78 protein-coding genes and 7 pseudogenes (2 of these 85 cut by a window edge) are annotated in these 115,343 nt (G+C 46.3%); 18 read left to right on the top strand and 67 right to left on the bottom strand.

Translation table 11 applies throughout. The annotated features are described in order from the left end of the window. Nucleotides 1-789 carry the 5' portion of a glycoside hydrolase family 88/105 protein gene (locus PBOR_RS03925; RefSeq protein WP_042210568.1) on the bottom strand. Its footprint begins 231 nt before the window's first position, so the window shows 789 of its 1,020 coding nt (coding positions 1-789); its start codon is at nt 787-789; its stop codon lies beyond the left edge, outside the window. Between the two features lie 175 nt (nt 790-964). Between PBOR_RS03925 and PBOR_RS03920 the strand changes: the two genes are divergently transcribed. Beyond that, the gene (locus PBOR_RS03920; RefSeq protein WP_042210567.1) at nt 965-1,906 is read left to right on the top strand and encodes a helix-turn-helix domain-containing protein; all 942 of its coding nucleotides are present in this window, start codon (nt 965-967) and stop codon (nt 1,904-1,906) included. 2 nt (nt 1,907-1,908) lie between these two features. Further along, nucleotides 1,909-2,358 (top strand): IS3 family transposase, encoded by a 450-nt coding sequence (locus PBOR_RS03915; protein WP_042210565.1) that lies wholly within the window; start codon nt 1,909-1,911, stop codon nt 2,356-2,358. Nucleotides 2,359-2,438: 80 nt separating this feature from the next. Here the strand turns inward: PBOR_RS03915 and PBOR_RS35235 are convergent, their stop codons facing one another. Further along, nucleotides 2,439-8,288, bottom strand: coding sequence for an S-layer homology domain-containing protein (locus PBOR_RS35235; RefSeq protein ID WP_052429321.1), 5,850 nt, complete (start codon nt 8,286-8,288; stop codon nt 2,439-2,441). A 349-nt stretch (nt 8,289-8,637) separates the two neighbouring features. Here PBOR_RS35235 and PBOR_RS03905 point away from each other — a divergent pair, with 349 nt between their 5' ends. Further along, on the top strand, nt 8,638-9,222 hold the full coding sequence (locus tag PBOR_RS03905; protein WP_042210564.1) for a DUF4304 domain-containing protein: 585 nt from the start codon (nt 8,638-8,640) through the stop codon (nt 9,220-9,222). Between the two features lie 137 nt (nt 9,223-9,359). On the opposite strand, the gene PBOR_RS03900 is transcribed toward PBOR_RS03905, so the two are convergent. The 3 genes from PBOR_RS03900 to PBOR_RS03890 all read right to left on the bottom strand — a co-directional run bounded on the left by PBOR_RS03900 (nt 9,360) and on the right by PBOR_RS03890 (nt 12,781). Further along, nucleotides 9,360-10,529 carry a DUF4317 domain-containing protein gene (locus PBOR_RS03900; protein WP_039292539.1) on the bottom strand — a complete coding sequence of 390 codons (1,170 nt, stop codon included), beginning with the start codon at nt 10,527-10,529 and terminating at the stop codon, nt 9,360-9,362. A 133-nt stretch (nt 10,530-10,662) separates the two neighbouring features. Then, complete coding sequence (locus tag PBOR_RS03895; RefSeq protein WP_042210563.1) at nt 10,663-11,355, bottom strand: Fic family protein; 693 nt, start codon at nt 11,353-11,355, stop codon at nt 10,663-10,665. A 154-nt stretch (nt 11,356-11,509) separates the two neighbouring features. Continuing rightward, a complete protein-coding gene (locus PBOR_RS03890; protein ID WP_042210562.1) occupies nt 11,510-12,781 on the bottom strand; it encodes a carbohydrate-binding domain-containing protein in 1,272 nt (423 codons plus the stop codon). Nucleotides 12,782-12,983: 202 nt separating this feature from the next. Here PBOR_RS03890 and PBOR_RS03885 point away from each other — a divergent pair, with 202 nt between their 5' ends. Then, the gene (locus PBOR_RS03885; RefSeq protein ID WP_042210561.1) at nt 12,984-13,895 is read left to right on the top strand and encodes an SDR family oxidoreductase; all 912 of its coding nucleotides are present in this window, start codon (nt 12,984-12,986) and stop codon (nt 13,893-13,895) included. 40 nt (nt 13,896-13,935) lie between these two features. Here PBOR_RS03885 and PBOR_RS03880 read toward each other — a convergent pair whose 3' ends face one another. The 6 genes from PBOR_RS03880 to PBOR_RS03855 all read right to left on the bottom strand — a co-directional run bounded on the left by PBOR_RS03880 (nt 13,936) and on the right by PBOR_RS03855 (nt 22,548). After that, nucleotides 13,936-15,660 carry an ABC transporter ATP-binding protein gene (locus PBOR_RS03880; RefSeq protein ID WP_042210560.1) on the bottom strand — a complete coding sequence of 575 codons (1,725 nt, stop codon included), beginning with the start codon at nt 15,658-15,660 and terminating at the stop codon, nt 13,936-13,938. Beyond that, a complete protein-coding gene (locus PBOR_RS35230; protein WP_052429320.1) occupies nt 15,657-17,369 on the bottom strand; it encodes an ABC transporter ATP-binding protein in 1,713 nt (570 codons plus the stop codon). The genes PBOR_RS03880 and PBOR_RS35230 overlap by 4 nt, the downstream gene beginning before the upstream one ends. 170 nt (nt 17,370-17,539) lie before the next feature. After that, nucleotides 17,540-19,228, bottom strand: coding sequence for a helix-turn-helix domain-containing protein (locus PBOR_RS03870; RefSeq protein ID WP_042210559.1), 1,689 nt, complete (start codon nt 19,226-19,228; stop codon nt 17,540-17,542). A gap of 51 nt (nt 19,229-19,279) precedes the next feature. Then, nucleotides 19,280-20,056 carry a (2Fe-2S)-binding protein gene (locus PBOR_RS03865; protein WP_042210558.1) on the bottom strand — a complete coding sequence of 259 codons (777 nt, stop codon included), beginning with the start codon at nt 20,054-20,056 and terminating at the stop codon, nt 19,280-19,282. 1 nt (nt 20,057) lies between these two features. Continuing rightward, nucleotides 20,058-21,131, bottom strand: a complete 1,074-nt coding sequence (locus tag PBOR_RS03860) for an ABC transporter substrate-binding protein (protein ID WP_042210557.1) — start codon at nt 21,129-21,131, stop codon at nt 20,058-20,060. Between the two features lie 259 nt (nt 21,132-21,390). After that, the gene (locus PBOR_RS03855) at nt 21,391-22,548 is read right to left on the bottom strand and encodes a cobalamin-independent methionine synthase II family protein (RefSeq protein ID WP_042210556.1); all 1,158 of its coding nucleotides are present in this window, start codon (nt 22,546-22,548) and stop codon (nt 21,391-21,393) included. 332 nt (nt 22,549-22,880) lie between these two features. On the opposite strand from PBOR_RS03855, the gene PBOR_RS03850 reads away from it, so the two are divergent. Next, on the top strand, nt 22,881-23,984 hold the full coding sequence (locus PBOR_RS03850) for a response regulator (RefSeq protein ID WP_042210555.1): 1,104 nt from the start codon (nt 22,881-22,883) through the stop codon (nt 23,982-23,984). A gap of 57 nt (nt 23,985-24,041) precedes the next feature. Here the strand turns inward: PBOR_RS03850 and PBOR_RS03845 are convergent, their stop codons facing one another. The 9 genes from PBOR_RS03845 to PBOR_RS03805 form a co-directional block, all read right to left on the bottom strand. Continuing rightward, on the bottom strand, nt 24,042-31,433 hold the full coding sequence (locus PBOR_RS03845) for a DUF4972 domain-containing protein (protein ID WP_042210554.1): 7,392 nt from the start codon (nt 31,431-31,433) through the stop codon (nt 24,042-24,044). 127 nt (nt 31,434-31,560) lie between these two features. Beyond that, nucleotides 31,561-32,304 (bottom strand): riboflavin biosynthesis intermediates N-glycosidase, encoded by a 744-nt coding sequence (locus PBOR_RS38295; protein ID WP_042210553.1) that lies wholly within the window; start codon nt 32,302-32,304, stop codon nt 31,561-31,563. A gap of 58 nt (nt 32,305-32,362) precedes the next feature. Continuing rightward, nucleotides 32,363-33,157 (bottom strand): hypothetical protein, encoded by a 795-nt coding sequence (locus PBOR_RS03835; protein ID WP_042210552.1) that lies wholly within the window; start codon nt 33,155-33,157, stop codon nt 32,363-32,365. 137 nt (nt 33,158-33,294) lie between these two features. Next, entirely contained in the window at nt 33,295-34,398 is a 1,104-nt protein-coding gene (locus PBOR_RS03830; protein ID WP_042210551.1) for a slipin family protein, read from the bottom strand. A gap of 664 nt (nt 34,399-35,062) precedes the next feature. Next, a complete protein-coding gene (locus PBOR_RS03825) occupies nt 35,063-38,020 on the bottom strand; it encodes a DEAD/DEAH box helicase (protein ID WP_042210550.1) in 2,958 nt (985 codons plus the stop codon). A 246-nt stretch (nt 38,021-38,266) separates the two neighbouring features. After that, nucleotides 38,267-40,681, bottom strand: a complete 2,415-nt coding sequence (locus PBOR_RS03820; protein ID WP_042210549.1) for a restriction endonuclease-like protein — start codon at nt 40,679-40,681, stop codon at nt 38,267-38,269. Beyond that, nucleotides 40,653-42,560, bottom strand: coding sequence for an McrB family protein (locus PBOR_RS03815; RefSeq protein WP_052429319.1), 1,908 nt, complete (start codon nt 42,558-42,560; stop codon nt 40,653-40,655). Before PBOR_RS03815 ends, PBOR_RS03820 begins: the two co-directional genes overlap by 29 nt. Before the next feature lie 318 nt (nt 42,561-42,878). Next, nucleotides 42,879-43,574, bottom strand: a complete 696-nt coding sequence (locus tag PBOR_RS03810) for a nuclease-related domain-containing protein (protein ID WP_042210547.1) — start codon at nt 43,572-43,574, stop codon at nt 42,879-42,881. Between the two features lie 177 nt (nt 43,575-43,751). Beyond that, the gene (locus tag PBOR_RS03805) at nt 43,752-44,249 is read right to left on the bottom strand and encodes an aspartyl-phosphate phosphatase Spo0E family protein (RefSeq protein WP_042210546.1); all 498 of its coding nucleotides are present in this window, start codon (nt 44,247-44,249) and stop codon (nt 43,752-43,754) included. Nucleotides 44,250-44,400: 151 nt separating this feature from the next. On the opposite strand from PBOR_RS03805, the gene PBOR_RS03800 reads away from it, so the two are divergent. After that, nucleotides 44,401-44,649 (top strand): helix-turn-helix domain-containing protein, encoded by a 249-nt coding sequence (locus PBOR_RS03800; protein ID WP_042210544.1) that lies wholly within the window; start codon nt 44,401-44,403, stop codon nt 44,647-44,649. Nucleotides 44,650-44,766: 117 nt separating this feature from the next. Here PBOR_RS03800 and PBOR_RS03795 read toward each other — a convergent pair whose 3' ends face one another. From PBOR_RS03795 to PBOR_RS03655, 29 genes and pseudogenes are all read right to left on the bottom strand, one after another. Next, nucleotides 44,767-45,126, bottom strand: a complete 360-nt coding sequence (locus tag PBOR_RS03795) for a hypothetical protein (protein WP_042210543.1) — start codon at nt 45,124-45,126, stop codon at nt 44,767-44,769. 46 nt (nt 45,127-45,172) lie between these two features. After that, a complete protein-coding gene (locus PBOR_RS03790; RefSeq protein ID WP_042210541.1) occupies nt 45,173-46,660 on the bottom strand; it encodes a DUF2357 domain-containing protein in 1,488 nt (495 codons plus the stop codon). Then, complete coding sequence (locus PBOR_RS35215) at nt 46,635-48,887, bottom strand: McrB family protein (RefSeq protein WP_052429317.1); 2,253 nt, start codon at nt 48,885-48,887, stop codon at nt 46,635-46,637. Before PBOR_RS35215 ends, PBOR_RS03790 begins: the two co-directional genes overlap by 26 nt. Then, the gene (locus tag PBOR_RS03780; protein WP_042210540.1) at nt 48,884-49,210 is read right to left on the bottom strand and encodes a hypothetical protein; all 327 of its coding nucleotides are present in this window, start codon (nt 49,208-49,210) and stop codon (nt 48,884-48,886) included. The genes PBOR_RS35215 and PBOR_RS03780 overlap by 4 nt, the downstream gene beginning before the upstream one ends. Beyond that, nucleotides 49,210-49,464 (bottom strand): hypothetical protein, encoded by a 255-nt coding sequence (locus PBOR_RS03775; protein ID WP_042210539.1) that lies wholly within the window; start codon nt 49,462-49,464, stop codon nt 49,210-49,212. The genes PBOR_RS03780 and PBOR_RS03775 overlap by 1 nt, the downstream gene beginning before the upstream one ends. Continuing rightward, entirely contained in the window at nt 49,448-50,230 is a 783-nt protein-coding gene (locus PBOR_RS36055; RefSeq protein ID WP_081971896.1) for an NERD domain-containing protein, read from the bottom strand. Before PBOR_RS36055 ends, PBOR_RS03775 begins: the two co-directional genes overlap by 17 nt. Before the next feature lie 218 nt (nt 50,231-50,448). Beyond that, nucleotides 50,449-52,935, bottom strand: a complete 2,487-nt coding sequence (locus PBOR_RS03765) for a pPIWI_RE module domain-containing protein (protein WP_042210538.1) — start codon at nt 52,933-52,935, stop codon at nt 50,449-50,451. Continuing rightward, a complete protein-coding gene (locus PBOR_RS03760) occupies nt 52,932-56,015 on the bottom strand; it encodes a pPIWI_RE_Z domain-containing protein (protein ID WP_052429316.1) in 3,084 nt (1,027 codons plus the stop codon). Before PBOR_RS03760 ends, PBOR_RS03765 begins: the two co-directional genes overlap by 4 nt. Further along, a complete protein-coding gene (locus tag PBOR_RS03755) occupies nt 56,012-57,073 on the bottom strand; it encodes a restriction endonuclease-related protein (RefSeq protein WP_052429315.1) in 1,062 nt (353 codons plus the stop codon). The genes PBOR_RS03760 and PBOR_RS03755 overlap by 4 nt, the downstream gene beginning before the upstream one ends. Nucleotides 57,074-57,169: 96 nt before the next feature. Beyond that, the gene (locus PBOR_RS37625) at nt 57,170-57,607 is read right to left on the bottom strand and encodes a hypothetical protein (RefSeq protein ID WP_042210536.1); all 438 of its coding nucleotides are present in this window, start codon (nt 57,605-57,607) and stop codon (nt 57,170-57,172) included. A gap of 173 nt (nt 57,608-57,780) precedes the next feature. Further along, complete coding sequence (locus PBOR_RS03745) at nt 57,781-58,728, bottom strand: hypothetical protein (RefSeq protein ID WP_157763967.1); 948 nt, start codon at nt 58,726-58,728, stop codon at nt 57,781-57,783. A gap of 272 nt (nt 58,729-59,000) precedes the next feature. Then, nucleotides 59,001-62,093: an AAA family ATPase gene (locus tag PBOR_RS03740; RefSeq protein WP_042210534.1), complete on the bottom strand. Its 3,093-nt coding sequence runs from the start codon at nt 62,091-62,093 to the stop codon at nt 59,001-59,003. Beyond that, nucleotides 62,050-63,246 carry an exonuclease SbcCD subunit D gene (locus tag PBOR_RS03735; RefSeq protein ID WP_042210533.1) on the bottom strand — a complete coding sequence of 399 codons (1,197 nt, stop codon included), beginning with the start codon at nt 63,244-63,246 and terminating at the stop codon, nt 62,050-62,052. Before PBOR_RS03735 ends, PBOR_RS03740 begins: the two co-directional genes overlap by 44 nt. Nucleotides 63,247-63,656: 410 nt before the next feature. Then, a complete protein-coding gene (locus PBOR_RS03730; protein ID WP_042210532.1) occupies nt 63,657-66,374 on the bottom strand; it encodes a phospholipase D-like domain-containing anti-phage protein in 2,718 nt (905 codons plus the stop codon). Between the two features lie 3 nt (nt 66,375-66,377). Then, a complete protein-coding gene (locus PBOR_RS03725) occupies nt 66,378-69,212 on the bottom strand; it encodes an anti-phage-associated DUF1156 domain-containing protein (protein WP_042210531.1) in 2,835 nt (944 codons plus the stop codon). Further along, on the bottom strand, nt 69,212-69,799 hold the full coding sequence (locus tag PBOR_RS03720) for an anti-phage-associated DUF3780 domain-containing protein (protein WP_042210530.1): 588 nt from the start codon (nt 69,797-69,799) through the stop codon (nt 69,212-69,214). The genes PBOR_RS03725 and PBOR_RS03720 overlap by 1 nt, the downstream gene beginning before the upstream one ends. Next, nucleotides 69,796-72,864, bottom strand: coding sequence for an anti-phage-associated DUF499 domain-containing protein (locus PBOR_RS03715; RefSeq protein WP_042210529.1), 3,069 nt, complete (start codon nt 72,862-72,864; stop codon nt 69,796-69,798). The genes PBOR_RS03720 and PBOR_RS03715 overlap by 4 nt, the downstream gene beginning before the upstream one ends. A 427-nt stretch (nt 72,865-73,291) precedes the next feature. Next, complete coding sequence (locus tag PBOR_RS03710; RefSeq protein WP_042210528.1) at nt 73,292-76,534, bottom strand: UvrD-helicase domain-containing protein; 3,243 nt, start codon at nt 76,532-76,534, stop codon at nt 73,292-73,294. After that, nucleotides 76,527-79,436 carry a PD-(D/E)XK nuclease family protein gene (locus tag PBOR_RS03705; protein WP_042210527.1) on the bottom strand — a complete coding sequence of 970 codons (2,910 nt, stop codon included), beginning with the start codon at nt 79,434-79,436 and terminating at the stop codon, nt 76,527-76,529. The genes PBOR_RS03710 and PBOR_RS03705 overlap by 8 nt, the downstream gene beginning before the upstream one ends. Nucleotides 79,437-79,497: 61 nt before the next feature. Then, entirely contained in the window at nt 79,498-80,448 is a 951-nt protein-coding gene (locus PBOR_RS03700; RefSeq protein WP_042210525.1) for a helix-turn-helix transcriptional regulator, read from the bottom strand. 233 nt (nt 80,449-80,681) lie between these two features. Beyond that, entirely contained in the window at nt 80,682-81,098 is a 417-nt protein-coding gene (locus PBOR_RS36800; RefSeq protein WP_042210524.1) for a hypothetical protein, read from the bottom strand. Beyond that, nucleotides 81,095-81,964 (bottom strand): gamma-glutamylcyclotransferase family protein, encoded by an 870-nt coding sequence (locus PBOR_RS03690; RefSeq protein ID WP_052429314.1) that lies wholly within the window; start codon nt 81,962-81,964, stop codon nt 81,095-81,097. Before PBOR_RS03690 ends, PBOR_RS36800 begins: the two co-directional genes overlap by 4 nt. An 86-nt stretch (nt 81,965-82,050) precedes the next feature. Next, complete coding sequence (locus PBOR_RS03685; RefSeq protein WP_042210522.1) at nt 82,051-82,974, bottom strand: tetratricopeptide repeat protein; 924 nt, start codon at nt 82,972-82,974, stop codon at nt 82,051-82,053. A 70-nt stretch (nt 82,975-83,044) separates the two neighbouring features. After that, complete coding sequence (locus PBOR_RS03680) at nt 83,045-83,734, bottom strand: hypothetical protein (protein WP_167549505.1); 690 nt, start codon at nt 83,732-83,734, stop codon at nt 83,045-83,047. Further along, a pseudogene (locus PBOR_RS34860) lies at nt 83,679-84,249 on the bottom strand (SF0329 family protein). Before PBOR_RS34860 ends, PBOR_RS03680 begins: the two are co-directional and overlap by 56 nt. A 91-nt stretch (nt 84,250-84,340) precedes the next feature. Next, a pseudogene (locus PBOR_RS34855) lies at nt 84,341-85,050 on the bottom strand (tRNA-dihydrouridine synthase); the annotation flags it as partial. 5 nt (nt 85,051-85,055) lie between these two features. Next, on the bottom strand, nt 85,056-85,334 hold the full coding sequence (locus PBOR_RS03665) for a hypothetical protein (protein ID WP_042210520.1): 279 nt from the start codon (nt 85,332-85,334) through the stop codon (nt 85,056-85,058). After that, nucleotides 85,324-85,833 (bottom strand): hypothetical protein, encoded by a 510-nt coding sequence (locus PBOR_RS03660; protein WP_042210519.1) that lies wholly within the window; start codon nt 85,831-85,833, stop codon nt 85,324-85,326. Before PBOR_RS03660 ends, PBOR_RS03665 begins: the two co-directional genes overlap by 11 nt. 5 nt (nt 85,834-85,838) lie before the next feature. After that, entirely contained in the window at nt 85,839-86,921 is a 1,083-nt protein-coding gene (locus PBOR_RS03655; protein ID WP_042210518.1) for a hypothetical protein, read from the bottom strand. 628 nt (nt 86,922-87,549) lie between these two features. On the opposite strand from PBOR_RS03655, the pseudogene PBOR_RS37920 reads away from it, so the two are divergent. Next, nucleotides 87,550-88,211, top strand: a pseudogene (locus PBOR_RS37920) (transposase); the annotation flags it as partial. A gap of 42 nt (nt 88,212-88,253) precedes the next feature. Here the strand turns inward: PBOR_RS37920 and PBOR_RS03645 are convergent. Then, nucleotides 88,254-88,865 (bottom strand): tetratricopeptide repeat protein, encoded by a 612-nt coding sequence (locus tag PBOR_RS03645; RefSeq protein WP_042210516.1) that lies wholly within the window; start codon nt 88,863-88,865, stop codon nt 88,254-88,256. 277 nt (nt 88,866-89,142) lie between these two features. After that, a pseudogene (locus PBOR_RS34850) lies at nt 89,143-90,007 on the bottom strand (RtcB family protein); the annotation flags it as partial. A 338-nt stretch (nt 90,008-90,345) separates the two neighbouring features. Between PBOR_RS34850 and PBOR_RS03635 the strand changes: the two are divergent. Continuing rightward, nucleotides 90,346-91,890 carry a hypothetical protein gene (locus PBOR_RS03635; protein ID WP_042210515.1) on the top strand — a complete coding sequence of 515 codons (1,545 nt, stop codon included), beginning with the start codon at nt 90,346-90,348 and terminating at the stop codon, nt 91,888-91,890. Next, nucleotides 91,887-93,146 carry a hypothetical protein gene (locus PBOR_RS03630; RefSeq protein WP_042210514.1) on the top strand — a complete coding sequence of 420 codons (1,260 nt, stop codon included), beginning with the start codon at nt 91,887-91,889 and terminating at the stop codon, nt 93,144-93,146. Before PBOR_RS03635 ends, PBOR_RS03630 begins: the two co-directional genes overlap by 4 nt. Nucleotides 93,147-93,238: 92 nt before the next feature. Here PBOR_RS03630 and PBOR_RS03625 read toward each other — a convergent pair whose 3' ends face one another. The 12 genes and pseudogenes from PBOR_RS03625 to PBOR_RS36585 form a co-directional block, all read right to left on the bottom strand. Further along, on the bottom strand, nt 93,239-94,465 hold the full coding sequence (locus PBOR_RS03625; protein ID WP_042210513.1) for an RtcB family protein: 1,227 nt from the start codon (nt 94,463-94,465) through the stop codon (nt 93,239-93,241). 41 nt (nt 94,466-94,506) lie between these two features. Continuing rightward, nucleotides 94,507-94,695, bottom strand: coding sequence for a hypothetical protein (locus PBOR_RS37915; protein ID WP_245648023.1), 189 nt, complete (start codon nt 94,693-94,695; stop codon nt 94,507-94,509). Further along, the gene (locus PBOR_RS34845) at nt 94,692-95,978 is read right to left on the bottom strand and encodes a limonene hydroxylase (protein ID WP_245648021.1); all 1,287 of its coding nucleotides are present in this window, start codon (nt 95,976-95,978) and stop codon (nt 94,692-94,694) included. Before PBOR_RS34845 ends, PBOR_RS37915 begins: the two co-directional genes overlap by 4 nt. Nucleotides 95,979-96,670: 692 nt before the next feature. Then, on the bottom strand, nt 96,671-97,546 hold the full coding sequence (locus PBOR_RS03615; protein WP_042210512.1) for a copper amine oxidase N-terminal domain-containing protein: 876 nt from the start codon (nt 97,544-97,546) through the stop codon (nt 96,671-96,673). 301 nt (nt 97,547-97,847) lie between these two features. Next, nucleotides 97,848-98,465 carry a type 1 glutamine amidotransferase family protein gene (locus PBOR_RS03610; protein WP_042210511.1) on the bottom strand — a complete coding sequence of 206 codons (618 nt, stop codon included), beginning with the start codon at nt 98,463-98,465 and terminating at the stop codon, nt 97,848-97,850. A gap of 151 nt (nt 98,466-98,616) precedes the next feature. Beyond that, entirely contained in the window at nt 98,617-99,639 is a 1,023-nt protein-coding gene (locus PBOR_RS03605; protein WP_042210510.1) for a carbohydrate-binding protein, read from the bottom strand. A 293-nt stretch (nt 99,640-99,932) separates the two neighbouring features. Further along, entirely contained in the window at nt 99,933-100,466 is a 534-nt protein-coding gene (locus PBOR_RS03600; RefSeq protein ID WP_042210509.1) for a VOC family protein, read from the bottom strand. An 83-nt stretch (nt 100,467-100,549) separates the two neighbouring features. Continuing rightward, the gene (locus PBOR_RS03595) at nt 100,550-101,512 is read right to left on the bottom strand and encodes a helix-turn-helix transcriptional regulator (RefSeq protein WP_042210508.1); all 963 of its coding nucleotides are present in this window, start codon (nt 101,510-101,512) and stop codon (nt 100,550-100,552) included. Nucleotides 101,513-101,516: 4 nt separating this feature from the next. Further along, a complete protein-coding gene (locus PBOR_RS03590; RefSeq protein WP_042210507.1) occupies nt 101,517-102,086 on the bottom strand; it encodes an SF0329 family protein in 570 nt (189 codons plus the stop codon). Nucleotides 102,087-102,196: 110 nt separating this feature from the next. Beyond that, a complete protein-coding gene (gene mazF, locus PBOR_RS03585) occupies nt 102,197-102,538 on the bottom strand; it encodes an endoribonuclease MazF (RefSeq protein WP_042210506.1) in 342 nt (113 codons plus the stop codon). Next, nucleotides 102,532-102,762, bottom strand: coding sequence for an AbrB/MazE/SpoVT family DNA-binding domain-containing protein (locus PBOR_RS03580; RefSeq protein WP_042210505.1), 231 nt, complete (start codon nt 102,760-102,762; stop codon nt 102,532-102,534). The genes mazF and PBOR_RS03580 overlap by 7 nt, the downstream gene beginning before the upstream one ends. Nucleotides 102,763-102,949: 187 nt before the next feature. After that, nucleotides 102,950-103,126, bottom strand: a pseudogene (locus tag PBOR_RS36585) (tRNA-dihydrouridine synthase); the annotation flags it as partial. Between the two features lie 195 nt (nt 103,127-103,321). Here PBOR_RS36585 and PBOR_RS03575 point away from each other — a divergent pair. The 6 genes and pseudogenes from PBOR_RS03575 (at nt 103,322) to PBOR_RS03555 (ending at nt 107,193) form a co-directional block, all read left to right on the top strand. Further along, nucleotides 103,322-103,792, top strand: coding sequence for a hypothetical protein (locus tag PBOR_RS03575; protein ID WP_042210504.1), 471 nt, complete (start codon nt 103,322-103,324; stop codon nt 103,790-103,792). A gap of 4 nt (nt 103,793-103,796) precedes the next feature. Beyond that, a pseudogene (locus PBOR_RS34840) lies at nt 103,797-104,364 on the top strand (DNA alkylation repair protein). Between the two features lie 109 nt (nt 104,365-104,473). Beyond that, nucleotides 104,474-105,085 (top strand): annotated as a pseudogene (locus tag PBOR_RS37525) (bifunctional transcriptional activator/DNA repair enzyme AdaA); the annotation flags it as partial. A gap of 9 nt (nt 105,086-105,094) precedes the next feature. Further along, nucleotides 105,095-105,640, top strand: a complete 546-nt coding sequence (locus PBOR_RS37520; RefSeq protein WP_081972320.1) for a methylated-DNA--[protein]-cysteine S-methyltransferase — start codon at nt 105,095-105,097, stop codon at nt 105,638-105,640. Continuing rightward, entirely contained in the window at nt 105,633-106,346 is a 714-nt protein-coding gene (locus tag PBOR_RS03560; protein WP_042210503.1) for a 2OG-Fe(II) oxygenase, read from the top strand. The genes PBOR_RS37520 and PBOR_RS03560 overlap by 8 nt, the downstream gene beginning before the upstream one ends. Nucleotides 106,347-106,614: 268 nt before the next feature. Next, nucleotides 106,615-107,193 carry a TMEM175 family protein gene (locus PBOR_RS03555; protein ID WP_042210502.1) on the top strand — a complete coding sequence of 193 codons (579 nt, stop codon included), beginning with the start codon at nt 106,615-106,617 and terminating at the stop codon, nt 107,191-107,193. A gap of 284 nt (nt 107,194-107,477) precedes the next feature. Here the strand turns inward: PBOR_RS03555 and PBOR_RS03550 are convergent, their stop codons facing one another. Further along, a complete protein-coding gene (locus tag PBOR_RS03550; protein ID WP_042210501.1) occupies nt 107,478-108,467 on the bottom strand; it encodes a tRNA dihydrouridine synthase in 990 nt (329 codons plus the stop codon). 308 nt (nt 108,468-108,775) lie between these two features. Between PBOR_RS03550 and PBOR_RS03545 the strand changes: the two genes are divergently transcribed. The 3 genes from PBOR_RS03545 to PBOR_RS03535 all read left to right on the top strand — a co-directional run bounded on the left by PBOR_RS03545 (nt 108,776) and on the right by PBOR_RS03535 (nt 112,816). Next, a complete protein-coding gene (locus tag PBOR_RS03545; RefSeq protein ID WP_042210500.1) occupies nt 108,776-110,074 on the top strand; it encodes an MFS transporter in 1,299 nt (432 codons plus the stop codon). Between the two features lie 207 nt (nt 110,075-110,281). Beyond that, the gene (locus PBOR_RS34835) at nt 110,282-111,946 is read left to right on the top strand and encodes a cellulase family glycosylhydrolase (protein WP_052429313.1); all 1,665 of its coding nucleotides are present in this window, start codon (nt 110,282-110,284) and stop codon (nt 111,944-111,946) included. 81 nt (nt 111,947-112,027) lie between these two features. Next, nucleotides 112,028-112,816 (top strand): nucleotidyltransferase domain-containing protein, encoded by a 789-nt coding sequence (locus PBOR_RS03535; RefSeq protein ID WP_042210499.1) that lies wholly within the window; start codon nt 112,028-112,030, stop codon nt 112,814-112,816. A 71-nt stretch (nt 112,817-112,887) separates the two neighbouring features. Here PBOR_RS03535 and PBOR_RS03530 read toward each other — a convergent pair whose 3' ends face one another. The 3 genes in view from PBOR_RS03530 to PBOR_RS03520 are tightly spaced (each overlapping or abutting the next) and all read right to left on the bottom strand, a layout consistent with a single transcriptional unit that may run on beyond the window. Continuing rightward, a complete protein-coding gene (locus PBOR_RS03530; RefSeq protein ID WP_042210498.1) occupies nt 112,888-113,901 on the bottom strand; it encodes a Gfo/Idh/MocA family protein in 1,014 nt (337 codons plus the stop codon). Further along, nucleotides 113,898-115,091 (bottom strand): radical SAM/SPASM domain-containing protein, encoded by a 1,194-nt coding sequence (locus PBOR_RS03525; protein ID WP_042210497.1) that lies wholly within the window; start codon nt 115,089-115,091, stop codon nt 113,898-113,900. Before PBOR_RS03525 ends, PBOR_RS03530 begins: the two co-directional genes overlap by 4 nt. Beyond that, nucleotides 115,091-115,343, bottom strand: partial view of a glycosyltransferase family protein gene (locus PBOR_RS03520; RefSeq protein ID WP_042210496.1) — the end only. Its footprint extends 869 nt past the window's final position; only the last 253 of its 1,122 coding nucleotides appear in the window; the start codon falls outside the window, past its right edge; its stop codon occupies nt 115,091-115,093. Before PBOR_RS03520 ends, PBOR_RS03525 begins: the two co-directional genes overlap by 1 nt.

The raw sequence follows: 115,343 nt of genomic DNA, 5'->3' as shown, positions 1-115,343 counted from the left end.
GCAGGATGCCGATACTTCTTCATAAGATTCCTCATCATCCAGCACCGTACGCCACAAGCCGTTCTCCGTCTGGACAAGCTTCAGCGCCGCCAGCTGATCACGGAGCGAGCATTCCACGTCCATACACTGCGGATACAAATACCAGTCCTTCAAAAGCGGCTTCACCTGCGACATCGTATACGCACCCCAGGCGTTCGCTCTGCCCCAGTATAATCCGGACATATGATCCTGCTTCACATTGTTGTAGCCATGGAACCAGAAGCCGGTGCCAGGATCCTGCAGGTATTTGATATGCCAGTAGTATTGGTTGAGGGCATCCTGGATCAGCTCCTGATCCTTCAGCTTACTGCCCACACGCAGTAGGAAAAATGCCGCCATAAACAGCGTATCCGCCCAAGCCTGTTCCGGGAAATCATTAGAAACAGATACCGTATGCTGCAGCACATTGTCTCCGAACCGCAGCGCATTTTTCCGGATGTATTCCACCTTGCTCATGGCAATATCCCAATATTTCTGCTCCCCTGTCGCTTCATACAAGGTGATCAGCATATGGCCCATGGCACAAGTGTTAACCGTCCAGTCCGGCAGCCCCAGCTCGATATATTCATCCGCCCACTTCACCAGTCTGTCCAGGTACTCTTTGTTCCCTGTAGTCTGATAAGCTCTGGATACCCCATAATAAGCTACGCCGCAAGGCCAGTCCCATGTTAAGTCCATCGCCAGTGTTTTGTTGGTGACCTTGTCGATAATGCTTAGAATCTCTTCCCTGTTGAAATCCACTTGAATCATCTTATTACCCCTCTCTTGTCTCACGCGCCTCATAGCGCTTACTATCCGTCTCATTGCAAGCGCTTTACATACTCCATTGTAAGCAGTAAAATATTCTATATCTAAGCACATTCACAGCAAAACTGCGCATTTTCGACCATTTATCTATTTTAATATTATAGAGGAGTCCCCGGATATGCCCAGAAAAAAGAAACCCGTCATCGAGTACCGCCACTACAGCCTGCCAATCCATTTCCCTGTGCTGCTGTTAAGCGGGGAACGCTGGAAGATCTCCGATATCAAGAGCGAGCACCTGCATTTCCACAACCATCTGGAGATTGGGATTTGCTATTCGGATAGCGGCATCATGGAGATTAAGGGAGAGTCTGTACCTTTTACAGCCGGTGATGTGACTTTCCTCCCCCGGTATCTTCCCCATACGACGTACAGCTCGCCGGGTGAGGCCAGTCTGTGGTCTTATCTTTTTTTCTCGCCGGAGGACCTCTTTCAGCATTCCTTCAAAAGCGCCTATAGCAACTTCGAGCCGAATTTGTGGGCGGTGCTGGGGAAGAACTGTATCCTGAATAAGGATAAGCACCCCATGGTGTACAGCCTTGCCACGTCGATCGTAGAAGAATTGCAGCAGCAGAAGCCTTATTATCAGGAGAGTGCCTATGGCCTATTGCTGTCCCTGTATATTGAACTGCTCCGAATCCATTCCACGAATGAGGCTCTGACCGATCAGGAAGCTGGGCATAGTCTGAAGGGCGACTTCGTCATCTCCCCGGCGCTGGAGTATATCACCAGGAACTATATGCTGCCGATGACCATCGACTTCCTGGCTGACCTGTGCCACCTGAGCACCACCCACTTCCGCCGCAAATTCCATGAAATGATGGGCACCGCTCCCCTTGATTTCCTGAGCAGTACCCGGATCGAAGAGGCCTGTAAGCAGCTAAAGAGCACTGAGGATTCTATTCTTGAGATATCTGAAAAGGTGGGGTTTCATTCCATCTCCAGCTTCAACCGCTGTTTCTCTAAGCTAATGGGCACGTCACCCAAGGAATGGCGTAAGAGTGCACAGTCCGAGACACAGTCGGCGAAGGCAAGTATTCTGGAATTTACGGGGTGGGTATGAGAATGAATAATAAGGGTGAAAAGTCTATCCTTGCAGACAAGATTCACGAATTGAACAAGCAGGTGCCGGCAAAAGAAGAGGAGCTTTCCGTCCTACAAAAGAGCCGCGCATATCTTCCGCAATCTAAAGCACAGAGATTTCAGTTCATCGAAGACCATAGCTCCGAATTTTCGGTAGAGAAGCTGTGCAGCATTCTTGAAGTATCACGGAGCGGATTTTACAAATGGAGAAGCACCGAAGTCAGCTCTCAGGCGAAGCGTAAAGCCTTACTGCTAAAGCGGGTCGCTTACCTCTTTGAGGCTAACCACGGCCAGTACGGCAGTCCAAGAATCACCCTCCTCTTAAGGGAAGAGGGCTATATTATTAGCGAGCGGACAGTAGGAAAGTACATGCGGGAACTTGGTTTACGTGCGTCGTATTCCAAGCAGGCGGATAAGAACCTGGAGGAATAATATTATTCCAATAAACTACTATATAAAAAAGAAGCGAATTCAGCACAGTGTCTGAATTCGCTTCTTCTATATTAACTTAATTAATCAATTAATTCCGACTTCTGCAGCAACCGCTGAATCAGCACTGCCACTTCCGCGCGGGTGACATTATCCTTTGCCTCCAGCTTGCTGCCGCCCCGGCCGGTGATCAATCCGGCCTTGGCTGCAAGCGCCAGGCTCTCCCCGGCCCATGCACCTACGCTCCCTGCATCCGTAAAGGCTGCGAGTACGCTTGCTGTGTCAACAGGACCGGTCTGCTCAGCAAGACCTGTCAGCTTCATCGCCTTGGCGATAATGTTCATCGCCTGCTCACGTGTGATCCGGGCATCCGGACGGAAGGTTCCGTCCTCGAAACCGGTGATCAGACCGTATTCGGATGCTGTTTCGACCACCGCTGCATACCAGCTATCTGCTGGAATATCTGCAAACGCCGATGGCCCTTCCTCAAGCTTCAATCCCAGACCACGTACGATAATCGCTGCGAACTCTGCACGGGTGATATCTGCGTCCGGGTTGAAGGTCGTTTCGTTCACACCGTTAATGACCAGACGCGATCCCATATCGTTCACTGCGTTCTTCGCCCAGTGATTGTCCACATCCGCGAAAGTCAGCGGATGCCAGACCACAGCATACGAGCTGTTCGTCAAGCTCTTGATATCTGCGTAATATCTGCCGTCTTTCCGGACGAGTCTGGTCGGCACATGGCGCACTGTACCATCCGGATCTACGACGATGCCCGTCGTAATCCGGTTAGGGTCAATACCATCCGGAAGAGCTACTGTCCGCTCCACGTAAGCATTGAACCGGTTGACCTCCACTATAGATGTACCGTAAGAAGCGGTAACCGTGAAATCTATTGGCGGTGCAATAAGGGTAAAGCCCCCTCTGCCTGCAGCAGCTGTCACTACCTGGTTCATGGATGCCGGAGCTTCGCCAATCGTAATCCGTAGTGTAATGTCTTCCAGCTTCATTCCGTTTCCGAGCCTTTCAGCTAATGCACCAATGTTGATTTCTGATGCCGGCAAAGTGTAAGTCCCTTTGCTTGTTTGAAGCACCAGGGTAGCTGATACATTCTCCATGTTCTTAATCATCTGGCCGTTCAACTCCGCGATGATGATGTTGGAATCCAGCATCATCGGAATTGTAACTACAGCGCCATTACCTTCCGCATCCAACTTCGCTTGAAGCTTCGCCGGATCAACAGCGATAGTAGTTATCTTCAAGTTTCCGGAAGTCGTTGTTGTGGCTTTGCCCGCGTTCTCTTCCTTGCCGTTAACAAGGACGATCACATCGGTAACATTGCTTGCCGCGTTACCAGTGCTGGTTCCGCTGCCCGGATTGCTTCCGGTTCCCGGACTGACCGGGTCGGGATCTGGCGTTACAGGTTCAGCCGCGACAACAACCGCTGTTGCGCTGCCGTACTTGATCACCTTATCATCAGCATCTGCTTCTGCAATCCCAAGCATATCGCCATTGGCTGCAGGAATCAGACCATCCATTCCTATAAGTGTGTATCCGCTCAGGATGTCTCCTACATTCGGTACAACGACACTGCCAGTACCAAAGTTCTTGTACAGGAGCTTATGCCCTGCGGCTGGTGCAGGCGTTACGTTGATTTGCGTATAGCCGTTATTTGCAGCGCCACTTGGATCGCTGGCACTCACAGACAAGCCTTCCGCAGGGATAGGCGCATTAATTGTGAATGTCAGCGTAGTTGCCGGTCCCGCCGGAACAGATCCGCTGGATGCAACCCGTACCTTAACGGTGTGCTCACCATTCAAGTCCGGCAGGTTCGTTCCGTCGTAACGTATGAAAGATCCGTCGTCCACTGAGAATTCCATGCTTGTGTCCAGACCAACAATCGTATTGTTCTGGTCATCTGCTGTCACTTCAGGTGCAGCCGGAATGACTGCATTCGAGTCATGAACGGTAATCTGAGCAGCATTAGAAGCGAATGCTGTTGCCGTTGCTTTCTCCCGTACATAATACGTGCCCGGTGCAAGGCCAGTAAGGATTGTGTCTGCTACATCTGTCCAAAGGCCTGAGCTGCCGATCTTGTACTCCATCTGGACTGTCAAATTCTGCAGGGTGCCATCATTCGCCCCGTTGTATGTCACATCTGTTACAGTCACACCAACCGGAGCTGCCGGACGGGAAGGAAGACTTAACGTCTGCACTGCACTGTCTGTAGTCGTCGAAGCATTACCCTTCTTCACGATGCTAAGTGATGTTCCCAGCCAGTTGCTATCAAGTGCCAACTTACCATCGGCTGTCGCCGTTACTGCCTGTGTACCGTTAATCGTGTACGCGCCGTTTGGCGCTAAGCCCGTCAGCTGCTCTGCCGCATAGTCTATTTCAGCTGCTGGGGTTGCTTCTGCCGTTGCCGTGAACGACAATACCGTCAGTTGCACCGAAGCCGAGATGAACGCCGTTGTTGTCGCTTTTGTCCGGACGTAGTACGTGTCCGGAACAAGTGCTGTTACGGTTGTGCCCGTAACATCTATCCATGTACCTGCTGTACCCTTCTTGTATTCCATTGCGGTCGTTACGTTCGTCAGTGTACCATCGTTAGCATTCAATGCTGTTTCATCCGTCCCCAATACACCAGTAGGTGCTGCCGGACGAACAGGAATATTCACCGTCTGCGCTGCACTGTCTATAGTCGTTGAACCATTGCCCTTCTTCACGATGCTCAACGGTGTTCCCAGCCAGCTGCTGTCGATGGCCAGCTTGCCATCCGCGGTCGCCGTTACCGCCAGCGTACCGTTCACCGTATATGAACCGTTCGCCGTCAATCCCGTCAGCTGCTCAGCTGCATAGTCAATGACTGCTGCCGGGGTCGCTTCCTGCGTTGGCACAAACGCAGCCACCGTCACGCTCTGTGCTTCTGAGGCAAACACCACCGAAGTTACTTTCGTCCGGATATAGTACGTGTCCGGTGCAAGTTCTGTCACGGTTGTGCCCGTAACATCCACCCAGGCGCCTAACGTACCCTTCTTGTATTCCATTGCGGAAGTCACATTCGTGAGCGTACCGTCGTTCCCATTAATTTTCGTTTCATCCGTCGCCGCCACACCAGCTGGTGCTGCCGGACGAACAGGAATGTTCACCGTCTGCGCCACACTGTCTATAGTCGTCGAACCGTTACCTTTCTTCACGATACTCAACGGTGTTCCCAGCCAGCTGCTGTCGATGGCCAGCTTACCCTCGGCGGTCGCCGTTACCGCCTGCGTACCGTTCACCGTATATGAACCGTTCGCCGTCAATCCCGTCAGCTGCTCAGCTGCATAGTCTATGACTGCTGCCGGGGTTGCTTCCTGCGTTGGCACAAACGCAGCCACCGTCACGCTCTGTGCCTCTGATACAAATGCCGACGATGTTCCCTTCGTCCGGACGTAGTACGTGTCCGGTGCAAGCTCTGTTACGGTTGTTCCTGCAACATTCACCCATGCGCCTGCAATGCCTCTCTTGTATTCCATCGTCGTGCTTACGCCAGTCAATGTGCCGTCTTCGGCACTTATCGCCGTTTCATCTGTCGCCGCCAAACCAGCAGGTGCGGCCGGACGAACAGGAATATTCACCGTCTGCGCTGCACTGTCTATAGTCGTTGAACCATTGCCCTTCTTCACGATGCTCAGCTGTGTTCCCAGCCAGCTGCTGTCTATAGCCAGCTTCCCCTCTGCGGTCGCCGTTACCGCCAACGTACCGTTCACCGTATATGAACCGTTCGCCGTCAATCCCGTCAGCTGCTCAGCTGCATAGTCTATGACTGCTGCCGGGGTCGCTTCCTGCGTCGGCACAAACGCAGCCACCGTCACGCTCTGTGCTTCTGATACAAATGCCGACGATGTTCCCTTCGTCCGGACGTAGTACGTGTCCGGTGCAAGCTCTGTTACGGTTGTTCCTGCAACATTCACCCATGCGCCTGCAATGCCTCTCTTGTATTCCATCGTCGTGCTTACGCCAGTCAATGTGCCGTCTTCGGCACTTATCGCCGTTTCATCTGTCGCCGCCAAACCAGTAGGTGCTGCCGGACGAACAGGGATGTTCACCGTCTGCGCCGCACTATCTATTGTCGTCGAACCGTTACCTTTTTTCACTATGTTCAGTGACATTCCCAGCCAGCTGCTATCTATAGCCAGTTTACCCTCGGCTGTCGCCGTTACTGCCAGCGTACCGTTCACCGTATATGAACCGTTCGCCGTCAATCCCGTCAGCTGCTCAGCTGCATAGTCTATGACTGCTGCCGGGGTCGCTTCCGGCAATGCTGTGAACAGCGATACAGTTACCGTCATCGGCGAACCGCTGATCGTGTATCCGCTTGGCGAATTTACCGCCACCGATACGTCTCCTTCAGTTGTCACTGAAGTAAGCCCGATGCTCCAATCTGTCCCTGATCCGCTCAACGTTCCTTTTACCGCAGAGCCTGCTCCATTCGTAATTGTGATATCGTCTGCCGTCAGCCCGGCAATCGCAGTATCGAAGGTCAGATCAATTTTCGTCGATGTTGTTGTTCCGGCTACGCCGTCAGCTGCCGCTGATAGCAGCGCAACCGGAGTTGAAGGCTCTGTATCAAACAATTTACCAATTATTCTATAATTCGTGGCATCTGTATTATCTGTTTTGATCAGAACAACTTTATCGCCAAAGGCGGGATACAAAGCGAATTTCGGATAATATTCCACATCGAACATCCAGCTGTCCTCATCATATCCCTGAAATACCACGGGAGCGGAATCCACTGGCTGATCCGACGTTAAAATCAGATTACCGCCGTAGTCATAATAATTCAGGTAAGCATACTGAGTTCCTGACCACTCTGTACCGTAATTGTACGCTTCGTTGATGACAGCATTGGAGATCGGATCTGTGCTTACTGTTACGAACCCGGGCTGTGCACCATCCTTATAGACTGCAGCCGAAGCTTCACCCAGGTAGCCGTTTACCTCGAATCCGCCTTGACTGTTACCCGCGTTGTCATATAAAGAGACCGTGGATCTGTCATTCACCCAGTAATATTGGCTGAACATGAAATCCCCGTTGTTCAGCGTAGACAGATACAGTTGTTTCTCATTCGTTCTTGCTCCTACATCAATTGTTTTTATGAGCGTTCCGCTGTTACTGAATACCTTCAGATAGATGTAATCGGCTGAGGCTCCTGAATTGTAAGCAACCATATATACGCCATCCCCGGCGGATACATAAGACATGCTCGCATTATATTTTACTAGAAGGGTTTCGCTTGAAACAGGTGTCCCTCCAACAGTGAACACACGCGTAGCTGTGCTAACATTATCATTTCTCTGCCAGGAAAAGGCTATATTGCCGTCCGACAATTCCGTAGCAGATACAAAACGCGTAAGTTGCGGAAGACTTCCATCACTAAATGTATTTATCTGAGTCTGGGTGGTTACTTTGTGCCCCGCTTTATCAAGCACCATGAAATAGGTATTAGGAGTGCTCTCCGTAACTGTGCCCAATTGCAGATTATTTTCGCCCGCGTCGCTTTTGTTGTACGTAATCAATAGATTACCGTTATTTAGCACAAGCATATTTACATCAGTCATTTTGTAATAAGTGTCCATCAAACTGCTCAGATTAATATCCGTTATGAGCGTTCCCGTATTATCAAATATCCTCAGAAAATTTGACGAAACATAAGTATTGCCTTCATAAACAAATGAGTTCAGCAATACTGCTGTGCCTCCGTCCGGAAGACCCTGGGCAGCAGAAAGATTCTTGCCTGCACTGTATGTAACCGGAGGCTCAATCACAAAATCTGTTGTTTCATTAAATGAAGGCACGGCAGCGTAAACCCGGAGTGACATAATAGGCAGCAGCCCAAGGATTAACACTAGAGCCAAACCTATCTTCCCTATCTTTTTTAACATTTCGTTCCTCCTTGTCGAATGAGCATCTTTTTATAAATTGATAACGTTTCCGTATGAACGTACGACAAATACCCTTAGCTCTTTATCGACATTCCGCACGAATAAGTTTGCTTTTAGACAAAAAAACAAGGTGAACACCATTGGTTATATAACTTTTATCACTGCATAACTTTTAATTTCCTTGAAACCCCACTCTTTCTTAGATTCAACAATTACTAGACGACCCTTTTCTTCTCCTACCTGTTCCCCTTTTGGCACCTCCAGGCATTTATTGATATAGTAGAATGGTGCCTGGCGTGTGATCAATCAGAGGTTCATTATCATTAACTTTGAATAGGGAGGGATTCCTTTGCAAGAGCTGTTTAAGACGATTATCAAGCAAGACGTCAAACCTTTTTTCTCCGCACGGGGTTATCTCACAAAAGATCTGAATTTCTACAAAACAGAAGGCCAACTCAGCTATAAAATCAATATCCAGAAATACAAGTACAATACACACAAGCAACTCAGCTTCTTTGTGAATTACAGTATTCGTTCCGAAGAGCTTGCGCAATATAGGCCTGCTTCGTCTCTGGGCTTGGCTCACTTCATTGCCCGGATCAACCAAATCGTCCCCGCCGCCCCGGAACGCTACTTCCTGACGCCGGAGGTAGATGTGGACAAGTTCACGGCAGACCTGCTGCTCCATTTGGATCAGAGTCTTCAATTCTTGTACACCTTAACCGATGCCAGGGCCATTATTGAATACTATATGCAGCGGACAGCACTGCATTTAAGTGAGGAGACCTTCGGGTTCCTGCTAGATACAGGGGATACAGAGACTGCGGAGCAATACCTGAAGCAGCTCCAAGCGAAATACGGAGACCAGAAGCGGTGGGTGATATTGGAGAAGAAGTATGCAGCGGTTTGGGAGAAATACGGAAGCTCTTCCTAGCGCAGCACATTGTGTTCGGTTTTTCGCATACATTCGGCCCGTGCGCACTCGCACCAACCCTACACAAATAAAAGGGCTTCCCGTTCTCGTAAGGAGACGTCGGGATAGCCCTTGCAATATACATCTATCTGTACAGGTCAGGATAGATTCTCCGACATCAGTGTAAACCCTTCAATTACAGCATCCTCATCAATCTCAATCAGGATACAGCGTTTCCCTTGATAGTTCACCTGTCTCACATACTTCAGATCCTGCGGGCTGACCGTAATCGAAGCTACTTTTGTATCAATCTTGATTGATTTGGACGTGAATTTCGGGATCACGCTGCTTGCTTTCATCTCATAATTCTTATTGTCAACGATGGTTTCGAACGCGCGCTCTACCTTCTCCATCGTCACTTCCTCTACGCCGCTTGCCTTCAGCACACGCTCTACATCCCGGTAATCGAGCTTCGGCGGTTCTTCCTCATCCTCGTGGTCTTCGATGACCTGGTGAACACTCTCGTATACCTGCGCAATGGTCGCCACATCGAGTTGTTCGCCCGTTATTTCCTTCACGATATCTTCGAAGATGGATCTCTCTTCCATGGCTGTCACGGACCGTTCCGCATTCAGCACCTGTTCGATGAAATGAGGGTTCGGATTATTCGAGCTCCCTGTGCAATACAGGATACGATTGATATCCGAATAGTTGTCCGTCACACTCGGGTAAAAGAACCCTTGCTCCGGCGTACTAAGCTTGATGATCGGATCGACCATCACATTGTATTTGAATTCCCGCTCCACATAATCGAACAGGAGGGTTTTACGCTGCTGTTCCGTGGAGTTCACACTGCATAGAATGAACGGATGTGAGAACATCTCATCCTTGCCGGTTTCTTCGGCTTCGTCATTCCGGGCCTTCGTCGGCCGGAAGTATTGTCCGCGGACAAACGTGATTACCGCATCCTTCTCATACTTGACGTCCACCAGCATTTTATCCACCAGCATCAGCATCAGGTCCTGCCATTCTTCCGGATCTCCCGTCACCAGACCCTGGTGAAGCATGACCTGCGACGGCTCCTCAGCTTCCTCCAGGAACTTCAGCTCGAACAGTTTATGATCCAGCTCGCCGGTCAGCAGTTTCCGGAAATTCGCCATATACAGCTCCTGCTTCTCGCGGTCCAGCATGGCGAACGGCTGGCGTTCACAATGGTAGATTTCATTGGTTTCTTTCATAATATACACGTTCAGAATATCGAACAAATGCAGCTGATCGTGGTCCATCTTAAATTGCTTACGTATATGTGCGGCTTCTTTCTTTATCATGTTCGCGACACAGCTCCTAAGAAGTAAATTGGTTTTATCAGTATAAACGATATAAAAACCCTTCGCCAGAAGGGTTTTTATTGCCGGTTCTGTTCAGTTGTGTACACACGCCACAGGAATCTACGGTTCCAGTTCACTCTGATTGCTGTTTTCTCTGCCCCTGCCGCTCAATCATTCCCAGATAGCGGTCAAGCTGCTGCTCTTCCAGCGAGGCGATCATATCAGCAAAGGGCTTCAAGTCCCGATTCACAGCATAGGCTTCTAGTGCATTGAAGTAATCCAGCCGGGATTCCTTGGCAATAGAGACAGGAAGATAACCGTGTGCCAGCAGTTGATAGTTCATAATCAGCCGCGAAGTTCTGCCGTTTCCATCGGCGAACGGATGAATAGGCACGAATTCGCCATGGGTCCAAGCCGCAAGCTCAATTACATCAGTGACATCTTTTTCAGCCAAATCAGCATAGAAATCTTTCACCTGGCGGTACATTTCACCCACCATTATATTCTCAGTCAGTACAGCATGAATATCCTTAATAATACCTTCATCCAACGGTTTTTTCTGATCAATACAGGCTTTAACATACTGGTAAGCTTTATTATGATTAATGACCTCGTAAATTTCCCGCATCTTGCCGCCTACGGATAGTCCTTCCTCCAATACCACCTTGGTTTCCAGAAGGGTTAACGTATTCCCTTCAATAGCAGTTGAGTTATGCGTATATTCCAGTTCGAAAGCCTGCACATAGCTTTTTACAGTGATTTCCGGAAGAGTGTCTTTGGCTTTTTCATATAAATCTTTTTTACGTAGTAATTCAGGGTAGCCCATCCGCCCTAGTCCAAAGGAAACGGTCTATCTCATAACTGTTAGTTTGAAGCCTCCACCCTTAAAGACGGCTATTATAAATTTGGAGTCGTACCTGATGCACGTCTCTCTTTGCATTTTACTCTATTCCTGCCTTTACTATGAAACCGCCCCTTAATTATTGCCCCGTCCCCCTACCGCCGCCTGCGCCCCCTCGGCCACCTCCACCTCCGAACCCGCCTCCGCGTGATTCCGTGATTTCAGTGATTTGTTCGCCATTGACCGTGACAGTGCCGCCATTCAGTTCAGCTGTACCATCCGCATCAAAAGCGGAAGTTGCTTCTACATTAATAGTTCCGCCATTAACATAGAGATCTCCGTTGGAATCAAAGGCATCTGTATCCCCGCTGCCCATAGTTACATCAATCGTGCCGCCATTGACTACAATTGATGCATCGGAACTAACTTTTGGTGTAGCGTTTATACCGTCATCAGTCGCATACAAGGTAATCTGACCCTCATTTACGATTATGTTGTTTGCCTCGATACCTTCTACTGCACTCTTAATGTTGATCATCCCGCCATCGATTTGAACCAGGTTGTTGCCGGTAATGGCATCGTCAGCAGCAGTGATTGTTAACGTGCCGCCTTCAATATAGATATTTCCAAGGGTAGTATCCTCTTCGTTCTCGCTATGCAATCCATCCTTCTGTGTATCAATGGTAATCGTTCCATCGTTGATGAGAATGGCATCATTGGCTTCGAGTGCATCTGCAGAGGACTCTATGGTATACACGCCTCCGGTAATTTTCAGATCATCCTTGGAAGAGATCCCATTCCCTTGATCCGACACAATGCCTAAGGTTCCGGTTCCATTCAGGGTCAGATCTGCTCTTGAGAAAATAACCGCATCCAGATTGGTTTCCCCATCCGCCACATAACTTCCGGACACCTCCATATAGTTCTCACTGTCCGTGGATGTAACGAATACCTTATCCGCTGCTTTGACATAAATGGCAGGTGCATCTTCATTGGTTATACTCACACCGTCAAGAACGATCTGAACTTTGGCATCGTCGGCAGCCTCAACCGTTACCGTCACATTGTCCACATCACCACTCAAAACGTACACGCCTTCCTCACTCAGTGTCACATCCTGATTGTTCTCCAGGTTCATTTGTGTTGCAGCAGTAAGATCCGCCGCCTGTTCTAAATCCCGGTCACTGAATAATTCCGTGGTGTCCAGAGCGGAAACGGCAGCCTCCGATGATTCAATAACAGCACCTTCTGTTGCTGACGCTTCGCTTGGTGACACGGTCGCAGTTACAGATTGAGTGGTTGCAGCAGCAACCCCGCTGCCCTCTTGTGTATTAGAGCATCCCGCGGCGGATACAGTAAGTAATGCGGCGAGAGCAATGACGCTTATGCTGTTCAGCTTTATCATTTTCATGTATTAACACTCCTCGTATAGTTAGTAGTCATCTATAGGCTGTTTATCGTTCAATAAGCATTAACGCTACCTGACTTATTCCCAGCATAAGCCATAACACTTAAATCAAACTTAAACAGCGAACTCCAAACTATATATGACAATAGATGTCATTCCTATACTCTATAATGAAGCTGTAATCAACAAAGGAGGTAATAACGAAATGACGGATTTACGTGGGAAAATCGCTTTAGTAGCCGGAGCTACCAGAGGGGCCGGCCGGGGGATTGCTACCGAGCTGGGTGCAGCTGGCGCAACGGTATATGTGACAGGAAGATCGACGCTGGCCCACCGTTCCGAATATGACCGTCCTGAAACGATAGAAGAAACGGCAGAGCTTGTCACCAGGGCTGGCGGTCACGGAATCCCCGTTCAAGTCGATCATCTCGATCCTGCCCAGGTAGAGAAATTGGTGAAGCGCATTGAAGAGGAGCAAGGCCGGCTCGACATTCTTGTGAATGATATTTGGGGAGCTGAAAAGATTATCGAATGGAATGTACCGTTGTGGGAACATTCCCTTGAGAAGGGCCTGCGCATGTTACGACTCGCGATAGATACCCATCTCATTACTAGCCATTTCGCGCTGCCCCTCCTGATTAAGAGTAAGAATGGTCTGGTTGTTGAGATGACAGACGGACTCGCTGAATATAATGCCACGAATTACCGGGTATCGATGTTCTATGATCAGGCCAAAACCTCCGTGATCCGCATGGCCTGGGCTCTTGCCCAGGAGCTTAAGCCTTATGAATGTACAGCGGTGGCGCTCACGCCAGGCTGGCTCCGTTCGGAGATGATGCTCGAACACTATGGGGTACATGAAGATAACTGGCGGGATGCTGCTGCCAATGAGCCTCACTTCATCATCTCGGAATCCCCACGTTATGTAGGCCGGTCCGTCGCTGCTCTTGCTCAAGACCCCGAATTATCCAGATGGAACGGACGGTCACTCTCAAGCGGAGAGCTGGCGCAAGTCTACGGGTATACTGATTACGATGGCACGCAGCCGGATTGCTGGCGTTACATGGTCGAGGTCGTAGATGCCGGTAAACCGGCGGATGCTGAAGGATACAGATAATACGAAACCCGGACGCATTCAGCGTCCGGGTCTTCATAGTTCAACCTGCCCTATACTGATTATGGAACAGCAAATCATAGGTTTCGTTCCGGTTAAACAGGTTCTCATGGGTATCGAAGGCAGCGACCCTGCCCGCTTGCAGAACCATTACTTTGTCACAGTCCAGAATGGAAGATAGACGGTGAGCAATGGAGATCATGGTTTTGCCCGATGACAGGCTCTTGAGTTCGCTAATGATGTCACTCTCATTTTCGCTATCCAGCGCGCTTGTGCTTTCGTCGAAAATGATGATGTCCCTGTCCTGCAGAAAAGCCCGGGCAATCGACAGACGCTGTTTCTGGCCGCCCGAGAGCTTCACCCCTTTTTCACCGATGATCGTGTCCAGCTTGTCCGGTAACGTTTCAATGTAGTCATAAATACTTGCCCTGCGGCAGCACTCCATCAATTCCGCGTCGGTTGCCCCGGCCTTGGCCAGCAACAGGTTGTCTCTGATCGACATATTGAACAGAACGGGTTCCTGCACAACTATGCTCACTTTATCGGACACACTCTCACTGTTCACCGAAGAGATATCTGTGCCGCCAATGCTTACCGTTCCCTCTTGCGGTTCCATCTGCCCTGTCAACAGCTTGGCGATGGTGGATTTGCCGCTGCCGCTTTGACCAACGATCGCCAGATGCTCCCCCTTACCCACAGAGAATGATATACCGTCAAGCGCAAATGAATCGTTCCCCTCATAGCTAAATTTCAGCTGGTTAACATTGATATCTGTTCCTTCAATCTTCTTATAGGGCTTCTTGCCCGCTTCTATATTTAGAATCCCGATCACTTTACCAATACTCACTGAGTCATTCTTGAAGTTCATCATGGAATTACTAATGTTCTCGATGTATCCGAAAAACTGCCCGTAAAAGCTGATAAACACCAGCAGCACACCGACTTGCGAATAACCCTTAATGACAAATAATCCGCCGATAAAATAGATGAACAGCTGGGTAATGAAGTTCTTGGTGAAGAACGAATAGGTAATCCCCAGATGCATATAGAGCTGGTTAAGAAACCAGACATGCCTGATCTTCTTGTAATGTCCGTTTAATTCAGCAAATTGAGCATCTTCAAGGTTGTTGGTCTTGATATCCTTCCAGTTTTGAAAACTCGTGTGCAGGAAGGTCTCGTATTGAATTTGCAGTGCCCATAGTTCCTCTCCGGCTTGCTTCGTCTTTCCTCCCAGGAAATTAACCGTAACGAAAGAGACCGGAACAAAAATAAAACTGATAAGCGCAATCCGCCAGTCATAGCATAGTAGAATTACCGCTAACGCCACAGCGTAAACCACTGCGTAGATAAAATCTAAGATATGCGTTGTGAAAAACTTCCCGGCAACAGCAGCATCGTTCTCAATCCGGCTCTTAACGTCGCCAATGCTATATTTGCTATATTCATTATGTTCAAGGCTGATAAGCTTCTTGAGCAGCTTATTCTTGATTCTCAGATCATATTTCAGGATTAACTGGTTGGAAAACCGCTTACTGACGGTAATCCCGATTGTAGTAAGTATATATACCGCCAGATAACCGCCGATGATTAGCCCAAGCTCATTCAACTGCTTATCTACCAAAACGCGGTTAACCAGAAATGAATACAAGAACAAAGGGATCAGCCCGAATACTAAGTTCCATATCTTAAACAGTCCCAGCGCAAGGAGCGGCTTGTTAATTCCGGCTATATCCCGGGTTAAGGCCTTAAAGATATCCCATCGTCTCATACGGCTTCACCTCCTGCATACTGTTCACTGAATAAATCTATGTAAGTCTGATTGCTTGTAATCAGTACATCGTGAGTATCGTAGCCTTTGACAACACCATCTGCTAACACTGCGATTCTGTCACAGCTTTGGATGGTGGAGAACCGGTGGGCGATGATAATCAGCGTCCGGTCCTTCGCAAGATCAGTCATCACTTTCCGGATCAGCGCTTCGTTCCGGCTGTCGAGGAAAGAGGTTGCTTCGTCAAAGACAAGAATCTTCGGATTCTTAACTAATATCCTGGCGATTGCCAGACGCTGCTTCTGCCCGCCGGATAATTCCTGCCCGCCCGTCCCCAGCAGAGTGTCCAGCCCGTCCGGGAAGGTCAGGACAACGTCATACAGAGCGGCCTTCTTGATCGCTTCCATCAAGGCTTCATCATTGTCCTTATTGTTCGTAAATGAAAGATTGTAACGCAGGGTGTGATCGTACAGAATCGTCTCCTGATGAACAATCCCCACCTGGCTCCGCAAGCTATGCAGGTTATAATCATTAACATTCACTCCGTCGATCAGAAGCTCGCCGCTGTCTACGTTATATAGATTGTAGAGCAGGTTGCCCATCGTTGTTTTACCCGCGCCGCTTCTTCCGACAAGGCCAATCGTGCTTCCTGCATCCACTCGGAGATTGAACCCGTTCAGAACTCGTCTATCTTCGCTGTATCCAAAGGAGACATTGTTAAATTCAATGGTACCCTCTTTAATTTGTTGCGGAGGCTGGTTTTCCTGATAATCCTCTTCCTCCTCATTCAGAATATCCACGACACGCTGCAGGGAGACAGTCTGCCCCCAGACATCGGTAATTTTACTGTTGATCGAGCTGAAGTAATTCACGGCCATATTGAAATAGCTTATCGCGGCTACGAAGACACCCAGCTGCATTCGGCCTTCAACAATGAGATAGGCGCAGATGATAAAGAGCAGCAGCTGCGCGGCAAGCGTGATGAACGCATTCACCCTTTCTGTCGTCACTTCGATTCTGCCGTTCTCCACATTCATTTTATTGATGGAGGTCGTTTTTCTTAGATAAGTACTTATTACTCTTTGGCTTGCGTTAAGTATTCTGATCTCCTGCAGATTCTTCACGATTTCAAATAAATACGAGGATAGCTTCCCTTGTTCCGCTGCAATATCCATGCTGACCTTCTGGGCTCTGCTCTTGAAATATTTCGAGGCGAAAAATACAGCGGGAACCAGAACGACTGTAAAAGCCCCCAGCATTACATTGTAGTAAAACATAAAGCAGACAGCGAATAGGATATGCAGCAAGTTGGAATACCCCCACAATCCGCTCCAGAAGACGAGATTCATAATATCCGTGGCGTCATGGTTCATCCGGCTAATCATATCCCCGCTGTACATCCCGGAGAGGTCTTTCCCTTTTTTATGTAATATCTTGTTGAACAGAGCCCGGCGGATATCAAAGACAAACCCCGTCATCATCTGTGAAGAGATAAGATTGTTTAATGTCGCAACGACAAACTGATTGAACAAGAGAATAGCAGCATAGATTAGGCATAGATTCATAAAGGCGTTCATGTCTTTATCATAAAAAGCGATATTGATCATCTTCCCGCCCAGGAACGGATAAATCAGGTTGACCATTGTCATTAACGTAGTGATCATGAACCCGCATAGAAAAACCCATTTGTGCATCAGCATAAATTTCATGACCCATTGCCTCTTTGTCATTGACTCACGCAGCCCCTCCCATATATTCACAAACGAAATTGTAGCACAAACGTTCGTATGAAAGAAGTGATAAAAACACCTGCCAATGACAGGTGTTTATGAAGCAACAACCAGCTAAACCCAATAGAATCTATTGGGATTTGCACCGCTCAGGCCAGCAAGGCGCGGGCTACCTGATCCACAATGCAATTGATGCCTGTCGGACCATAACAGCCGATCCATGTAGCGGCATCCACCGGGTATATATGCTGCCGTTCGTCTGCATCCAGCATGCCCCGGACGCTTTGCTCTGTCACAGATATTTCATCCAGCAGCATCTCGTTGCTAAGCAAAAAGTAGTGGCTGGCATGCACAGCCGGCAGCCTATCGACGGAAATATGATAAGCCGTGTCGGAGGTATCTGCGACAAATAGCGGAGCAGGCAGCCCAAGGTCCCGGTACAGCACAGCGCCTGTCCGATGAGATGCCGTATGCACCCTGACCAGTGATTCCCGCGGGCGGATCAGAGCCACGCTCTTGCCTGCCAGCACCGGGGCAAGCTCTTCCGACAGCAATGCCGTACGGCGAAGGTAATCGGCAATAATGCGTTCCGCCTCTGCCCGCTTGCCTGTCAATTCGCCGAGCAGGCTCAGAATCGTCTGCCAGCTCTCATTGCGCCGAAACATGATAGTGGGAGCAACCCGGCTTAAGCGTTCATAATGCTGATCATGCACCTCCGTGCAGATAATCAAATCCGGACGCAGCCGTTCCAGAGCCTGCAGGTCCGGGTACTCATAGGTTCCAAGCATTTCCGTTGCCTTAAGCCCTTCACGGATATACTGGGGGAATTTCAACACAGCACTGCCCAATCCCACACTTCCTGCGGGTGACAGCTCAAGGGCGAGCAAATGATCAGCATATTGGACATCGAGTACAGCGATACGCTGCGGAGAAGCAGTGACACAATATGTGCCCCGCATATGGCCAATCACCGGGTCCGGCAGCCCGGAATATGGAGCGTCCGGCCCGGGCTCTGAAGCGGCAGTCCGCCGGTAGAGCTGCGGGGGGACTCCATAATACTTCTTGAACGCCCTGCTGAAGTAATACATGTCGCGATAGCCTGTTCTTTCAGCGATTTCGCCGATGGGGGCATCCGTATGACGCAGCATCCGCTCTGCGCTCTCCATCCGCAGCCGGATCACATATTCCATCGGCCCGAGCAGCTTCTCCTGCTTGAACCGCCGCTGTAGCTGTCTTACGCCGCATCCGGCAAGCGCAGCCAGCTCTTTAAGCTCCAGCTCCTGACGGTAATGCCCCGCTATATAGGCAGCAACAACCTCCACCATGTCCGGCTCTGCGCCGCCCTGACCGCGTTCATGCTCCATAATAAGCTCATAGAGCATTCCTTGCAGCAGCGCATTGGCATGGAAGCGTTCCAGCCCTTCTCCGCGGCTCCATTTGGCTATGAGCTTGTCCGCTGTCTGATGCAGCTCCGCCGGATGCACGGGATGATGAACAAACGAAGTACGCAGCGGGTGGTTGCGCTGCGGGAACAGTACACGGGCGGCTCCCGCCATTGGAACAGCCTTATAGATAATAACAGTATAATGAAGATTTTCCGGCCCTGCAGTCATCGTAAATGCCGATCCCTTAACAGCGTGGCAGACAAAAGAGGCCTGGATATGGCGAACCTCGCCATTTATCACAAGCCTCCCTTCCCCGCCGCCTGCCAGCAATAACAGATTGGCTGACAATCCCACTTCGCTCAGAACACCTCCGGGCGGCAAAGTACCGCTGCGCACGTCTAGCATCTTGATCGTCGTATCACTCCATAGACTTGCCTGCTCCTGCAGCGGCATTTCTCTCATCTCCTGACAATAGCATCCTCTGCTAAACGGACGTGTTTGTTGTCATTTTAATTGAGATTCATTCTCATTGTCAATTTTCGGGCATTTCCGGCAATATTCCCCTGACATCCGGTAATAGAAACAGCAGGTGCTGCGCTTGTTCTTCGCAACCGGAGCCTTGTCATTATTCTCTGTGAACGGGGTAAACGGGTTGCGTCTTGCACCAAACAACTTCCCGGAGGCCGTCCGGGTCAGAAAAGCAAAATCGGCTTGCATCCGCTGCCTGTCTTGCCCGGATTCCTCAGCTCCAGGAGAATATAGCGGGGCAATGCGCACCATGATATTCTCCCAGAGCACCGCCATCGGGACGGGGCCTATGGCGGCAAGCGTCTGCAGCAGCGGGGCAAGCCGTACCGCAAAAATCTCCTTAATGACCTCCTCCCGCCATGCTTCCCTGTCTTCCGCTGGTGATATGGCCTGAAGCCCGCTCACCGCCAGAAAAGGAAAGTGCGTCTCCCCTTTAATATCCGGGGAAGCCGGATGATAGAGGAAGCTATTGTCCAGCGGGAACGAGACTTCCCGGTTATGGAAGGTCATAGCCGTCAGCAACGGTGCGATCCACAGATAGCCGATTCGCTTGGCCAGCATGGAAGCGGCAACCTGCATATCGGGCGCGCCGATATAATCCTTAAGCCAGCTTACATATTCGCGGCATGCCGCTTCTTCATGCAGCTGGCCCAGAGCAATGGTACGGATGCTGTCTTTAGGCGGACCGCCCAGCCACAGACGGTACTCTTCCGCTATTTGCTTCCAGGAGGCCGACGACAGATAGTGGTCCATTTCAATGCGGTCCCAGCAGCGCTTCCGAGGCCTGATCTACAATAATATTGAGCGCAAGGGGGCCATAGTAAGCGATCCAGAGTGTTGAATTCACGTCATAGGCACGGTTATTTTTGACTGCATCAAGCGACTTCCAGACCGGACTGCCTGCCAGCGCCTCTGCCTCTTTGGCGAACAAATCATCCGACAGCAGGAAATAATGATCTGCTCCGACATCAGCGACCGTCTCCATCGATATTTCAACGGAGGTGTCATCTGTAATCTCCTGAACGAATGCCGGGGCATTTAACCCCAAATCCTCATAAAGAATGCTCCCGGTCCGGTGGTCGGGACCATGTACACGGATGCCTTCCGGTCTCGGACGGATCAGCGCTACGGTCTCATCGCCCAGCTTCGCCGCCAGCTGCTCCCGCAGTCCGGTGATTTTGCCCTCGTAAGCCTGACGCACGGTCTCTGCCTCCGCCTGCTTGCCTGTTATCGCACCGATGACAGCCAGCGTATCCCGCCAATCCTCGTAGAAGTCCAGCACCACAGTGGGCGCAATTTGACTGACGCTATCATATACCTCCTCCTGAAAGTCGGTCATCAATATAAGATCCGGATTCAATGCCACAATAGCCTCAAGATTGGGCTCATCCCGTGTGCCAAGGACCTTCACATCACCCATTTGAGCGTTTAAATATTCCGGGAACTCATCCTTCGTCCCAGCCACAACGCTGCCCGCCGGGCGCTCACCAACCGCTATCAATTGATCGGCGAATTTCACATCAAGCGCAGCAATTACCTTCGGCTTCTCCGTCAGTGTATATTCGCCCTTCAGGTGTGAGATCGTTACCGGAAAAGCTGCAGCAGCCTGCGCCTCCGGCGACGACTGAGCCTCAGTATCCGATGGTGGAGACGGCTCGGCTGAAGCTGCCGCAGATGGCTGTGCTGCTGTGCCTCCATTGGTGTCTCCTCCAGTGCCGCAAGCTGTCAGCACAAGTACGAGTACCAGCATCCATACCATTAATAGTCCTGATTGCCGGACGGCGTATCTCTTGCTGCCGGTTGCCTGCCTCTTTGCTGCTCTGTTCATGCTGACTTCCCCCTATTTCTGTGATAATGATTTTCATTATCATATTAGTAAAGCGAGTATACCCGATCTGCCTACTCCGGTTCCATGTACTTTTGCGACATTGCAGCCGGATTAATGCGACATTGTGTTCCACAGGAGCCTGGCTCCTATATACAATATCTCTTCCCCGGGACCCGGACCATCCAATACAAAAAGACCGCCGGTAATACCGGCAGTCTTAGGAAGGGAAGCTACTCCCGCTATTTAACTGAATTAATTATTAACTCCCCCAATATTGCCGGGCAATCTCTTGTCCTTGGTTAATCTTCGCCCACTGCTCAGCTTCCGTCAGCTCGTTTCCTCCGTCGCAGGACGCAAAGCCGCATTGATGAGACAGTAATAATCTGTCCTTATCAATAATTTTCGCTGCCTCATCCAGCATTTGAACTACACGGGCCTCATCGTCAAGCGTGTTCGTTTTGGAAGACAGCAGTCCAAGTACAATCTCCGTCTCAGGCTTATCTTTGAACACCGCAAGCGCCTCAAGGGAGCCCGCACGGTCATCATCCCATTCTAGGAAGAAGCGGTCGTATTTCAGCTGCTTCAGGAACAGATTCGCAATCTTGGCATAGGAGCCGCCGCCCATATTACGGGAATCATAATTACCGCGGCAGTTATGCGTCCACATTTTGAGACCTAAGCTATGACCATAATCAATAATGGTGTTGTTAATGTCAATAAATTCTGCCGCCAGACCCTGCACTTCCTCATGATTGATTTTCTCGCCGGTAAATGGAGAGTTCGGGTTATCATCGGCAAATAACTCCCACAGGCAATCGTCGAATTGCAGAATATGTCCTCCGGCAGCGGCGAATTCCCCCACAAAATCCTTATAAGCCTTAACCAGGCCGTCTTTCAGCTCTTGTCTGCTCTTATACACTTCTGCACTGCCGATGTTATCCGACCAGGACAACTCACCAAAAATATGGGATGGCGAAGGTACGCACAGCTTGGTCTCACGGTCGCCGGCAAGAGCTTGAAGCTTCTTATAGGCATGAATGAAATGATGGTTCTTTCCGCCTAATTCCCCTGTAATGCGCAGACCGATATCTTTTCTAGTCTCATACTTGGAGGTTCCATCTGTATCTCTGAAGAAATACCCATGATCCGCGATATAGCGCTTAATCCCCTGGAAGCCCCAGACGAAGTCCAGATGCCACATTGATTTGGAATATTCCCCATCCGTAAGAATGGACAGGCCGTTCTCTCGTTCTTTATCAACTACAGCCTGAATGGCCTCCGTTTCACACTGCTCATACCCCTGGAAGTCCTGGTAAAAAGGATACTGGATATCATCACGATGTTCAATTTGCTGTTTATATTCTAATAGATCCGACGGACGCAGCAGGCTGCCCACGATTTGAAATCTATTGCACATATATAGTCCTCCTCCATCTTGCACATGTCTTGTTCTAATGCCTTGATTCTAGCATGGGGGAAGATGATCCACGTAACACTTAAAAGTGATATCTGGCTATAGTCAAAAGGTATAGGACGGATCTGTTTTTGTAGTGTCCGTACCATTTTCCCTTCGTGCCGACACAAATAGACTTTTTCCGGTATGAATTCTAATTGAAAGCCTATCTGTAATTTGCTATATTAATCGCTGATTGGATTTACTAGGACTAATGACTCATGAAGACATAGACCGGGCTGCCGGAAGATTGGCAGAGGGCGGATATGGCTAAAAATGATTAAGGAGGTGAACATATGCTGCGGGCGATAATTGTCGATGATGAACGGCTTTCGCTTAATCAACTCAGCTGGGTTCTGTCCGAGAGCGGAGAAGTCGTGATCTGCCAGACCTTCCAGAATCCGCTGAAGGCCTATGAATATGCCAGGGACAACCCCATTGATATTGCTTTTCTGGATATTTCCATGCCGGAGGTAAGCGGGATGAAGTTATCCCGGCAGCTTCATGAGTTATATGAGGCCATGGACGTGGTATTCGTTACCGGCTATGAGGAATATGCACTTCAGGCTTTTGACGCTAGCGCAACTGACTACCTGCTGAAGCCGGTTTCTGCCGAACGGGTGAGACAAACTCTGGATAAAATAAATCGGCGGACGAAGCGGCAGGACGTGGAGCCTGTGCTGGAGGTATGCATGTTCGGCGGCTTTAAGCTGATGCACCCCGGACCGGACCGGAAGCCCCTCAAGCTGAGGAGCCCCAAGACGGAGGAGTTGTTCGCTTATCTCCTGTATAAACGCTCAGTCAGCCGTGACGAGATCACGGACACCCTGTGGAGCGGGTTCGATTCCGAGAAGGCAAGCAACAACCTGAATAGCAATCTGCATTATATCCGCAAGGCCATCAGCGAAAGCGGTCTTAAGGTCTGCCTGCTGGCGGACCGGAATGAGGTACAGATTGTGGAGAATTCCCTGTCCTGCGACCTGTATGCGTTTGAGCGTTTGCTCCGGCAAATCAGAATGAACCGGGACGGGTACAAGGAATTACTGAAACAGGCAGCAGCATTGTATACCGGACCTTTCCTTAAGGGTAAAACCTACGAATGGGCCAGCACCAAGGCGCGCCGTCTGGAGCAGGATTATATGGAGCTGCTGGAATGGGCCGCCCGTGCCTATCTCGAGCAGCATCAGGTAGAGCTGGCACTGCAGGCATATGATGAAATCCTCCGGATCGATGCCTTACGCGAGGATATCGCCGGGCAGGCCCTGCAGCTGTTAATCGGACTCGGGCGGACAAGCGAGGCCATCCGGCGGTACCGTAAGCTGGAGGAGGTCCTGCTGCAAGAGCTGGGAACACAGCCGGGCCGCCAGATCAGTGAGATGATGCATAGATTGAACAGGTAAGCAGACAAAAGCCGGTTGCCCTGAAACAGGCAACCGGCTTTTTAGATTAGGATGATACTAACGGATAACCTCGATCCGTTTGTCTTGCGGGAACCACATGACATAAGCTCCTAAGGCTTCCGAAACATAACGCAGCGGCACCATGATTCTGCCGTCAATCGCCTGCGCAGGTACGTCCATTCCTTCAATCAATTCTCCCAAAGTCATAGTCAGCACTTTACCGTCAAGCGTAATGGTAGCTGTTTTGGTTGCGTGGTCCCACTTGACTTCAGCGCCCAAAGCTTCCGCTACAGCCCGGATCGGCACCAGAGTTCTTTGCTCCTGGATAACAGGCGGCACATCGTTCTGCTTAACAAGTGTTCCTATTGAATACTCCTTGCTGTCAACCTTGAACGTAATCTTGGTGACCGAATCAGCCTTAACGATGCTGTACAAGCTGAAGCTGTCCGTATAGAACTCAAAGCTATTCGTTGCCGGGATATAGACCCCGCCAAGCTTGATCGTCTTATACGTGCCGTCTGCCTGAGGTACGAATCGAACCGCTGTCAGGTTGGTCGTATCACCGGTCAATCCTAGCTCCTTCAAGTTAATCGTGACTTTGACCGGTTCAGCGAAGCTCTTGATTCTCGTGCTGGTGCCGTTCGAATAATTCAGCTGGGCAATCAGGTCCAGAACCTTCCCGCCGAGCGGCTGCAAGCCCGCCTGATCCAGCTTGGCCCCCGCCAACGCCTCATCGGTTTTGGACTTCTCTGTCATAAGTATTCCTAACTCCAGGGAAGCACCTAATCCTAGTTTGAGCTCCGGTACGTTCAAGCCATTCTTGCCAAAATCAATTACACCGAGCGTGGATTCAAGAATAACCGGCTTCGCAGCCTTCATGATCGCTTGAACCTCAGACGCAGCTGTTTTTACTGTGCCTTGTCCCGTTTCAACTGTGTTCAGTCCATCTGTAATTTTGGTAGAGGGCTGCACCACTACAGGCTGCGTAGTTGCCGGAGGTGTATAGGAATTAACGGGCGGTGTATACGAATCAACCGGTGCAGTCTTGATTACAGCTGCCCGGAACGTATTATAAGCCGCTGTTAATTGCTCAATAGCCTTGTCAATCTCTGCTTGTGTTGCCGCCGTACGAATCACATTTTCCGCCGCCGTAATTGCGGCTTGCAGGATTGCTTTTGAACCCGCCGGATACTGCCCTACGCCGTTGCCCTCTGTGCTTTCATTTAAAAGAGTGGTCGCTTCAGTAATTTGGGCTTGAATCTCTCCGGCATTTCCAGCTTTAATGACTGCCGCTTCAAAGGCTGCTACCGCGGCTTCCAATGTGGCTTTCGCTGCGTCGATTTGTGCTTGTGTGGCCGGGTGTTCGAACACTTCTTTCGCTGCTGCGATCGCAGCTTCCAACGCTTTTACAGCTTCAGCCGGGTATTGGCCTACGCCTTCGCCTACGACACTGTCTTTCAGCAGCGTTTGTGCTTCGTTTACCGTTGCGCCAGCTTCTTCGCTGTCGCCTTCTTTATTTACTGCAGCTTCAAATGCGGTAATTGCCGCTTCCAACGTTACTTTGGCTGTATCGATCTGCGCTTGCGTTGCCGGGTGATCAAGCACTTCCTTGGCTGCCTTAATGGCTGCCTTCAACACGTCAACTGCTTCTGACGGATATTGGCCTACGCCTTCGCCTACTGGTACATCGACCAGTAATGCTTCTGCTTCGGTCACTACTGCGCCAGCTTCTTCGCTGTCGCCTTCTTTATTTACCGCAGCTTCAAATGTACTGATTGCTGCTTCCAACGTTGCTTTAGCTTCGTCGATTTGTGCTTGTGTTGCCGGATGTTCAAACACTTCCTTGGCTGCCTTAATGGCTGCTTTCAACACGTCGACTGCTTCGGACGGATATTGGCCTACGCCTTCGCCTACTGGAATGTCGACCAGCAATGCTTCTGCTTCGGTCACTACTGCGCCAGCTTCTTCGCTGTCGCCTTCTTTATTTACCGCAGCTTCAAATGCGGTAATTGCTGCTTCCAACGTTGCTTTGGCTTCGTCAATCTGCGCTTGCGTGGCTGGGTGTTCAAACACTTCTTTCGCTGCCTTAATGGCTGCTTTCAACACGTCGACTGCTTCTAACGGATATTGGCCTACGCCTTCGCCTACTGGCACATCGACCAGCAGTGCTTCTGCTTCGGTCACAACTGCGTCAGCCTCTTCGCTGCTGCCTTCTTTATTCACCGCAGCTTCAAATGTACTGATTGCTGCTTCCAACGTTGCTTTGGCTTCGTCAATCTGCGCTTGTGTCGCTGGTTGTTCCAGCACTTTCTTAGCTGCTGCAATCGCAGCTTCCAGTGCTGTTTTGGCTGCCAGCGGGTATTCACCTAAACCTTCACCTACGATACTGTCTCTCAGCAGTGTTTCCGCGCTGCTTACTACCGCATTAGCTTCTTCGCTGCTGCCTTCTTTATTCACCGCAGCTTCAAATGTAGTGATTGCTGCTTCCAGCGCCGCTTTGGCTTCGTCAATCTGCGCTTGTGTCGCTGGTTGTTCCAACACTTCCTTGGCTGCCTTAATGGCTGCTTTTAACACGTCGACTGCTTCGGATGGATACTGGCCTACGCCTTCGCCTACAACGCTGTCGCTCAGCAGCGTTTCTGCGCTGCTCACTACCGCATCAGCTTCTTCGCTGCCGCCTTCTTTATTCACTGCAGCTTCAAATGCGGTAATTGCCGCTTCCAGCGCCGCTTTAGCTGTATCAATCTGCGCTTGCTTTGCCGGGTTTTCAAACACTTCTTTCGCTGCTGAAATCGCAGCCTCAAGTGTTGTTTTGGCTGTCAACGGGTACTCACCTACACCTTCGCCTACAACGCTGTCTCTCAGCAGCGTTTCTGCGCTGCTCAATACCGCGTCAGCCTCTTCGCTGCCACCTTCTTTATTCACCGCAGCTTCAAATGTACTGATTGCTGCTTCCAGCGCCGCTTTAGCTGTATCAATCTGCGCCTGAGTCGCTGGTTGTTCAAACACTTCTTTGGCTGCTGCAATCGCTGCTTCCAGTGTTGTTTTGGCTGCCAGCGGATATTCGCCTAAGCCTTCGCCTACAATGCTGTCTCTCAGCAACGTTTCTGCGCCGGTCACTACCGCATCAGCTTCTTCACTGCTGCCTTCTTTATTCACCGCAGCTTCAAATGCGGTAATTGCCGCTTCCAGCGCCGCTTTAGCTGTATCAATCTGCGCTTGCGTTGCCGGGTTTTCAAACACTTCTTTCGCTGCTGCAATCGCAGCCTCAAGTGTTGTTTTGGCTGTCAACGGGTACTCACCTACGCCTTCGCCTACAACGCTGTCTCTCAGCAGCGTTTCTGCGCTGCTCACTACCGCATCAGCGTCTTCGCTGTCGCCAGCCTGTATCTGCGCCTTCTTAAACACATCGACCGCGTCTACAAGGGCTTGGTAAGTAGCATCAAGCTTCACTTGCGAAGATGGTTTATCGACTACAATAACCGCTGCATCAAATGCTGCCTCCAATGCTGCTATTGCTTCAGCCGGATACTGTCCAACTCCGGTTCCTGCTTTGCTGGCCTCCATAAGACTGCCTACCTCATGAATTTTTTCGAGAGCTTTCGAGTTATTGCCCGCTGGAATTTTTTTAGCGATGAAAATATCTGCCGCATCTACCAGTTCCTCATAAGCCTGATCAATCTCTTGCTGGGTAGCCGGTTCGCTGATCACATTCGATACTGCCGTAACCGCTGCCTGCAAAATCGCTTTGGAACCTGCCGGATATTCTCCTGCGTCATCGCCCTCTTTGCTGTTGCCCAGAAGAGTGTTCAATTCCGTAATGACCGATTGAAGGTTTGTGCTGTCCCCGGCACGAACTTCAGATTTCTGAAAATCTTCAACCGCATCCGCAAGTCTTTGAAGTGCTTCCTCTATTTCTTCTTGAGTAGACGGCCCGCCTGCTACTACGTTTGCCGCCTCAATGGCTGTCATGAACAACGCTTTGACTTCTGGCCAATATTGTCCTGCACCATGGCCCTCCGGGCTAGTATTATAGAGTGTCGTTGCCTCCGCTATCGCCGCTAGAAGCGGGATATAATCGCCTTCCTGAATCTTAGCCTTTTCGAATGCTTCGATTGCTTGTACCAAATCGTGATAGGCCTCATCAATCTCCTGTTGTGTACCAGGGATATCTATCAGAGTCTCCGCATCTGCAATAGCCCTATCCAAAGCATCGAAGGCTTCTGACGGATACTCTCCAGGGCGATCACCCTCTGCGCTAAAACTCAAAAGATTTCTTGCTGCTTCAATTTTGAGTTGGAGCTCTGTGCTGTTCCCTTCCTTGATCACCGCAGCTTCAAAAGCTGCAACTGCGTTGTTCAGAGTTAGGATAGCCTCATCCATAGCTGCTTGAGTAGCTTCTTCATTAGCCAAGTTTTCTGCATCTGTAATCGCGGATTGCAATAAGTCCATGGCTTCTAGCGGATATTCTCCTACAGCACTTCCTTCTTTACTTCCCTCGAGGAGGATTTTCGCCTCAGTAATTGCGGCTTGTAGTGCTGTATTGTCTCCAGCCTTAACAACAGATTCTTCGAATTTCTCCATTGCATCCGATAATGCCTGGAGGGCCTTATCCAGTTTGGTTTGGCTGGCTAGATAGGTCGCTATTTCATTAGCTAGCTCTATAGCTTCATCTAAGTCAATAAATGCCGCATCTGGGTATGCACCGATCCCATCTCCTCGTGGACTTTCCCGATATAGGGATCGCGCTTCTATAACTTTTTCTTGAAGTTTAAGGTAATCTCCCATTTCGACCGCTGCAGCATAGAAGGTTGTAATTGCAGCAGTTAGTGTTTGAGTTGCCGCGTCAATCTCAGCTTGCGAAGCTGCTGTCTTGTCGATCAGAACTTTAGCAGCGTCAATGGCTGCCTTGAGAGCCGTTTTTGCTTCAGCCGGATATTCTCCAAAATCAGTGCCAACCCGGCTCATATTGTAAGCAGATGTCGCATCGTCTATTTTTCCCTGTAGCGCTGTTTTATCTACTGCCTTGATTTCTGCAGCTTTAAAGGTCGTGACTGCTGTTTCCAGCGCTTGCCGCGCTTCATCAAGCTCGACTTGCGTCATCGGTCCGCTGATTGCCGTTTCCGCCACACCAATTGCTGCTTCAAGTGCATGCATAGCATCAGATGGGAATTGACCAGCACCCTCTCCTACTGGACTATTATCCAGGAGCTCTTTCGCATCAATGATGGTTACGTGAAGGAATAGCTGATCTCCTTGTACGAGGACAGACGCCTTAAAATCCGCCAATGCTTTATTCACAGAAGTTAACGCTTGATCAACTTCAACTTGTGTAGACATCAGGTTGATTAACGTCTCCCATGCAGCATCTATGGAATCTTGGAGGATGTTCTTCGAATTTTCCGGATATTGTCCAACTTTGGTACCTACAACATTGTTGTTCAAAAATGCCTTGGCAGTCTCAATCGCAGCCTGGAGTGCATCTTTATTAGGCCCGGTATTTTCGGCATTCAGGAAACTCTGTATGGCGTTCACCAAAACTTCGTAAGCTTCTTCAATTTCCGCTTCAGTTCCTGAGTTAATCACCCATTGTTCTGCGGCAGAGATAGCATTTCGCAAATCATCGAATGCTGAAGAAGGATATTGTCCTGATCCATTACCTTCTTCACTGGAAATCGTAAGGTACCAAGCATCATGGATTTTAACTCCGAGTGCCGTGGTATCTCCCCGCTTAATTTCAGCATTTTTAAAAGTTGTGATTGCGGCATTCAATGCTTGGTAGGCGGCATCTAGCTCAGCTTCTGTGGAGGAGGCGTTCAATCCTTCATTAGCCGCATAAATAGCAGTTTCTAACGCGTCCTTTGCCTCAGCTGGATATTGGCCTACGTTTGTTCCCACGTCGGCATTGTCCCATAACAGCTGCGCTTCGTTAATTTTCGCCTGAAGCAGCTCTGTTTTATCCGGCTCCGGAATTTTAGCAGCAAGGAATTCTTGCATTCCATTGGATAAAGCTATATAAGCCTCATCAATTTTCTTTTGCGTTCTTGGAGAATAGATCGCTTCCTCAGCCAATGAAATAACATCAAGGAAGGCCAAATATGCTTGTTCAGAAAATTGCCCAGGTTCATCGCCCACTTTACTCTCGATGAAAAGGTCCCAAGCTTCATTAATTTTAATCTGGAGCAGCGCAGTATCACCTGCTTTGATCTGTGCAGCACGGTATACCTTTATCGCATAAGATAAACTTTGGTAGGCATTATCAAAATCTTCCTGAGTAGATGTAGGGTTGTTTAGAACGTAGTCTACTGACATTACAGCCGCCTCTAAAGCATATAATGCTTCTAGCGGATACTGTCCAACCCCCTCACCTATTGAGGTTTGCCGATAGAGAATAATTGCTTCTCCATATTTATCCATAAGGTCCGAGCGACTCGCTCCCTTGATGGCATCCGCCTTAAATGACGTAATAGAACCCATCAAATCTTGATAGGCAGCGTCAATTTGTGTCTGGGTTGTAGCTGTATCTTTAGCCCGGGATGCAGCTTCAATGGCTGTATTAAATGCATCCATCACTTCACCCGGATATTCTCCAATATCATTGCCGATAACTGAGAATGAATATAAGTCCTTCGCTTCATTAATCTTAGCAATCAAATCAGCTTTATCTAACTCAGGCTCACCCGATCCATTGTCCGGGGCTTCAGCCAGCTTAACCGTCAGGGCCCCCTCCAACGAGTTCATATCAATAACCTCGGGATATTGCAGGAATCCCCCATTTTCATCTAACATAGTGAAGAAATAAGTCATTTCATAGGCATTGGAATCTCTCATCTTACTGGAGACCTGTTCGGTAATGTCTGCAGAAAATACTGAACTATTACCTTCCTGGGTCAGATTGGAAATGTCCCCCCCTACCATACCAGAGGCATTCTTATAAAATGTTCTTATCTGTAATTTGTGAATTCCGTCATCCAGTGCCGTTGCACTTATGATGAGATGATTAAGATCACTTGTATCCATCAGCGTATGGGTTATTCTTGGCTGCGCCGGTTGCGGAGTACCCCCGCCTGAATTCACAGTAATAGTATGAGTAGTGTAATAATTCCCCGGCAATACAGCTTTGATGGTAATTGTTCCAGCTGGTGCTCCTTGATCAACGAACAGTGTATTGCCCACAATCCGCTTGCCTACCGGATTTTCTTCCGCAATGGATAATTGAACATAATCTGGAGGATAAGACGCCTCCCCGTACTCAAAGGTAACAATTATCTCTGCCTCATACGATTCATCCGTAACATCAATAGTCTCCTCCAGGTCTCTCAATCCAGCAGGAGTATACTTCATAATATTTAAATCCTCTTTCAATACCAGATCTGCCGCATGTATCAAGCCCGTCGGTATGACCATAGCAAACACCAGCAACAAGGCGATTATCCGTTTAAATCTCAATGCCTTTTCCTCCATTATTTTCATTTTTTCTACATCAATTTATTCTACACGACAGCGCTAAACGTAGAATAAACAAGAAAACCGCCACGAATGGCGGCGGCATGAAGTAATGGATTATTTACGGGGTTCAGTCCTGATCCTTATTCTTTGTCCTATACTCTTCTTGAATTCTTTCAGCCTCAGCCCACTCCTCCGGCGGAGTGAAGTACGCATCATACTCCTTCAGCGCCTCCGGCGACTGCTGCTCTCTCCATTCCCATAAGTGCATCAAGTAATCTTCGCCATACCCCATTCTCCAGCCAATGCTGAACGGCTCAATTTCAGGATACACGATCCACTGCGGCAGCAAGAATTCCGGCACATATTCATCTAATCCGTTCCGAATCTCCATCAGCAGCTTGCCCAGCATATTGCCGCCTTGGCCGTTACCGCCGTCTCCCCAGTAGGCATCATTGGCGGTATGTTCAACTAAGGTACAATCGCCTGTCGACAAAAGAATGGACTTTATAGCGGGATGCTGCTCAACCTTAGCCATCAGCGCTTCTCTCATAACCTCAACCTTGCATTCTTCCCAATCGGAACGAAGCGGCTTACTCCGGTCCCGCCCCAACCGTGCTGTCTCCATCGGCGTTCCGGCGAGCCGGACCTCTTCCTCATGCTCAGTGCCTGCGAACTTCTGCGCTTGAAAATAATGCTCCGTGGTTGCCCACGCCTTGCTTTTTAACACTATGGGGTACTTCGCAAAATTAGAGAAACAACCGTAAGGCTTATCCGTTTCATAGAAGCGTATAAAGCGATCTTCGGGATTGAGGGCTAGCAGCTTTCTTCTATTGTCTTCGAGGATCTTCTGGATGTGCTCCGGGGTGTTCATAATGAGCGTGCCTCCTTGTCCTAATATCATCTAACCGTCATTCAAGTTCATAGTAAATCTACAAAAACGCGCCGAAATACAACTCTACCGCCTCCTGAGAATAGCCGTCTTCTCCCTGCCACTCAGCCATAGAGTTAAAATCATGACTCCCACCTTTGCGTTTCCGGGGTGTGTCCCGCGGTACCAGCAATCCGGCATAGCCCCAGATCTCCATTAACACATCCCGTTCATTCTTACTGGAGGGAATCACGTCCTTCCACCGCTTCTCCAGCATCCGAGCACTCTCATGGTCCGCACAATCCCGTATCGCTTCGAGCATCCCGGAGAGTATGGCAGTATCCTCGGCGGTAACCTCGAACTCTTCTTCTTTACTTAATAATTCAAGGTCCATCCAGCAGTATAAAAGCCAATTCAGACGAATACCGCCCCATTTAACCCGTTCGAAATTCAGCACATTCAGATCATTATTTATAAATTCCCGGTCAGACATTAATCTGTAAAAGTTACAATCCCCGCAGCTGCTATAATTGGGCCGTACAACACTCCGCTGCTCATAATTATGTACAGGTAGCGCGGAAGTCTGGGCCCAGCTGGATAGGGCACTCCGCAAATGAACCTTCTTCGTCGACAGACTGTGCAGGAACGCGGCCGCTACCCGCTCCTTGGTGATCGTCTGATGCAGCTCATGCAGCCGCAAAACAATCTCGTCATGGGTAATCGTCACAGGATCGAACATCAACCCTTTGCTTTTGGCATAGTCGAAATCCTCACCGGTGAAGGCAGCAGGACTGCTCTTCCAGCCGGCTGAGGTCCAGAAGGTGTTCATCAGGATTTTCTTTGCTTTGTTGTCCATGGGATCACTTCCTCGGGTTTGGCTTAATCGGCTCTATAGCTTAGTTCTATAGCTTCTATATAATTACCTGTTTTCCGGAACTTTGACTAAGCTTAATTCTCTCTATCTGCACTAAAAATAGACCGCCAGAAGGCGATCTACTTATTACTACCGATAAGCGAGCTTAACCGCTCCAGGAGGTCTCCACCGCCGGTTACAGAGATAGAGCCGATTTTGTCGCATATTTTCTCGAGGAATTCCAGCTCCTTCAGCCGGAAAAGGGTCTGATTCTCATCCATCAGCTTCGCCGTATTCAGCAGGCTGCGCGTCGAAGCCGTCTCTTCCCGGCGGGTAAGCAGGTTCGCCTGCGCCTTCTTTTCTGCGAGCAGAACGGTGTTTAGGATGTCTTTCATTTCCCCCGGCAGAATTACATCCTTCACCCCCGCCCCGAGGAAACGTACCCCGAACGCTTCTTCCTTCTCCTGGATACGGGACAGAATGAATGTGGCGACATCCTCTTTTCGTCTCAGGAGATCGTCCAATTTCAGCGTTCCGACATATTCCCGGAGCAGGAGCTGTAGCTGGATGTGTATCTGCTCGTCAAAAGCCTTCATCTCCAGAACGCGGTGCGGACTTACGATTGTGTACTGGCATACGAAGTTTAGACGCAGCGAGACCTTGTCTTCTGTCATCATTTCCTGGCCAACCAGATCCATCTGCTGCTGTCTCAGATCGACCGTCTTCGTCAGCACCGAGACCGGTCCCTTCCAGAAATAATACTTACCAGGCGTAAGCTCCCGCTTGAGCGTATGATCATAGAACAGGAATCCCTGCTCGTAACTCGCGATTTCGCAGCACTGCACATACGGAGTGAGCTTCGAGATAATCGAGCGGTCGATCCCGGCAGGTAGTTCCGGTTGTCTGATATCCGTATGTACGAAGGTGTGCTTTCTCAGGAGGTTCCAATAAGCATACACACCCGGCTTCAGCACTTGCATGAATTGGCCATCCTCATAGTGCAGAACAATCTCATGATCCTGTACACGTACGACATCGAGCTCCCGGAGGAGTTCATCATCCTGTAGGAACAGCTGCAGGTCTTTACCCTCGACGCCAAACGGTTTGGCAATATTCAGTACTGCCACTGTATGCTGCGACCATGATAAGTAACGGTAGGTTCCCGGTAGCAGCCGCTTCACATAACTTCCCTTATGAAAGAGCAGGCCGCGCTGGTCCGCTTGAATCGTTATTTGCTTCAACATATGTATGCCCCCTTCAAGTTTGACCAATGGATGACAGAATCCCGCTGCAGCTCAGGCGGAATCACGTTTGAGACAGGCGGCCCTGCCAGGAGGTCCGGGAGGACTACTTGAGGTCCGAGGCTAACCCATACTTCAGCCGCCTTCGTTCCCTTTCATCCATGCCACAGCCTCCCCAGCTGCCCACTATCGGTATCCACGGATTGCAAAGCCCTACCACAGTGCGCTATACCAGCCGCCAGAGATTCTGTCCATTGGTTTCCTTACTCAGATTGTGCTTCAATAGTCGCTCGATGGAAATCGAGTACTGTACCAGAATCGCTCCCAAAGCGATTGGGGAATCGAACCCCAAAGGTGACTCTTACCGAAACGGTCCGTACAGGATACCGTAACATACATGCCGGCACTGCGGGATCACCTGAGATCCCCGCCTCGTTACGCCCGCCCGGATAAGAACCGGATGTATGATGAACGCGCTCGGCGTTATCATCTTACAGGTTCTATCATCGCTGAAATAATGCTGAACGAACATGGCGAAAGTATTACGACGGAAGAATAAATTTCCAGAGGGCAGTTTGGGATGCATAGAAAAAAGCTCAAAGGCAGGTGTGAGAGGCCTGCGTTTGAGCTTTTTTGGAGGATTCAGTTTATTTCCAGATGTAGAATTTTATATTTTCACTTCCTTAGCGTTCACTGTTCCCTGCATAACCGATTTAAGCAGTCCGCTAGCGCTATTTTGATTATTTTTTAAGCAACGAGTATCCCCAAATACAAAGAAATGATCTTTGGCCCGCGATACGGCTACGTTCATGAGGCTCTTATTAGCATCAATAAAATAGCATCCATCATTCACACCATATACTGTTGAAAGTATGATTATATTCCGTTCACCCCCCTGAAATGCATGCACAGTGCCCACACTTATTTTTTTCCATAATTGAGGCATTTTTCTCTTTAATGCTGCTTTTATATATCCTACTTGAGATTTAAACGGTGTTATTATTCCAATCAGATTATTCTCCGCATCTTCCGGGTATGCACTACGGATTGTATCAAAATGTTGATGCAGCCATTCAGCGATTTCAGCTGCCTCCGTATGGTTATACCTACTGGCTCCTTGTTTATTTGACTTTTCGCTTTCAATTTGATGAAATCCCATTTGCGGCCAAGCTTGCAGACGATTCTTACGGTTAGCTCCTCTTCCTCTCATAGGAATGAGGTTTCCTCTATACACCAGCTTATTGCAATAATCTATTATTTCATCATAACAACGCCGATGTTCAGATAGAAACAAACCCTTTTCATCATATTTTTCATATTTACAGCTTTTTGAGGCAACCCTCATTACACTTGATCCGAAGCTGGTCAAACCAAGCTCTTCTAAATTACTGTATTCGTCAACCGATTGGATTAACCCGCTAGTCAGAGCCAATGTATTATCCAACGACTTGTTAACACTCCATACAGGTTCAATCTGATAAACATCCCCAACGACAACCGCTTTCTTTGCGAGTGCGAATGCGCCAGCGGCAATTTCCGGTGATACTTGTCCAGCTTCATCTACAATTAACAAATCAATAAAGTTGTAGAGGAATATATTCTTCTGACCTGTATAAGCCCAGAACTGCTTGGGAAGCGTGTGGAAAGTCATTACTAAGCAAGGAGTGATCAAAGAGAGTCTGTTATAAAATTTAACAAGTACATTTTCATAATTCGTACCTTTTTGCTTTTCTTTTAGTTCATCTTCGCCGCTTGCCCACCTACATTCGAAGTAATGAACCGCCAACCAAAACTCACGGTAACGAATTTTCTTATCAATTGTTTCATTGATTGTATCCATGGAAATATTATACATATCAGATTCGTGATCATGGAGGGTGACCCCGTGCTCTCTCAGTATTTTCAATTGTTCGTCATACCTCTTAATCCAATCCTCAATGAATTGTGCATCTTTTTGTAAGGATACAGAGGAACTCCGGAGTTCGACAATTTTCAGACTGTAAATTTCCTTGATGTCTTCAACAGTCATGTATTCATTAAGAAACGTAAGCTCATCCGTGGAAATAAACAGCCTGAATTCCGTTTGAATTCTTTTGAGATTCTTCCTAATTATTTTCGAGAAAAGTCTAACCAAGTAAGGTACTTTGCTATATGTCGCTTCCCACCCAGATACTCTATCTTGATATCTATGAATTTGCTCTTCGAAACCATCTATCTTTTCCTTAAGCTTATCTAACTGTAGATTTATGGGGAAATCAGGATTATGGAATTGTTTAGATTCCTCACATAGAGCAAGTAGATTTTTTTTCTTTTCCTCCAAGAACAATAACTCTTGGTGAAGAGCAATACGGCACTCCCCCACTGTATTGAATTCTTTACTAAACAGTTTCCCGCATTGATCTATTATTTTAGCTTTGGAATTAATAATATTCGTTTCCGTCTCGATATCTGATAAAAAGTATTCGCCTTTATTATTGGTGATTTGATAGCCTTGTGCCGCCTCCTTCACTTTCATTCCAGAAGGAAAATAAGTAGCAAAGCTATGAACACCTTCTATCCAACGTTCTTCAAGACTCGAATCAAACATTTTTTTAATATTGCCAAAGGAGGCAATAATGTTCGTAACAGCTTGATTATTGGTTGATGTTGCTACAATCAGAGGCGGCTTGTCTTCTGAAATTGCTCTTTTCACATATGTATCAGCAACTATAGATTGTAAGAGCGTGGTTTTCCCAGTTCCCGGAGGCCCGTTGACAGCCAGCACTTCACCGTTATTCATATTATTGTAATGATTAATGGCTTCTCTCTGAGAAGGAGACAGCGGGTACTCTCCGCCCATTTGTCCAGCATGAAGCTGCATATTAGAGATCGAATGAGAGATTAACGGCTCCGAGATCGCTTCTGATGTTGAAATGAAGGTATCATATAGGGGCTTAGCCTGTGAATCTTCAAGGATGTGATTATACAGCCTCATAATATTGAATGTAGCATTAACTGTGCTATCAATAAAAAGATACATATTCTTTTCCAGTTCAATCTGAGTATGCTCTTCTTCATTAGTAATGCTGCTATCTTCAAATTTACTACTCGTTATCTTTTCATAAAACTCTATAACAAATGAGAGATAATCGTCCCATGTTTTAATCAACTGTACTTGATCAACATGGTCGCTTATATAAGAATCAACATCAATTGCACTACCAATAGCTAGTTTAGGTTCTATCATCGGTTGCAAGTACTCTCTAGGAAACCATGGCAGCTTTTTATTATCCGAGTCGAATGAAAGGTAGCCGTTATCGTTTAATTTTGCAGGTACAAAAAACAGTCCTGTCAACTCGTCAATATCATCTTGTTTTTTGGCACTTGCTTCATATATTGTCTTTACTGTTTTAATACAAGCAATAACGTTAATAGACGTTTTTTTAGGCTTGTAACCCTCATCATTGGAATCCTTATTAGCTTCAACAAAGACCTTCTCGCACACCTCACTATGAATTCTTCCCTCCAACAATTGAGAGGGCTCAATAATAAAAAAGGTATCGTTTTTAAAATCCAAGCCTGTATTTGCCTGGGCTGCCACAGCACTTCTGAAATACTTTGTAACACTTTCTGCTTCTCTGTTCATATCAGACTCCTGAAATATATATTTGATCTCCATCGTAAAAAGCTAGTTCGCTTTAGAACACACAGTAATCCAGCTTTGTAAACAAGGCTGCTCCCTAAGAGCTCTGCCATTAAGTATACCTAGAATAGGAATATTTGTAATAGATCTCACTAAATCTTCATCGTTGTACACCAAAAAAAGCGATACAGATAAACTCTGTACCGCTGCGTTTTCTATTTCACTTACTATTACGCATCCTTTACTCCCCTATATATTCCGAACCTCCACAACCCTACCCAAATCCACATACTCCTCATGATCCAGCTTCACCTTAACTTTACCCTTGCGGCGCTTCTCGCGCCATTCGCGCAGCGCATCCTCCGTTTCCAGACGGAGCTCGGCAAGCTCCAGGGCCCGGTCCAGAATGTACTTGCTAGTATAGAGCACTGTGTAGATCCCTTGGCCCCCTAGCGTAATAGGAACGGCTAAGCTCTTCCATTCCTCCACCGTGAAGCGTACATACAGCTCCTCCTCGGTACCCGGCCGACAAGGGACTTCCTTAATCTCCTTACGCCGCAGCACCTTCCAATCGGCTACCTTCCCTACCCAGTGAATGCCTGTTTTGGCGGGATCAATGAACTTCTTTCGGGATTGGCACATGGCAATGTATTCGATCTGGGTTAGGAGCTTCTGGCTGACAAGATTCTTAAGCGGCATATGATAAAAAGCCTTCCGCACCGCCACCGTCACCTGCTCCGGCCCCCGGACAGAGCCGACCAGCACATTTTTGCCCGCAAGCTGATTGACGTAATATTCCTTCGTACCGCGCGGACGAGTTGAGCGTTCATAAGCTTTTTCCGGACTATCCTGAATAATTTCAGCTAAGAATTGCTCCACCAGACTTGTGGAATTCGGCAGGAACGGCAAGGCGCCAATGTTCAGCAGCTCAATGCTTTGGTAGAAATGGTGGCTCTTATACCGCTCCTCATCCGGATACGGAAATAGCACATACGCCCCAAACATGCTTCGCTCATATTCCCCGGAGCCCTTCTCCTGATACACAATTGCGTCCCGGTAACGGTGCATCGTATTGATGTCGTCCTCTTCCGGCCCAGGTTGTCTATACTTCCTTTGGTAAGGCGTATCTTCATAAGCAGGATTCAAGCGGTATTTAGCGTCGAAAACATACTTGTACTCCTTGATCTGACCCGCATCCTTCTTCTTCAAGGTGAGTACATTATCCGGACGCTGGCTCAGTGTCGGGGTCTTATCCGAATCAGGAATCGCATTATAAAAGAGGATGAATTGCTCCCCGTTCACCGGGTTCTCATAGACCATCTTCGCGCTCTGCGAGCGGTCCAGCGTCACAAAAATCCCGTTCCGGTTCACCCTAATCACATCCTGCTTCACCAGCTTATACTTCTGCCCCAGCAGCTGATTCAGCTTCAGGAAGCACCAATATTCATAGAGCTGCGCGACATCCTTCATGGACAGGCGGAACAGGTCAGTCTGGATCGACAAGCCTTTGAGCAGCATGAGATAACAGCGGTAGACCTCACGGTATCCCGGCGCCATCTGCAGTACCAGCGTAACAGACATCTGCTTCAGCACTCCGGCCTCACGCAGGAAATCCACTTTAAGCACGCGCTCGATTTGCGTCAGCATCGTATCCAGCCTTTTGATCAGCACAGGATCTGGGGTCCGGCTTGTCTTCTTCCAGTGAATCTTGAGCTCCTTCAGCTTCCGATGAACCCGTTCCAGCATCCAGCGGATGAACCGGTTCTCGTTCGTATCATAGGCAAGTCGTTTGCGCGTCTCGATTAAGTGCGTGGCTGCGTAACTCCGGTTGCCAATGGTGATGAATCCATGGTTTGGGTCTTCCCTTAGTCGTTCAGGATGCTTCGCGAGCTCACGGATGTTCTCTCTTCCGGCTTTTTTGACCCGGTTCGCATCCACCAGACGGCGGTCCTGAAGCAGCGCAACATTAGGGTTCTTGTTAATCCGCTCAACGGCATCCAGAAGCTGCCCGAACACATGCTGTAGGATCGTGAAAAACTCCGTCAAGCTCTGATGCTGCGTCTCCCGCAGTCCCGTTAACTGGTAGGTCCGGCGCAAGAAATCGAAGGCCAGATTATAGATCTGCTCATTCACTTCATTCAGCAGGTTCTGGTAATCCAGCTTGTAATCCATCTTCGAGGGATAGATCTCCATCTCCACCCGCAGCACCGTCTGCCCCTCACTCCGAATCTCCCACTCCGTCAGCCCCACCTCATTCCCGAAGTTCAGCACACCTGCAAGAATCGAGTCGCCCAGAGGCTTAACCGCCTGCCGCAGCAGCACATTCTCATGATAGAAAGTAAGCTTGGCCGCCGTCTTGTTCTGAATCACCAGTTCATACGGCTGCGTCTCATAAAAGCAAGGAAAGGACGACTCCCCCGGCTGCCAGTCGATCAGCCCATAGGCTTCAGGCGAGAACACCTTAATCTGCACTTTCCCAAGCCGCTGCGCGCATGTAATTCCAAGCTGAGCATTCACCCACTCCTGCTCCGGGGAGCGATGAAGCTGCAACGTCTCCACCGTAGGATGATAGGGCCGCCCCTGCACATAAAGCGTAAAAAGCTCCGTCTCGATACGGAGCAATTCCACCGCCTGATTAAGAGAGCCAGTATGAGGTGAATCCATCTTCCTCCAGCCTCCTCAGCATATAAGCCAATTTACGGGCACTTTGCGGATGCTTGACCCCAGGCGGATTCTGCCCGGCAGCCCATCTCAGATAGAGCGGCGAAGCATCATCGTCCATGAGTTCTTGAACATTAACCGCAATGCCGGCACCGCTACCTATCGCAACCTTCATCAGGCCCAGCAGAACCCGGCGCACCGAGGAATGACTTCCTTGGATACGCGGCAGAATCTTTTGCAGCAGCTGCCAGTCGAACGCCTCTTCCTCATCCATCAGGCCATAACGTTCGTTATAGATCATATAGAAGCAAATCGCATCCCGCACCCGGAAGCCCACATGAGCATGAATATCCTCCAGCAGCGTATTAATCTGAACCAGTCTCTCTGTTGTCCGCACAACGAGCTCTTGATGAGTATCATAGGCATCCACCAGCTGCAGATAATCGGAACGGAGGAAGAGATGATTCAGGTCATTAAGATCAGCGGGATCATCCGCGTCCTGCTCAGCCCCTTGCGGATATTGCTGCAGATTAATGTAATTGAACTCTAGGGTGCTTGCACGGTCGAGAACTTTTTTGCTAAAAGGATGCGTGGTCTCGTCCATATTCACCGTCCCGATCAGGAACACATTCTCCGGGATGCCCAGGCCGCCATAGGTCTCCCGATCCTTAGGTGTCCCCAGCAAGGCACGCGAGATCAGCTCCTGCGTCTGAATCTCACTCTCCCGCCACTCCTGCGTCTCCAGCACACTTAACAGATCACTGAAATAATGCTCCACCCGGGCCAGATTCATCTCATCCAGGCAGATAAAATAAGGCTGATGCCGATTCTCCGGCTGCCGCGCCTCCACGAACACCTGCGTGATCGGCCCCGCCTGGAACCTGCCCGACAGATCCTTATACCCCAGCAGATCCGCAGGATCACTCCAATCCGGCCGCACCGGAATCAAGGTATACTGCCCATTATCCCGCGTCGCCCCCAGCGCCTCCGCAAACAGCTTCACCAGTCGTGTCTTCCCTGTACCTGATATACCCGCCAGAATGACAAAAGGCTTAGCCTTCAGCGAGAGGTAGAAGTTCTCAATTAGGTGCTCAGGGAAAAAGAAGCCTTGGCGGCGGATGTGGGATTGGATTTGGTGGAGGAATGTTGGAATGCTAGAATCGGATGGTGGTAGAATAGGAATCACCTCACGCAAGCTCTCCATACTGGAGGCAACCTCATCTTGCTCTAGAATAGTAAAATCAGGCCAATTCACTTCTGTCGTGAGTGACTGAAGCACTTGAAGCCCCTGTCTTGAAAAGCGGAACAAATACCCTTGATTCACTCCCCCTCCAGTATGGATCGGTCCTTGAGTTATATTCAGTTGCATAATTTGCTGATTGAACTGTTGCAGCACAATAGACGGAATGAGTTCTACATAATTGGTGCGAACCAGTCTTCCTTCCTCTTGCCAACCCGTATTAGCCATAGAGCCTGGTTTCGGTGCTTCGACTGCCGCATCTGTAACCTGACTAACATAGCGAATAGCCTTATTGGAGTAATGAAGGATGATATCTCCTTCTTTAACCTCCTTCATTGTCTCCCAGTGATATAGCTTACGGCCTTGAGTATTCAGTAGAGGTGCCCACAGAATCCCCGCTTCCTTCTCCGCTTGAATGGTGGTTCCCTGATTCACCCACCATACATTTGGCTTCGGCTGATACGTTATGAACTCTAAACGGTATTCAAAAGGAACTCCTGTCGCAAAGAAATCTATGTATTCCGCTTGATCTTCAGGAACAACAACCTGAGGTCTCTTCGCATCATCTGCTAGTTGATTCGTTCTCTCTTGCATAATGTAGGAATAGGAATGCTTGAAGGCTTCAATTAACAACTCCTTCAATGTTTGATTTCCGTTATAGAGAATTTGAAGAGCTTCCCGACTAGCGGATGCTTGATCAATTTTAAATAGTGTGGCTTCATAGCCTCGATCTTCGTGAATGAGCTTAACCTTAATTCCTTCACCCAGGTTAGGCTGTTGACCTTGATTAGCTTCCAGGAAATCCGGACGAAATTCAACTGGAATATGAGTGCCATCACGAAAGATGGAAAAATCCACTTTTTTGCGGCCGATTAGGTTAGATATCTCTGTATCTTTCCACCAGCTTCGTAGTTGTTTGATCATGTATGTTAACTCCCTTATTCCAATGATAGGTATTTATTAACGCTGCGCTTTGGTCCCCTTTATTTTCTGTACATGAAGCTTACGAATCTGTGGATCGGTGATATTAGCCTTAATCAAATGATCGTATATCGTTTGGACCTGCGCAGCAGAAATAGGAGGTTGAGGGGTTCCCGTCCTCAAACTGATCAACTTCCTAGAGATATACTCACTTAGTTCCACATCATAGACAACCAGTTCGTCCGAATGGATCTTCCTAAGCTCGGGATCAATACTGAACCGACATCTCATTGTGAATGAGATCATGGAGACAAACTTTACTGCCGCTACACCCTTTATCAGACTCTCGATAGCCTTGATATGCCCGTAGTTCTGCTTCAGCGGATTATACATCTTGTAACGATTACTTACTGACCATTGCTGATCCGTCCGCCCACCCTTAATTTCCCCATTGTAGTTTTTCGTCTCAATGACAAATAAGCAATACGGAGAAATAACAACATGATCAATCTGAGCGTAGCCTGTTCGAGACTTCGGATTAGGGAGTAATAGATCGCTTAACGATTTACACTCCTTAGGTAGTTGATCAAGTTGGATATTGATTTTATGCTCGCCTAACTCTCCAATTCGTGTGGAGGCCACTTTTGGCTTTGGCTTTGAGGTATGTATTTTCTGCACGGCCTGTGGCGGCTTTGCATCAGACTTTTTGAAGAGCGACAACAGTGCTTTAAACATAGCAAAACCTCGTATCATCTGGATTTACAATATGTATGGTAATTCGACAATATGGGAAGGATTCCCTTCCAACAAGAAAAAGACTGTCACATGGACAGCCCAATAATAACGTATGCAATTATCACTCTTCATTCTGATACTAATTTACTTTTAACAGCATATTCCCCAGAGTATATTTTAGTCCGAGAGAACTGGAGGGGCAGTAGATGCATTTACAAGCTGCATACCATCCTTAAGCCCTTGTAGATATAAACGTTCATAAATAACGGCTTGCTTCAATTGAAGCTTGTCCTCCCAGCACTCAAACTCTGGCCTGTGAGCAATATCCATAGACTCAAATAATGCCTGAAAAGCTTTGCTCTCTTCCTCAAAAGGATGTCTAGGCTCGGACTGATGTTCGATCTGTGCGGTGACCTCATTCAATCGACTTTGAATCGTCTTTATAAACCATGCCGGAAAGCTCACCACATCTCCTCCAAGACAGAATTTCAAATTAAGTGGAGCTGTATGTCTACTTTTTTCTTGATACATCTGGTTAATGAGTTCGTCCACCTTACGACTCTGGGCCTGGACCGCTTCATTACTGCTTAGTGGAATCCCCTGCTCCAATGATTTATTTCCGAGTTCATTCAACTTGCGCTTCTCCTCCTCATAATTATGCATGAGATGTTGCATCGCACCCTCTCCTTCCTGGGAAAGCTATATCTGTAGACGATGTACAGAGATTTTAATGCGTTTATCGGTTTATTTTATTTTAATTCGATATCCGCATTAAAACAACACTTACCTCGCATACAATTTGGTTAAATTGTGAGGTGACACGGAAATGAGACATCGCAAAGAACCCCCAGGTGATAAGAACATCATCGGGACCCGAGTCGTAGCTATTCGAAAAGCCAAACGAATGAAGCAAAAGGATTTCCTTGCCAGGCTGCAAACCTTCGGTTTGGACATTAGCCCGACAAGTTTGTCTCGCTTGGAGGGTCAATATAGGCTTGTGCAGGATTACGAGGTGGTGGCTATTGCGAAAGCGCTGGAGGTTTCTGTTGGGGAGCTGTTGAGGGATGATGAGTGAAAGATGGTCGAAACCCAATGCTCGATCCAACTCACATTCCCTTGTAAAGACAAAATAATACCCTCTCACTAAAGAGAGGGCAATCCCACATTAACTGCTAATTAGTTATTTCCGTTCCTAGAGCCTCTTCATTTGATCTATAATCCGTTGTAATCCTGTTAATTTCCCTTTACCTAAAGTAGAGTAATAATCTATGTGTTGCTGGACTGCTTTTAACGCCTTTCTATAGGATTCATCCCCAAATTCTTGTCTGATACTTTCAAGCAAAAATTTATTAGTGGCATTGTTAAAAGCTCGCTTATATACTTTCCCACTCATCATAGCCAAAAAAATAGTAATAAAATCTTGTGCCGAGCCTTCATTCATACCCGTACGCCTATTAATTTCAATTTTCCCTTCAGTTCTTGTTAGTTCTCCCCGATATACTTTTTTTGCTGTATCTAATGCACCTTTACTCATATCTAGAGTGATTTCCATTTGTTTAACCTCCCTATATCTTTCCTTACTAGGTTCCAACCTTTACCTATATAAGATCTCCCCCGTGTACTAGTTTATCCACCCACTTCTCCAGGGAGGGCGAGTCTTTACCTGGCATGAGCGCAATAGCTCCCATACTATACCTTTCATGAAAGTCGGCTTTGAAATAACGTATTTCATCACTCTGAACTGGTGTCAAAATAAATACATTCTGAACTGCCTTTCTATCATTTCGAATTAATAAGATGCCGTCCTTATACTTATGCATTTCTCCAAGTGCTGTTCCCAAGTTATTAGCAATCCGATACTTTGGATCGAGAATATACAGAAACTCTCCTGCTTCAATTACAATATCGGGCTTCATATCTTGAGTAAAAGTGTAAAAATCCTTGCCATTGTGTTTAAACACTCGCTGATAAGATAACCGCATGCCATTTTTCAATTCCACAATACTTTCGTTATTCTCTGCAAAATGAAGAAAGAGTCCTTCCCGTGTTGTTCGGAATAGCCCACTAGTTTCCTTCAAAAGCTTCTTTTCCCGAAAAATTTTCACAAGCTGCATGTAGCACCAAATTTCATATAGCGCGAACGTCTCCCGAAGAGGATAGTTGTAACTCATCCCAATTTGTTCATTTCCATGCTTATACAGACGGTCAAACCATTGATAGCACTGCCGGTATACAGGATGCTTTCGAAATACTTGAGATATTTTTATGACCCCTTGATAAGGAGTAACTTTCCTAAAAAAAGAATCCCTTAGCCAATGACCAACTTTGTCTGCGTAGGCTTCTGCCCTGATCTTATAGTTTCCCCGACCGGATTTTCCGTACATTTTCAACAGGTGTCTTAGATCTAAGAGTCTTCGCTTTAATAGTCTGTTCTCATAAGTGTTATAACTATCTTCACGAACAGAAGATTTCACTGTAGTAGGAATATTTCCAGTTGTGCTGCGACCACTGTTTCGTTCGATCCAGACCAGTGTTTTACTATCCACCATTTTGACTTGTTCCCGCCGCATTTGTTGTTCATGTGCTTGAAGTACTCGAATTGGATGCTCAATGATTTGCCGTACTACAGTTCTGAGTGAAGAAAATGAGGCTTCAATATAGCTCCATTGTGCTAAAGAAAGCTCAAGTGAATGCTGGTCCGCAGTAATTTCCGTCTCAATATTCGAATATTCGAAACAAAGTGAAGCTTCTTGCAAAATATCATTTAACATAAGGTCGTATTGTTCCTCTGTCATTTTGCGAGCATCCGGATAAATGTATGAGCCAAGTTTCATCCCATTTATATCAAAATAAACCTGGCCGCTGAAAAAAGGAGTGGTCAGCTGACCAAAAGCTTCCCCTTCCTCCAAACGATGTGGAAGATGTAGCATGTCACAAAAGTGGATTAATGGAGGCTGTTCATTACCATCCATTACGTACTTCCACTCGTAGGTAGAGGCCTCTGTCAAGTAGGCCTCCTCTAGTACGTTCCACTCTTCATCGGCTAATCGCAACCAGAAATTACCGCCAGAATTGCGTTGCTCCATATCTAAGAAGCTCCTTCTCCATTCGAATAATGTGTCCTAGACTTGTTGAACCTTCACCTAAATGTCTGGTGAAATCTTCTTTCAGTTCCCCGAGCAGTTCTCCGATCCGATCATCACCCTTGAGTTTAGGAAGTACCTTTTCTGATATCACCCGATCCAGCATATCTGTTCTTGATATCTGATGCTCAATATCCAAGGTAAGATGGTGACTCAACTTCTGAATCATTTCCTTCATCGTCCGATAACCAAAGTGTAGATAATAAGGGGCTAGTAAACTATGCAAGCTCTTCAAAATGTTGAATTCGTTCTGAAGCCCCTCTCTAATGCCATCATCGATGCGACTCCAGAAAGTTTCCAGATCCACCTCACTTAAAGTCATAACAAATGCACGATCAAGTACTTTGTCCGAAATACTGTGTGTTGTTTCATCCACATTAATAGTACCAATAAGATATACGTTTGGCGGGATGCTAATCTTAGTCGGTATTTCATCAAGATCAGCTCGGTTATGCAGTGGAATATCTTTGTGGGATTCCACACCGCTAAGATAGTCACTTAGATAATACTCAACACGGGCGAGATTCATTTCATCTAACACAATAAAATGGGGCTTTTCCCGCTCCTTATGAGCATGCATCAGTACCTTTAAAAAATCAGTCATTATATACTGGCGCTCAAATGAACTATAGTATCCGAACAAAGCTGTTCCATCCGTCCAATCCGGTCGTACAGGAATAATAGACAAATACGGATTATCAGCTTCATAAGATAAACCATATACTGCATTTGCATACAGTTTAGCTAGTTGAGTCTTCCCGGTTCCCGAGATACCGCTTAGGATAACAAAATGCTTATCATCTAGAGCTGTCAGGTTTAGATGTAAGTCCCTGATCAAATCTTTATCAAATGTTAAAGAACTATCCTGAATCGCCTCATAAATAACTGTAAAATCAAAGTTGCTGTTGTATTCTATTATTTCAACCGAATTTTCATCAATCATTGCATTATCATCTGTTTCAGCTATATTTTGAACCGGTGGTTCAGGAAATTTGAAATTCCCTCGACCATTCACATGAGCAAACAAAAGGGCGGCACAAGCAAATCTCCCCTTGATTACTTCAAGATTTTCTTCAAATCGCTGCTCCATGTTGATGTACGTGCCCATTAAATACTCATTGTCGTTGCGTGTCGGAATACCATGCTGTTTCAGTAAATCAAAGGCACGAAGCTTTAGAGCTTCATTGTCTTGGTTCATCATTTTAAAAGACTTTTGAAGCCACCATTCCTTACGATTATCACCAAGCAGGACAGAGATTTTAGCGTAAATATGATTGCTACCCGCCACATCTACAGCAAGTACCGGCTTATTCAACCCCCTTCTCTCATTATGTTCGCCATAATAAAATGTCCCCTGGACAATCGTCTGCCCCTCTCTTTTCAGAGTAAACCCTTGTTTGCGGTCACCGGATTTTTCAGTTTCAATTGCCCCATAATAGATCTGATATGAATGTCCGAACAAGGTGACAGGATAAGGTGTTGCAACTTCAGCAATCAGATCCATAACATTTGCTGCTCTAACTCTTTGCTTTCTATCCTCCAGAGCATAATTCCGTAGCGCAGTTGTCTGTTCCCATACATATTTCAACATGTTTAGAATGTCAGCAATTGCACAGCTTCCCTCCATTGGGATGGCTAGACCAAAGAAAATCCACGGTCTGGTTCTTGGCCCCACCATTGCACTAAGTTCTTGCTCCAACATTGAGCGTTCAATCTCGTTTCTCGTGAAAGAACTTGTTCTAGTGAACGTCTTGATATCGTCATCCAGTTTGCTTAAGTTAAAGCTTAATTGGCCATTTTTTATCAACGCATTAACCTGATAAAAACTTAATTCAGTGTATACATACATCTGCCGCTCAATTCCATTAAACTCCAGGGTCAGAAGAACAATCTCTTTATCTGCTATTTTGCGGGTAATTTGAGCAAAGTACTTCTTACCTATATTCGTTTCCTTCTTCTGTTCAGCATATTTAGGATTTAGTGAGTCATAATAGGTGGTCATTAGTGTCTGTCCGTATGTAGCAATTCTATAGTCTTTCTCAAGCAATTCTCCAGCTAGTTGTTCCAAATTCGATTTCCACAGCTGATCCATGGTTTCGCTAACCTTTTTGCATCTTTCAGCAGTGTTTTCGATATCGAATATTTGCTGGTAATGAGATAAGTTAATCATAATGAGCTCCCTTCAGGTAAATCTAATAGCTGTTGAAATATTCCTGTTTTAATCGATTCGGCATCATTTATTGTTACAAGGGGCATGGTTTTACCCACTGCTTGTTTAAATCCCCAATATTTTTTCGATGATTTTTCTTTAACTTTACTTATCCAATAACCATCTACGTAATCAATTTCAAAATGATTGTCTAGCTGATACGGATCGTTAAAGAGCCAGTGATCTGAAATAGCAGGCATCCGCTCCCAACGGGTAAGATCATACTGAAATTTGGATAAACTGATCTCGGGATGGCCTTCTTCTCCAACCAGCTCGATTTCCACTACATACACAGGATCTTATCGTTACCCGCAGATGCTCCGTCTAACTGATAAATCTTGATAAAATTATTAAGTAACCAGCCGTCTTCATAGTTATCTGACTTCCATCTCAAAAATCGTGTAGATAGTGGAACAAAGCCCATTTCTTCTGCAATCATATCCATCTCACTGAAAAGTAAATTTAAATTTTTGTAGGTTTGACGTAGCACATTTACAGCGACACTGATATTAACACCAAGATTATTTGACATAGACATAGTTCCCTTCCTGAACTTTCTGATGTATCGGCCATAATAGATTTAATCGTGACATTGTTTTCTTATGGAATGTATAGGGTTGCCCATTCATTAAACTATCTTTACTGACTGAACTGAAGCCTCTAAACCGCTCAAAACCTTTTCCCAGCAAATGAGCTATTAAATCCTGCATAATCCTTTGCTGTCCCTTACCCAAATCTTGTAATCCAATACTTTGCAATTGTTCCAATACATTTTGCCAAGTCAGAAATCCTAATTTGATATTCTTCGCTATAATAGTTCTCGTTCTCATATCCCGCTGAACCGGCATTAAGGTGTTTAATGGCGCTAAGAATATTAGATATGCGGGTTTACCTTGTTTAAGCTCTTGCAGCAACCGGGAGTAACGAGCTAGCTGGTTAATACTTTCTCCCGGCGAGACCACTTCTTCCGTCTCTTCATCATCTGATGAGAGCCCACTATAGTATTTCACTTCGATTCCAATAACAGCATCGGGAAGATGAATAATCAAATCAATCTCCCCTTCTGCAAGGCGAACCCAAAACTCAATCTCATAATCAAATCCCTTGGTCGACTGCAAAGATTCTCTCCAATCCGATTCCTGATCTGTGGTTTCAAAGCGAACTGCCGTGAGCACATGCTGCAGTGCAGCTTCAAACGGAAGGTAACGAATCGCACCAAAAAAATCACCCGTCAACTGGTCCTCAAGCCGATCAGACAAGTTACTGCCCGTTTTTGAGATTTTGTTATGGATTTCTGCAATCAACGTAGCACTTCCTTTCCGTAAAGATCACTGATTCAACTTTTATTAGAGCATTTTGATTAGACCGATGTCTGTCACCGAACGTATGTTCATTTGAAAATATCTCCATATTAGAATTAATTCGACAAATTGGATTTAAAGTCCTTGTTAACAAAAAAGACGACATCATAGTCGTCTTTTGATCACGCTTTGCTGTATATCTCTCCTGAACAATTACAGGCCTATACCATCTCCCCAGCCTCCTCCATTACCTCCACATCCTCATCAAACTCCGGATCGTAATCCTGCTCTTCCCCGGTTAAATATTTCGACAGAATCTTAGTAATCCGCATACCATAAGGATAGATTGTATGTTTATCATAATTTAGACCTACTCTTCTTAACTGATCAACTAAATTAGCCAGGTCATCACGTTCCTTTTCATCCAGCTCTCCCAGAGGAATGTACTCGACTGCTTTCTGCTGAAGCAGCAGCTTGCTAGGTGACAGGAACTTAATATCCTCGTTCCTCACACCAGACCATGCAGATGGTCTTCCACCAACTCCATAATAAATCCCAAAAGGATCTTTAAAAATTCCTGATGCTTTGTTGAAATCATCTTCAGCATCCTTCTCGATTATGCGGTATTGTGGTACATCATTCGTTGTATTGATACGAATAAATTTCAGCCGAGTATCATTTGCTAACCTCTCACTCAGATATGGAACCTTATCATACTTAAGATCAGTATTTCTAAGAGCAGGAAGCCAACCATTTCTCAGTGTCGCGTTTAGGACTACGGTTAGCCGCTTTACATTTTGATCAAGCTCACTCTCAATAGCTCTTATCATAAACTCCTCAAAAACCTGCTTGCTTTGGTTCCATTTGGTGGGGTTCTCCAACATTTTAGCCTGTTCCAGATAAAAAGGCGCCTCAGCTAAAGATAACCACGGCTCAACTCCAAGTATTTTAAGCATGATTTCTGTTCCATCCATTTTTGATACGACAGGTAAATATTTATTAACCTCTTTTATAATATTGAAGGAGAAAATCGGACCTTCTAAGTCTAGCTTGGTCATATTGCTGCTTAGGAAACCTGCATCATTAAGCAAATCAAGCAAAGCATTAATGATTCTAGCAGTATCCCCCTTCTCCTCACCCGACAGTGGATGTATGAACTGCGTAAGACGTCTTGTCTTTTTCATTCCTTCTCTTATTGCTCGTTTAGGGTCCCCATTCTTGCTCCAGTTTTCTTTAGGTTCAATTTCCACTAATGCCAATGTCCGTTTATCACCCGAGACGTTCCTATCCTTAAGCAGCTTGTTAATTTGATTAACTCTCTTATTAAAAGCAGCATCCGTACTATATGACCCAACCTCCAGTTCGCTTACAATCTCTTCAGAACTGCAGTGTACGAATTCTACCACTACATCTTGATCACAATTAAGCCCGTATATATTTTCTGAAATTTGGCGATTAAAAATCACCGGTTTCTTTTCTAATGATTTCTGCTCAGTTGTGTAAATTTCTTTCATTGCATTAAACATTGCTTCACTGCTATAAACCTCAATAACTAGCTTTTCTGCTTTATGTGCAACAATAGGAAATCGAATATCATTCATCTGCTTACGAGGGATATCAGGAATATGAAACAACGGTGTTAAGTGATGCATAGCTAGTACTTCTTTAAATGCATTAAACAAACCACTTTTTTCTGATAGCCCGAGTCCTGACTTCACAAAGTTATTTTTACTCTTGAATGAATGATGATTGACAACATAAGCAGCAATTTCACCTTTACCATCCAAAAAGGACACGGGATTAGCAAGCAACATATCTGACTCGAAGGATTCACCGTATAGAACATCCCAATACAAGCCGTCTAAGGCTGTTTTCCAGACTGAATAAGGAGAGTTGTCTTTATCACTACCGGCACGACGTTCAAACTTTAGCTGTGAGAAAGAACGCTTCTCTTGTATTGTATAAGGATTACGAACTGACACTAGTACGGAACAAGCATGGTCTGACTTAAAATAACAACCCTTCTCATTAATCCGTGCCTCCTTTAAATAACGCCTTGTACCTACAGTCACAAGAATAAGCGGTCTCTCAGCATCCCCACCACGGTTCTTCAGTTCTACTTTCAGAACATAAGAGAAAGGATCATGTTTCGATGATTTCCTGATCGGAGTAGAAATACATTCATGTTGATTATTAAAAATCGCATGATGAAACTGCATCTCCTCAACGAGGCCTTTTCCCAATTCTATCGTTCGCAATTCCTCGCAGAACTTGTGAGCTGCTAAACCAGGGAGCCATTGGTATTTATCGATAGATTCGTGAAGTTCCCCGAAATTAGAGATTTTCCATTCTAGCTCAGCTGCTTTAATCTCGTCCGGGAGTCCCACTTCTGAGTGTCCTTTTAAATTTGCAAACCAGCCTAGGGATAGCTTCTTAATATGAGATTCCGGGATCTTCACAGTAGAAACAATCCATGGCAGGTCATTTTGCAACACTTTACTATTTAACTCCACACAAACAATCTCTGGGAAAATGCTCTTAAGCTTCTGTCCAAGTGGTTTTATTTGATTAGAAAGCTTATAGTTCTGATTTGTCTTTTCTGTTAAAAAAAAATTTCGCCAGCTCTCGGGCATACGCATCACATAAATCATCTCATGATAAAAAACTTCTTCATTTACTTCCAGCGCAAAAAGCTCCATTCTGTTCATATACTGTCTCCCATATTCATATTATTAATAGCTTCGCTAAAAGGTCCGTATAGGCTTTGAAACATAGTATCCTTTTTGTTCTTATTCATAATAGCTGCCCATACTTCAAGCATAGAATATCCTCCAGAGTTGCCTTCAGGCTTAGCATTAAACTTAGCATCACAGAAGTAGACACGCGCATCTCTACCTCCACGCAGTAAACGCCCGATCATTTGCCAGACTGGAACAAAAGTGTACCAACCCATAATTTCTCTTTCTATGGGGCTCAAAATCGACCAGAAATCTGGTTTCAAATACATATGCTCCAGCTTTCCACTACTGATTTGTCGTAACTTGGTTACAGCTTTATCGTATGTGAGATTCAACCCTTCAACACGACGCAAATAGTCAGGTAAATACGCATGCAGGACCTGGACAAGATAATTCAGATCATTTGGTATAGGGTAGGGACGAACCAGGAAAAATACAGAACCGAAAAGGGCTTCCCCATACTGATCTAAAATGTTATACCCCCGACCAACAGATAATAAGGGAACAATTAGTACTTCAGCTCGCTCTCGATAAAAGGATTCAACCAATACTCTAGAATATTGATCTTCATGCTGATCAGCATCTCTGGAGAGCGCCTTGTATCTGCCTGCCCAATATCTATCATTCCGAAAAACATTGCAGACTGTATCAACATCATCATAAGAATTTACAACCAGCAAGACTCTCCTGTTGTTACCGGTAGTACTCCAATGATTCAATTCATATTCAATGTCCGGCTTTAGATGCTTCACTATCCCTCTTAGATATTGGTCTCTTTCTTCTGAGTCACGAATACCTGACACCGAGTAAAATTCTCCATGGACTTCATTAAGCACGGGCTTGTATGTCATCTGAATAACCGAACTTTGACGTTTTGCTCTTAGCAACCATTCTGAAGGTGTCTTCAAGTCGTAATGAGCTGATTTCGGAGCATGACTGGTCCCAGAGAGAAATATAACGGCAGGTCCATCTTTTCCATCACATTCTTGATAAAGACTATGCCAATCATGTAACAGCAAACGTCCCACTGCAGTGTATTCAATAAGTTTGAACTTTCCGGTCTTCTCATTGTCAGGCAAGTCATATTTATATCCCAGGGTTATTCCGGTCATCGCCTCTTTCATAAAAGCCAGGTAGTCCTTCTGCATAGTAAACAATGGAGAGAAATCAACGGAAAGACCAAGTTTAGCTTGAATTATAGGAAAGGTAGTTAAAATGTATTTGATGCTCTCCTCTGCTCGACATAAGTACAGGAAAAATTCAAGCTGCGCAAAGAGCAATTCTTTTTTCACCCTTGGTTTTGGGACCCCATTCACCTTTGATATAATCTGATCGATGAGTCTCAGCTTCTGTTCGGAGCTTTCCGTTTCCACGATTTCATCTACGATTTTAGAGAGCTTAGGATCCTTATATGGATCTGAAGCATAGCTAGTTAATTGTTTGAAAATTTTCGACTGTAGTTGAGCACTATCAGAGAGCTTTTCACTAATTGCGCCAGCCAGTGCCACTACCCGAATCAGATTATTCTTTATGTTTTTTCTAAGCGTTTGAGATAGTTCCAGTTTGTTATATATTCGCCAAATCATCTGATCTAGCATACGAAGCTTATCGTTCCATTCATTAATTACAGGATCACCAGCATATTGGCCATACCGTCCTCGAGTAAGCTCATTCGATTCATATCTTAACTGCTCAAAGATATCATCAACTGCCCCGAACACATTATATTGTGTCAAAAAAGTCTCATCGAACTGCTTCTGTACCTGATCTGCTTCATCCACAAAGACAACATCCAGTAAGTCATACATCGCTTCGTAAATCGTTCTTTCCAAAGGATCAATCACAGATGATATACGTGTCTTCAACACACTTGGCGCAGTAGCTACCCATACTTCAGCATCCTGCAAGGAGGATAGGTCTTTATATACACCACAGGCATGAGCAAGTGGGCATTTCACAGAAATATCCCCTTGCTGGAGTTGTGTACAAGGATATCGATTATTTCGTTCATAATCTTGAGTCAACGCTTTTATAATACAAACATCAGACAAGTGAATGAGTGACTCATACTGCTGGCTCTGCCAATCACTGACCTCTTGAATGCTACTGCTATTTGCGAATAAATAGTTATTGAGATGACCTTCTCTGGAAGTTCTACCGATAACAGGAACAGCAAGAATACCTAGCTTGCGTAATTCTTTAACACGTTCAAGAGCTTGCATAACGCTACCTTCAATGAAACCAACTCTTGCCCCCTCATGCTTTACCAGCCGGTAGGCTTCCATCATCATAAAAGTTGACTTTCCCGCTCCAAGCCCCCCACCAATGTGCTGGTTCCCCTGATACACAAATTCTAGATCCATATCATCTATTGATTCCAGCAGCACAGATTGGGCTCTGCTCACCCACATAGCTGAAGATTCCAGAAGTTGATCCATTTCAGCTGCTAAAGTAGCTCCGTTGTAAGGGACTGAGAGCTTAAATCTCCTTTTGGGTCGATAAACTGGTAGAGATTTAATTTCACTTGAGAGCATAGATTCAGGAATTTTCCCGTGAAAGTTAATCCATTGCCCACCTCTAATCCTCCGGGAGTATGTGAACTCTTCTTTGTTAGCAAAGGGTTTAGTATTAGACTGGCGCGGAATTGGCTGTTCAAGGATACTTCTGTAGATTGAAGAACGATCGACTAAGTATCTCGGAGCAATGCGAACAGCCCCTTCATCCTCCTTGATTTCGTATAATCGATATTCACTCCCAATTTCCCCGTAGGCATTGATGCGTTTGAGAAGGTTTTTCTTAGTCCTTAGTTCTGGAAATAAAATTCTAAGCCGAGTGATGACATCCATGCGAGTTGAATATTTCAGAATAGGTTCATTGTAACCAACCAGAACGGACCACGCCTGAGAGATGGATAGCTTGGGATCAATCATGTTGTAGCCTGTGATGAATAACTCCATGCTCACCAATACATTAATTTCTGATTTACGTAACTGAAGTGATTCGAACGCATCGATGATACCATCTGAAAGCTCCCAATAAGTTAGTCTCACAGAAACACCTTCTTCAGCGTGGATTCGATTTCGTTCTCCATAATCATTTCGATATACTCTCGGGCGGTTTCATTAAGTAGATTCATGCTCCGCTCTCGATAAGATGGGAAAAGCTGACTGCGATAATTCGGAACGACGATCAAGCATTTATTTTTATACTTTTCCAGATAAGCAGGACTCTGATGATTGAAGAAGTTAGCAAGCGTCCTTGGATCTCTGAAATCCTTGACATCCAGAAAGATACTTTGACCATCTTCTGATACGATAAGATCATATTCGTCCACATTGGGATAGAGTTCTACCTGATACCCCTTTCGAGTCAATCTTTCTGCTATTCTAAGTTCAGATAACCCTGGCAGCAGTACAAATCTTTGAATTCCGGGCAAAAGACGTAATACCCTTTCCTCCCCGAAATCAAATGAAGTCATTAACTCAAAATCAGCGAGTAGGTGGCAGATATCTTCCTTATTACAACACCACCGGTCATTCTTATATTCCAAGGTCCAACCGCAGTGCGGGCATTTTCGATAGTTAGCTATTCTAGGTGTTATTTCTTCATAGCACTGTTTGATTAGATTCGTTAATTGAATATCCGGGAAAATTTCAGCAAACTCAGATAATTGAAAGGAAGTAATTACGGCATGATGTGGATTAGATAGAAACGTGCGGATGCGAGCGTATTCTTGCTGAAGCTGTCGGCCTTCTTCACGGCAGTACATTAGGATTGCATACATAGATTGTTGTTCAGCATCCTGAGGGGAAACATGTCTGTTCAGGAACTCATCAGCATCTGGCGTCAGACCAATGAATTCCTCCAATAAAGGTGCTTCTTCGGGGTAATAATCTTGGAGGTCAGGGATCCCCCATTCTTTGGAGGGGCGATGAAGAGTCTGCAGTAGATGATATAAATCAACCGGAGGTTGAGCTTTTGAAGCAGCTGTCTGTTCAATGAAAAGCAGCATTCCTTTATAAAGCTCGTCCGGAATCTTACCGTAGTTGCCCTGCCATTTGTTAATGCCTATGATCAGGGACAGAAGAGTGTCATGTGTTTTAGCCATAGAGCACCATCCTATTAGAAGATTGTTAGGTATAGGATAAGCTATGTGTGTGACTATTAGTTGTCAGCGAATGTATGTTCGAATTAAACTTCTGAGTTAATGAGTCACTCTGGGAACTATTTTCAAAATATTCTCGCGCGCAAAGGACAACATACGTCTTAATTCCATAACTACATCAATAAGCAATTCTTCCTTCTTCTCTTTATCCTTCTGAAGAATTTTATGAAAAATGATCAATTTTCTGGATGAAGAGCTTCTTTGAAACCCATACTCTGAGATCATATTACCGATATAATTGGCAGCCTTGATTAAATTGGAACGTATGGGTTCCTCAAATTTATCAGGGTGAACCCCCCATCTTATTTCAACTTTCATTATTGATTGTAAGTTCACATGAATATGTGCACTACATTGAGGAGTACCCCAGCAGCTATCGTCGAACCACATATGCATATAGTTATAATTAACTTTATTATCCCGACGAGCAGAAGTATGGCGAATATCAGGTTCAAGATCAGAAATTTTTTGAGCCAACTCCTGTAAAAATAGTTTCTCTTCACTCCCCTTTAAAGATTCTACTCTAATACTTTTACTTTTTTTTGACGTTTTTTCGTTTTTAATTTTGTGATCATAAGTAATAGATGCAAAATCGCTATTCTCCGATAAATGCGGAAAATCAAAATAATTAGGTATTATATACTGTTTTGCTACGCGATATAGATTTTCAATCGAGAAGTAATTAAAAAACGGGAGTATATGTTCAACGTTTTCTCTGGTAATCGCATTCGTACATAATATGCTCTATTTTTTAGTGGCATCTGTTCAATTTCGAGCTTCTGCTTTGGAAACATCCGGGCTATGATATCCAACTTATTCTCTGTTTGTCCTATTGTAATTAGGTGGTTTGCACGACTCTGAAGAATTATTGTCTTCAGATATTGAATTCTTCTCTCTACAAAGGCTTGCATTTTGGGGGTCGCATTTTTTTTGAAAAGATAGGCATCCAAATATTCATCAGCATTCTTAAATAGCGCTTGATATTCAGGTGGCCAACCACCTTCATTCGGTCTAGGTAATGGCCTCCAATCCATAAGAGCAGTTGCAACACCTCCCCTAGGATTGGGGGTATATAGCTGTTCCTCCGTAAATGCCACAATTTCATTTCGTTTGCTCTTGTCATAGTTTAGGTAAGTCTCGATTGGGAAATTAGAATCAGTCTTAATTGCTTTAATTGTTAAACATATCCGGGCAGTATGGGTATTAAATGCTGAAGGACGATCTGTACTTTTTGTTGGTATGGAACCATAATACCTTTTCAAATATTCCTTGATCTTCTCACCACCAGCATTTGCACTTGGTTCCCAAAAACCATTCGTCCAAAGCCCTTTAGGACTATACTTGTAATGTTCGCTTGAATATAAATCATCCTGATATAGAATATCCCTATCACTGGTCATACTATCGAGTAAAGTTGACACTGTTTCCTGATCCTTTCCATAAAGACGAAACCTAGCAGCAGCATGAGCTGCTATTTCCTCTGGAAACCCATCAGTACCTTCTTCGTTCCCCAGGATCAGTATATCTGCATCCAAGTGCGGGCCACATCCCACATACGCATTCATTTTCTCTAATTGCTTAGTCGTAAGTTGCATCATCAAATTCTCCTTAATTATTACTTATATTCATATGTCACCTATTACTATAGATCAGACCATTTATTCAAAAAATAAAGACGCCACTTCAACAAAACCCATCTCTAATTAGATCATATTAGCAAGGCAATCATATGTCAGTGAACTTCTGTTCGTTGTATCGCTCTATCGATATCATTTCGATAAATTCGATCTGATGTCCTTATACAATAAAAAAATGACGACCGTGAAGTCGTCAGTAGTAGAAGAATCTACGTATCCCAAAATAATAGCTTCTAACTCACACAAAAATTAGTATAACTATACCCTTCTCTAGTTTTCTTCACCTCCAGGATTGCCGGAATTGCGTTCTTCAACTCCTGGACATGTGAGATTACACCAATCATTCGGCCGGACTGTTGCAGGTCAATCAGAGTATCAATGGCTTTGTTCAGTGACTCTTCGTCCAGTGAACCAAAACCCTCGTCGATGAACATGGTTTCTAGTGAAACCCCGCCATCATAGGCTTGAATAACATCTGCCATTCCGAGCGCTAGACACAGCGAAGCATTAAACTTTTCTCCACCGGATAATGTCTTCACATCCCTCATTTGACCGGTATAATTGTCATACACATCAAATCCAAGGCCACTTTGCTTGCCGCGTTTCTCCATCCGGTCACTGCGGACAAGGTAGTATTGTCCTCCGGACATCTTTTGTAGCCGATGGTTCGCATTGTGAATAATTTTATCTAAAAACTCAATTTGCAGGAAGCGTTCAAAGGAGAGCTTACTACTATTTTCTCCGCGCACAACATCATACAAATCTTTCACTACTTGGTATTCGCGTTCAGCCTCTTGGTAGCTACGCTCAGCCTCAAGAATACTCGCCTTAAATTCCGAGCCTTTATCAAAGTTATTCCCAGCTTGGATAGACTCAGCGCGAACGATATCAATTGATTGCTCCAGATCATCTAGAAGCTTCTGAAGGATGGCAAGATCCTGACGTTCTTTACCTGCAAGTGTGAAGCTTAATTCCTCAATTTGCTTGGTTACCGATGCCAATGAGGCCTTGTGCATTTCAATCTGACTCTTCAGCTCAGCTTGAGCACTATTGCTCATCTTCGCTGCTTTATAGCTTTCTTCTGAAGTGAACCCAGCCTGTTCTAACGCTCCGAGGTAGCTTCGAAGAGCCTTGTCCTTATTGGTAGTCGCTTCGCTCTTCCCATTCTCAGCATTGACTCGGCTTGCAGATGCCTTGATATTCCGTTCGTTCGCTTCCTGGTATTGCCCCTGTGCTTGCTTCCATGCGCTCTCAAGTTGTCTATTGTTAACCTCTGCACTCTTGATATGCTGTTCTAATTTCCCGAGACTACGCACATCTTCTGGCAAACTGGATAAAGACTGTTCAAATAATGCTCTCTCAGTTACATATTCTGTGTTTTTGTTATTGAACAAACTTTGCGTATGTTCCTTTTGTTTGCGTAACTCCTCCAACTTCATATCCAGTGTATCTAATGCTTGCTTGAGTGAAGCCAACATAGAATTCTCTTCCTTCAGTTGCTTCTCCTCTTCAACCAGTGCCTTCCCCTCTATTTGCAGATCAGCATAAACACTCTGAATCCCTTCTAACGAATATCCCAGTTCAAGCAACTGTTGCTGCTTCTCTTTAATCTGCTGTTCAGTAGTTGTGAGCTTCGCCTTTACTTCGAGATATTTTTTTTCAAATGAAGATTTCTCCTTACGCATCCGTTCAAGCTCTTCTTTGGTAGGGATGTCGCCGGTGGCAGCAGCTTTTTGGGGATGATCAAGACTTCCGCAGACCGGACATAACTCACCGTCATGAAGATGAGTTGCAAGCAATCCCGCTTGTCCTTCAATCCAGCGTTCCTCAATTGTAGAATACGCCTGATCCGCTTGCTCAAATAATTCTTTATTTCCTCTTTCTTCTGCTTGTTCAATTGTAAGTTTGTCTAAAAGGCCGAGATATTCTTTCATAGTTACAGCCTGCTGTCTTAACTGGCTAAGCTTCTCAGTCTTTGCCGGTAAATGAAGAATCTTATCTTCCAGTTCCTTGACTTGCGCTGCCTTAGAGAGTCGATCGCTCTGCTTCTTCTCCAGCTCATCAATTGAGCCGTTCAACTGCTTAGACAAGGTATCCACTTCTATCGTAAGCTTCGTGACTCGTTGCTGTCTCTGATCAATCTCTTTAACCGCTGGGAGATATCCTTGTAGCCGATCCAGTTCACGTAAAGATTGATTCCGTAATTTTTCCTTCCCCTCTTCCTGCTTATAGAGAGCATTAGCCATATTGAGGGCAGCTTCAGCCTGCAGGCATTCAGTAATCGCAGCTTCGAGAAACTCACTTTTACGACTTAGTTCATCCGTCATTTCAAGATTATGTTGTTCATAGACCTGAAGGTGAACCGCTTGCTCTGCAAGAGACAGCTGCACTGTCTGCTGTTTGATAACATCCTCTTGTGCTACTAGCTGTTGCTTTACTTCAGATTTCTGATCTAACAGATCAAATTGTCCATTCACAGCTTGTGCTTGATGATAAACAGCCGTATGTTCTTGGAATTTGGTTAGTTCAGATTGCAACAACAGCTTCTTTTCTTTCAGTTGCACAGTATAATATTCAATCTCTTTATCCAATGCTTCAAGCACTTGATAAGTGTTGTAGTTCTCCTGCTCAAAAACCTTGCATAAGTCAGAGGCTTCACGCCCACCTAGAGCACCTTTCACATTACCGATATGATAATCCAGCATCTTCGCTTGCTCCGAGCAAATTTGCTGCATGTCCTTGCGTTGTTCATTCAAATGGTCCGTGACCTGCTTATATAACCCTGTCTTAAAAATCCGGCGCAAGATCTCTTCCTTGTTCTCTGTCTCTGAGGTGAGCAGCTTGCGGAATTCACCCTGTGGTAGCATAACGATTTGACTAAACTGCTCCTTGGTTAGTCCAATAAGTCCACGGATTTTCTCATCCACCTGAGATACGATAAAGCGATCAACAATAGGGACAGCCTTTCCGCTGCTGATTTCATAAAGCTCATAGCTGTCTCCTGTCGCACCTTTATTTCCGGTCTTTACATGGGCTAACTGCCGAAATACACGGTACGTCCGACCTTTCAGCTCAAATTCCAAATCAACAGACGTGTGGACCTGGTCATCGGCGAAATGGCTCCGAAGCATCTTGTTGTCATTTCTGTCCTCACCGCTTGCATCTCCGTACAAAGCGAAACAGATCGCGTCAAAAATCGATGTTTTTCCGGCCCCCGTATTTCCTGATACCACAAATAAGCGGTGCTCTTTAAGCTCGGAGAAATCAATAACCTCCGTATCCTTATACGGCCCGAACGCCGTCATTGTCAGCTTCAACGGTCTCATAACGCTCACCTTCTTCCTCCAGGATTTCCTGCAGCGTTTCGATAAACAACTTCTCTGTTTCTGGCGATAGCTCTGTTCCTCTTACGTCTTTATAAAAAGCTTTGAACAACGACAGTCCGTCCATCTTTGCTCGTCCTTCAACCACCTGTGGCTCCCCAATCAACCCTGGGATCGTCATCTTGCGTTCTACATGCATAGCGTTTGGATAGACCGAGCGTACCCGTTCCATTGGCGAGGACACCAACACTTCATCCAGCAAGCGGACGAACACATAATCCTCATTAATGACATGCCGCTCAATATCTGCGATCAAGCCTTCTACTGTCCGCATGTCGCGCCGTGGTGTCAGCAATCGCCGCTCAATCGTTGTGTTTCCGTGTTCATCTAGATGGACAATTAAATATCCCTTGTTATGAAGTTCCTCCGAAATGGAATACTTCAGCGGTGATCCAGCATACCGGACTGCTTCGTTTCCAACATGATGTGCCTGATGCAAGTGACCTAATGCGGTGTAATGGAATCCGGCAAAATGTTCGGAGCTTACATGCTCTGCCCCACCGATAGACAGCGGCCGTTCAGAATCACTGGTATTATCCTGTGCTTCACCGCCAGGTGTTACAAAAGCATGTCCCACAAAAATATGGCGGATGTTTGGGTCCATCGTTCTTTTAATATTCTCCGTAATCTTCTGCATGGCATCATTATGTGTTCTAATACTCTCATCACCAAGTAAATAACGTACTTTCCCAGGCTCCACATAAGGAATGAGATGGAAGTGAACTGCACCATTCTCATCATTCAATACTACTGGCTCCATGGAGGCGGTAAGTTCCCCTGCAATATGGAGCCCCGATGCTTTCATAATACTGCTGCCAAAGTCAAGGCGGCTTGGACTGTCATGATTACCTGCGACTGCGAGCACAGGGATTTTTAACTGAAGTATTATCTTCTGCAGCACCTGATCAAGCAACTGTACTGCTTCCGTCGGTGGAACCGCACGATCGTATAGATCGCCTGCAATAATGATGACATCGGGCTGATCTGACTCAATATCCTTGATAAACTGTTCAAGGATATATTGCTGATCCTCTGTCATATAGACACCTTGTACTAGCTTGCCTAGGTGCCAGTCTGCTGTGTGGAAGATTTTCATGGTTCTCCGTCCTTTCGGATTGTCTTATTTCAAACTTTGCCGTTACAAGATTGCCTTGTTATTTATGTATCTCTATTAAACAAAAGTTCGCTGACAACCCTCTGTCAGCGAACTTTTGTTCTTAAAATGTATTTGATTGCAAAAATTATACTGATAGTTGTTTAGTTTCCATAAATGCTCCATTAATCATAAAGCATCACCAAAGTCGCGAATGACTCGATCGGCAAATTGCTCGCTGAAGTCTATGAAGCGAGGTGGAAAATGACTCTGGATTTCCTTGTTCATTCCCATTTCGAGTGAAACGAAGTGAAGCATTTACTTGCTATTATAGGCAGTACCATGCCCGTTTTGATTTTTGAAAATTCCAGTATCCTACCTTCTGAGCACAGAACGTGCGCATGTGGATCTTATTACCAAGGCTCACTTAGCTTACTTACAATGTCACGACGTGATAGAACGGATGCACATCTTTCCCACAAATCCGCCTCAGGATCTATGGTTCCACGATACTTCACAGTAAAAGCATCCTGAGCCCTTTTCCTTTCGTGCATGTATTCGTTCATTCGACCTTTAAGCTCTTCTTCATCTTCAATCCATTCATCATCGATTGTGTCAGGGAGGCTTCCAAAAATATCATATGTGTCACGAAGGCGGTCTGATAAAACATTGTAAACCTTCTCATCCTGAGTTTCGCTATAGACCAGGTTGAGCATATCGACAAACTTTCGAGCTTGACCGAACCGCTTAATTCTACCCAATCGCTGTTCGAGTCGAGATGGATTCCATGGAAGATCAATGTTAATCAAGGTGCCTAATGTTTGAAGATTCAACCCTTCGCAGGCCGCATCGGTTGCTACAACTAGCCGGATCTCACGAGTTTTAACCGCAGACTTTATAACTTCACGCTCAACATTGTTAAACTGCTCACCACGGAAAAGTCCACTCTTCCCAACACCCGCATATACTGCCACAATTTCACCTTTGAGAGATTTGGCAAGCTCTTTAGCGATCCATTCCGCAGTGTCATAGTATTGACTGAAAATAATACAGCCATGTTCAAGCCATGTTTTTCCGTCACTCCTGAATTCTGTTAAGAACCACTTTACTGTATTGAGCTTTGAATCTACGGCTTCAGCACGTGATAGCTGTGTCTCTATTTCTTTAAGGCAGGACACTTCTGCAGGCGTCATTTCAGAAAGGATATGCTCTACTTCTTCAATGCGCTCTTCATCCTCACTTGAAACAGAGTGCTTAAGCATTTTCTGTGCAGTTTTCAAGCCGGAGGCAAAACTTGAACAAATACGCTGCAGCATCAAAGATTTCATAAAGCCGCCTGCTTTAGTTCTAGATTGAAGAAGCTTACAAAACTCTTCAGCTTTTTCATACGCAACCTGAAAGGGTGTGTTTGTTGGAATCCCTAATCCGACAAAGCGAGACTGGTACTGTGCAAGGTTTCTGGTTATTGGATGCGTATTAACACCGACTTTTTCTAATAGTCCGTCGTCTTCAAGCTGTTTTCGCTTTCTTAACACAGTATGACGCAATACAGGGTTATTTTCTTTGAAGAATCTAGGTTCTAAACACTCAGAGAGCCACATGTTCTGAATCATATAGTCCAGGTCTTCAAACCGGTGTGCACATAAAAAAGATTGGGTGTCAATTGCCAAATGATCTCGAATCTGCTGGATTATATGGTGTTCATTTGATGGAGGCAGTGGGTTGCTTAACCACTGCCAAGCCTCTCTCTCAGAAGTGACCTGACTTTTCCCAGTTACTAATGGGATTGCTTGTTCATGGTCTCGCCAAGGGGACAATGAATCACCCAGAACAAACGATGCTCCACTATTCAAAATCCCCAAAAGATCCCATAGTTCCCGCACATCCGTCTGGATAGGTGTCGCAGTACCTAGTATCAAATGCTTTGTTCGTTTTCCGATCTGCTGCATAAAGGCAAGAAGATTATTAGGCTCAGCTGCTTTATCGCCAAGTCCCCCTCTTGCTCTTGCTTTGTGTGCTTCATCCAGAATAACTGTCCCGAATCGATTTTTAAGGAGCATTCCTGCTTCTTTGACAAAGTCAGCTCTCTCCCGCTGGTGCATGATCAATCCAGTCGATATGATGGCAATTTTATAAGGACATTTTTTTATAGAAGATGAATCTCCGCGTGGGGATAAAATCTGACCTTCAACACCAAGCCACACCTTTTTCTGAGAAGACCAGACAGCAGTAGGAATTCCAAGCTTATCCATCATCTCTATTTGCCACTGAATCGTTAACGTGGACGGAGCAAGAATGAGAACCGAGCCATCTTCAAGAAGGGCACTCACCAGAGCGCTGGTTGCCATGGAGAGCGTCTTACCAACTCCGACCTCGTCTGCCAAAAGCAAGCGGGCTTTCCCGTACATTTCTCTGTGCTCCAGGAACATGCTTACAAAGGAACGCTGCCATGGCTGCAATTGTTCTCCCCCTCGATATATTGGAGCTTCAGCCATTGCAGCAGCCGGGACCTCATCGGGTTTCAATACTTCAACCGTGATCTCCCGTCGATTGGCCACACGATTTATCTCTGCCAAAATAGCTTCCGGAAGAGGAACACCATCGTTCCACAAGGCCCAGAATTCCCTCTCTACCCAGTCAGCGCTTTCCTCATCGTCATCTTGCCATACCAGTTCATAGTTATGGGCAAACGCACTTTTCGACTCGTTCACAGAACCAATGAAAGACTTGCGGGTACCATCCGGATAGTGTATGGATCCGGCCTTTCCATGGAGAAACAAGCGCTCCCTCGGCACTACTCTGATCTCCACATTACCAGACTGCAAAAGCTGATCGAGAATCTGATAGCGCTCCTTTTTCAGAAGTGCTTCAGCTTCTACATCCACTTCGTTCCAGTGTTCTTTAAGGGCTGTATTCCGCCCTGTTGCAACCTGAAAATCGGCCAGGTCTAACTCGGAATTACAGATAATCTTCACTTCTGAAATTTGGGCGATCTCCTCGCCGACTAGTTCAAAAATAGAGCTCCTAAAATAGCCTGCAATACGGAAATACTTGGATGCACCATTAAGAGTTTGTGCTAAAAACTCAGTATCCAATCTTTCTGTTCGGGATGAGAAACGCTTTATCGTCATATCTTATAACCTCTGGTTCCTTATAGATTCCGCGAGTATGCGTGCACAGCTTGCCTCCACGTTGGGATTAGATGCTTTCGTTCCCAAAATACCCTCCCGTTTCTCTGCCAGGTAGTCGGCCATTTTGGCGAGCAGAGCTTTGTTATTCAGATAGTTAGGACAGTTCTCCATAAGGTGCAGCAGCACATCATCCACTTCCACTTCTTTGGAGAGTTCAAAAAGACTGTAGAGTAAGGCTCTTAGCGGTGTTCTACCAATCTCGGCATTTTCATTCATTAACGTACTCTTAAACTCGGTAGATAGCTTTAAACGTACAAAATTGGCTTTTGAGCTGTCACTCAGCAACTGTTCAAAGTAGCGGACTTTGAAGGCTTTAGCAAAGTTCTGGTAGTTATCTAATGTTTTGACACCCTGATGTTCCATTTCAACCATTTTTAGATAGAAACGCTCGACTGGTTGCAGTTTCTGCCATTCAGCTTTTTCAAATCCCACCGGGACAAGGAACTGGACGGCTGTCTGAACTGAAAAATCGATCAGATCATCTACAAAGGTCTTTTTGCCTTTCTGGCGTGGGGCTTCGGCCTCGATAACCATTTGCTTGCCGTCAATACGAGAATAGGCTGTCAGAACTTTCAATGCGGCGGCATATCCGGCCATCTGTAAGTCAGCATCGGTATAGAGGCCTTCGGAACCTTGGGCCCGTACCCTCGTATCCAGCCCAATCAATGATTCAACCTGTTCTTTAACCGCGTCCTCGATCTCCCAGCCCAGATCATCACGGAAGGTTTCCAGCTCTTGATGACGTTTGCGGAGAACGAGAATAATAGTCCCTTTGACGTTGGCTCCCTGACGCAAGGCAGAGTCGGTTTCTGTTACCACATACCAAGCCGCTGTCACCTGCAGGCCGCTGGCCCAGATAATGTTTGCCATATCCGCCCAGATAGTCCCACTTTGATGGGTAAACATCAGAATCTGGATGCCATTGTCCGGCATTTTTTGAGCCATCTTACGGTATGCTGCCACCATGCCTTGCCGGAAGCCCTCATCCTCTCCTTTAATTGCTAACGAACGACGGCTGTCCCAAGTCCAGTGGGCAAATTCCTTTGGAGGATTTTTACGAAGCCAAGCGATGAAGAATTCGGTGATCTCTTCATATTTGACCGCATCACCATAGGGAGGATCGGTTACATAAATGTCGTTTTCGACTTCTAACTCTTGGGCCGGATGGGCTTCGGATCTGAATAGAACTGTATTTGTTAATGGTTCATTTTTTATAGGATCAGCCATCTTTTTCAGTGCGAGTTCCAAACTTCTACATCCGTAATTATATAAAGTGTTAAGTGCCTGATTATAAAATACATTGGAAATACTGCCGGCCCCTTGTCCCTTTGCGCTATGCCACACACATAATCTGCTATTGTAATTCAATAGTTGCGCAAAGTTGGGCGCCAAATAAGCATCACAATATTTATTGATTAAGCCATTAACCATCAACTGTCTCGGATTAAACAAATGATGCCAATGGGTCCATCCCCGTTCGCGAATTGGCTGATCCGTATTATAACCCTTTTCAATGACCATATCCGGGATGTATCCTTTATCCTGCCATTCCTCAAGATGTTCACGGACATAGTTTATGACCTTTTGCTCACGTTCTTCGTCGCCCGGAGTTACAGGTCTTATTTGCACCTGGTTTTTTCCATCGATTTTATTTTGCCACTGAACACAATAAAGTCTTTCTTGATAGATATCGCCAGGAAGCGGAATGAAGTCGGTCTTCGACCAAAGCCGCAGTTTATTTTTGGTATCTCTACTGTCCTTATAATCTCCACGAATTGACTTTAGACTTACTCTATAAATATTCGCCCCATCAGGGCTATGAACCAAATCAGCACCCTGCACGGTTCCCACTTTAGCATTTTTAATATCCTCTTCACTATTTACAAAGCGAATATCAATCTTATACCTTTTTTCATCTGGAAGCGGGATGAGTTCTGCAACTGCCATATAATCTTGACTTATCACCTTAGTTGGCAGTAATGGAACCTTCCAACCGGACTCAGGACAAACCACCTCATTACAATACAAATATGCTTTTGCTGTCCATCCATTGCCGTCCGAATCAACACCAAGCTCTTCAAGCTCTTTTCTAACTTTTCTTGCTAGATGTTCCTGATCATTATCAATCTTAATTCGCTTCTCCTCACTAGCACCAACGATATTGTAGCCTCCCCAAGTGAGCATGCAGGCGATAGGGTTAAGATCCGAAGCATAAACATCACATCCTAAGCGAGCTGCTTCAAAAGGGATTTGCCCACTCCCACAAAAAACATCCGCTACTTTAGGGCGACGCCCATAGCGTGCTGTCCCGATTTGTTCTATTAGTTCAGGAAAGGAGGCAGCCGAAGTGCCAAGGTACTGGTTAACCTTTGTCCAAATATGAATACTAAGTGAATCCCCAATCTCATCAGGGCGTTTAGCAGCTTTCACCTGTTCATTGTAAGGAAGGACCAAAAGTTCACCAACAGTATCTCTTTTGGACGCAGGGAGTTTTTCTTCAAGCCGTTTTTGCATCGAATCCGAATCCATCCCCATCAATAGCTCAAATATCTCCAGATCTTGAAGCCGATCCTCTGTAGCAGGAAGCAACGCCCCCAATATACATGCTTTACTTAGAATAAGCGGCTTTCGTCCTTTCCAGTAGCTACCAAGAGCAGTAAGGGCTTTACCTGTATTGGCCATCTGTTCTTTGTAGCTCTCAGCAGATAATTTTTGCACTGGAAAAAGATGCTCAATCAGTGCCGGTTTATCTTTCCATTCAAATGGTACTAGTGCCATTAAATATCTCCCTTTTCCATGAAATCAAAAAGCGTCAGTGTCTCTTGTTGTTCGGGCTTCTGTTTAGTCTTTGGCTTCTTTTTGGGTTCCAGTCTAATATTCGAACCGTCAGACAAGGCGCAGTAAAGTGCTTTGCGCCAGCCTCGCCCGGACTGATCATCATGTCCTGCCTCCGAGGCCGTTTTGCTGTAAAGCCACCAACGCTCCTCGGGACGCAATGCCAGCCACTTTTGACATATGACAAGGCACTCATCCGGTGAAGCATGCTCCGCTGCCCAACCCAAGACGCATAACTCTCTACCCAGAAAGCGGTCCAGCTTGACTTTTCCAATTGTCCAACTGCCGGTGCTTTGCTTTTTGCTTTTCAAGCGTGCATTAAAATCGCGTCTGGCGTCATCACGGATTTTGTTCCAAAGCTCCCGAGCAAGAACCAGCCTGCATTCAACCGTTTCACGTCGAGTTTCATCGCCACCGAAACCAAAATCCTCATAAATACAGATTGCATCTCGTGGAGCTGGAGGAATCTCCGCATAAAAATGGTGCATCCCAAATTCTGTTGGCGCTCCGAAATCTGTAGTGCTGATCATTTTTGTTCTACCTCTCCATTTCCTATCTCAATGCCAAGCTGTTTGGCAAATTGCTCTAAATCGTAACCGGTTGGTGTATAGGCCTTTTTAAATGTCATAATAACCGGTGTGTCCGGGCTAAGGAGGGATTGAAGATGTATCAGCTCCTTCTCAATAAACTCTGCACTAATCTTAATTTCACCAAGAGAAAGATAGATCGCCTTTGGTGCAGAGCCCACCATCAGCGTCACCTGTTCAAATTCAATACTTTTCTCCTTAGCCATTTTCAGCCCCTCATACGTTTTCGAGGAACTATCCAATCGTTTTGGTGAAGGGCTATACAAGGTCGCGGGAACCTCTTTAATAATGGGAACCTCCTTGGAGCCCGACTTAGCAAAAGTAAAGGTTCGCTTTTCCTCAAGACCATCACACTCGGCAAAAACATAAACTGTCGCGTCTTCGTATCCCAATTGAATAGGACCTGTATATTCCGTCCCGTTTCTAGCTTCAGAACCGTCCAAAGTGTACTTAATTCTACCTCTCGGTGCGACATACAGTTCAACTGTCCTGGAAACTTCGTCAAATCGGTTGCGCAGTGTTAGACGGTTGTTCCATGTATTTGGGGAACCAGTCAGGTTCTTTCCAGTAGGATCGACGGCAAGAAATTGAACTTTCAATGCTTTGGTTGACAGTGTATTGTCGCTTAGTACTGGGCTGCTTTCCGAAACCTCACTATCTTCTGTATAGTGAATTCGAGGACTGTTGCCTGCATTCATCACATCAATTTTCAAACGCACCGTGCCTGAGTCATCCGGAGAAGAGTCTTCGCTGATAATGACCTCTGTTGTCTTAGGCTTCGGTTTTTTAGTAATGTATCCATTCCCTAAGTCTTCCCACACTCCACGCTGGTATGCCTCAATAGCCAGCTGGTCAAATCCACGATTTGGAAGCCACGGCATCTGAGTCTTCTGCTTCATTTTATCAATCAAATCTGTCTTGCGCACTTCATCTTGAGAGCCGAAAAGCAACGACTCTGCTCTGGCGCGTAACGCATCAAAATTTTCGGTAATTTGGGTAAACAATTTGATAGGATCTGAAGTCAATGTTTTTATGATCTGCCTTTCACCATTATAGGGTTCATTCGACGGATATGTACTATCGAGCGCTTTCGGCCTAAGTACTTCTTCGCCCTGATTTTTCCCAGGAAAGAGAAGTTTGTCGAATACTGAAAGAACGGTGGTTTGGAAATCTTGTTCATATTGAGCTTTCTTCTCGTCTAATTCTTTGCGTTGCGGGTGTGAACCAGGAATTTCATTATCCGCTTTTGTTACTGCATAGACATGGCGGGCGGCTTTCTCAATGCTGGCAATAGATGACTTGTCGCCAGTCAAGACCAGTATATTATTTCTGTTAACCAATGCCTTGAAAAAATTAGAAACAATACCTGGAGGAGTCTTCCCATCTGGACTGACTATTAAAAGTACACGTCCTGTTTTAAGAGCAGCTTCAGCTTCATCCATTTCAGGCAAAGGCATCACTTTTTCATAGGCTTCTTTGGTTACCGGTTTATACATATCATTAAGGCGATGGCGTATCAATTCATCTACCTTGTTTTGCGGAGCTTTATCCGCATATCCCTGAAGCTTCTTCGTTAAATTTTCTTGATGGCTGAAATAGTGTCGCCCTTCCTGGGTCTGGTGTAAATACCAGGCGGACTTTTGAAGCTCACTAAATGCGCTTAAAAAATCACTTCCTTGATGATTAGGGTCGATCAAGCATTCAAGCATTTCACGTTCAGTTAGCCCTTTTACAGAATTGACAGCAGTAGAAAGGCTTGCTGTGAGCAAAAGCATTCCAACTTGTTTGGCATATTGATTCCCGTTATTGATGTCGATTATCTGCGCATGGGCGCTGTCCGTAGAATCCCAGAGGTCTCTTGCAATCACATCCCGCATTTCTGAGATTTCAGCTAACTTCTCACGAACATCGTGGATAGAAAGATCAAAATGCTGGGCACCAATTAGATAAACATCTTCTTTGCTTTCCCAGACCGATTTCAATAGACGCGAGACTAATTCCATCAAACCACGCGTTTGTTTGAATTTTTCGTTTTCCTTAAACAGGGCAATAATGCTCTTGAAACTCGGATGGAAAGGGTAGGTTGATTCAATATCAGTGGCTAATGCCTCCGCACTTCTCTCAACCGTCTTTGCCTTTGCTGCTTCTGCCAGCCTTGAAGCATAGACTGAGGCAATTTCTGCGATTTCGCTCTTATCCGGCCTTGAAAGAAAGAGTCGCGTTCGAAGAATTTCATAGATTTCATTTGATTCCAAATTAACTGGAGTAATCGAAACCTCAGCACGCCCCAGTTCTTGTGTCGCATCATCAAGAGCTCGTTGGATTAACTTCCCACCAGTATCATAGGCAGCCTCTAAGTCAGATACGACAATACAGACATTTTTCTTTTTTTGAGCTGCTGTAAGCATATTTGAAAAGGCTCTGGTAACCACATCTGCTATCGTACCTTGCCCTAAAACCTGAGTGCTGTAATAATGGAAGTATGGAGGCATCTCATCCAAGAGAATAAGGATAGGCTCTTCACCATCGAACAGTTTTATCCATGATTGTTCATCCGGAGCCTTTGCACCGGATTCCCAATACTCCCTGAAGAGGCCCTCTTTACCTAACTGACGAGCAATTTCTCCCCAGAAATAAGTATGGGGATTGTTACGTCCATTAAAAGCGGCTATCTTTGCCGAATCAAAACCTGATTGATATGGCATAGATCCTATTAGTGTCTCTCGAAGAGCCGAATCCTTTGCTAGGAGCCCAAATCCAACCATCAAATGCGTTTTACCGCCGCCCATAGCCTGTTTAAGATGGAATACAGTATCGTTGGACTTTCCGGCAAGACGAGCTATACCCTTGGAAAGAAGAGTCTTCATTCCATCTGTTATGAACGTTTTCATAAAGTAATCATGCCCGTTGGTATCATTAATAATCTGATCCAATTGCTCAATTTGATCACCTACATTTATTTCGAGGGCTTTGGGTTGTAATTGACACGCTGATTTAATTGTTCTCATTTATAAACTCCTTCTTTTACCTTAACCCAGCATGGACGTCTGGATTATTGAGGCATGGGGATTATAATATATCTTTAATTATACATTTTTATCGTTTGGCGTGGTATTGCATAGCGTTAATCTTGTGTTTGCTAGATTTTTTTCATAACCGCTCAATAGCGTTTCCATTTCTGCTCATCTCCTTAGTCTATTATTGCAGCTTCACCTGGCTATCTGTAAAGGCAAATCCCTATTTAAAGAATAAATGTAAAGATAAAATATTAACTTTAATAGCTATCCGTAATAACTCAAAAAAACAGGTGGCCCCTTACTAAAAAATAATAAGGAACGTGCCTGTTCATCTCCACGCTATAAATATATTTCGCTCTCTAAAAATATCAGTAAAGTCGAAACGGATATTTTAGTTAACTAAGAATGGACCGTAATACTACTCTAACACCGCATACTCATTCCCATGCAAAAAATAAAGCCCCATCTCTTTCACCGTCATCCCAAACGCCCTCTCCAACTCTCCCCTATAAGCCATAATCTGTGGCTTATAGAACTCAACAAACGCAGCCAGCTGCCCTTCTTCGTACACATCCGTCTTAAAATCAACAACTACCCAGCCATCCTCCTCTTCAAAGAGGAAATCAATAACGCCTTTTAAATATAGCGTCTTTGCTGTGGAACCTACTGTCGAAGCATCGGTCTCCAGATCTATATCCGTCATCACCGTACGCAGCGGCAACTCATGAATCATCCGCTTTGCTGCTTGCGCTCGCCGCCACAGCGGATGATTCACCACATCTTCCAGCATCGTTTGCACGTCAGGAATGAGTGCCTCGTCCATGCCCTCTTCTTCAGCGATCATCCTGATGTGCAGCTCTATCTGCCCGGATTCCGCGCCAGTCCCAAGCAGTTCAATGCAGCGATGAACCACGCTGCCGAACGCCATGCCTCTGCCCGCAAGCGGTCGAGGCGGCTGAACGGCTCCAGACTTCGCCAGTTTCGTTACCGAAGTCGTCTGATACGTCGGCTTTGCTAGCCGGCTTCGCCACTGACGGCCCTTATCTTCATCAGCCATCTCATCATGAACCCCGTCATAACGCGAAGGCACCTCAGGCATAACTACAGGATCATCCAGCTCTATATCTTCCTGAATCCCGCTGTCGAAGCTGCTCCACGGGTCTTTTGCTGGTTGGTCCGGATATCGGCTAATGATCATAAGCTGTTTGGCGCGGGTAGCGGCGACATACAGCAGTCGTTCCTTCTCCGCATTCATATACAATCGCTCCCGCTCAGCGAGTTCTTGCCAGCCTGGTGGATGAGCAATCACATCCTCCTGATATCCTCTTCGCCGCGTGATGCTGAAATATCCGCGCGCGGAATCTCCCATCCGGTCCACATGCTCTTCGGCATCATGGTCAGACTCCCCGCAAGGGCACGCCAAGATAACCACTGGTGCCTCAAGCCCTTTGGCCTTATGTAGGTTCATAATGCGAACAGCATCCTGCTCACCTGCGAACAGATCTCCACACTCTAGCTTCGCTTCTTTTACGACCCGCATCAGATACGAGCTCAGTTCCGGCCAACTTGCTGCAACTAGGCTGTCCTTGTGCAGCAAATGTAGCAGTTTAATCAATGTTCCGGCACGCGCCCGGCCGGTCATACTAACTGCTGCGAGGGGAATCATCCCCAGATCCTCTATGATATGTAACAGTGCCGGTAATGCCGGCATCTTCCGGATCAGATCCGCGTATTCAGCGAGTCGTACCAGTGCTTCATATACTGGCAGTGCTATCGTCCCGACCTCTGCCCGATTCGGTAAAGTAGTATAGGTTATCGGAAACCCTTGCATCTTATAATGGAAGAGTGCATTATCACTGCAACTAAATAGTATCCCCTTCAGCACAGCTAGCAGGGATACTGGATCTCCAAGGTCATTAAGACAACTTGCCAGCACAGCAAGAGCACCGATCTCTTCGTAAATCGCCGAACTTCCAGCCGTAACAGAGGGTACTCCATACTGCTCCAGCTTTGCAGCGTATAAGTGCAGAAAATCTTTTCGTTTCAGCAGTACCAGGAAATCACTTGGAGTTGCATCCCTTACAAGGAAGCCACCGTCACTTCCCGGCTGCTTCTCCTGAATCTTCAGTTGACCACTGCAAGCCCAGGCAATATAACGAGCAGCCCGGTCTGCATCCGCTTCGGCAATCGCCGCCTGGCCTCCAGCCATTTTCGCATAAGTCATTGTGTAGACTCCATGCTGTACACCGTTCTCCGGATTAGTCGTTCGTGTATCCATATGTACAAAAGCCGCCTGATGTTCAGATTCAGCCTCTGGAAACCGGGCATTAAATTCATCATTTGTGAATTGCCCAAGATGGTGGATTGAGCGAAAGTTCGCACTTAGCTGCAGGACCTCGCCACAGGAACTGATCTTGTTTTTGACCCAATTATAGGTAGAAATATCCGCGCGCCGGAACCGGTAAATAGATTGTTTCGGGTCACCCACAATAAATAAAGAACCTGGTTTGGGAGTGATCCGTCTCCAATTCGCTTCTTTCGGATCATCACCTGTCAGCAGAAACATGAGCTCTGCCTGAATGGGATCAGTGTCCTGAAATTCATCTACGAACAGACGTGTATAACGAGTAGCAAAAAATAGCCGTACATGCTCATGCTCACGGAGTAACGCTGTTGCCCGCATCAGCAGATCCTGAAAGTCCAGAACGCCTAGTTCGTTTCGCTTGTGTGCTCCATAAGCAACAGCTGGTCTGACAAAATCAATCAACTGCGGATATAGATACTCCCGCCAAGCACCAAGGAAGGGACACAAGACGCGGCTTTGCCATTCCATGAACATAATTTTGTATTCCTTTGCCATAGCACTGTCTGTCCACCTGTTTAAGGTAACATTGATTTTTCGCTCAAACATCAATGCGAGCTGCAGTATACGCATATCATCATCAAGTCCGTGTAGTATAAGTAATCTTCGGCCATCACGAACCATTGTCTGCAGCGCGTCCCAGCCTTGTGCAGGCTTCTGTGTTGGAATGTAATGCCCAGCTTCTGCTATCATCTGCGGCAGAGATAAGCGAATAAGGGCAAAGTCAGGTCTAGGAGCGGCAACCGTCTCAATGTGTACATCGGTATAGCCGCATACCCGTTTATATACCTGGCGTAGGTCCTCCACGTTTACATGCAAGGACGCAAGGTCCGCCATCCCATTTTCCTGGCCGTTCTCGATCAAGCTCACCAGATACTCATCCCAGCATTGGTCCTGCAATAAGTTAGCTTCATCTTCTTCAATCTCACGGAACATGGGATCCAGTCTCGCCTCAATCGGTCTCTCCCTAAGCAGTCTGCCGCAAAAAGAATGAATTGTGCCAATATAGCACCGATCGATCTCCTGTAAAGCACGCTGCAACAGAGCCTTCTGCGGTTCAATCGCCTTACGGATCCGCCGCTCCAGCTCCAATCTGAACCTGCTCTTCAGCTCATCCGCTGCTTTCCGTGTGAACGTAATGGCAGCAATCTGCTCAGCCATGGCATTTCCTGACTCTATCAGAGCAATCATTCGGCCAACGAGTGATGTTGTCTTCCCCGATCCAGCCCCTGCTTCCACCATCAACGTCCGGTCTAGTATCTCTGCAATTCGCTCTCTGGCCGCCCTATCATCAACCAAAACGCTCTACCTCCTTGATATGGTAAAGCAATGGACTATTGGGTTCTAAATTCCATTTTGCCTTCGTACGTTCTGATTCATTCTTGCACACCGCTCCATAATCGCAATAGGAACATCGTTTCGACTCTGTTGTTGCAGTAAATGTTCCTGACTCCATCGAAGCTAATAAATGTCCCACTAACTCCGAAAGCTCAGCCGTCTTATTTTGAACCCGGGATACTTCATCGCCTTTGCCTCGTTCCGTTGGGAAGTAATAGGCTGACTCTACCACACGCGCCTCCGGGTCCATACTGGTATGCTTAAGCCACTGTTCAACCGCAACTGCATACAGCGCATGCTGCAGTTGCGTCCCCTGTGAGAAATACTCATTCTCGTCATACTTCGCCGGACTGCCTGTTTTGTAATCATAGATCTTGTACTTGTGCGGCCCGATCTCATCAACCCTGTCCACAAATCCCTTCATTCTAATGACAAGACCATTATCCAGCCTGACGCTCATGGGTTGTCCGTCTAATGTCAATTCGAGCTCAAAAAAACGTGGCCGTCCCTGAGCTTTCTGCTCCATCTGATAAAAAATGGCGACATCACGTCGCAGCGAATCGCATTCTTTATGATAAATATGGGGAGTTGGCGGCGGCACCTTCGCTTCATACTCACGGATGACCTGCTCTGTGATTTCCTGAAGCCTGTGTTCATCATGCTTAAGCCTATCCTCATGTATAGAACCTGCAGCCATCTCTTTCAGATAGAGGTAAAAGATACTGTGAAGCAAGCTGCCTCTGCTAGCCGCATCCAGCCATTTGGAACGATCGAATTCAGCAGTCTCCTTTACCCTGAGCTTCAGTACTTGGGAAAAGAAAAACCTCTTGGGGCATTCCGCATATCGTTCGAGCTGCGTCACACTAATATACGTCTCAGGATTGTTTAGATAACGAACCGCAAAGGTATCCATCGAGAGCATTCCTTCATATTCTGATAGGGCTCCTTCGCTAATTCGCATCTCTGCTTGTTCCAACTTAGCGGCGAATGGAAAGGATTGACGTATTGATGAAAAGCCATTTTGCAGTTTCCCCTCAGTGTGGAACCGTCCAAGCCAGCGATCCGTCCCATCCAACAAATGCTCTCCATTCGGGTCAATCGACATATATCCAACCGGTCTACCCAGTACCTGTCCTAGTCCAGTCAGATCCATCTGGGGATCGTCCGTCACTATTCTAGCAGCCTGTAATAACGCAAAAGCCGGAATGGTTTCCTTCTGCTCTGCCGGATCATAGCTGGAATAGCCCAATGTAACTTGTCCTGATAGCAATCCTAATCGGGTCTCACGTTCACGAATAATATGCTCAGTCCGCTCAGTAGATAAGAGTAACCCCTCCAGATTCCTGCGTTCCATATCCAGTAATACAGGATCCTGCCGGAGCTGTAAGGACCAAGCCTCATTACTCATGCCTAGGATATACGTCTGAGTTCTTCCCGATATGCCGCCATCTTGAAGCGAAGAAATATGCAGCTTTCCGCAAGAGGGTCCGCTACCAGAGATACGAATACCCTCTACCATTTCTTTTACATAACGCAGCGCGGTCTCGCTGGACAATGTACGTGGAGAGACAACCTCCTGCAGCTTCATTTGATCGATCAGTTCAGTGATAACGTATGAGTCAGCATCACTGTTCGGAACGGTGTGTTTTTCAAGAAAATCTATCAATGCGTGCAAAATCACCATAGGAGTCCACGTTACTTGACGCGAATCAGGCACTTTTTGAAACAATCCTTTAAACGCCAGATCTAACAACCTAGTCGCTTCAATGTGTTTACCCTTTAACTCAGCATTATCTGCGGCCTCTAACATGGAATACCGTTCTCTTCCCCAACCAATTCCGCTTTGCTCCAAAGCAAGGATGAGATCAGCCTGATCCACGGGTTCTCCAAGTTGAAGAATTGATATATAATCGTGCCGAAGAGCCTTAAGTAAGCACTCTACATCGTAGTTGCATTCCAGCCATTCGAGATAAACCAGCGCAGCCTTTCCGACCTTTGTATAAGTGACGGGCAGACCTTGGGAAAATGTACAAGGAATATCGAGAGCTTGGCTGAGCGTATATATCGTTGAACAATAAGCCTCATAATTAGAAACAACGATTTCTGCTTGATCGAAAGAATTAACTTGATTGCAGATACGTCGTAATGCTTCGCGAATCTCAGCTAAAGTTCCTGTGGCATGGTACAGCTGAACAGCAACATGATCACCATTCTGCAGGGATGACGGGAAAGCCCCAGTTTGCGGAAGAATGAGCAGTCTATCTCCAGCGATGCGATTCAGCATTTCTTTCTCCACAGAAGAGAACCGCCCCAAATCTCTAAGGATGAAGAGATGGTTATTCGCGGTTGTATCAGCTTCTGGTATGTAATCAAGCAGACCTGCAAAATCAGTAGAATTATTCTGTTCTAGCCAGTGTTCATATAGAGAGAGTAACTTATTGATGTAGAGACCTTTTTTCTCATGTTCAAAAACAGCGATAGAAAGCTCTGAAGCGCAAATCCCCGCCCCTCGGAGTTCTTCAATCGCGTGATGAAAGCTTTGAACAATACCTGGTGTAATCATCTCAACTGTTATGTATTCATCCTGTTGCTCTACCATATCAACCATAAGATTTTGGACAACCCAGAACGTCTGTTTACTATTTAAAAGATGAAGCCCTCGTTTCACCAGTTCCGGTTTGGTCCGCTTCACAACGAGTGACCTTAACGTTTCTGTTTCCACACCTAAAAGTGGGCCGTGTTCCTTTGTTATCCAATTCAGCCACTGCTCACCCTGATCATAATGATCCACAAGGAGGATCTTTCTACGAAAGGGATCGTTATTGCATATTTCATACAAATCCGCAAACCAATTATGGTTCAAGAGACCCACATCCTTCCTACCTTGTTTATTTCGAGTAAAATTTAGCCGTTCCTGCTTAGTCTTATTTATACATTTCAGTCCACAGAGCCAATTGAGCTTTTAACGTTTCTCGTACTGAAGCTGGCTCTAATATTTCAGCAGCAGGCCCGTACTGCAGAATCCACCGGATAAACTCTTTTTCGTTATTTACTGTCACCTCAAAAATCATGCTGCCATCCTTACAATCCTTCATTCGCGGGTGAACAAATAACTCTTCCTCTTTGATGTATCTAGCAACTTCAGCCCTAAAGCGCACCCTAAAGGTTATATTCTGCTCACCTTGTTCAATTGACCATGTATTTTTAAGATATTTCTTAATATTAAAATCACTTTTATCAAAAGACTGTGCTGTACCCTCCACCTTATGAAATCGACTAATCCGGAATGTTCGAATATCCTGCTTTGTGTGACAATACCCGATTAAGTAGAAGCGTTGATCACGTGGCACGAGGTAGTAAGGATCAATTTTACGCTCTGTAGTTTCATTACGATACTGGGTATGGTAGACAGTCTCAATCGTTCTTTGCTCTAGAATCGCCTGAATAATCGGTTGTAGAAAATTGGGACTTTCCTTCCGATATGCTGGAGTACCCATCTGAATAATATTGGTGATATCTTCTATAATGCTATTTTGTTTAGACTTTTCTTTATGATGTGTCGACATGACTTTATCGTATGCCGTATGAAATCCAGGAGGGAGTTTATCCTCATCTACCATCGAAGGTAACAGAGAGAATACCAGGGCTTCTTGTTCTGAGAAATTAAGGGGATACATAAAGAACTTGCCCATGAAACGGTAGCCAGTCCCTTTACCTGTATTCGTTATAGGAGCAATTGTATCGAGCAACCGTAGATCACGATAAATCGTTCGTACATCTACATCACATTTAAAAGCTAAATCAGCTGCGGAGATCCCCGGATTGGATTGAATTGCATTAATGATGTTAAGGATACGGATAATTTTCTCGACCATGATTATTCATTCTCCTTAGTACTATTCATAAATATCAGGTAGAAAAGTTACTCTTTTATCCAGTATACCTTTTAAACGTAACCAATAGTTGTCAGGGAACGTACGTTTGTTGATAACAATGCAAAAATCTGATTATTCGCGGCGTGACCATTACCTTATCTTAGGCCTTATCGAAATCGGGAATCAGCAAAAAAGCCTGAGGGACCCTGTTCATTTAGAATCCTGCAACTCAATCATCTCCTCTTACCACCTTCGAAACTACCAGGCAATCGATGCTCCATCGCATCCTGTTTACTATAATCCTCGTCAAGATTACGTTTTGCACGGCGCTTTGTTAGTTTTTCTTTTGGCTTTGGTTTTGCCTTTTGCTTTGGTTTTGCCTTTTGCTTTGGCTTTTGCTTTTGCTTTTGCTTTTGCTTTTTCAAATTACTAGCTTGGATGCTCTTTTCTACAATACTAGTAAAAACACTCAAAGGAATCTCTGCATCATTTACTAGGGATAATCTAACCCTTGTAGTTCCATTAGTCCAGGATTGGGCGTCCTGCCGAAATCCCCTCTTCTTCAAATGCTCCATTTTTAATTGTTTCAATTGTTGATCTGTGATAATTCCTAACGATGGCTTCGGATGTTTGCTTAGGATAACCTTCATCCCCTCTCCGCCTCTTTTAATGGGTAACCAAACTTAGAAACAAAACGGTCCACTAACGACAAATAGTAACCCTTCGATACAATCGGTAAGGCCCCCCGCAGGATTTCTTCCATGTACCAGTTTGGCGGCTCAACTTCCTCTTGTTTATTCACGACTACGAAGGTTAAGGCTTCATACCTTTGTCCGTTTTCTCCTTGAACTGTTATAACGATTGGTCTATAAATATTCCCCGTTACACCCTCACGTCCATATAAATATCCTTCGAGAGCTTGCTTAGGTATATAATATAGTTTGCCTTCCGTATATCCGCCTGTCTCTACAATGTCTGCCCTGCCCCCGTCAGCCGTTCTTCGTGTGAATTGCAGATTACAATTGTTAATGATTCCGCGGCCTACGACCTGAGTGAACCAATCAGCCACACCAGCTTCTTCGATACGCTTCAGATCCATGCAACTGCCGTATGCAAAATAAAGGATATTCTGGCCCTCGCACATCCGATAAAGCTTCCAATCCCCATAGGGGATCACCTGCCCCTGAATGGGTCGCTGCTGAATGTAAGCCCAAGCTTTTATGACTCGTTTGTCCGTTTGAACATCGATTTGCATTCGTTCATAATAATTCCGTGAATCGCCAGGTCCATAAAATCCTTCAAGTACGTCTACTCGAAGTAACTCTTCTATCCCTACTTCGTATAGCTCACCATTAACGAGTCGATCCATTGATAAGGTCATGGCAGGAAATCCAATACCTGTATCCACCAGTCCCCCTTTAGCAAAGGCTATTTGGGTATCTACTGAGCTACAACCCAGTAATCTATGGTTTCGTTCGTCCCTCCGAAGTGTTCCGTATACAAATAGTTTCACCATTCTCGTCATCCTCCAGTGTGTTATGATTTACACCACTAGAATGACATAAGACTAGTAACAGCAATGTTACCAGTCTTATGCAATAGCTATTCAAGTATGGTTAGCACGCCAAGATCAGGCCCCTCATAGACGTATTTCCCTTGTTTGCGAGCAATTTTAACAGGTATCTCCGCTTTTTGAAATCGCTGATTTTGCCTAGCCACAATCACCTTTAAACTTTGCAGCTGTAACTTCTCGAAATGATTCATTAGCCAATAGTCATCACTGTGATTTTCTTTGCATGATAAGGAAATCAGCATGTGCGCGAACCCTTCAGTGAGGACCAAGCTCCCTTCCCGATAAAAAGCTTTAGGATGAAGTTCAGATCGGATATCGAGAATGACATAACTGCTATCCTCCAGCTCAACCACTTCGTGATTCGTTAATTCACGTGGATTTTCCCCTGGGATGCATAACCGATAGGGCTTGAGTTGGCGCTCCACTCGCGGGATCTGAATCACATAATATGTATCCTCATATTCCGTCTGGTATTTATGGGTAGTATCCAAGGCTCTACCGGAATCAAGATATTCTCTGGCCTTATCATATTCTTGCATATGAACTGAACATCTGGCAGCATGGTAGTACGCCTTAACCTTCCGCCCACGATCAATACATTCGCTTGATAGCGCTCGTTCAAACCACTTCAATGCCTCCCTTGGATTACGTTCCAACAACGCAGCATGTCCAAGATGATAGGTCGCAGCATCCCGGAGAGATTGCGAAACCTCAGAGTCTAAGACTTTTTGAAAATACATTCTTGCTTCATGGGCATTCATGAAATTTTCTTTGATGTCGGTCCCCTGGTCCAAATAGAACCGGGCCAAATTCTCGTAAGCCAACTGGAGATCTGTTCCGCTAAGGGTCTGTATCTTATCCTTGAGGAATTGGATTATCCGTTCTCGTGTTAAGCGTTGAGGCAAACCCTCGCACTCTTCTTCTAACAAGTAAAGTTCTTCGTCAAATGTCATTCTGACCATTCTTCCTTTCAGGGTTTTGAGATCTACTAGATTTAAGATATGCCTATGATCTTATGACTAATTATAATAGAGCATACAACCCATCTCGAATATTCGACACCTTTTGGACAATGAGCTCAGATTCTAAATGATCATATGAATAAATATATCGTTCTTTCTTATCTGCTTCTTCAAGTTCGCACACAAAAATACTGAAGAAATCGAGAATGACTGCATCACAGAATCGAAAAAATTCCAGCAATGTCTGTCCCGTAGTGCTCATAACTGCATGTTGAATGACTTTTTCCAGATCAAGCAGATAAATGCCACTCAACCTATCAACAACAGAATTAAGGCATTCTTTGAAATTTGCCCTCTTCCTTTTGCCTTCCGCAGCAAAGGGGATGCTTGAAATCAGGTATACCGGACTACCGGTAGTCCGAATACTGTTGATAAGATTACGCAAGCCATGTGCCGAGTCCCCGCCCATAAAGCAAATAATGATTACTGCCGCACATAATGATTCATTTACTAATGCAACAATTGGATCATTTAACTTTTCCATTCCATTTTGTGCATGTATTATACCGCCGTCCAGTCCGTCAAAGTAACCCTTCTCTCTGTAATTGAATCTGTGGTCTGCGCAGAAAGAAGCTAATACAGAATCATTATTTAGGAAAAAAACTTTGACCCAATCCTTGCTATTGGGAAGCTGATTAAAACATGACCTCACGCAGCTTCCAACTCCAATTACTCGACTTTCGCAGCTCATTGAAATACCCCACTACCGGATGCTTCAACTCTATCCTCACGTCCATGATCAAAATCTGCTTTTGCCAACTCGTCTGTCCACCAAAGCCAGAATATTCAATACCATATCATCAATCTCCAAGCTCTTCTCTATAGGAGTTGTCAGAAATATATTAGCCACCACGATGAAATTCGATTTAACGAGTGCAGCCTGTGCTGCCATCAGCTCTTTGGCATGTTCCATATTTTTTCTGCTTCTGGCCATTACGATTAGGCGCATCTCTGGCACAGGCCCTTTGGCGGCTTGTCTTACCACTTCAATGTCGTTAATTGTGACTGTAATATGTATATCCGGAGCATTCTTAATTTCCAGCTCTGTCTGATACCATCTGATCTGGTTTGATTTATCACCCATATTGAGTATGTTCTTTTTATCCACCGAGATATTATAATCCCTGATTTATCAGGTAGATAACGGTAACCCGACGCCCGGTATTCTACTCTACCTACTAACGCAGGACTGGGAAAGCCCTCCAGTTGCTACTTCAATTTGCTCCAAGACATGTGTCTTCCTCCCTAAACAAAACAGAGAAACGGCTTATTGGCTCCGGGTTTTCCCCTTCCCATTTCAGCCGGTCCTTAACCGTTTCATGTTTATTTCTATTCTATATACAGAGCTCTCCAAATTCGGAAGCTTAGTCCCATGTTCCTCTGCCCCATCCTGTTCCTTACTCCCAAACTCATCTAGCAGCGCACGCACTTCACTTGTTGACTTAGTATTAATTAAGGTGTTTCTTAATTCACTTGCCCCGCGAAGCTGCGGAAGTATATTTTGAAGAAGCGTTGCAACGGACTGAAGGAACGTGATTTCTGTCCGGAGTACTCATCATAGAGATCCAGATGTGGGAGTAGCAGATCAAGCAGTCCCGCGCTGCTATGCTCCTTGGGCTCCAGTTCAAACGCAAACGGATTATGAAAAATTCCGCGCCTGATTCATAATATTCCATCCACACCATACTCTTCTGCAAGCTTAAGGCCCGTCTGACATTCCGGGATATCCCCGTTAATGGTCAGCAGGGTATGTGGTGCCATCTCATCGCGCAGCTTCTTGCTCTCCGAAATTAGCTCCCAGTGGGCATCAACCTTGCTCATTTCCTCTCTGTTGCGTAGATGAATGGACAGATTCACAATATCTTGCTGCAGGATATGGGTTAACCAATCACACCATTCGTCTATGTCAGTGAATCCAAGCCTTGTTTTTACAATGACAGGCAGTCCCCCGGCTTTGGCTGCCTGGATGATCGCTGCTGCAAGTACGGGATGACAGATCAGGCCGCTTCGTCCTACATATTGCGTTTCGTTAACCGTAGCGCCTCTTCAAATCCTTCAAATTCGTTTTTTAGTTTAGCGTAGCGTTTATTGATCTGCTTTGCTTTCATAACGGGGACTCGTTTCTCCTTCAAATCCTTGTAAGCCGCGGGAAGGCCCCCGAGAAGCATTATGCCCATTATAACCAATGCCGCGGGAGGAAAGAAAATGGCAACAATTGCGCTAACAAGCGCTCCGGCAGCCAAATATTTCAGGTAGTACAGCAAGTACCACAGAACAGATTTAAGCCACATTAATCTTCTCCACCTTCTCCACAATATCTCCCATCTGAGGCTCAATCTGGTTATCGATTTCATAAGCGTACTTCGTTCGGATGTAGGTACGAATTAGCAGCTTCTCCTCGACAGAAATCTCTCTAGTGTTCATAAGATGTTCGAATGAATTGAAAAAGTACGTCTCATCGTCAACCAGAACATAATTCCCCCCTCTGGCCTGTGCCACAAGAAGATCCATATATTCTTTGAAAGAATACTGAAACATTAATGCCCCCTTCAGCTTGGACTTTTGCTTTATTTTTTCGGTAAACTGGTACGCCTTGAGTGCGTTGTAACGAATCTTAAGCTCCTTGATCTGCCGATCCTGCTCTTTCACAAGCGCCTGAAGCCTTTGAATTTCGGCTTGTAGCGTCCGAACCTGTTGCTTTAGACGGTTAACTTCGGGCTGACGGGATAAAGTCCCCGCAACTACGCCGCCCAGCGCGGCGATAATCGGTACTAATATTGGTAATGGCATATTCGTTAGTCCTCCTCAAAAAAATCAACCAAATCCTCGAAAATTCTATCCTGCTTTTGAAGCTCCCGTATATACCCGCTTCCGTCTACATGGCTGACGAGCGAGTTACCCGTTTCGTACACTTTCCTCTCCAACAACCGGTTCTCCGTTACAAGTGAAGCTGTTACCCGCTCCAATGATTTAATTTCCTGATAGTTAAGCTTAAAAAGAACAAACATCTCCTTCATTAGCATCGAGAGCGTTGGCCAATTGATATAAGGCACCCCTCCCTGACGAACCATACCAGTAATCCCATGTGTAAAAAAACAGCTTGTATACGCAATAATCTTTACCTGCGATTTTCGGATATCATCTTTAATGTCATGAGCGAAAAAATAAGCCCGACACAGTGCATATACCAACCCTTGGACTCCAATATCCTGCATGCGGACTGTAAACATATGATTAAAAGCCGTTACCTGGTTGACATCGGCTGCTTTGACGCTTTCTTTGGTAATCTTGAGCAGCCAGTTACTCAGCTTACCGTCTTTTTCATAATCAAAAAAGGAATGGAATGGAATTGGCAACCCTTGCTTCGAGAATGTGTCGGCTGTAAGATGTCGAAACACTTGCAGAATGCCTTTTAGAAGGCCATGCTGATTACAGAGCAACTGAAACGGATTGTCACCAGACATAGAAAAAGGGTCATGTCCTCGCATCAGCCGATGAAAACCAACCTCTGGCCTGCTCTCATAATCGCGATTGATAAATCCCTTGAGGCCACCTGACATCGTCGCTTGGTCGATTTCATCCCCATTATGTTGAAGGAGCTTGCCGAGGAATGCTTTCGGGTTCGATTTGGATGAATCAGTATGTACTTTGTCGAGCATAACCTCGATTCGCTTGTTGGAAGAGGCAATACCGCCGAGCACCCCAAATACAAGTGCAAACGCATAATCGTAGCCATCGAGCGCCGACGGAGAGCGATTCACTTCCAGGTAGCTGATATTCAAAATATCTCGGTGGATTAGCTGGATATTCTGCTCCAGCTGATCCAGTTGGAGTAGCGAATTTTCAAAAACGTTTAATGCAGGTGTTGGCTTAGTCACTTACTCATTCCCTCCTAATGCGAATGCTAGCAAACAAAGGAAATGGGCAATTTGATCCAGACTGACTTCAGGATGAATGTGAAACCGGAGCTGCTGGATTATATCGTCGGGGATGTCGATGGTTATGTATTCATTGAACGAGAAGTCTAAAAGACCAGAGTCCAGTTGCTGAGTAAACTCATGCCGGACATAACCCAGCACCCAAGCAAGTGAGACCTCCATGTCAAGGTCGGCGGCTTCAAACTTATCGAATAGAGATTTCGGCAACTTTATTTCCAAGTGGTACCCCACCTTTATTATTGTTTTTGCTTTGCGTTTCCTTCTTGAGTAATTACGATTTTTTCGTTGCCATTTCCTTGCTCGCTTTAATGCACCTTCTGTAAAATTTAGACAGTCAGCTCGTATTTACCATGTCATAGAGCTTGTCGAGAAATATTGTAATTTCATCGTGAAACGATACATTGAACAAACTGAATACCGGTTAAAGCCCTCAAAATCTATGTTTATCTAGAGTGCCGCATCAGATTTTATTTAAAACTATAAATGAGCAAATTCACTTCCAGTAAAATGTAAAACACAAAAGAATAGAGACAAAGTGCTTTCCTTGTGTTAAAAAGTAGTCACCACGAAGACACTGCCTCTTCCGACCCACGGCGGATATTGTTTGGTAGATTCCTGCTTTCCCTGTCCTCGCGTCATCGATGCGTATGCTGCCGCAGGCTACCACTTTATTGGAGCACTGAAAACCAACCGGATATTGTATCCTCAAGGCATCCGAACTTCGGTGCAAGACTTCGCAAAGCATATCCGAAAAGAAGACGTTCGCCTCTTTACCGTGAACGGTTCGTCGTACTTGGATGTATCGTTACGAAGGAGTGCTGAATGGAATAGCAAATGCCGTGGTCTTACTCTGTTGGCCGAAGCAGGCTTTTGGTGAACCGAAAGCTCTGCGCGCCTTTTGTTGTACGGATATTTCACTGGAAACCGAATCGATTGCCACGTACTATGCTAAACGCTGGCCCATCGAAATCTTCTTTCGCCAATCCAAAAACAACTTGGGTTTTGACACCTACCAAGTTCGTTCCGCCAAGGCGTTTTTCCCGCTTTTGGGCACTTTTGGCCTGGACACATCTGTATTGCACGGTCGGTTTGGGACAACCCGGTCCTTTTGGCGAAGGACTTCGCAGGGTACGAAAGCAGCTCCAGCAAGACCGGCTTCGGTATGTCTACGACTGCGCTCAAAGGGGGATTCCGTTTCAGACGATATATGAGCGATTCAATGTTGTCTAAGTACTATTGGCATTTTCTGTATCCGTTTTTGCTGATTTATAGTTAAAAATAGAGCTTTAAAACATCGGTCGTTGAAAGCTGATCCCATTTCAAATGTTCGACAAGGAACTTCCGCCCAAGAGGAATATACGTCTCTTCGTCCATGTTTATTTGATCGCTGGACGTTAGACGGTGTCGTTGTATGATTGACTCATACGATCCATTTCCGAATATATGTGCATGATATATTTCTGCGTACGGAGAAAGCTCGGGATTGCCTCGCATCTTATCAGGTGATAAGTCTATAAGCGAATGGGCCAAATGTCTAGACGTATTAGGGTCGATAAATATAATAAAAGCGGATTTTTTAGGAAGCTGAACAAGTACGTCTTTCGAGAAACTATCGTACTGAATTTTTAGATGCATCGGTAGTTGGTTATTTTGAATAGCGGCTTCAACCGGCCCGATTTGCAAGTGGGCGGATGCCAGATAGGATCGTATCGCTAGATCCTGAGATCGGAGCAAATGAGCAACTTTCCCGAGATTAATATAAATCATCATTTCAGTGGGGTCTTCCTTTAAAGCTTGAATATAGCAATCTCTCGCCCCTTCTAAGTTTCCTTGTCGCTTTAAGGCAACTCCTTGATCCATCAATGGTTGTAACCGGTGATTCATACATGGACACTCCTTAACATTTTTTTAATATAGCAATTTATTTCATATGATGCTTTTCTACAAATATACATAAAAACCTTTAAAGAACTAGAAAAATCCTCCAATAGCTCAGAAAGCCCCCCAGTTGTTGTTTCAATTTGCTCCAGGACATGTGATTCTCCTCCATAAAAAACAGAGGACTGGCTTATTGGCTCCGGGTTTTCACCCTCTCCATTCATCCGGTCCTCAATCGTTCACTTTTTTGTACTTGGCAGTTTAACCCCCAAGTTCCTCCGCCTCAATCCTTATACGGATCAAACTCATCCGCCCCAGCCATACACACCAATCGGTTTCAGCACATGCATGATCTCAATGGTTTCGGCGTGCGCATCCAGTACTTCTTGAAGCTTCCGGTACACAAAAGGACTCTCGTCCGTGCCTGCACCGCGCAGCTCAACACCGAAATCCCGGACAGCCTCCAGCATTTGCGCTGTCGAGATTTGGCCGCCGCTGCGGGTGCGGGTTTTCCAGTTCATTTTGCCTGCCGCCTGGGTGCGGCTCATGATTCGTCCTGCTCCATGTACTGTGCTGTAGTAAGAATCTTCGCTTTCCTTACTGTCCTTCCCTTTAACGATTACGGATATATCGCCCATACTGCCGCCGATGAAACCAACCTGGCCCGGCGCCGACGGGGTCGCCCCTTTGCGGACGACGACTTCTTTGCCGCCATGTGTTTCTTTCCAAGCGTAGTTATGATGGTTATGCACTTCGAGGTCCGCTTCCGTTCCCAGGATGGCTAATACTTGCCGGATCACATAATCCCTGCCCGCAGCCAGGTTAAGGAAACCGCTCGCTGTTTTATGGCCGAACCCCCTGCTTTCAAAATGATTGGTGATCCATACCCGGCCTGTTCGGGCTTCCTCAAACAAATCTACGAAGTGATTACCGCTGCCGACCGTGCCTAGCTGACTCTGGGCCAGAGCTTTCAGCTTGTCGTGCTCCTGTCTGCCTACCGCTATGTAAACAGCCCAGTCTGGATCGTCAAAAAGCTCATGATCGACCCTCTCCTTATTAACACGGCCTACTCCGAAGGAAATTCTACGGGCAATCTCATCCATAATCTTTGCAAGCTTGGGCCGGATCTCTTCAACAGTCAAGCTGGTTCAATCGTTCTTGTACCGAAGCTTCAGGCTCAAGGGAAGGCGTCCGCGGGCGAATGGAACGAACCCGTGAATCCGGTCTCCGTCATCCGGTCTGATGAGCTGTTAGTAATAGTAATCCTCTAGCGGTTTAGCGGCAAGCTGAGCGTAGAGAGTGTCCAAATATCCACCAAGCATCTCTGCACATACCTTATAAGCTTCCAACATATCGCTGCATTACGCTGGGCATTCAGACCATTCTTCCTTCCTGGATTGAGATGTTTGTATAACCACTAGTGCTAAAGGTAGAGTAATATAGTCATATAGCAGATCATTCGATACAGACATGGGGGCGGTTATGAATGTCAGGTAAATCCTTGGCCCAAGGGTTAATGGCTTCAAGCGGGGATCAATTACGTTTAATTTATGTTTTGGTTATGGAAACGGGAATTTTTACAATGATGGCTAATAAGACCAGAGATCTTTTTAATAAAGATGTAGATCATTCACAGCAACAGTTGGAACAGGAGATTGCAAAGCTGCGACACATTGATGATGATACGCTGCGGTTAGAGTTATTTTTGCATATGACCAAAGAATTCGAATTAGCAGGATCTCACTACAATACCTCTTATGACATAGAGAATAAATGTGAAGAAATTCTGCAGAAAGCACATGCGGATCAACTTAAGAAAGATAAGGTCTATAGCACCTTTGTATCGCGTAATATGAATCTGCCCATTGAGAATCAATTAGCTTTGTACCAGATGCAGAATATATTGGGTTCCATTGGCGGTGAGCTTAAGCAACTAACTGCTGATCAACAGGAAGATTTCGCGGATCAGATGGAACGGTTTATTGATTCTCTGCCCACCGAACAGCAAGAGAAAATCAGAGAAAAATTAAATATTGATACTCTAACAAATTCTACTATAAAAAGAGTCATTATGACACAAGGCAGCGCTGTTCTGTTAACCGTTATCGTCGAAGTTGCCGGGTTCGCAGCATATACAACCTTAACTTCGCTGATTGCCGGGACCGCCGGTCTGATTGGGTTAACCTTGCCATTCGGTGTATATATGACAGCAACCTCTGTATTATCTGTTCTAACCGGGCCGCTCGGATTTATTCTGATGGGTGGAGCCAGTGGAGTAATGATGCTGACCCAGAGTAAAAAAGTCAAAAAAACGTTATTGCAGATGGGGATTGTTCAATTCCTTCTTCCGGTTCTATTAGATAGTTCCACACTGTATGATTATGATTCTTTGATCAAAGTATGGAATGCACATTATGATAAGCAAACAAGAACGCTGGAGGTAATCTCCACACATCAAAATGAATATTCCCGTGTATCCCAAAGTTTGAAAATCACTGAAGATAACATAGGTTTTCACAACAATCAGCTACTGGCGAATATTCGGGCTTATCAACATATGGTGGACCAGCTTGCCGGTTCCTTGGATCTGGTAAGCGAGCATGAGATGACTGATTCTTTTAAGAAGAAGAAGGTGAACATATCCGGCCTGGAGGGGAAAATCCGAATTAAACGAGAGTCCGTTAAAAGAAATAAAATGGCGTATTCGTTTATGGATAAGGTTGGCGGAATGTTCTCGAATCTTTCCCTTGAAAATGACATTAAGAACCTTAAGAAACAGCTTCAGGAGCTAAAGAAAGAACAAGCAATCGAATTGATTTCTATTCGTCCTGATAATTTAAGAGACGAGTGTGATGAGGCTGAGACCCTTATGAGAGAGAGAACAGTCACAACGGAAGAGTTGGCTGCGCTAAATGAACAAAAACAGAATTTTGAAAAACATTTATCCGCAGTAAAACATATGCTTCGTCAACAACAGGATGAATTGCGGAAGCTGCAAAAAGAAATATACGGCTTAGGGGATATTGTATGATTCAAAACGAACAATTTTGGGGGCATTGGCGGAACGGTGAATTCGAACAGGCAATGAAATGCACGGTATCCGGCAAAAGAAAAAGAAAAGGCACGGGATTATTCGGAAATCCAAATCCATCAGACAGGACGGATATGATTGCAGGAATTAGCGCAGGAGAATTCTTATACGACTTTCTTATGATCAATCCTACAGTTGTTGCAGGTATTGATTTTGCGCGCAGTGAGGATCTGAATTCGCTATTCTCCCTGTCCCAGTTCGCCAGAACAGTTGATATAAGTTTAGCTGCCGGAGATATGGCTCAACTGCAAGGTTATGTGGCTGAACAAATGATCGCTCAAAAACTGGAAGCTGCAGGATATGATGTCCAGTTCCCGGAAGCTTCGAATCAGGCCGGTTGGGATTTCCTTATTGACGGGAAGGAGTTCCAAGTGAAGTGTGGCAGTGATAAGTCAATTGTCGATGAACACCTGGAGCGTTATCCGGATATTCCCGTCTATGTAAATGATGAATTGGCGGTGCATTACTCAGATCACGCCAATGTATTCAGTGCCGGGGTAACGAGGGAATCCGTAGTGGAGGCAACAAAATCGACGTTAACCCATGCGGAGGATATCCTTGATCTGGAGTTACCCTGGATTTCAGCAGGCGTGAGTTCTTTTTATAACTTAAGACGTGTTGTACGTGAGCAACTGCCTCTACAAGTGGCGGCTCGTAATGTAGTTATTGACACTACGAGCCGTGCATCATTAGCCGCTGCAGGACAAGCCGCTTTCACTTTTGCAGCACATGCAATATTTGTATCGGGAGGAGCTTTTGTCATAGTGCTGCCACTGGCAGGCGCTTATGTCGGTTTGAAACAAAGTTCGCGAGTGACAGACAAACTAAAGAAATTTCTCGCCAAAAAAGAGTATCAACAATTGGAGAGCAGTTTACGTGATTTAGCTGTGGTGATGAAAAGACAATTGGATGTGAAAGAAGCGGTTAAGCGAACAAAGTGGCGGCATATTCTGCAAAAAAGCTTTAACCCTGCTCCTATATCAAATTTGGAAGGTATTCATCAAGAACGGCTGCAATTTATGAGTAATATGAGTAAAGAGTTAACCTCCATTCAGCAAGAAATCCCAAAAGATGCTATACGTGCCTTTGAGAGACTGATTGCAGTCTTAACGAAATCAGGAATTCATGTGTACAGTATTCAGCATGAGCTTTTGAACGTGGAGAAGGGAATGAAAGCATTATATAAGAAACTATAAGTTTACTGAAAACCGTCTGGAATCTACTCAAACTAATAATACAAATTATGGCAGGTCATGTTGGTCTTAGCTTAATCCCCACTTCCCCTGCCTCAATCCTTATACGGATCGAACTCATCCGCCCCAGCCATACACACACCAATTGGTTTCAGTACATGCATGATCTCAATGGTTTCGGCGTGCGCATCCAGTACTTCTTGAAGCTTCCGGTACACAAAAGGACTCTCGTCCGTGCCTGCACCGCGCAGCTCAACACCGAAATCCCGGACAGCCCCCAGCATTTGCGCTGTCGAGATTTGGCCGCCGCTGCGGGTGCGGGTTTTCCAGTTCATTTTGCCTGCTGCCTGGGTGCGGCTCATGATTCGACCTGCTCCATGAACGGTGCTGTAGTAAGCATCTTCGCTTTCCTTTCTATCCTTCCCTTTTACGATTACGGATATATCACCCATACTGCCGCCAATAAAACCAACCTGACCCGGTGCCGATGGGGTCGCCCCTTTGCGGACGACGACAACTTCTTTGCCGCCATGTGTTTCTTTCCAGGCATAGTTATGATGGTTATGCACTTCGAGGTCCGCTTCCGTTCCCAGGATAGCTAACACTTGCCGGATCACATAATCCCTGCCTGCATAGGCGTAGCGTCCGGCCAGCTTCATGGCTCGGTAATACATATCGCCAAGCTCACTGCTCAGATTGAGCAGTACGGGCGGTTGGTCCATCTTTTCACCGGGGGCGTTAGCGAGAAAATCTCTGCCCGCAGCCAGGTTAAGGAAGCCGCTCGCCGTCTTATGCCCGAATCCTCTGCTTCCAAAATGATTGGCGATCCACACCCGGCCTGTTCCGGCTTCTTCAAACAAATCTACGAAGTGGTTTCCGCTGCCGACCGTGCCTAGCTGACTCTGTGCCAGAGCTTTCAGCTTGTCGTGCTCCTGTCTGCCTACCGCCATGTAAACAGCCCAGTCCGGATCGTCAAAAAGCTCATGATCGACCCTCTCCTTATTAACACGGCCTATTCCGAAGGAAATTCTCCGGGCAATCTCATCCATAATATTTGCCAGCTTGGGCCGGATCTCTTCAACAGTCAAGCTGGTCCGCACCGCTTTATTCCCGCACGCAATATCGTAACCAACGCCGGACGGGGAGATCTGCCCATCGTATACAACCACCCCGCCGATCGGCTGGCTGTAGCCTTTATGATGATCTGCCATGAGCAGGGTTTGAACGACGTTCCCTGTTTCCGCACACATTTTTGCTTGAGCCAGCGCTCCGCTGTCGGGGTTACCCCAGATCCGCACGCCGTCTATATTTTGATAAGCCATACCACCACTCAACTCCTACATAATGAATGTACTTTCCATACTTACAAACCCTTGGCCTCACGGAGCTTGTGCAGCCGTTCCTTTACCGGGTCTTCAGGCTCGATTACTAATAAATGAGCGACAGCGTGAACCAGCTGCTCCCCCCAGGATGAAACGTTCCAGCCCTCCAGTGCCATGATCGCCATGTTCCGGTTGGAGGTCACCGGACTGTTCAGGCCAGTAAGGATCAACTCCGCCCCTCTCCCCTCGAACCGGTCCAAGCTCTGCAAGATGGCCCCCAGCTTGCTGCATATTCTTCGCCGAATCCCATTTCAGTTCCGGGACCCGTGGCGATCTGCTGTAAGGGAAGGTGCCCTATAGCGAATTGGACAAACCTGTGAATCCGGTCCCGGTCATCCGATTTCATCAGCTGATAGTAATAGAAATCCTGTAGCGGGTCAGCTGCAAGCTGATTGTACAGAGTATCCCAAATATCCATGCCAAGCTTCTCAGCACAAGCTACCCCGTAGTAACGGTCAGGCGAATCGCTGCTGCTAACGGCATCCATTACAATATTGAACCACTTGGTGTCGGCCATAATCGACCCGCAAGCCTCACGGATATCACTTCTTAATTGTTCACTCCAGCCTGCTGACATCCGGGCAGTCCACTTCTCCTCATCCTCGGCCAGGAAGTCATGAATGCGAAATATTACTGACAGATGCTGTGCAGTTGTCCCATTCTCCCGGATGAGCCTCACGTAATCCAATAACACCTGCGGCGCATACTCATAATCATCCATATCCTCAGCCGGCCCGCCATTCAATAGCGCTTCAATGATATCGGTTGCCCCATCAAGTAAGACGCTATCTACCCGATCAGCCGACAGTGCCTCCCGCAAACCGCCCTTTCTTGCACAAGTACAGGCTAAATATTCGTTCATAACGTTGTTGCGGCACCCTTGCCGCAGCAGCCAATCTTTGATCTCCTGACTAGCCGGCTCAAGTCTCTCGACGATATGTATTTTGCCCCAGCCATGAACCTGCCCAGCGAGTTCAAATAGAACCTGATTGCTGTCTTCCATTCCATTATGAATCGCAACCGTGGCATACAGCGTAAATTCCTCGTGGCTCCCCAGCGTTAGAAGCAGCTCCTTGACTTGCCCGTTCTGAAAAAGCCCCAGCACTGCAATTCCGAATTTGACGGCATTCCGGTGCGCCGCATGCTCCGCGAGCCATTTCGCCTCAAGGAATACGGACTCCGGCTGTACTCCGGGATGCTTGCGTACCTCATCTATAACTTCATCAATCATGCCGCCTACATCTGTCTTCACAAGCTTGGCATACAGAGCCTTTCTTGTTGAATTCTTAGGCCTTCTGGATTGCTTCGCCAGCAGGTGAACCAGCTCTTTTGCCTCATCCGTCATCTTAGCAGGTCCAGCATGATGTCCGAATGCTCCATCCAAACCACCCGCTACCCATCTGATTTTATCACCGGACCAGAATTCTTCGTCATCCGGCAGCGATCCGTCCACAGTTCCCCCTTGTCCCTGAATATGGGAGTAAATGGAGGACCTCCCCTCCCAAAGTGGCCGTTTAGCTCTATCGAAAAAAATAACCATCGTTCACAGCACCTCTTCCTATACTTCCGTCAATACCAATAGCACAACTCAATGATTTTAAGCGGCTGCATTATCATATCCGCTTCTATATCTATATTGGCTTATTTTGGGAGCCACGAACATGGCAAAAGTATTACAACTGGGCATATAATTTTTATAACAAAACAGAGGACAGGCTTGTTGGCTTCGGGCTCTCCCCTTCACCATTCATCCGATCCTCACCCTTTTGCGTCAATTCTATTTTCTACACGGATTTCTACAATCCTGGCAGTATAATCCCAAGTCCCTCCGCCCCTGTATACTCATCCATAACCTTGATAACCTGTCTGTTACGCTAACTAATAATACTGGCGCTCCTAAGACAATTAAAATTTACGTTGGTGCTCGAGGTACCGAATATTACGCTGGCGCTGTTATGTGGAGCGGAGAAGGTGTAGCGTATAAAATACCCGCTATAAAATCCTATACGGATACTGCCGGAACTACTCAATTAGGGGTCGAAGTGGCATCGGTACTGGTCCCAAATGGAGGCTCTATCACACGTATCCTCACTTTATCAACTGCAGGTGCCGCATCAACTCCAGCACTTATTGCTTTCAAACAAATTACTGAGGGTGAAAATCAGAGAACCCCGATATCAGAACTCTAGACCCCTTATTTACGCTATCTACCTTCCAAGTACCGTTCGTGAATACAAGAGTGACCGTCCGGTCTTCTGCATATTGATCTTCTCCTGTAAGACCATTCGCCAGTATTACGGATTGTGTAAGTGTGGCAGAATTCTTGCTAGTATAAATAGGTGAAGTGGCAGGCGCTTCATAAGTCCCCGCTGTGTTTAAGCCTTTGTTCTGGACAATCGACTTAATTAACCTATCCGTGAAATACGGCTGAAAGGTTGAATTTACAATTTTAATTGAAGATACCTTTGATGCTTGGTTTAATTTATCCGATAGTAGCTTCAAGCGTGAGTCAGTAATTTTGTTTTTTTCCGGAATTTGATTAGACGGGGTCTCCATATTGACAACGAGTCCCTTGTTGCCTAACGTTACTGTGGCTTGTTTAGACAGTTGATCCCACGCTACAGTTGCTCCTAACGACTGACTAACAAAACGAAGAGGGACATACGTTGTTCCTTTGATGACCTGCGTGGCAGTATCCAAATCAACATATTCCCGGGATGGTGTGTCTGGAGTTTCACTCGATGGAGCAGATTCAATAATTACACGTTTGAAATTTGCGGCAAGCCATATGGTTGAATTTCCATTTTTGATTTTAACAACTTTATCCGCTTGAAACCATTGCAAACTTGCACCAAGATTTTCGGAGACAGCACGTAAGGGGACTAATACCCGGCCGTTGATTATTTGACCATTGTTAATGGTAGTAGATGTTGGTGCCTCTGCCGCATAACTGGGCTCTGTTGTTAAAGGCAGCAAAAGAAGTGCTGATGAAAGCAAAGAAATCGTCCATTTTTTTATCATAATATAACCTCCTCATAATAAGTTCGCCTTAACTATACTCACGCTTCCCCATTCCTAACACTTTTTAACTATCCAATATTTGTACACCATTTATTGAAATGAATCCATAGTACGTTCTGTTCAAAATTATGATTTGAATGCAAAAAGCAGCCTCACGTGCTAGGCTGCCTTCTTTGAATCGAATAGAGAATTATTGATTCTAATTATATTACGCAACTTTCGCAGCTTGAAATTGGTATAAACCGATTAATGGAGCATGCGTGAACCAGCTAAAAGAGAGGGCAATCTTCATTAACTTCTCTTATCCCATCAACTCATAGAAATACTTAGCTTCCTGAGTCTTATAGAGACTATACCAGGCCTTCAATCTGTCTGAAGCCAATACATCCAGGGCTTTCAGAACATGCACAGTGAATTCTAGCGGGGCTATTCCAGAGGCAGTGATCAATTTGCCATCCGTTACAGCAGACTGCATCTGGTAGAACTCTTCGCCGGTGTACGCGGGACAGATCATTTTGAGGTACTCCAGATCATTGCTTGTATGCGGGCGTGAATTCAATAGTCCAGCCTGGGCAAGCGCCATTGTAGCCCCACAAATCGCTGCCACTAATATATCTTCCTGTATGCATCTCTCAGCAAGCCCGAGGATGGGCTGGTGAATGGCTTCGGTCCATGTCTCTCCACCGGGCAGAATCAATGCATCTGTGCTTGTAATACTGCACTCCTCCACCGTGATGTCGGGCATTATTGCCAGTCCGCCCATTGTAGTGACAAGCGCCTTTTCATTGGCTACGGTAACTATTTCAGATGGGGCTTGACCCTTCTTGTAGTATCTTCCCGAGTTCAGTTCGGCAGTTAAATACCCTATCTCCCAGTCTGCCATGGTGTCGAACACATATAGATATACCTTATTATTCATTTGTACGTCCTCCTTCAAGTCCTTTTCTGTATTATAAAATAGCTTCACTGACAATTGCTGTCAGTGAAGCTATTTTAGCTGAACATATAACAAAGACGCTCAGAAAGTCCTCTCGAGCGTCTTTCTCCTTCTTTTTATAGAAGATAACCCCTTAGTTCTTCCCCCCATACCCCTTATATGTAGCGTAAACGGCATCGGCATACTGATCTGCCAGGATCGGACGGCCATAGGAATCGGTAGCGCCCGGATACCAGTTGTCGCCTCCGTTATAGTGCAGCAATCCGTTATAGATGTTTCCGAATCTGACAATCTTCTCATTCAGGATCAATGCGCCCAGGTATACCTGATCCTGTTCACTGCTGTGATTATACGCGCGGCCGAATTTGGCGCTGAATTGTGAGGCATAGGCATTGCGGGTGTTCGGTTCGACCTGCATCAATCCGTCACCAGCGGATGGGCTGCCGGGCAGGCCTGCTCCGAAGCTGCTCTCCTTCTTAATCACCGCACTCAGCAGCAGTGCGAAATCTCCACCCTTGCCATAAGCATTGTCTGCATTCACGACATAGGTCCAGATTTGGCTTGGAACCTCGGCAGGTTTGGTTACCGAAGGAGGCTGCGAACCCGTATAGATCTTAACCGAGGTCATCTTGTCATTGACACTGTCGCCAACCCAGGAGGAATCTGAGGTATAGGTCCATTTGGCTCCGCCAAAGTTATCATTCTCATAGACTTCAACCGTCCAGCCGCCAGGAACCTTGAGCGAAGACATCCAGTCATTCGGAATTCCGGCAGCATTCAGCTGGGACAGTACATAATTGCCTACTCCCAGGGTTACTGCCTTGCCGCCATAGTTGATGTCTGCATAGAATGTGACTCCGTTTGTTGCCGGGGGTGTGGTTGGCGTAGGTGTAGGGGTCGGTGTTGTTGTTGTTCCGCTCTTCCATAGTGCAGGAACATTAGGCGGCTCCCAGCCTGTGAGGGAAGTATGTGCCTGAAGACAGGTATAAGTACCTCCACTATAGGTCACTGTATCATTTACTGCATATGCCGTATTGGGAGCCCATGCTCCTCTGGCGGCCGCGTTTGCCTGCGGTAAGGCTGTGAAGAATAGGGATAGGAATATGGCTGCAACTACCAAAAGGGATAAGGCTCTGGCTGGAACTTTTTTAATCAATCTCTTAAACCTCCTTTATTTAATTTACCGGTTTCGCCCATTAGGCGAACCACAGGTATATTGTATTGTCGTTTGTGAAAATAATTCCATCAACTTCTCTCCCCGCTCACGCCAAACAAACAATCAAGTCGTCACTGTAGATACGTTATTTCATCTCATCCGAGGAATGAAGAGTCTGGAGGAGACGAGAACGGTGGCTGTACACATCAGTAATTTATGCAAGAAATAAGAAGAAACGGTACTGTCCTTTCATAAAGGCGGTACCGTTTCTGTCTCCGTTCCACATTTCCAGCTTACTCATTCCCTCTCTTCTGCGCAGCTTCCGCCCATTCCGCAACTCTGCGGCTGCTTTCTTCGTCGGACAAATCCTCTATCCTGGTCATCACTGACCATCTTACGCCAAACGGGTCTAATATACTTCCGAACCGGTCCCCGGAAACAAAGTTTGCCACCGGTTCCCTGACTATTGCGCCTCTTGCTGCCGCATTGTCCATAATCTGATCGACATTCATTACGTAGATCCCCAGAGAATAACATGCATTGCCGTCTGCTGGCGGAAGGACCAAATGATATGCCGGATTGGCGGCTCCCAGCTGCAGACGGCCATTGCCGAAATCTATTTCCGCATGAGCAATGATGGTTTCCCCGTTGGCACCGGGATACTCCGTAATATAGTTGACTTTTGCACCGAATACCGTTGTATAGAACTCTATCGCCTCAGAAGGATGGTTTACCGCTATGAATGGGGTGATTGCAGTGAATCCGTCAGGAGTTCCCTTGTTCGTATATTGACCCGTTACTCCTGTATTTTCTTTGCTTGCAGTCATGTATTACTCCTCCTTTAATTGATCAGCTCATGATTATCTCCATAATAAAATAGCTCCACTGACATCCGCTGTCAGTGAAGCTATTAAAGCTGATAATATTCCATTAAGTCCGCCGCAACAGCAACAAGTCTGTCTTTCAGGCTCTGCGGTTCAATAACTTGAATGGATTTCCCATAGGATAGGAGGAGATGCGGGACATACCTCTGAACGGATTGTTCCTCAAGTACGAAGATGGCCTGACAGGATGTCCGCTCTTTCAGATGATGCCCCAGAAACCAATGCATGCATAGATCATCCAGTGCCTCTGCCCTGCCTCCAATAATTACAGAAGTTAACCCTTCTTTGCCCGCTAGATCAGGCAGCAGATTCTGCATGAAGAACTCACGGGCTGAGAAAGCTTCGTCACGCTTAAAGTTCCTTGGCGTCCGCTTGATGGTCAGAATCCGGTCTGCCCGAAAGCTGCGGATCTCATTCTTCAGGTGGCAAAAGCCAACGGTATACCATTTGTTGTTCCAGTACAGAATTCCATACGGGTCTATCACTCTATTCTTAGCGTGCTCCTCACGGCCTGTACGATAATTAATCTCTACAGAGAACCCACTCGCCACAGCCTGCTCCAATTCCGCAAGCACCGGCTGAATAGAAGGAGGACCCAGGCGGTTTATAACTTCAAATCCGGCTAAATGGCGGCTGAGTGTATTTTCCTGCTCCTGATTTGAATACATTTTCAATTTTGCAGCCGCATTGTCTAATGCTTCGCTCATTGGGTATCCGGCTTCTTTTGCAAACATAGCAGCATGAAGCAGTGCCTTCTTTTCTTCCATATCAAACAACAGAGGTGCCCGGATAAAATGATTCAGCAGGCTGTACCCGCCATTATGACCCGCGTCCGATATGATAGGCACTCCGCTGGCACATAGCGCATCTATATACCGGTACACTGTGCGGATATTGATTTCTAACTTCTCGGACATTTGTTTGGCAGTGATTTTCCCGCCGGAGTTCAGCATCCATAGGATAGCCAGCATATTATCGTTTTTGGGCATACAGTCACAACACCCCCCGCCGCAGCTCATAGAAATACTGTACCACCGGATGCTTCAACTCCACCTTCTCCGCCATACCCAAAATCCGCTTTTTCCCGACTCTTCGATCCACCAGCGCAAGAATATTAAGTACCATATCACTGCTCTCCAGGCTTTCCTCTATAGGAGTAGTCAGGAACTTATTCGCAACCACGATGAAATTCGATTTAACGAGTGCAGCTTGTGCGGCCAAAAGCTCTTTGGCGTGTTCCGTACTTTTTCTGCTTCTGGCCATTACGATTAGGCGATCCTCCGGCACGGGTCCCTTGGTGGTTTGCCTGACCGCCTCTATATCGTCCTTGCTGACAGGAATCAGGAGTTCCGGATCATTCTTAATCTCCAGCTCTGTCTGATACCATCTGATCGTGTTCGATTTATCGCCCATATTGAGTATGCTCTTCTTATCCACCGAGATATAACAGATTCCCGATTTATCAGGAAAATAACGGTAACCTGGTGCGCGGTATTCTACCCTACCCGCTAGCGCAGGACTGAGAAAGCCCTCCAGCTGCTGCTTCAACTTGCTCCAGGACATGTACTCCCACCTTCCATATACAAAAATGAGGAACGGCTTGCTGGCTCCGGGCTCGTCCCTTCCCCATCATCCGATCCTCAGTCTCATGTCTATTCTATTTGCTACTTGAATCAGCGAATCAGTATGTCCAGCTTAGCAATGACATCTGAAAGAATGCTCTGTGGTACTTTACAGATGAACGCTGCCTGTCTGGATTGCCAATCGAGACTCTTTACTTGATCCGCAAGGATAACCCCTTCAATGGGTAGATCCTGCGGTATGACTACTTCAAAGGGGTAGCCCTTTGGTTTAGAAGCTACCGGACAGAGCAAGGAAAGTCCGACTTTACCATTATAAGAAGCAGGAGACACGACCAAGGCCGGGCGTTTGCCTGCCTGTTCATGCCCCGCTTGCGGGTGGAACTGCAGCCATATCAAGTCACCCCGATCCGGTACATACCCGCCCGTTACCATATTTCCCGTCCTTGCTGCCCGCCTGTAGAGACCTCATTATGGAGATTTTCCGGGGTGACCCGGGACAGGATTTCGTCCAGTGTGGCCGACTTCGGCTTGATGATAAGATGTCCATCTTCCACATCAAGATCGACTTCGGAGCCTTCCTCAATACCGACCTTTAGAGCAAGCGATTTAGGAATGCGAATGCCCAAGCTGTTGCCCCATTTCTGAACCTGAAACATAGAACCGCCTCCTAGAATGTATAAACAAAGTGTAAACAAAGTAATTTGAGAAGTCAAATCATGTCGAGGATATATAAAACAGAGGAACGGCTTGCTGGCTCCGGGTTTACCCCATCCCATTCAGCCGATCCTCACACTTTTTACGTCTATATCTATTTTCTACACGGATTTCTAGAATCCTGGCCGCCTAATTCCCAAGCTCGTCCGCACCGTCCTGCTCTCTGCTTCCAAACTCATCGAGCAGCGCGCGCACTTCACGGGTAGACTTGGTGTTCATTAAGTTATTTCTTAACTCACTTGCTCCGCGGAAGCCGCGGACATAGATTTTGAAGAAGCGTTGCAGCGGGCTGAACGAACGCGGCTTCGTATTGTTTACATACTATCTCTAGAACCATTTTTTTATATTGCTCTATATCTCCAATTTAGTACATACAACAACAACATTTCGGTCGATTTTGTTATGTTGCTCTTATATCTTCAAATTAGAGCATACTACAATCAACATGTATATACTTGCAATTATCAGAGCTCACTTTTTGTGAGGAAGGAGCAGTCAAAGATGGATAAATGGCCACCTATCGAAAAAATACATGAGGCGTACAGCGCAATCGCAGATGAACGTGTCGTTCTAAGCGAGGGTACCGCAAAGGTTGCGTCCTCCAATCGAGCAAAAGAATATACCGTTACTTGGCGGGACGGATTTTATACTTCCAATGACAACGCCTCCTACTGGCAGGGCTACGCCGGTTATCCGATGATAGCTGTGCTGCTGCTGCAAGAAAAACTAACGTTAAATCGTTCAGTTGCCGCCTACTTCACAGGAATCAACTGGACGGAGCTCAACGCAAAATATAAATCCAAGTTTGCGAAGGCTGTTGCTGAGATTATGGATGGACTGAAAGAGGAAGGCGTGGATTGCATTGCTATAGACAACGAGATAAACGCCGTCTACGAACAAATCAAACAGCTAGATATCCAAACCAAACGCAGCAGTGTAAAGCCACCGAAGTCGAACGACAAGGAGCAGTAAAGTAGTGGTCACGTCAATAAGAGAACAGATATTTGAGCAGAGCGAAACCCCAAGCGCTCCAGTTTCATCTGCACTAATTCCAAACATCAATAATATGCTTGGTGTCCGCCTCCCCCCGCTACGAAAGCTGGCAAAAGAAATAGCGAAAGACGATTGGCGCTCTTATCTTAACCTCCCTGAAAACCAGTTTTTTGAGGAATTCATGCTACAGGGGATGGTTATAGGTTATGTAAATACAGATGTCGAGGAGTTACTGCACTATATCGCCAAATTCATACCACAAATCGACAATTGGTCGGTTTGTGATAGCTTTTGTGCCGGATTAAAGTTTACCCACACAAATCTGGAGCGCGTATGGGATTTTCTAATGCCTTACTTCAGAACTGATAAAGAATATGGCAGCAGCTTGGGCTATTTCAATTGCTTTTGTAAAATTTCCAGAACCCACATTGGCATTTTTGAATCAAAATGAACTGGATGATATAACCTACAATAAAGCATTGCAGAAAATAACGGAATCCTACCGCGTAGACAAAAATACTAAATTAATGATTCGAAACATGAAGCGCTAAGAAAGGTGACTTTCGTAATCTTGCTCTTATATTCCCCAAAAAGCACAAAGTCTTTTTTACGGGATATACTTAACACGGAGGTGAAAAAAACATGACCAATCGCAATCAGATGAATGTAGAACATGATATTCCTATACTGCGGCATAGGGAAAAACCGAAAGAACCTGACACGGTGACAGACGAGCAATGGCAAGCCATTATCAACAACGACGCGTCTTACAACGGTAAATTTTTTTACGCTGTCAGATCAACGGGGATTTTTTGTTATCCTTCATGCAAATCCAGACCTCCAAAAAGAGAGCATGTTGGCACCTACAAATCTGCCGATCAAGCATTAACGCAATTTCGTCCTTGTAAACGATGTAAACCTACCGGAACGCGATTGCCGAATGAAGAATGGATCGCAACGGTGACGGACTACATCAATCAAAATTATAATAAGAACTTAAATCTGGAGCATCTCGCGGAAATTTGTCATGGTACGCCTTATCATCTGCAGCGAACATTTAAGAAGGTTGTAGGAGTAACTCCATCTGTGTATATTCAGAATTTACGAATTAATTACGCCAAGCAAATCTTGATTAAAACGGAAAAACCAATCTCAGAAGTTGGGGAAAGTGTGGGATTGGTTAATCCTCCTTATTTTATTACGTTATTCAAAAAAATTATTGGAACTACACCGGAAGACTTTCGCCATTGGCACAAACATAATACAAAGGAGACTGTGAAAATGTCAAATGACAATCAATCCATTAATTGGACACTGCTTACACAAGGGGAATGGAATTTGCATATCGCTGTTACTGATGAAGGGCTTTGTTTTGTAGGTTCGAACAATCATCCCTATGAAGAACTGGTGAAATGGGCAACGGTTCATTATCCAAATAAAACGCTAGTCCAGGATGATGAAGGCTTACTGCTCTATTCAAATGAAATTGCACAGTATCTTCAGGGAACACGCAAATCTTTCAGTTTTCCAATTGTCGTAAAAGGCACCCCATTTCAGGAGGCGGTATGGAGCGCACTTAACCAAATTCCATACGGGGAGATACGTTCTTACTCTGATATCGCAACACTCATAAATAAACCATCGGCGGTGCGGGCAGTCGGTACAGCAATAGCGGATAATCCCGTTCTTATTACAATTCCATGCCATCGTGTAATTGGTAAAAATGGAGAACTTAGCGGTTATCGGGGCGGAAGAGACATGAAAACGAAATTACTTGAATTGGAACAAAGCGGCTTTAACAAAGAAGGGAGTGGCATGAATGTCTGAGCAATCTGACATATCATTGACCAATGTGGACTGGCAAGCAGTGCATCAGTTCCTTGATGAGCATGGTTATGCAAGGTTGCCTCGTTTAATTGATTCAGATGTATGTTCATCGCTTATAGAGGGTTACGACGATGATGAACTTTATCGTAGCACAATCGACATGAAACGCTATGGATACGGGATCGGGGAGTATAAATATTTCAATGCTCCTCTTCCGGCCGCGCTTCAACAAATGCGTGAACAATTGTATCCGGAGCTTGCCAAAGCGGCCAATCGGTGGTTAGAAAAATCGGGTCAAGCATCCAGATATCCTGAATCATTATCTGACTTTTTACTTCAATGCCATCAAGTAGGTCAAAATCGTTCCACGCCATTAATTCTGAAATATAATTCAGGTGGCTATAATTGCTTACATCAGGATCTTTATGGGGAAATATATTTCCCTTTCCAAGTCGTTTTTACACTGAATCAGCGAGAAAAGGATTATACAGGCGGTGAATTTTTGCTTGTTGAGCAAAAACCACGTGCTCAAAGTAGAGGCCATGTAATTGCTTTGAATCAAGGAGAAGGGCTTATCTTTCCAACTCAATATCGTCCGGTTCAAGGCAATCGTGGGTATTATCGGACAACGCTTAGACATGGTGTTGGCACCATTCACTCCGGCAACAGATATAGCATGGGAATTATTTTCCATGACGCAAAATAGTTGAAAACCCACAATTCACTGTCTGTAATTAGTCTGAATTTCCTTGCTAACAGTAAGATTAGTAATATTTCAAAGCATCCTGCAAATCATATTGTTTTATTGAAAATATGCTAAGCAGTGAGTGAAAAATAGTATAAATTCAAGAAAAAGGAGCTGGTTATCATTTTTAATTCATCAAGTAATGACCCATATTTGCCTCTTGAGTACAATACTTTTTCACTAAATATAACCACCTTATTACATTAATATACAAAGATCGGAGAATGCAATGAAAGCGAATCGAATGGAGGCATTTAGCGATGGTGTTTTGGCAATCATTATTACGATTATGGTACTTGAATTCAAAACCCCTGAAGGCAATGAAGGGCATGTTCTACTACCGCTCGTACCGAAAATTATAAGCTATATGCTGAGCTTCATTTATATCGGAATTTACTGGAATAATCACCATCACTTGTTACACTTAATTAAGTATATGAATGGAAAAATCATGTGGTTAAATTTATTACTCCTTTTTTGGGTTTCTCTAATACCATTTACAACCGCATGGATGGGAGAAAATCAATTTGATCCCACACCAACTGCAATTTACTTTATTATTCATTTGTTGGCGGCTACTTCCTATTTGTTATTGCAACATGCTATTTTGGGTCAGCATCACAAAGAATTCCCACTTGCTAAAATTATTGATAATGGATTTAAAAATAAAATCACTCCTATACTGTACTTTCTTGCTGCTGTTTTTGCCTATATTAATATTGCATTATCTTTTTTATTTTATGTTATTGTAACCGCCATTTGGTTTATTCCAGATAAACGTATCGAATCTGCATTGGAAATTAAATAACTGGACAATGAAAAGTTCTCACGTTTAAGAAGCAATCGAATCCGCATCAGAAGAGGCTGATTTTTGATAACAGAATGTGAATTAAAAAGGAGGGTTGTTGTCCAGTTTAATTCGGCCATCCTCCAGAAACAGAATCAATTTATCCCATTAATTTAGGCAGTAACCTATCGCTTCGCCAATTTACTTTTGGACAGCGTCCGGTTTAGCCCCCTCCCCATTCAGCCGATCCTCACACTTTTTACGTCTATTCTATTTTCCACACGGATTTCTAGAATCCTGGCCGCCTAATTCCCAAGCTCGTCCGCCCCGTCCTGCTCTCTGCTTCCAAACTCATCGAGCAGCGCGCGCACTTCACGGGTAGACTTGGTGTTCATTAAGTTATTTCTAAGCTCACTTGCCCCGCGGAAGCCGCGGACATAAATCTTGAAGAAGCGTTGCAGCGGGCTGAACGAACGTGGCTTCTGGCCCGAATACTCATCATAGAGATCCAGATGCAGCCGCAGCAGATCAAGCAGTTCCGCGCTGCTGTGTTCCTTCGGCTCCTGCTCGAACGCAAACGGATTCTGAAAAATCCCGCGCCCGATCATAATCCCGTCCACACCGTACTCTTCAGCGAGCCTCAGGCCCGTCTGACGGTCGGGGATATCACCGTTGATGGTCAGCAGGGTATGCGGTGCGATCTCGTCACGGAGCTTCTTGATCTCCGGAATCAGCTCCCAGTGGGCATCCACCTTGCTCATTTCCTGCCGGGTACGCAGATGAATCGACAGATTCACAATGTCCTGCTGCAGGATATGGGTTAACCAGCCGCGCCATTCACCCAGGTCAGTGAACCCGAGTCTTGTCTTGACACTGACGGGCAATCCCCCGGCTTTGGCCGCCTGGATAATCTCCGCTGCGAGCTCGGGACGGCAAATCAGGCCGCTTCCCTTCCCGTTCTCTGCTACATTGGCTACAGGACAACCCATGTTAATATCGATGCCCTTGAAGCCTTCCTCGGCCATGCCGATGCTCATCTGGCGGAAGTATTCCGGCTTATCGCCCCAGATATGAGCGACAATCGGCTGTTCATCCTCTGTATAAGTCAGACGCCCGCGCACAGCATGGTGCCCCTCCGGGTGACAATAGCTCTCTGAATTCGCAAACTCCGTGAAGAACACATCCGGTCTGCCCGCTCTGCTTACGACATGGCGAAACACGACATCCGTCACATCCTCCATGGGTGCCAGTATGAAAAAAGGGCGTGGTAGTTCACGCCAGAAATTATTCATCATATTAAAAACCTCTCTATAAATAACAAGATAATAAAGCAAATTATATCATAATCCCGGGACAAACATACTTACCCAATAAATTCATATAAGACGGAACGGCTCGCATATGGTAAAATAAAGCAGAATTCACTTTCCAGGTGAATGTAACTTCAAGCGATTAAGAAGGAGAATGAATATGAGAATATGCAGTGACAACGCTCCGTGCAAAGTCTGAACCGGACGAAACTGCACGGAGCGGATTAAGTTCGTCCGATCGGCTTTGCACTTTCATTGAATCGTTAAGAATTCATTGAAAGAGGAGCAGAGTCATGATAACAACATTCAAAATGAACCTCAGGGAGCTTCGTACTTTCCTGATTTTATGGATTACACAGTCCTTCTCGGCACTGGGCAGTGCAATGACCGCCTTTGCCCTGGTGATCTGGTCTTATCAGCAGCATGGATCGGCTCTGACCAGCGCTCTGTTGGTTATCTGTTCCTACGCACCTTATGTCCTGCTCAGTATCTTCGCAGGTGCACTGAGCGACCGGTGGAACAAGAAGGCTACGATGCTGATCAGTGACAGCTTTGCGGCACTTTGTACCTTTACGGTCCTTATACTGATGACAATGGGTAAACTCCAGATCTGGCATCTGTATCTGATCAATACCTTAACTGGCGTAATGAACACTGTACAGCAGCCGGCGTCGGATGTAGCCATTAGCCTGCTGGCTCCGCAGCAACATTACCAGAAGGTCAGCGGAATGCGTTCCTTTTCTAATTCGCTGGTTACCATATTGACGCCTATACTCGCCACTTCAATACTTTCCTTTACCAGTATCCGGGTTGTGATCCTGTTTGATTTGATTACCTTTGCCACAGCATTCATGGCATTGCTGTGCTGTGTCCATATCCCGCAAGTTCCCAAGCGGAGCAACACCGATAGCGAGACCCTATTGCAATCGGCTTCAAGCGGCCTGCGGTATCTCAGGGATAACCGGGGAATTCTGGATTTGATCCTTTTTTTGGCCGTGATCAATTTCACCGCCTCCATCTTCAATGCTGCCCTGCCCGCAATGATGCTCTCACGGGCGGGTGGCGGAGAGCTGGCGCTGGGTATGGTCAACGCTGTTACAGGGATAGCCATGATGCTTGGAAGCATTTCGGTTGCTATATTGCCGCCGCCCAGAAGCCGGGTCCGGGTCATTTGTAATTGCCTGCTTTTCTCCATGAGCACCGAGAATTTCTTCCTTGCCTTTGGCAGAAGCACGCCTATATGGTGTTTGGGTGCAATCCTCGGATGGATATTCATTCCTGTTATGAACGCTAATATGGATGTGCTGTTCCGCTCCACAATTCCTATTGAGATGCAGGGGCGTGTCTATTCGGCAAGGAATACCTTACAGTTTTTCACCATTCCATTGGGATATCTGTGCGGCGGTATATTGGTAGACAGGGTGTTTGAACCCTTTATGGCAGGGCAGCCGCTAGGCAGCCTGTGGGTCTCACTGGTCGGAACAGGCAAAGGCTCCGGAGCAGCTTTGCTATTCCTGGCCATCGGAATTACCGGTGCATTATCTTGTCTGCCGTTCCGGGCGGACAAACATATCTGGAGGTTGGAGGAATAGCTTCTTCTCCCCCAACTGCAATTAGCACAGGGCAGCCGTAGAGCTGCCCTGTGCTTTTCAATTTCGCGCCGTATCCCAATCACGCATGTATTAATATAGATGTTTCCAATTATTCATAATTCATCCTAATTCTGATGAATACGTTAACATCCTGATCGTATGCTATAAAGTCTGACCTCACTGAAATCACTTAGAGGAGGAAAATGGATGTCGTTCAGGTTCCGGAAACTCAGTGTATGGTTTACAGCTTTGTTATTGCTGGCAGGTGCTTATGCATACCCGGGTTATGAAGTGAAGGCTGAAGGTGCAGCAGGCTATTACCACACCTCAGGCAACAAAATCGTGGATTCCGCAGGTAATCCCGCTGTATTCAACGGACTGAACTGGTTTGGCTTCGAAACTGCGAATTACTCTCCGCATGGGCTGTGGTCCCGTTCCATGGATGATGTGCTCGATCAGATCAAGACGGAAGGCTATAACCTGATCCGGCTGCCCTACTGCAACCAGATGTTCGATTCAGGCTCTGCGGCCAATAGTATCGATTATGCCAAAAACCCTGATCTGACCGGCCTTACGCCGGTGCAGATTATGGATAAACTGATTCAGAAGGCCGGGAACCGCGGCATCCGCATTATCCTTGACCGGCACCGGCCGGATTCCGGCGGGCAATCGGCGCTGTGGTATACGGCGGCCTATCCAGAAACCCGCTGGATCAGCGACTGGGTGATGCTGGCGCAGCGCTACGCAGATAACCCAACAGTCATTGGAGCCGATCTGCATAATGAACCGCATGGTACGGCAAGCTGGGGGACAGGAAATGTCACCACAGACTGGCGGCTGGCCAGTGAACGGGCAGGCAATGCGATTCTCGCCGCGAATCCGAACTGGCTCATCCTTGTCGAAGGCATTGAAACCAACGTTCAGGGCAACTCCAGCAGCTATTGGTGGGGCGGGAACCTGACCGGTGTGCGTAATTACCCCGTCACGCTTACAGTACCGAACCGTGTGGTCTATTCCCCGCATGATTATGGTCCCGGCGTTGCCTCACAGACTTGGTTCAGCGCCGCCGACTTCCCCAATAATCTGCCGAAGCTGTGGGATGATACCTGGGGATACATCAGTAAGGAACAAATTGCCCCGGTTCTTGCCGGAGAATTCGGCGGGCGCAGCGTGGATACCCTCTCGGCGGAAGGGAAATGGCAGCATGCGCTCGTAAGCTACATCGGCCAGAACAATCTCTACTGGACGTACTGGAGTCTGAACCCGAATAGCGGAGATACCGGAGGGCTGCTGCTGGATGACTGGACCTCCTGGAATGCGCCGAAGCAGGCTATGCTGGATCTTATTATGAAGCCGGTCACCTTCACCCCGATTGGTGATCCTGGCGGACCCGGGGAAGGACCGGGATCGGGCGACCCTCATGCCACATTGCTCTACCGTGCCGGAGAGACGGGGACGGCCGTTAACTCGATCCGGGCCAGCCTGCAGCTGAAGAACGAGTCTGCTGTCTCTATTCCGCTGAATGACCTTACGATACGTTATTGGTACACCAGAGACGGAGGTGCCGCTCAGACGCTGGAATTTGATTATGCGGTCATCGGCAAAGAAAAGCTGCTGACGCAGATCGTCCCTCTGACTACACCGCGGGCAGGGGCCGATACCTATGCGGAGATCGGATTCACGGCGGGTGCAGGCTCACTCGCAGCTTCCGGCACAACCGGGGACATCCAGTTCCGCATTCATAACACTAACTGGTCGAATTACAACCAGGCCGATGACTATTCGTTCCGGCCGGCCCTCACCAGCTATGCCGCGAATGACCGCATCACCGTCTATTATCAGGGCCAGCTGATCTACGGGATTGAACCCTAATTGTCTGAATTGACCATAGCTGGCAGGCTGTGTAGTGGGTACGCTTAAGGTGCATCAGCACCTTAAGGGAGGATGAAAGAAATGTATGAGCACCATAGACAGACACTGGAGAAGCTGGCGGGGAAGCTTGAGAGGGACCCTTCCTGTCTGGCGGTAATCACCAGCGGTTCGGTAGCCCAGGGAACGGCCAAGGAAACCTCGGATGTGGATGTTCATCTCGTAGTAACTGATGAAGCCTATGAAGAGTATGACCGGAAGAATATGCTGTCCTACGTGGACCGGGAAGTCAGCACCTATGAAGGCGGATACGCCGATATCAAAGTGATCAGCCGCCGGTTCCTGGAGCTTGCCGCCGAGCGGGGCAACGAGCCGACGAGGTATGCTTTTACCGGTTCAAGCGTTGTATTCTCCAGAATCCCGGAGCTGGGCGAACTGGTCGCCCGAATCCCTGTCTATCCTGAAGAGAGCCGGGAACGCAATCTGCGGGACTTTTGCGCCCAGATCTTCCTGTATGCTTTCTATTTCGCCAAAGAAGCGGCCCGGAAGAACGACGCCTACCTGCTCGCTCATACCGCCAGCAATCTGGTTTTCTTCAGCGGACGAATGATTCTCGCTTATAACCGGAGGCTCTTTCCAAGCCACAAGGGGCTGCTGGATGCTGTAGATGCTGCAGAAGTTAAGCCGAAGGACTTCCGTAAGCTCGCCACAGAGCTGCTGCAGGCACCCGGCGCCGATAAGAGTATGCGCTTCGCCGCGAAGGTGCTGGCTTTCTATAATCACGGCCTAACCTTCGAGCAGGCGCTGGGGATTTATGTGCTGAACAACGAGCGCTCCTGGATAGAGCAGCCTCCTTCCTTGCAGGACCGTTAATACCAAACAGCGACTCTCCGTTGATGGAGAATCGCTGTTTTGACGTTTGGACTATGGATGGATGGGTTGCTTCATAGATAGACCCGGTGCTGCTGCGCCTCGGCCATGATCAGGGATTGAAGGTGTACCCTTTCCCATGTCGCTTCCAGCTGCTCTGCCCTTTGCCCGCTCATTATTTCTGCAAAAGCCTCCAGCTGATTGACATAATAGTTCATCGGCGCGAATTCACACAGGGTGCTGCGGTTGTCCGGCAGATCATGCCGTATCTTGATTTTGTAGAAGCCTTTGACCGGCCGGAAGAAATCCGGGACCGTCAGCACCGTATGTTCGAAATACAGCGTATGCGAAGCCCGGAAAGGCAGCTCGAAGGAAGTGAGACACTCGGCCTCCAGACCGTTCTTATATTGCAGCGCCGCCTGAAAGGTCCAGTCACAGCCCTCCGGCCCGTCAAACGCCGACTGCGCCCTTATTTCACTAGGCTGAAGACCGATAAGGGCCTGCAGAAACTGCAGCCAATAGCAGCCCAGATCGGCAAAAGCGCCTCCGCCCTTCGCCTTGACACTGCGGTAATTCCCGGCATATCTGTCCCTGGCAGGTACGGATATTCTGGTACTAATCCTGCGGAGAGGACCGAATTCCCCGGAGTCGACTATAGATTTCAAGGCTTGCTGCCAGGGGTGGAAGGCAATCATCAGACCTTCGGCGAGCTTCGGAGCGTCGGAGCTTTCCCGTACCAGCCGTAACCGTTCAGCTTCTCCGGGATGCAGGCACATCGGCTTCTCTACCAATACATGCTTCCCCGCCTTCAATGCCCGGACTGCCCATTCTGCATGCAGCTCATTGCTGAGTGCAATATATACCCCATCCAGACCGCCAAGCTCCAGCAGCTCCTCCAGACTGTCCGCCACATAAGGAATCCGGTAAGCTTCCGCCAGCTTCACTGCCTTATCGAGCGTACGGTTGGCGATTGCGGTTATCCTGACCTTCTCCACAACCCTTGCAGGCTCCAGTAGGGCCGGTACAGCAATGTTCGAGGCACCCAGGATACCGAGCTTATAGGCCGGCTGATCACACCCGCTCTTCATACATGCGTCAGCGCCGCATAGGTATTCAGGTACAGCACATTGCATTTGGAGCAGGCCGGCGACAAGCCCTCATCCAGAATCCGCCGCAGCCTGTCATAGCGGGCAGAATTCCATATTTCCGTCAGCGGCTGCTCCTTCACATTGCCAATAGCCAGCTCGCCAAAAAATTTGCACGCACTCACCATCCCGTTCGGAGCAATATCCACCCGGGTACTGAGCGCCAGACATTTCGACGTACTGCGGGAGAGCATCGGCTTGCCGGCCACAAAATCCTCGATTTCATCAAAGTCTAGCCCCGGCTGGTAACGGATTCGGGTATTATGCCAGGTGTTGCTGTTGATCCGCTTCAGGTCTTCGGTCAGCCTGGTGACATTCTCCGGCTTGATATGGTATTTGAAGGCATGCCAGCTGCTCCGGTGATCCGGCGGAAGCTCGGCCAGCCACTGGAAGTGTTCATCGTAGAAGCGGTCCATCTCCAGACTGGTTTCCGCAGAGATGTACCACGGGAAGCAGAGCAGGACCAGATCGACGCCCTTGTGCTCAAAAAACTCTACCAGCTCGTACAATCTACCGATCATATTGTCATTAATCACATTGTGCACAGAGATCCGGCCGCGGAAGCGGCCTTGCTTGCGAAGCTCGAGCAGCCGTTCTACGCTCTCGACCACCTTGTGAAATGAACCTTTGCCGCGCAGCAAATCATGCTCCTGCTCGAACCCCTCGATCGGAATCAGCAGCTCCAGATTGTCGGAGATTGCACACAGCTCTTCTTCATACTTAGGAATCAGATAGGCATTGGTACAGATCGTAGTGTCCCGGGGATGCTCTTGCAGCAGCTCCAGAATCTGCTTAGTATTCCGGTGAAACAGCGGCTCGCCGCCCCATAAATACAGGCGGGACTGCGCTTCATCCGTCTCCTCCAGCAGCCTACGGATCATCTCCACATCCATATCCAGATTCTGCTCGGCGGTGTCCATATCATGATGATAGCCGGATTCATTCCATTGGTAGCAATGCTTGCAGCGGAGATTGCAGCGGTTGGTCAGCTTCAGCGACATAATCTCCGGCATAACGGTTTTGAACCCTGGATCTAGCTTGCGTTCCCTGTGCGGGACCACCACATTCTTAATCGTACGTTTCAGGGCCTCAAAGGACTTGGCGTCCAGGCTCACTCTACTGGTAGGCTGCATTAGCTTCTCCCTTCTGCTGCGGATAGCTGCTCCGCATAGCTTGCCGCATAATCCGGGTACCGGCCCCTGGCTGACCGGAGGTTGTCCGCCAGCTTGCGCAGCTCCTCACGGTCAAAGCCCGATTCGGCCCACTCCCCGTAACGGATGCCGTAACCCAGCTCCACCCACAGATCGCTGTTAATCTTCTCATGCGGGCCGAAGGGGTCCAGCAGCACCAGCGGTGTGCCCGAAGCCAGGGAATCAATCAAGGCT

The sequence above is a fragment of the Paenibacillus borealis genome, from assembly GCF_000758665.1.
Taxonomy (GTDB): Bacteria; Bacillota; Bacilli; order Paenibacillales; family Paenibacillaceae; genus Paenibacillus_AQ; species Paenibacillus_AQ borealis.
This window is presented reverse-complemented; position numbering and strand designations above follow the sequence as displayed.

Bases quoted from the DNA above. Each gene is read 5' to 3' on its own strand.
- PBOR_RS03920 (WP_042210567.1), top strand. From the start codon at position 965: ATGCCCAGAAAAAAGAAACCCGTCATCGAGTACCGCCACTACAGCCTG.
- PBOR_RS03915 (WP_042210565.1), top strand. From the start codon at position 1,909: ATGAATAATAAGGGTGAAAAGTCTATCCTTGCAGACAAGATTCACGAA.
- PBOR_RS35235 (WP_052429321.1), bottom strand. From the start codon at position 8,288: ATGTTAAAAAAGATAGGGAAGATAGGTTTGGCTCTAGTGTTAATCCTT.
- PBOR_RS03900 (WP_039292539.1), bottom strand. From the start codon at position 10,529: ATGATAAAGAAAGAAGCCGCACATATACGTAAGCAATTTAAGATGGAC.
- PBOR_RS03895 (WP_042210563.1), bottom strand. From the start codon at position 11,355: ATGGGCTACCCTGAATTACTACGTAAAAAAGATTTATATGAAAAAGCC.
- PBOR_RS03890 (WP_042210562.1), bottom strand. From the start codon at position 12,781: ATGAAAATGATAAAGCTGAACAGCATAAGCGTCATTGCTCTCGCCGCA.
- PBOR_RS03885 (WP_042210561.1), top strand. From the start codon at position 12,984: ATGACGGATTTACGTGGGAAAATCGCTTTAGTAGCCGGAGCTACCAGA.
- PBOR_RS03880 (WP_042210560.1), bottom strand. From the start codon at position 15,660: ATGAGACGATGGGATATCTTTAAGGCCTTAACCCGGGATATAGCCGGA.
- PBOR_RS35230 (WP_052429320.1), bottom strand. From the start codon at position 17,369: ATGAAATTTATGCTGATGCACAAATGGGTTTTTCTATGCGGGTTCATG.
- PBOR_RS03870 (WP_042210559.1), bottom strand. From the start codon at position 19,228: ATGCCGCTGCAGGAGCAGGCAAGTCTATGGAGTGATACGACGATCAAG.
- PBOR_RS03865 (WP_042210558.1), bottom strand. From the start codon at position 20,056: ATGGACCACTATCTGTCGTCGGCCTCCTGGAAGCAAATAGCGGAAGAG.
- PBOR_RS03860 (WP_042210557.1), bottom strand. From the start codon at position 21,131: ATGAACAGAGCAGCAAAGAGGCAGGCAACCGGCAGCAAGAGATACGCC.
- PBOR_RS03855 (WP_042210556.1), bottom strand. From the start codon at position 22,548: ATGTGCAATAGATTTCAAATCGTGGGCAGCCTGCTGCGTCCGTCGGAT.
- PBOR_RS03850 (WP_042210555.1), top strand. From the start codon at position 22,881: ATGCTGCGGGCGATAATTGTCGATGATGAACGGCTTTCGCTTAATCAA.
- PBOR_RS38295 (WP_042210553.1), bottom strand. From the start codon at position 32,304: ATGAACACCCCGGAGCACATCCAGAAGATCCTCGAAGACAATAGAAGA.
- PBOR_RS03835 (WP_042210552.1), bottom strand. From the start codon at position 33,157: ATGGACAACAAAGCAAAGAAAATCCTGATGAACACCTTCTGGACCTCA.
- PBOR_RS03830 (WP_042210551.1), bottom strand. From the start codon at position 34,398: ATGTTGAAGCAAATAACGATTCAAGCGGACCAGCGCGGCCTGCTCTTT.
- PBOR_RS03825 (WP_042210550.1), bottom strand. From the start codon at position 38,020: ATGAACAGAGAAGCAGAAAGTGTTACAAAGTATTTCAGAAGTGCTGTG.
- PBOR_RS03820 (WP_042210549.1), bottom strand. From the start codon at position 40,681: ATGGATTCACCTCATACTGGCTCTCTTAATCAGGCGGTGGAATTGCTC.
- PBOR_RS03810 (WP_042210547.1), bottom strand. From the start codon at position 43,574: ATGTTTAAAGCACTGTTGTCGCTCTTCAAAAAGTCTGATGCAAAGCCG.
- PBOR_RS03805 (WP_042210546.1), bottom strand. From the start codon at position 44,249: ATGCAACATCTCATGCATAATTATGAGGAGGAGAAGCGCAAGTTGAAT.
- PBOR_RS03800 (WP_042210544.1), top strand. From the start codon at position 44,401: ATGAGACATCGCAAAGAACCCCCAGGTGATAAGAACATCATCGGGACC.
- PBOR_RS03795 (WP_042210543.1), bottom strand. From the start codon at position 45,126: ATGGAAATCACTCTAGATATGAGTAAAGGTGCATTAGATACAGCAAAA.
- PBOR_RS03790 (WP_042210541.1), bottom strand. From the start codon at position 46,660: ATGGAGCAACGCAATTCTGGCGGTAATTTCTGGTTGCGATTAGCCGAT.
- PBOR_RS35215 (WP_052429317.1), bottom strand. From the start codon at position 48,887: ATGATTAACTTATCTCATTACCAGCAAATATTCGATATCGAAAACACT.
- PBOR_RS03775 (WP_042210539.1), bottom strand. From the start codon at position 49,464: ATGTCTATGTCAAATAATCTTGGTGTTAATATCAGTGTCGCTGTAAAT.
- PBOR_RS03765 (WP_042210538.1), bottom strand. From the start codon at position 52,935: ATGAACAGAATGGAGCTTTTTGCGCTGGAAGTAAATGAAGAAGTTTTT.
- PBOR_RS03755 (WP_052429315.1), bottom strand. From the start codon at position 57,073: ATGGCTAAAACACATGACACTCTTCTGTCCCTGATCATAGGCATTAAC.
- PBOR_RS03745 (WP_157763967.1), bottom strand. From the start codon at position 58,728: ATGATGCAACTTACGACTAAGCAATTAGAGAAAATGAATGCGTATGTG.
- PBOR_RS03740 (WP_042210534.1), bottom strand. From the start codon at position 62,093: ATGAGACCGTTGAAGCTGACAATGACGGCGTTCGGGCCGTATAAGGAT.
- PBOR_RS03735 (WP_042210533.1), bottom strand. From the start codon at position 63,246: ATGAAAATCTTCCACACAGCAGACTGGCACCTAGGCAAGCTAGTACAA.
- PBOR_RS03730 (WP_042210532.1), bottom strand. From the start codon at position 66,374: ATGACGATAAAGCGTTTCTCATCCCGAACAGAAAGATTGGATACTGAG.
- PBOR_RS03725 (WP_042210531.1), bottom strand. From the start codon at position 69,212: ATGGCACTAGTACCATTTGAATGGAAAGATAAACCGGCACTGATTGAG.
- PBOR_RS03720 (WP_042210530.1), bottom strand. From the start codon at position 69,799: ATGATCAGCACTACAGATTTCGGAGCGCCAACAGAATTTGGGATGCAC.
- PBOR_RS03715 (WP_042210529.1), bottom strand. From the start codon at position 72,864: ATGAGAACAATTAAATCAGCGTGTCAATTACAACCCAAAGCCCTCGAA.
- PBOR_RS03700 (WP_042210525.1), bottom strand. From the start codon at position 80,448: ATGGTCGAGAAAATTATCCGTATCCTTAACATCATTAATGCAATTCAA.
- PBOR_RS36800 (WP_042210524.1), bottom strand. From the start codon at position 81,098: ATGAAGGTTATCCTAAGCAAACATCCGAAGCCATCGTTAGGAATTATC.
- PBOR_RS03690 (WP_052429314.1), bottom strand. From the start codon at position 81,964: ATGGTGAAACTATTTGTATACGGAACACTTCGGAGGGACGAACGAAAC.
- PBOR_RS03685 (WP_042210522.1), bottom strand. From the start codon at position 82,974: ATGACATTTGACGAAGAACTTTACTTGTTAGAAGAAGAGTGCGAGGGT.
- PBOR_RS03680 (WP_167549505.1), bottom strand. From the start codon at position 83,734: ATGAGCTGCGAAAGTCGAGTAATTGGAGTTGGAAGCTGCGTGAGGTCA.
- PBOR_RS03665 (WP_042210520.1), bottom strand. From the start codon at position 85,334: ATGTGGCTTAAATCTGTTCTGTGGTACTTGCTGTACTACCTGAAATAT.
- PBOR_RS03660 (WP_042210519.1), bottom strand. From the start codon at position 85,833: ATGCCATTACCAATATTAGTACCGATTATCGCCGCGCTGGGCGGCGTA.
- PBOR_RS03645 (WP_042210516.1), bottom strand. From the start codon at position 88,865: ATGAATCACCGGTTACAACCATTGATGGATCAAGGAGTTGCCTTAAAG.
- PBOR_RS03635 (WP_042210515.1), top strand. From the start codon at position 90,346: ATGTCAGGTAAATCCTTGGCCCAAGGGTTAATGGCTTCAAGCGGGGAT.
- PBOR_RS03630 (WP_042210514.1), top strand. From the start codon at position 91,887: ATGATTCAAAACGAACAATTTTGGGGGCATTGGCGGAACGGTGAATTC.
- PBOR_RS03625 (WP_042210513.1), bottom strand. From the start codon at position 94,465: ATGGCTTATCAAAATATAGACGGCGTGCGGATCTGGGGTAACCCCGAC.
- PBOR_RS03615 (WP_042210512.1), bottom strand. From the start codon at position 97,546: ATGATAAAAAAATGGACGATTTCTTTGCTTTCATCAGCACTTCTTTTG.
- PBOR_RS03610 (WP_042210511.1), bottom strand. From the start codon at position 98,465: ATGAATAATAAGGTATATCTATATGTGTTCGACACCATGGCAGACTGG.
- PBOR_RS03600 (WP_042210509.1), bottom strand. From the start codon at position 100,466: ATGACTGCAAGCAAAGAAAATACAGGAGTAACGGGTCAATATACGAAC.
- PBOR_RS03595 (WP_042210508.1), bottom strand. From the start codon at position 101,512: ATGCCCAAAAACGATAATATGCTGGCTATCCTATGGATGCTGAACTCC.
- PBOR_RS03590 (WP_042210507.1), bottom strand. From the start codon at position 102,086: ATGTCCTGGAGCAAGTTGAAGCAGCAGCTGGAGGGCTTTCTCAGTCCT.
- mazF (WP_042210506.1), bottom strand. From the start codon at position 102,538: ATGGTAACGGGCGGGTATGTACCGGATCGGGGTGACTTGATATGGCTG.
- PBOR_RS03580 (WP_042210505.1), bottom strand. From the start codon at position 102,762: ATGTTTCAGGTTCAGAAATGGGGCAACAGCTTGGGCATTCGCATTCCT.
- PBOR_RS03575 (WP_042210504.1), top strand. From the start codon at position 103,322: ATGGATAAATGGCCACCTATCGAAAAAATACATGAGGCGTACAGCGCA.
- PBOR_RS37520 (WP_081972320.1), top strand. From the start codon at position 105,095: ATGTCAAATGACAATCAATCCATTAATTGGACACTGCTTACACAAGGG.
- PBOR_RS03560 (WP_042210503.1), top strand. From the start codon at position 105,633: ATGTCTGAGCAATCTGACATATCATTGACCAATGTGGACTGGCAAGCA.
- PBOR_RS03555 (WP_042210502.1), top strand. From the start codon at position 106,615: ATGAAAGCGAATCGAATGGAGGCATTTAGCGATGGTGTTTTGGCAATC.
- PBOR_RS03550 (WP_042210501.1), bottom strand. From the start codon at position 108,467: ATGATGAATAATTTCTGGCGTGAACTACCACGCCCTTTTTTCATACTG.
- PBOR_RS03545 (WP_042210500.1), top strand. From the start codon at position 108,776: ATGATAACAACATTCAAAATGAACCTCAGGGAGCTTCGTACTTTCCTG.
- PBOR_RS34835 (WP_052429313.1), top strand. From the start codon at position 110,282: ATGTCGTTCAGGTTCCGGAAACTCAGTGTATGGTTTACAGCTTTGTTA.
- PBOR_RS03535 (WP_042210499.1), top strand. From the start codon at position 112,028: ATGTATGAGCACCATAGACAGACACTGGAGAAGCTGGCGGGGAAGCTT.
- PBOR_RS03530 (WP_042210498.1), bottom strand. From the start codon at position 113,901: ATGAAGAGCGGGTGTGATCAGCCGGCCTATAAGCTCGGTATCCTGGGT.
- PBOR_RS03525 (WP_042210497.1), bottom strand. From the start codon at position 115,091: ATGCAGCCTACCAGTAGAGTGAGCCTGGACGCCAAGTCCTTTGAGGCC.